The sequence below is a fragment of the Streptomyces sp. CNP082 genome, from assembly GCF_059570535.1.
On the sequence record NZ_JCANSZ010000023.1, the window covers coordinates 1 to 109,489 of the forward strand.

The 109,489-nt window shown below is 73.3% G+C and carries 106 protein-coding genes and 9 pseudogenes; 84 read left to right on the forward strand and 31 right to left on the reverse strand.

Translation table 11 applies throughout. From position 1 onward, the window contains the following. Nucleotides 1-274 (forward strand): annotated as a pseudogene (locus B124_RS19090) (IS630 family transposase); the annotation flags it as partial. A 21-nt stretch (nt 275-295) separates the two neighbouring features. Here B124_RS19090 and B124_RS19095 read toward each other — a convergent pair. Further along, nucleotides 296-1,165 carry a GAP family protein gene (locus tag B124_RS19095; RefSeq protein ID WP_496504096.1) on the reverse strand — a complete coding sequence of 290 codons (870 nt, stop codon included), beginning with the start codon at nt 1,163-1,165 and terminating at the stop codon, nt 296-298. Here B124_RS19095 and B124_RS19100 point away from each other — a divergent pair. Further along, nucleotides 1,146-1,467, forward strand: a pseudogene (locus B124_RS19100) (LLM class flavin-dependent oxidoreductase); the annotation flags it as partial. The gene B124_RS19095 and the pseudogene B124_RS19100 sit on opposite strands and share 20 nt — an antisense overlap. A 633-nt stretch (nt 1,468-2,100) precedes the next feature. Here B124_RS19100 and B124_RS19105 read toward each other — a convergent pair. After that, nucleotides 2,101-2,889 carry an SDR family NAD(P)-dependent oxidoreductase gene (locus B124_RS19105; RefSeq protein ID WP_496504097.1) on the reverse strand — a complete coding sequence of 263 codons (789 nt, stop codon included), beginning with the start codon at nt 2,887-2,889 and terminating at the stop codon, nt 2,101-2,103. 122 nt (nt 2,890-3,011) lie between these two features. Here B124_RS19105 and B124_RS19110 point away from each other — a divergent pair, with 122 nt between their 5' ends. Beyond that, nucleotides 3,012-3,593 (forward strand): TetR/AcrR family transcriptional regulator, encoded by a 582-nt coding sequence (locus B124_RS19110; RefSeq protein ID WP_496504098.1) that lies wholly within the window; start codon nt 3,012-3,014, stop codon nt 3,591-3,593. A gap of 399 nt (nt 3,594-3,992) precedes the next feature. Then, nucleotides 3,993-4,622 (forward strand): DUF4333 domain-containing protein, encoded by a 630-nt coding sequence (locus B124_RS19115; protein ID WP_496504099.1) that lies wholly within the window; start codon nt 3,993-3,995, stop codon nt 4,620-4,622. Nucleotides 4,623-4,690: 68 nt separating this feature from the next. On the opposite strand, the gene B124_RS19120 is transcribed toward B124_RS19115, so the two are convergent. Genes B124_RS19120 through B124_RS19130 form a run of 3 tightly spaced genes read right to left on the reverse strand, consistent with a single transcriptional unit; the run spans nt 4,691 to nt 5,951 of the window. Next, nucleotides 4,691-4,882 carry a hypothetical protein gene (locus B124_RS19120; protein ID WP_496504100.1) on the reverse strand — a complete coding sequence of 64 codons (192 nt, stop codon included), beginning with the start codon at nt 4,880-4,882 and terminating at the stop codon, nt 4,691-4,693. A gap of 11 nt (nt 4,883-4,893) precedes the next feature. Beyond that, nucleotides 4,894-5,088: a hypothetical protein gene (locus tag B124_RS19125; protein WP_496504101.1), complete on the reverse strand. Its 195-nt coding sequence runs from the start codon at nt 5,086-5,088 to the stop codon at nt 4,894-4,896. A gap of 11 nt (nt 5,089-5,099) precedes the next feature. After that, nucleotides 5,100-5,951, reverse strand: coding sequence for a helix-turn-helix domain-containing protein (locus B124_RS19130; RefSeq protein ID WP_496504102.1), 852 nt, complete (start codon nt 5,949-5,951; stop codon nt 5,100-5,102). Between the two features lie 209 nt (nt 5,952-6,160). On the opposite strand from B124_RS19130, the gene B124_RS19135 reads away from it, so the two are divergent. The 34 genes from B124_RS19135 (at nt 6,161) to B124_RS19300 (ending at nt 27,592) form a co-directional block, all read left to right on the forward strand. Then, entirely contained in the window at nt 6,161-6,622 is a 462-nt protein-coding gene (locus B124_RS19135) for an ATP-binding protein (protein WP_496504103.1), read from the forward strand. A 511-nt stretch (nt 6,623-7,133) separates the two neighbouring features. Continuing rightward, the gene (gene rpsJ, locus B124_RS19140) at nt 7,134-7,442 is read left to right on the forward strand and encodes a 30S ribosomal protein S10 (protein ID WP_003948644.1); all 309 of its coding nucleotides are present in this window, start codon (nt 7,134-7,136) and stop codon (nt 7,440-7,442) included. 14 nt (nt 7,443-7,456) lie between these two features. Beyond that, nucleotides 7,457-8,101 (forward strand): 50S ribosomal protein L3, encoded by a 645-nt coding sequence (gene rplC, locus B124_RS19145; protein WP_018834848.1) that lies wholly within the window; start codon nt 7,457-7,459, stop codon nt 8,099-8,101. 4 nt (nt 8,102-8,105) lie between these two features. Beyond that, a complete protein-coding gene (gene rplD / locus B124_RS19150; RefSeq protein ID WP_496504104.1) occupies nt 8,106-8,789 on the forward strand; it encodes a 50S ribosomal protein L4 in 684 nt (227 codons plus the stop codon). 8 nt (nt 8,790-8,797) lie between these two features. Beyond that, entirely contained in the window at nt 8,798-9,169 is a 372-nt protein-coding gene (rplW, locus tag B124_RS19155; RefSeq protein ID WP_496504180.1) for a 50S ribosomal protein L23, read from the forward strand. A gap of 43 nt (nt 9,170-9,212) precedes the next feature. After that, on the forward strand, nt 9,213-10,049 hold the full coding sequence (gene rplB, locus B124_RS19160; protein ID WP_496504105.1) for a 50S ribosomal protein L2: 837 nt from the start codon (nt 9,213-9,215) through the stop codon (nt 10,047-10,049). Nucleotides 10,050-10,066: 17 nt separating this feature from the next. Further along, on the forward strand, nt 10,067-10,348 hold the full coding sequence (gene rpsS, locus B124_RS19165; protein WP_027772222.1) for a 30S ribosomal protein S19: 282 nt from the start codon (nt 10,067-10,069) through the stop codon (nt 10,346-10,348). A 43-nt stretch (nt 10,349-10,391) separates the two neighbouring features. Next, a complete protein-coding gene (gene rplV / locus B124_RS19170; protein ID WP_047017567.1) occupies nt 10,392-10,739 on the forward strand; it encodes a 50S ribosomal protein L22 in 348 nt (115 codons plus the stop codon). Beyond that, nucleotides 10,739-11,587: a 30S ribosomal protein S3 gene (gene rpsC / locus B124_RS19175; protein ID WP_496504106.1), complete on the forward strand. Its 849-nt coding sequence runs from the start codon at nt 10,739-10,741 to the stop codon at nt 11,585-11,587. Before rplV ends, rpsC begins: the two co-directional genes overlap by 1 nt. 3 nt (nt 11,588-11,590) lie before the next feature. Further along, nucleotides 11,591-12,010, forward strand: a complete 420-nt coding sequence (gene rplP / locus B124_RS19180; RefSeq protein WP_496504107.1) for a 50S ribosomal protein L16 — start codon at nt 11,591-11,593, stop codon at nt 12,008-12,010. Beyond that, the gene (gene rpmC / locus B124_RS19185) at nt 12,010-12,234 is read left to right on the forward strand and encodes a 50S ribosomal protein L29 (RefSeq protein WP_496504108.1); all 225 of its coding nucleotides are present in this window, start codon (nt 12,010-12,012) and stop codon (nt 12,232-12,234) included. Before rplP ends, rpmC begins: the two co-directional genes overlap by 1 nt. Beyond that, complete coding sequence (rpsQ, locus tag B124_RS19190) at nt 12,234-12,521, forward strand: 30S ribosomal protein S17 (protein ID WP_496504109.1); 288 nt, start codon at nt 12,234-12,236, stop codon at nt 12,519-12,521. Before rpmC ends, rpsQ begins: the two co-directional genes overlap by 1 nt. Nucleotides 12,522-12,621: 100 nt before the next feature. Then, a complete protein-coding gene (gene rplN / locus B124_RS19195; protein WP_018834838.1) occupies nt 12,622-12,990 on the forward strand; it encodes a 50S ribosomal protein L14 in 369 nt (122 codons plus the stop codon). 3 nt (nt 12,991-12,993) lie between these two features. Further along, on the forward strand, nt 12,994-13,317 hold the full coding sequence (gene rplX / locus B124_RS19200) for a 50S ribosomal protein L24 (RefSeq protein ID WP_496504110.1): 324 nt from the start codon (nt 12,994-12,996) through the stop codon (nt 13,315-13,317). Further along, the gene (gene rplE, locus B124_RS19205) at nt 13,317-13,880 is read left to right on the forward strand and encodes a 50S ribosomal protein L5 (RefSeq protein ID WP_496504111.1); all 564 of its coding nucleotides are present in this window, start codon (nt 13,317-13,319) and stop codon (nt 13,878-13,880) included. The genes rplX and rplE overlap by 1 nt, the downstream gene beginning before the upstream one ends. 3 nt (nt 13,881-13,883) lie before the next feature. Continuing rightward, on the forward strand, nt 13,884-14,069 hold the full coding sequence (locus tag B124_RS19210; RefSeq protein ID WP_018834835.1) for a type Z 30S ribosomal protein S14: 186 nt from the start codon (nt 13,884-13,886) through the stop codon (nt 14,067-14,069). A gap of 152 nt (nt 14,070-14,221) precedes the next feature. Then, nucleotides 14,222-14,620 (forward strand): 30S ribosomal protein S8, encoded by a 399-nt coding sequence (gene rpsH, locus B124_RS19215; protein WP_018834834.1) that lies wholly within the window; start codon nt 14,222-14,224, stop codon nt 14,618-14,620. 19 nt (nt 14,621-14,639) lie between these two features. Beyond that, nucleotides 14,640-15,179, forward strand: a complete 540-nt coding sequence (rplF, locus tag B124_RS19220; protein WP_496504112.1) for a 50S ribosomal protein L6 — start codon at nt 14,640-14,642, stop codon at nt 15,177-15,179. A gap of 4 nt (nt 15,180-15,183) precedes the next feature. Beyond that, the gene (gene rplR, locus B124_RS19225; RefSeq protein ID WP_496504113.1) at nt 15,184-15,567 is read left to right on the forward strand and encodes a 50S ribosomal protein L18; all 384 of its coding nucleotides are present in this window, start codon (nt 15,184-15,186) and stop codon (nt 15,565-15,567) included. 13 nt (nt 15,568-15,580) lie between these two features. After that, nucleotides 15,581-16,183: a 30S ribosomal protein S5 gene (gene rpsE / locus B124_RS19230; protein ID WP_496504114.1), complete on the forward strand. Its 603-nt coding sequence runs from the start codon at nt 15,581-15,583 to the stop codon at nt 16,181-16,183. Beyond that, nucleotides 16,183-16,365 (forward strand): 50S ribosomal protein L30, encoded by a 183-nt coding sequence (gene rpmD / locus B124_RS19235; protein ID WP_018834830.1) that lies wholly within the window; start codon nt 16,183-16,185, stop codon nt 16,363-16,365. The genes rpsE and rpmD overlap by 1 nt, the downstream gene beginning before the upstream one ends. Before the next feature lies 1 nt (nt 16,366). Further along, nucleotides 16,367-16,846, forward strand: a complete 480-nt coding sequence (gene rplO / locus B124_RS19240) for a 50S ribosomal protein L15 (protein WP_496504115.1) — start codon at nt 16,367-16,369, stop codon at nt 16,844-16,846. A gap of 196 nt (nt 16,847-17,042) precedes the next feature. Next, nucleotides 17,043-18,356: a preprotein translocase subunit SecY gene (gene secY, locus B124_RS19245; protein WP_496504116.1), complete on the forward strand. Its 1,314-nt coding sequence runs from the start codon at nt 17,043-17,045 to the stop codon at nt 18,354-18,356. Further along, nucleotides 18,356-19,024: an adenylate kinase gene (locus tag B124_RS19250; RefSeq protein WP_496504117.1), complete on the forward strand. Its 669-nt coding sequence runs from the start codon at nt 18,356-18,358 to the stop codon at nt 19,022-19,024. The genes secY and B124_RS19250 overlap by 1 nt, the downstream gene beginning before the upstream one ends. A gap of 253 nt (nt 19,025-19,277) precedes the next feature. Beyond that, the gene (gene map, locus B124_RS19255) at nt 19,278-20,114 is read left to right on the forward strand and encodes a type I methionyl aminopeptidase (protein ID WP_496504118.1); all 837 of its coding nucleotides are present in this window, start codon (nt 19,278-19,280) and stop codon (nt 20,112-20,114) included. A gap of 176 nt (nt 20,115-20,290) precedes the next feature. After that, nucleotides 20,291-20,512, forward strand: coding sequence for a translation initiation factor IF-1 (gene infA, locus B124_RS19260; RefSeq protein WP_003948620.1), 222 nt, complete (start codon nt 20,291-20,293; stop codon nt 20,510-20,512). A 58-nt stretch (nt 20,513-20,570) separates the two neighbouring features. After that, nucleotides 20,571-20,684 (forward strand): 50S ribosomal protein L36, encoded by a 114-nt coding sequence (gene rpmJ, locus B124_RS19265; protein WP_009740505.1) that lies wholly within the window; start codon nt 20,571-20,573, stop codon nt 20,682-20,684. Between the two features lie 189 nt (nt 20,685-20,873). Next, a complete protein-coding gene (gene rpsM, locus B124_RS19270) occupies nt 20,874-21,254 on the forward strand; it encodes a 30S ribosomal protein S13 (RefSeq protein ID WP_496504119.1) in 381 nt (126 codons plus the stop codon). A 69-nt stretch (nt 21,255-21,323) separates the two neighbouring features. Then, entirely contained in the window at nt 21,324-21,728 is a 405-nt protein-coding gene (gene rpsK / locus B124_RS19275) for a 30S ribosomal protein S11 (RefSeq protein ID WP_018834824.1), read from the forward strand. A 25-nt stretch (nt 21,729-21,753) separates the two neighbouring features. Continuing rightward, the gene (gene rpsD / locus B124_RS19280) at nt 21,754-22,380 is read left to right on the forward strand and encodes a 30S ribosomal protein S4 (protein ID WP_496504120.1); all 627 of its coding nucleotides are present in this window, start codon (nt 21,754-21,756) and stop codon (nt 22,378-22,380) included. A gap of 97 nt (nt 22,381-22,477) precedes the next feature. Then, nucleotides 22,478-23,500, forward strand: a complete 1,023-nt coding sequence (locus tag B124_RS19285; RefSeq protein ID WP_018834822.1) for a DNA-directed RNA polymerase subunit alpha — start codon at nt 22,478-22,480, stop codon at nt 23,498-23,500. A 77-nt stretch (nt 23,501-23,577) separates the two neighbouring features. Then, nucleotides 23,578-24,162, forward strand: a complete 585-nt coding sequence (gene rplQ / locus B124_RS19290; RefSeq protein WP_496504121.1) for a 50S ribosomal protein L17 — start codon at nt 23,578-23,580, stop codon at nt 24,160-24,162. A 93-nt stretch (nt 24,163-24,255) separates the two neighbouring features. After that, a complete protein-coding gene (truA, locus tag B124_RS19295) occupies nt 24,256-25,149 on the forward strand; it encodes a tRNA pseudouridine(38-40) synthase TruA (RefSeq protein ID WP_496504122.1) in 894 nt (297 codons plus the stop codon). 754 nt (nt 25,150-25,903) lie between these two features. Next, entirely contained in the window at nt 25,904-27,592 is a 1,689-nt protein-coding gene (locus tag B124_RS19300) for a glycoside hydrolase family 3 protein (RefSeq protein WP_496504123.1), read from the forward strand. Nucleotides 27,593-27,674: 82 nt separating this feature from the next. Here B124_RS19300 and B124_RS19305 read toward each other — a convergent pair whose 3' ends face one another. Further along, on the reverse strand, nt 27,675-28,637 hold the full coding sequence (locus B124_RS19305) for an NAD-dependent epimerase/dehydratase family protein (RefSeq protein ID WP_496504124.1): 963 nt from the start codon (nt 28,635-28,637) through the stop codon (nt 27,675-27,677). Nucleotides 28,638-28,724: 87 nt separating this feature from the next. Further along, nucleotides 28,725-29,591 carry a hypothetical protein gene (locus B124_RS19310; RefSeq protein ID WP_496504125.1) on the reverse strand — a complete coding sequence of 289 codons (867 nt, stop codon included), beginning with the start codon at nt 29,589-29,591 and terminating at the stop codon, nt 28,725-28,727. Nucleotides 29,592-29,745: 154 nt separating this feature from the next. Between B124_RS19310 and B124_RS19315 the strand changes: the two genes are divergently transcribed. From B124_RS19315 to glmM, 4 genes are all read left to right on the forward strand, one after another. Next, nucleotides 29,746-31,401, forward strand: a complete 1,656-nt coding sequence (locus B124_RS19315; RefSeq protein ID WP_496504126.1) for an ABC-F family ATP-binding cassette domain-containing protein — start codon at nt 29,746-29,748, stop codon at nt 31,399-31,401. A 229-nt stretch (nt 31,402-31,630) separates the two neighbouring features. Next, nucleotides 31,631-32,074 (forward strand): 50S ribosomal protein L13, encoded by a 444-nt coding sequence (gene rplM, locus B124_RS19320; RefSeq protein ID WP_420308338.1) that lies wholly within the window; start codon nt 31,631-31,633, stop codon nt 32,072-32,074. A gap of 41 nt (nt 32,075-32,115) precedes the next feature. Beyond that, entirely contained in the window at nt 32,116-32,613 is a 498-nt protein-coding gene (gene rpsI, locus B124_RS19325; RefSeq protein ID WP_496504127.1) for a 30S ribosomal protein S9, read from the forward strand. Between the two features lie 192 nt (nt 32,614-32,805). Then, nucleotides 32,806-34,170 carry a phosphoglucosamine mutase gene (glmM, locus tag B124_RS19330; protein WP_496504128.1) on the forward strand — a complete coding sequence of 455 codons (1,365 nt, stop codon included), beginning with the start codon at nt 32,806-32,808 and terminating at the stop codon, nt 34,168-34,170. A gap of 140 nt (nt 34,171-34,310) precedes the next feature. On the opposite strand, the gene B124_RS19335 is transcribed toward glmM, so the two are convergent. From B124_RS19335 to coaA, 3 genes are all read right to left on the reverse strand, one after another. Beyond that, the gene (locus tag B124_RS19335; protein WP_496504129.1) at nt 34,311-35,294 is read right to left on the reverse strand and encodes a DUF389 domain-containing protein; all 984 of its coding nucleotides are present in this window, start codon (nt 35,292-35,294) and stop codon (nt 34,311-34,313) included. Between the two features lie 65 nt (nt 35,295-35,359). Further along, on the reverse strand, nt 35,360-36,598 hold the full coding sequence (locus B124_RS19340) for a hypothetical protein (RefSeq protein ID WP_496504130.1): 1,239 nt from the start codon (nt 36,596-36,598) through the stop codon (nt 35,360-35,362). Between the two features lie 369 nt (nt 36,599-36,967). Then, nucleotides 36,968-37,930: a type I pantothenate kinase gene (coaA, locus tag B124_RS19345; RefSeq protein ID WP_496504181.1), complete on the reverse strand. Its 963-nt coding sequence runs from the start codon at nt 37,928-37,930 to the stop codon at nt 36,968-36,970. 170 nt (nt 37,931-38,100) lie between these two features. Here coaA and B124_RS19350 point away from each other — a divergent pair, with 170 nt between their 5' ends. Then, complete coding sequence (locus B124_RS19350; RefSeq protein WP_496504182.1) at nt 38,101-38,367, forward strand: hypothetical protein; 267 nt, start codon at nt 38,101-38,103, stop codon at nt 38,365-38,367. An 18-nt stretch (nt 38,368-38,385) separates the two neighbouring features. Here the strand turns inward: B124_RS19350 and B124_RS19355 are convergent, their stop codons facing one another. Continuing rightward, nucleotides 38,386-38,760 carry a holo-ACP synthase gene (locus B124_RS19355; protein ID WP_496504131.1) on the reverse strand — a complete coding sequence of 125 codons (375 nt, stop codon included), beginning with the start codon at nt 38,758-38,760 and terminating at the stop codon, nt 38,386-38,388. 100 nt (nt 38,761-38,860) lie between these two features. Here B124_RS19355 and B124_RS19360 point away from each other — a divergent pair. The 8 genes and pseudogenes from B124_RS19360 to B124_RS19395 form a co-directional block, all read left to right on the forward strand. Next, nucleotides 38,861-39,322 (forward strand): annotated as a pseudogene (locus B124_RS19360) (SAM-dependent methyltransferase); the annotation flags it as partial. Nucleotides 39,323-39,385: 63 nt separating this feature from the next. Then, nucleotides 39,386-40,972: an NAD(P)H-hydrate epimerase gene (locus B124_RS19365; RefSeq protein WP_496504132.1), complete on the forward strand. Its 1,587-nt coding sequence runs from the start codon at nt 39,386-39,388 to the stop codon at nt 40,970-40,972. Between the two features lie 96 nt (nt 40,973-41,068). Further along, nucleotides 41,069-42,412: an alanine racemase gene (alr, locus tag B124_RS19370; protein WP_496504133.1), complete on the forward strand. Its 1,344-nt coding sequence runs from the start codon at nt 41,069-41,071 to the stop codon at nt 42,410-42,412. After that, nucleotides 42,405-43,793 carry an alpha/beta fold hydrolase gene (locus B124_RS19375; protein ID WP_496504134.1) on the forward strand — a complete coding sequence of 463 codons (1,389 nt, stop codon included), beginning with the start codon at nt 42,405-42,407 and terminating at the stop codon, nt 43,791-43,793. Before alr ends, B124_RS19375 begins: the two co-directional genes overlap by 8 nt. Nucleotides 43,794-43,804: 11 nt before the next feature. Continuing rightward, complete coding sequence (gene tsaE, locus B124_RS19380) at nt 43,805-44,374, forward strand: tRNA (adenosine(37)-N6)-threonylcarbamoyltransferase complex ATPase subunit type 1 TsaE (protein WP_496504135.1); 570 nt, start codon at nt 43,805-43,807, stop codon at nt 44,372-44,374. An 87-nt stretch (nt 44,375-44,461) separates the two neighbouring features. After that, entirely contained in the window at nt 44,462-44,665 is a 204-nt protein-coding gene (locus B124_RS19385) for a hypothetical protein (RefSeq protein ID WP_496504136.1), read from the forward strand. A 57-nt stretch (nt 44,666-44,722) separates the two neighbouring features. Beyond that, a complete protein-coding gene (locus tag B124_RS19390; RefSeq protein WP_496504137.1) occupies nt 44,723-45,589 on the forward strand; it encodes an LLM class flavin-dependent oxidoreductase in 867 nt (288 codons plus the stop codon). Nucleotides 45,590-45,769: 180 nt separating this feature from the next. Then, nucleotides 45,770-46,363, forward strand: a pseudogene (locus tag B124_RS19395) (RNA-guided endonuclease TnpB family protein); the annotation flags it as partial. 56 nt (nt 46,364-46,419) lie between these two features. On the opposite strand, the gene B124_RS19400 reads toward B124_RS19395, so the two are convergent. After that, a complete protein-coding gene (locus B124_RS19400; protein ID WP_496504183.1) occupies nt 46,420-46,938 on the reverse strand; it encodes a hypothetical protein in 519 nt (172 codons plus the stop codon). Nucleotides 46,939-47,180: 242 nt separating this feature from the next. On the opposite strand from B124_RS19400, the gene tsaB reads away from it, so the two are divergent. From tsaB to B124_RS19420, 4 genes are read left to right on the forward strand one after another with little or no spacing between them, the layout of a single operon-like run. Beyond that, entirely contained in the window at nt 47,181-47,867 is a 687-nt protein-coding gene (gene tsaB / locus B124_RS19405) for a tRNA (adenosine(37)-N6)-threonylcarbamoyltransferase complex dimerization subunit type 1 TsaB (protein ID WP_496504184.1), read from the forward strand. Between the two features lie 37 nt (nt 47,868-47,904). Next, nucleotides 47,905-48,387 carry a ribosomal protein S18-alanine N-acetyltransferase gene (rimI, locus tag B124_RS19410; protein ID WP_496504138.1) on the forward strand — a complete coding sequence of 161 codons (483 nt, stop codon included), beginning with the start codon at nt 47,905-47,907 and terminating at the stop codon, nt 48,385-48,387. Nucleotides 48,388-48,395: 8 nt separating this feature from the next. Continuing rightward, a complete protein-coding gene (gene tsaD, locus B124_RS19415; protein WP_496504139.1) occupies nt 48,396-49,493 on the forward strand; it encodes a tRNA (adenosine(37)-N6)-threonylcarbamoyltransferase complex transferase subunit TsaD in 1,098 nt (365 codons plus the stop codon). A 14-nt stretch (nt 49,494-49,507) separates the two neighbouring features. Then, the gene (locus B124_RS19420; RefSeq protein WP_496504185.1) at nt 49,508-49,774 is read left to right on the forward strand and encodes a hypothetical protein; all 267 of its coding nucleotides are present in this window, start codon (nt 49,508-49,510) and stop codon (nt 49,772-49,774) included. On the opposite strand, the gene B124_RS19425 is transcribed toward B124_RS19420, so the two are convergent. Further along, nucleotides 49,737-51,077, reverse strand: a complete 1,341-nt coding sequence (locus B124_RS19425) for a class I SAM-dependent methyltransferase (protein ID WP_496504140.1) — start codon at nt 51,075-51,077, stop codon at nt 49,737-49,739. The two genes, B124_RS19420 and B124_RS19425, sit on opposite strands and share 38 nt — an antisense overlap. Before the next feature lie 363 nt (nt 51,078-51,440). On the opposite strand from B124_RS19425, the gene B124_RS19430 reads away from it, so the two are divergent. The 4 genes from B124_RS19430 to groL all read left to right on the forward strand — a co-directional run bounded on the left by B124_RS19430 (nt 51,441) and on the right by groL (nt 55,608). Beyond that, nucleotides 51,441-52,376, forward strand: coding sequence for a polysaccharide deacetylase family protein (locus B124_RS19430; protein ID WP_496504141.1), 936 nt, complete (start codon nt 51,441-51,443; stop codon nt 52,374-52,376). Further along, on the forward strand, nt 52,373-53,314 hold the full coding sequence (locus B124_RS19435; RefSeq protein WP_496504142.1) for a polysaccharide deacetylase family protein: 942 nt from the start codon (nt 52,373-52,375) through the stop codon (nt 53,312-53,314). Before B124_RS19430 ends, B124_RS19435 begins: the two co-directional genes overlap by 4 nt. 234 nt (nt 53,315-53,548) lie before the next feature. Continuing rightward, nucleotides 53,549-53,857, forward strand: coding sequence for a co-chaperone GroES (gene groES, locus B124_RS19440; RefSeq protein WP_496504143.1), 309 nt, complete (start codon nt 53,549-53,551; stop codon nt 53,855-53,857). Between the two features lie 125 nt (nt 53,858-53,982). Further along, entirely contained in the window at nt 53,983-55,608 is a 1,626-nt protein-coding gene (groL, locus tag B124_RS19445; RefSeq protein ID WP_496504144.1) for a chaperonin GroEL, read from the forward strand. 189 nt (nt 55,609-55,797) lie between these two features. Here the strand turns inward: groL and B124_RS19450 are convergent, their stop codons facing one another. From B124_RS19450 to B124_RS19460, 3 genes are all read right to left on the reverse strand, one after another. After that, nucleotides 55,798-56,793 (reverse strand): aldo/keto reductase, encoded by a 996-nt coding sequence (locus B124_RS19450; protein ID WP_496504145.1) that lies wholly within the window; start codon nt 56,791-56,793, stop codon nt 55,798-55,800. 375 nt (nt 56,794-57,168) lie between these two features. Next, on the reverse strand, nt 57,169-57,942 hold the full coding sequence (locus B124_RS19455; protein WP_496504146.1) for an SDR family NAD(P)-dependent oxidoreductase: 774 nt from the start codon (nt 57,940-57,942) through the stop codon (nt 57,169-57,171). Between the two features lie 109 nt (nt 57,943-58,051). Beyond that, nucleotides 58,052-58,720 carry an MOSC domain-containing protein gene (locus B124_RS19460; RefSeq protein WP_496504147.1) on the reverse strand — a complete coding sequence of 223 codons (669 nt, stop codon included), beginning with the start codon at nt 58,718-58,720 and terminating at the stop codon, nt 58,052-58,054. A gap of 87 nt (nt 58,721-58,807) precedes the next feature. Between B124_RS19460 and B124_RS19465 the strand changes: the two are divergent. Beyond that, nucleotides 58,808-59,803 (forward strand): annotated as a pseudogene (locus B124_RS19465) (LysR family transcriptional regulator); the annotation flags it as partial. Nucleotides 59,804-60,070: 267 nt separating this feature from the next. Here B124_RS19465 and B124_RS19470 read toward each other — a convergent pair. Then, the gene (locus tag B124_RS19470) at nt 60,071-60,418 is read right to left on the reverse strand and encodes a WhiB family transcriptional regulator (RefSeq protein WP_496504148.1); all 348 of its coding nucleotides are present in this window, start codon (nt 60,416-60,418) and stop codon (nt 60,071-60,073) included. 413 nt (nt 60,419-60,831) lie between these two features. On the opposite strand from B124_RS19470, the gene B124_RS19475 reads away from it, so the two are divergent. The 6 genes from B124_RS19475 to B124_RS19500 all read left to right on the forward strand — a co-directional run bounded on the left by B124_RS19475 (nt 60,832) and on the right by B124_RS19500 (nt 66,515). Next, a complete protein-coding gene (locus B124_RS19475; RefSeq protein WP_026276081.1) occupies nt 60,832-61,443 on the forward strand; it encodes a response regulator transcription factor in 612 nt (203 codons plus the stop codon). A 301-nt stretch (nt 61,444-61,744) separates the two neighbouring features. Continuing rightward, entirely contained in the window at nt 61,745-62,347 is a 603-nt protein-coding gene (locus tag B124_RS19480; protein ID WP_496504149.1) for a sigma-70 family RNA polymerase sigma factor, read from the forward strand. A 237-nt stretch (nt 62,348-62,584) separates the two neighbouring features. After that, entirely contained in the window at nt 62,585-64,090 is a 1,506-nt protein-coding gene (guaB, locus tag B124_RS19485) for an IMP dehydrogenase (protein ID WP_496504150.1), read from the forward strand. Between the two features lie 29 nt (nt 64,091-64,119). Next, nucleotides 64,120-64,386, forward strand: a complete 267-nt coding sequence (locus B124_RS19490; RefSeq protein WP_496504151.1) for a hypothetical protein — start codon at nt 64,120-64,122, stop codon at nt 64,384-64,386. An 81-nt stretch (nt 64,387-64,467) separates the two neighbouring features. Then, nucleotides 64,468-65,583, forward strand: coding sequence for a GuaB3 family IMP dehydrogenase-related protein (locus B124_RS19495; protein ID WP_496504152.1), 1,116 nt, complete (start codon nt 64,468-64,470; stop codon nt 65,581-65,583). 521 nt (nt 65,584-66,104) lie between these two features. Then, the gene (locus B124_RS19500) at nt 66,105-66,515 is read left to right on the forward strand and encodes a hypothetical protein (RefSeq protein WP_496504186.1); all 411 of its coding nucleotides are present in this window, start codon (nt 66,105-66,107) and stop codon (nt 66,513-66,515) included. Between the two features lie 137 nt (nt 66,516-66,652). Here B124_RS19500 and B124_RS19505 read toward each other — a convergent pair whose 3' ends face one another. The 3 genes from B124_RS19505 to B124_RS19515 form a co-directional block, all read right to left on the reverse strand. Next, nucleotides 66,653-67,177, reverse strand: a complete 525-nt coding sequence (locus tag B124_RS19505) for a hypothetical protein (protein WP_496504153.1) — start codon at nt 67,175-67,177, stop codon at nt 66,653-66,655. A gap of 117 nt (nt 67,178-67,294) precedes the next feature. Continuing rightward, entirely contained in the window at nt 67,295-67,747 is a 453-nt protein-coding gene (locus B124_RS19510) for a hypothetical protein (RefSeq protein ID WP_496504154.1), read from the reverse strand. 122 nt (nt 67,748-67,869) lie between these two features. Continuing rightward, complete coding sequence (locus tag B124_RS19515) at nt 67,870-69,147, reverse strand: nucleotide sugar dehydrogenase (protein WP_496504155.1); 1,278 nt, start codon at nt 69,145-69,147, stop codon at nt 67,870-67,872. A 231-nt stretch (nt 69,148-69,378) separates the two neighbouring features. Between B124_RS19515 and B124_RS19520 the strand changes: the two genes are divergently transcribed. From B124_RS19520 to B124_RS19555, 8 genes are all read left to right on the forward strand, one after another. Beyond that, complete coding sequence (locus B124_RS19520) at nt 69,379-71,085, forward strand: glycerol-3-phosphate dehydrogenase/oxidase (RefSeq protein WP_496504156.1); 1,707 nt, start codon at nt 69,379-69,381, stop codon at nt 71,083-71,085. A gap of 237 nt (nt 71,086-71,322) precedes the next feature. Further along, entirely contained in the window at nt 71,323-73,524 is a 2,202-nt protein-coding gene (locus tag B124_RS19525) for a serine/threonine-protein kinase (protein WP_496504157.1), read from the forward strand. 137 nt (nt 73,525-73,661) lie between these two features. Next, nucleotides 73,662-77,699, forward strand: coding sequence for a serine/threonine kinase C-terminal domain-containing protein (locus tag B124_RS19530; protein WP_496504158.1), 4,038 nt, complete (start codon nt 73,662-73,664; stop codon nt 77,697-77,699). Between the two features lie 159 nt (nt 77,700-77,858). Continuing rightward, complete coding sequence (locus tag B124_RS19535) at nt 77,859-79,109, forward strand: APC family permease (RefSeq protein ID WP_496504159.1); 1,251 nt, start codon at nt 77,859-77,861, stop codon at nt 79,107-79,109. 131 nt (nt 79,110-79,240) lie between these two features. Then, nucleotides 79,241-80,422: a winged helix DNA-binding domain-containing protein gene (locus B124_RS19540; protein WP_496504160.1), complete on the forward strand. Its 1,182-nt coding sequence runs from the start codon at nt 79,241-79,243 to the stop codon at nt 80,420-80,422. 44 nt (nt 80,423-80,466) lie between these two features. Then, nucleotides 80,467-82,071 carry a serine/threonine-protein kinase gene (locus B124_RS19545; RefSeq protein WP_496504161.1) on the forward strand — a complete coding sequence of 535 codons (1,605 nt, stop codon included), beginning with the start codon at nt 80,467-80,469 and terminating at the stop codon, nt 82,069-82,071. A 147-nt stretch (nt 82,072-82,218) separates the two neighbouring features. Next, nucleotides 82,219-83,841 carry a succinic semialdehyde dehydrogenase gene (locus B124_RS19550; RefSeq protein ID WP_496504162.1) on the forward strand — a complete coding sequence of 541 codons (1,623 nt, stop codon included), beginning with the start codon at nt 82,219-82,221 and terminating at the stop codon, nt 83,839-83,841. Nucleotides 83,842-84,245: 404 nt separating this feature from the next. After that, entirely contained in the window at nt 84,246-86,522 is a 2,277-nt protein-coding gene (locus B124_RS19555) for a hypothetical protein (RefSeq protein WP_496504163.1), read from the forward strand. Nucleotides 86,523-86,553: 31 nt separating this feature from the next. Here B124_RS19555 and B124_RS19560 read toward each other — a convergent pair. Beyond that, a pseudogene (locus B124_RS19560) lies at nt 86,554-86,649 on the reverse strand (DNA-binding response regulator); the annotation flags it as partial. Between the two features lie 2 nt (nt 86,650-86,651). Further along, a pseudogene (locus B124_RS19565) lies at nt 86,652-86,998 on the reverse strand (sensor histidine kinase); the annotation flags it as partial. A 30-nt stretch (nt 86,999-87,028) separates the two neighbouring features. Between B124_RS19565 and B124_RS19570 the strand changes: the two are divergent. Together B124_RS19570 and B124_RS19575 are read left to right on the forward strand one after the other, a co-directional pair. Next, a pseudogene (locus tag B124_RS19570) lies at nt 87,029-87,696 on the forward strand (ankyrin repeat domain-containing protein). 541 nt (nt 87,697-88,237) lie between these two features. Beyond that, nucleotides 88,238-88,585 (forward strand): ATP-binding protein, encoded by a 348-nt coding sequence (locus tag B124_RS19575; protein ID WP_496504164.1) that lies wholly within the window; start codon nt 88,238-88,240, stop codon nt 88,583-88,585. A 92-nt stretch (nt 88,586-88,677) separates the two neighbouring features. Here B124_RS19575 and B124_RS19580 read toward each other — a convergent pair whose 3' ends face one another. Then, a complete protein-coding gene (locus B124_RS19580) occupies nt 88,678-88,992 on the reverse strand; it encodes a chorismate mutase (RefSeq protein ID WP_496504165.1) in 315 nt (104 codons plus the stop codon). Between the two features lie 291 nt (nt 88,993-89,283). On the opposite strand from B124_RS19580, the gene guaA reads away from it, so the two are divergent. From guaA to B124_RS19595, 3 genes are all read left to right on the forward strand, one after another. Then, the gene (guaA, locus tag B124_RS19585; protein WP_496504166.1) at nt 89,284-90,858 is read left to right on the forward strand and encodes a glutamine-hydrolyzing GMP synthase; all 1,575 of its coding nucleotides are present in this window, start codon (nt 89,284-89,286) and stop codon (nt 90,856-90,858) included. Nucleotides 90,859-91,281: 423 nt separating this feature from the next. Further along, on the forward strand, nt 91,282-92,541 hold the full coding sequence (locus tag B124_RS19590) for a hypothetical protein (RefSeq protein ID WP_496504187.1): 1,260 nt from the start codon (nt 91,282-91,284) through the stop codon (nt 92,539-92,541). A gap of 127 nt (nt 92,542-92,668) precedes the next feature. Beyond that, nucleotides 92,669-93,211 (forward strand): DoxX family membrane protein, encoded by a 543-nt coding sequence (locus B124_RS19595; RefSeq protein WP_496504167.1) that lies wholly within the window; start codon nt 92,669-92,671, stop codon nt 93,209-93,211. On the opposite strand, the gene B124_RS19600 is transcribed toward B124_RS19595, so the two are convergent. Beyond that, the gene (locus tag B124_RS19600; protein WP_496504168.1) at nt 93,208-93,675 is read right to left on the reverse strand and encodes a hypothetical protein; all 468 of its coding nucleotides are present in this window, start codon (nt 93,673-93,675) and stop codon (nt 93,208-93,210) included. The genes B124_RS19595 and B124_RS19600 overlap by 4 nt on opposite strands. Next, nucleotides 93,662-95,080, reverse strand: a complete 1,419-nt coding sequence (locus B124_RS19605; protein WP_496504169.1) for a PspC domain-containing protein — start codon at nt 95,078-95,080, stop codon at nt 93,662-93,664. The genes B124_RS19600 and B124_RS19605 overlap by 14 nt, the downstream gene beginning before the upstream one ends. Before the next feature lie 132 nt (nt 95,081-95,212). Here B124_RS19605 and B124_RS19610 point away from each other — a divergent pair, with 132 nt between their 5' ends. Both B124_RS19610 and B124_RS19615 read left to right on the forward strand, forming a co-directional pair. Beyond that, the gene (locus tag B124_RS19610; RefSeq protein WP_496504170.1) at nt 95,213-96,517 is read left to right on the forward strand and encodes a PspC domain-containing protein; all 1,305 of its coding nucleotides are present in this window, start codon (nt 95,213-95,215) and stop codon (nt 96,515-96,517) included. A 94-nt stretch (nt 96,518-96,611) separates the two neighbouring features. Next, nucleotides 96,612-97,352 carry a LuxR C-terminal-related transcriptional regulator gene (locus B124_RS19615; RefSeq protein WP_496504171.1) on the forward strand — a complete coding sequence of 247 codons (741 nt, stop codon included), beginning with the start codon at nt 96,612-96,614 and terminating at the stop codon, nt 97,350-97,352. Between the two features lie 21 nt (nt 97,353-97,373). Here B124_RS19615 and B124_RS19620 read toward each other — a convergent pair whose 3' ends face one another. Further along, complete coding sequence (locus B124_RS19620) at nt 97,374-98,414, reverse strand: C40 family peptidase (protein ID WP_496504172.1); 1,041 nt, start codon at nt 98,412-98,414, stop codon at nt 97,374-97,376. A gap of 310 nt (nt 98,415-98,724) precedes the next feature. Between B124_RS19620 and B124_RS19625 the strand changes: the two genes are divergently transcribed. Continuing rightward, the gene (locus tag B124_RS19625) at nt 98,725-99,078 is read left to right on the forward strand and encodes a hypothetical protein (RefSeq protein WP_496504173.1); all 354 of its coding nucleotides are present in this window, start codon (nt 98,725-98,727) and stop codon (nt 99,076-99,078) included. A 67-nt stretch (nt 99,079-99,145) separates the two neighbouring features. Here the strand turns inward: B124_RS19625 and B124_RS19630 are convergent, their stop codons facing one another. Then, nucleotides 99,146-100,330: a C40 family peptidase gene (locus B124_RS19630; protein ID WP_496504174.1), complete on the reverse strand. Its 1,185-nt coding sequence runs from the start codon at nt 100,328-100,330 to the stop codon at nt 99,146-99,148. 273 nt (nt 100,331-100,603) lie between these two features. Between B124_RS19630 and pcrA the strand changes: the two genes are divergently transcribed. Further along, nucleotides 100,604-103,060: a DNA helicase PcrA gene (pcrA, locus tag B124_RS19635; protein ID WP_496504175.1), complete on the forward strand. Its 2,457-nt coding sequence runs from the start codon at nt 100,604-100,606 to the stop codon at nt 103,058-103,060. A gap of 97 nt (nt 103,061-103,157) precedes the next feature. Here pcrA and B124_RS19640 read toward each other — a convergent pair whose 3' ends face one another. Next, the gene (locus B124_RS19640; RefSeq protein ID WP_496504176.1) at nt 103,158-104,951 is read right to left on the reverse strand and encodes a M23 family metallopeptidase; all 1,794 of its coding nucleotides are present in this window, start codon (nt 104,949-104,951) and stop codon (nt 103,158-103,160) included. 287 nt (nt 104,952-105,238) lie between these two features. On the opposite strand from B124_RS19640, the gene icmB reads away from it, so the two are divergent. Continuing rightward, nucleotides 105,239-105,652 carry a coenzyme B12-dependent isobutyryl CoA mutase small subunit gene (gene icmB, locus B124_RS19645; protein ID WP_496504177.1) on the forward strand — a complete coding sequence of 138 codons (414 nt, stop codon included), beginning with the start codon at nt 105,239-105,241 and terminating at the stop codon, nt 105,650-105,652. A 360-nt stretch (nt 105,653-106,012) separates the two neighbouring features. On the opposite strand, the gene B124_RS19650 is transcribed toward icmB, so the two are convergent. The 3 genes and pseudogenes from B124_RS19650 to B124_RS19660 form a co-directional block, all read right to left on the reverse strand. Next, nucleotides 106,013-107,707, reverse strand: coding sequence for a DUF5691 domain-containing protein (locus B124_RS19650; protein WP_496504178.1), 1,695 nt, complete (start codon nt 107,705-107,707; stop codon nt 106,013-106,015). Further along, nucleotides 107,704-109,164, reverse strand: a complete 1,461-nt coding sequence (locus tag B124_RS19655) for an SWIM zinc finger family protein (RefSeq protein ID WP_496504179.1) — start codon at nt 109,162-109,164, stop codon at nt 107,704-107,706. The genes B124_RS19650 and B124_RS19655 overlap by 4 nt, the downstream gene beginning before the upstream one ends. Nucleotides 109,165-109,291: 127 nt before the next feature. Beyond that, nucleotides 109,292-109,489 (reverse strand): annotated as a pseudogene (locus B124_RS19660) (IS110 family transposase); the annotation flags it as partial.

The following is a 109,489-nucleotide window of genomic DNA, read 5'->3' on the forward strand; positions in this document are numbered from 1 at the left end:
GAAGAACCCACACGTGCACTTCCACTTCACCCCTGTCGGCTCTTCCTGGCTGAACCAGATCGAGATCTGGTTCGGGGTCATCACCCGGCAGTCGATCCGTCGCGGCACGTTTTCCAGCGTCAACGTCCTGGTCAAACAGATCCGCGACTACATCGACTCCTGGAACCAGAACCCGAAACCATTCACCTGGACCGCAACGACCGGCGAGATCCTCGCGAAGGTCCGGCTCGTCGCGACCAGCGTGAAGAAGCTTGTCAACAACAACTCGAACTGACACGAACCGGATCACGAGACACTAGCCCGTGATGAGGCCGTTGATGGCGACGGCGGCGAAGAACACCAGGACGATCTCACTGATCACCCAGGAGTGGGAGTTCATCCAGTCGCGGATCTTCGGCAGGACGACGCCGGCCCGTCGCCCGAGGAACACGACGCACAGCGCCGGCAGCGCCAGGAGCAGCAGGGTCAGCGCCACGAAGGGAAGGACCTGCCACCAGGAGTCGCCGCTGCGTTCGACATGGAGACCCGCCGCGACCGAGCTGGCGATGTCCGTCGGGAAGACACCCATGAGCGCGAGGCCCGTCAGGAGGGCGAACTTCGGCTCAGCCGTCTGCAGCTTGCCCATCCACTTCGGCGGCTGGGACTTTCCGCGGGTGAGGTATACGCGCACGATCAGGAAAAGCATCAGCACGAGCACGATCCCGTCGATGCTGCGGTCGAAGGCCGCTTTGTGTCCGCTCGTCGAGTTATTGACGCTGTTGGCGACGAAGTAGGCGACCGTCACCGTCGTGGTGACAGAGATTGCGGCACCGAGGACGTACGCAAGGGAATTCGCGGCCCAACGCTCGCTCGTCGCCAGGAAGAACGAGGTGACGATCTGTGGTCCCGCGATCATCACGAAAGCCAGTGGCAGGGTCTCGCTGAAGCTCACGGAAATCGTCACCTCCTGGGGAACGCGGAAATCCCGTCGAGAACCTACCACCGGCGACGGCTCCACCCTGGCTGGCTCGATCGAATTCGACATTGATGTCATTTTCTGACGGTCGCCATACGGCCGGTCAGCGATCTGTGTCGGCGGTCCCTCGTGCAGCCGGCTTGCCGCAAATCCGATTGCCCCGTCGTCACCCGCCGCGCATCCTGCGGGGATGCGCTTCTCCGTCAACATCCCCAACTTCGGCGACTTCGCCGACCCCCGCAACGTCGCCGCCGTGGCGGCTGCCGCCGAAGAGGCCGGCTGGGACGGGCTCTTCGTCTGGGACCACGTCCTGCACCGGCGGCACCAGGGGCGGCTCTTCGGCGATCCCTGGATGCTGCTGACCGCCGCCGCGCTGGCGACCTCCCGGATCCGGCTGGGCCCCCTGCTGACTCCCGTTCCCCGCTGTCGTCCGCAGCAGCTCGCCCGGCAGGTGGCCACCCTTGACCACCTCAGCGGCGGCCGTGTGATCTTCGGCGCGGGCCGCGGCGGCGGGTGCGCGGCGGCCGGGCACGTGGCGCGGGGCCGGGTCCGCGGCGGCCGGGTGCGTGTTGGTGTGCAAAAGTCGGGGCGCGTGGGTGATTTGCCCTAGTTCGCAGGGGGTGTTACCGCGAGTTTGTCCCGTTGAAGTGCGCCCCGGCCGCCTCGGGTTGCGGATCCCGCCCCGTGAGGAGCACGTCCACCTGACCTGGCTGGCCATACGCCGTGTGGGCATGCCCGCCGCCATCGCCCTGGTCAGCTGCCCATGTCAGTGGCATCGGCGAGGCCTGGCGGCTCGTGTCACCGAGGCGGGGAGCCAACGGCGACGTCACCGACCCCGCAAGCCCGCTCTCCCACGCCGCGCTCATCCAGTTGTACGCAGAGGGCCGCTGGCCCCTGGGAGGCGGCGCGGAGACCGCCTGACGGAGTGCCCTGTCCGACTGGACGCCGTATCCCCGGCCGACCTGCCCGCACACCCGCCCCAGGGTAGGCCGCCCCTCTGACAGTGAGACCCGCCGTGGCCGCCGCCCTCGCGGGACGGCCCCGGGGTCGCCGGGCGGTGGCCGTTGTGGGGCGGCCAGGGGAGCGCCCTGGATACGTCACCACGGAGAGGGCACCGCGGGTCCGGCGGCGTCTCGGCGGGTACGTCAGGCGGTCTTCACAGCTCCGCCGTCGATCAGCAGGTCCGTGCCGGACATGCTGGCCGCCAGCGGTGAGGCGAGGTAGGCGACTGACGCGGCGACCTCGGACGGTTCCAGCAGCCGGCCGGTGGTCATGCCCGTCGCGGCCGGGAGCTGAGCCAGCAACTGCTCCTGGGTGACCCCCATGGAGCGGGCCAGCTCCGCGCCGTAGCCGTCCGGGCTCTCCCAGAGCGCGGTACGCACCGCACCCGGCGAGACGGTGTTGACGCGTACGCCCTGCGGTCCGAACTCCTCCGCCAGCGCCTTGCCGAAGGCGGTCAGCGCGGCCTTCGAGGTGGTGTACGGGACGGGCCCGGCGTGCGGTGTCCGGGCGCTGTTGGAGGAGATGTTGACCAGCGCGCCGCGGCGGCGCAGCAGGCTGGGCAGCGCCGCCCTGCTGGTCCGTACGGCGGTCAGGAAGTTCAGGTCGAGGGACTGCTGCCACTGCTCGTCTGTGAAGGAGAGGAAGCCGCCGGTCTGGCCCTGTCCGCTGTCGCCGCCGCCGACGTTGTTGACGAGCAGGTCGAGGTCGCCGAACTCGGTGACGGCGCGGTCGATCAGCCGGGCGGGGGCATCGGGCCCCAGCAGATCCACCGGTACGGCCAGGGCGCCGGTCTCCTTCAACTCCGGGGTGATCGTGCGAGCGGCGGCCAGCACGCGAACGCCTTCGGCGGTGAGCGTTTGGACGATGGCCAGTCCGATGCCGCGGCTCGCGCCGGTGACCACGGCGGTGGTGTTCGTGAGCTGCAGATCCATGGAAGCACTCCTGTCGTTGCTTTGAAGTCAGTCGCTACTTGACCGACGCTGTAAACGTAGTAGATGCAACATTAATGATGCAAGTAATCCATGTTCGGCGTCCCCGATGTACTGTCTGGTCCATGGAGGAGAGGAAACGCGCGCTGCGCGCCGATGCGGAGCGGACGGTGCGCACGATCCTGGAGGCGGCCGAACGCGTCCTGGCCGCCGACCCGACGGCGACCATGGAGCAGATCGCAGCGGCGGCAGGGGTGGCCCGCACCACCGTGCACCGGCGCTTCGCCACTCGCGAGGCGTTGATCGAGGCCCTGGCGGCCTGGGCGACCGAGCAGTTCCACCAGGCCGTGGAGGCCGCCCGCCCGTTCACCTCCCCGCCGCTGGTCGCCCTGCACCAGGTGACCGCCAACGTCCTCCAGGTGAAGATCGGCTGGAGCTTCGCGATGAGCCGGACGGCCTCGTACGACCCCGAGACGGCGCGCGTGCACGCCGACATCCTGGCCAAGTGCGATCAGCTCTTCCGCCGCGCGCAGGAGACCGGCCTGCTGTCTGCGGACACCGACCTGGAGTGGGCCCGCCGCGTCTACTACGCCCTGATCCACGAGGCGGCCGAAGAAGGGCGGGAGATCGTCGACATCGGCGCCGTCGACCAACTGGCCGCACGCGTGGTCGACACCCTGCTGCACGGGGTCGGGACGCCGGCGTAGACCTCGCCGCGTCCATGCGTCCTACTGGGCAAAACTCGGTCCGCGTGACCGATTTAACCCGATTCGGAGGACCGGTGGTCGCGACTTTGCACCGGTGGGATGCGTTCCGCGTGGCCCCCGGCGGCGGCGAAGGCGCCCGGCCCGTGACGCTGACCGAAAAGCGGCGATCGTGGTCGACCGTGAATACGTGCCGCGGGGGCTGGGGGCACTGTGGCCACACCCGCCAGGGCGCCGCCCAGCCGGTGCCGCCAGGGCCGTGACGTCGGGAGGGGGCAGACACAGCCGACCCCGGATGTTCCCCGGACCGCCATCGTGATCGTCCGCCTGGCCTGATTAGCGAATGATATGTTCATGACTCGATCGACGGGATCGAGCCATGTGCATTTTCGGGGGGACGCAATGCGCCATGCAGCTTCGAGCCGGATTCTGACAGGAGTCGCCGCGAGTGCACTGGCGGTGCTGCTCTCCGCCGGGTGTTCGGTCAGCTTCGGAAGCTCGTCCGACAGCATGAGTAAAGAGGACGTCGCGGAGAAGGCGTCGGAAGCCCTGGCGAAAGAGGTCGGCCGCGAGCCCGACAACGTCACCTGCGAAGACGACCTCAAGGCCGAGGTGGGTGCGACCGTACGCTGCGAACTGACCGACGGCGGGACCAAGGTCGGCGTGACGGTCACCGCGGAGTCGGTCGACGGCGACACGATCCGCCTGGACGTCAAGGCAGACGACGCCCCCGGGACGGACCCCTCCGCACCCCCCGCCGAGGACAGCTCCGCGTCCCCGGGTACCGGAGGCGCGGAGTCGGTGCCGAGCACCGAGGTCGAGCGCCAGGGCACGCGTGCCCTGGCGGCGCAGGTCGGCCGGGAGCCCGACAGCTTCGACTGCACCCAGGACCTGCCGGCTCAGGTGAACGCCACGATCCGCTGCGTGCTCGGTGCGGAAAGCCAGCAGTGGGGCGTGACGGTCACCGCGACATCGGTCGTCGGAGACACGGTTCAGATGGACTTCAAGGTCGACACCACCCCCATGAGCTGACCCGCGGCCGGCCCCGGCACCCGGGGCCGGCCCGTAGGGCGCTCAAGGGGGCGCCGGGTTGGCGGCCGTCAGAGCAGGTGGTCGGCCTTGCCGGCTTTGATGTCGCGGATGCGGGTCCGGAGGGCTTCGACGGAGTCGGTGATGCGGTTCTCTTCGCTGCCTGCGACGGCGATGTGCGCGTTGCCTTCAGCGTCGGTGCCTATGCGGAAGCACGCGTTGCCCTCCGCGCAGAACGGCTCTTCCCACGTGATGTCTGGCATGGGTTGCCTCCTCACAGCAGGTGGTCTGCCTTGCCGGCCTTGATGTCGCGGATGAGGGTGCGGAGGGCTTCGACGGAGTCGGTGACGCGGTGCGCTTCGCTGCCTGCGATGGCGATGTGGGCGTTGCCGTCCGCGTCCGTACCTATGCGGAAACACGAGCTGCCTTCCGCGCAGAACGGGTCTTCCCAGTCGATGGGGGCGGTCATGCGGTCACTCCTCAAAGCTGTTGGGCGATGGTGTGGATGTAGTCACGGGTCTGCTCCGGAGGTAGGGACACCGCTTCCATCTGATCCAGTAGCAAGCGATACTTCGAGAGCTGTCCGTCCGCATGAAGGAAGTCCGGGCCGTGTGCACTGTCGACCTGCACAGTGTCGAGCCGTGGGACCGGCCCTTCGAAGTAGATGATCGTCTGTCCTGCTCCCGGGAACGCCCCATGGGTGAACGGGATGACTTGGATGGTGATGTTGTCTCGTTCGGCCAGGTCGAGCAGGTGGTGCATCTGGGCCCGTGCGACCCGACGGCCGCCGAACTGCATGCGTAGCGCTGCCTCGTGCACGACCGCAACGTAGTTGGGCCGGTCATCTCCCGTAAGCACTTCCTGGCGCTTCGCCCGATGAGCCAGCCGGAGGCCGACTTCGTGCTCGGGTAGGGGCGGTACGGCGCTACGGAAGATGGCGAGCGCGTGGTCCGAAGTCTGGAGGATCCCCGGCACGTGCACGGTGTTCGCCGCCCGCATCCGGCTGGCGTGGGCCTCCAGCTCCGCGATGTCCAGCAGTCCGTGCGGGAGGATCCCCCGGTACTGCTCCCACCAGCCCTTCCCCTCGCGCCGCGTCATGTCGGCCAGGGCTTCGATGTACTCGTTGTCGGTGCAGTGGCAGTTGCAGGCCAGGGTCCGCAGTCGCTCCGCGCTGATGGTGCGCTGACCCGACTCCATGTAGGAGATTTTTCCGCTGTCCAGCCCCAGTAATCCGGCGGCGTACGTGGTGGACATCCCGGCTGACGTACGGATCTTCCGCACCTCGGCGCCCAGGCGCTGCTGCCGCTGGGTCGGGATCTTTCTGATGGCCATGTCCGCGCTCCTGCGATCAGGGAGAGCCTCCGGAAGGAGGTAGTAATTGTGCCAACCTACGGCTACTCTCGGTTGTGCACAAGGTACTCACAGCAACACCGGAAGTGCACCGCGCGAGCATGCCCGCTCTCCCTGGGGCAGGCGTGCTCGCGCCCCAGGGAGGCAGGCCACCGGCGTGTCAACGACCAACCCCGCCTCAGGAGTACGCCATGCCTCCACATCCCTGCCTGCCCGCCTCATCCACCCCGCCCACCCCACCCGCCCCATCCATCCCGCCCCTCCCCATCCGCTGGGCCTTCCCCGCCCACCCCCGCTCCGTCCCCCGCGCCCGCCACGCTGTCCTCCACGCCCTGCCCCGCACCCACCGCCCCCGCCTCGGCGACGACCTGCAACTCCTCGTCTCCGAGCTCGTCACCAACGCCGTACGTCACGGCACCCGGGCCGCCGAGGACCACCTCGTCGAACTCCTCCTCTGGCCCGCCGACGGCCACTACTGGCTCGCCGTCTCCGACCCCGGCCCCGGCGTGCCCGCGCTCGCCCTGCCCGGCGCAGCCGCCTGCGGCGGGCGCGGGCTCCTCCTCGTCGATGCCCTCGCCGCCGCCTGGGGCGTTGTTCCCCGCCGCGTCTGCGGCAAGGCCGTCGTCGCCGGGCTGCGGCTCGACGGCGGGTGACCGCAGACGGGGTGCCGGTGGATGTCGCCGGTGGGTACTGAACGTGTGCGTCCCGTGGAGGGGGGCGGCCTGACCGGCTCCTGAGCCGGGCCGGCCGCCCCGCCCCGGCCGCCCCGCCCCCCTCGTGGTATTTGGGCCGATTGGCGCGAGCAGAGCGCCGTATGGCACACTATCCGGGTTGCTCGGCTGAGCGTCGATGCTGCGCGCCTCCCGCCGGGAGGACCGGAAGCGAGTCCCACGTATTCGTCGCCCCTCATCAGGGGCGGAAGTACGGGAATCTTCCGGGAAGCGTCAGCGGGGTGCAGGCCAGGGCATTCGGTGGGATCTTCCCCCCTCTTCCTGCGAGGAAAACCCCTGCGGACAACCGTCGGGGAGTTTCTTTCACGGGGAGAAATACGGGGAGGGTCGCGACACGCCCGACCGCGTGGGTCGGGGAACGGGTCCGCAGCTTCCGTCCGCGGGGGACCGACCGGGTGCCGGAGCGCTACGAGAACAGGACTGCTGAGAAGCCATGGCGGGACAGAAGATCCGCATCCGGCTCAAGGCCTACGACCACGAGGTCATCGACTCCTCGGCGAAGAAGATCGTCGAGACGGTGACCCGCACTGGTGCGTCGGTCGCGGGCCCGGTGCCGCTGCCCACTGAGAAGAACGTGTACTGCGTCATCAAGTCGCCGCACAAGTACAAGGACTCGCGCGAGCACTTCGAGATGCGTACCCACAAGCGTCTGATCGACATCCTCGACCCGACCCCCAAGACCGTTGACTCGCTGATGCGCCTGGACCTTCCGGCCGGCGTCGACATCGAGATCAAGCTCTGAGAGGTCGCGAAGAGATGGCTAAGCAGATCAAGGGTGTCCTGGGCGAGAAGCTCGGCATGACCCAGGTCTGGGACGAGAACAACCGTGTCGTCCCGGTGACCGTGGTCAAGGCCGGCCCCTGTGTCGTCACCCAGGTCCACACCGCAGACTCCGACGGCTACGACGCCGTCCAGATCGCCTTCGGCGAGATCGACCCGCGCAAGGTGAACAAGCCCCTCAAGGGCCACTTCGCCAAGGCCGACGTCACTCCCCGCCGCCACCTGGTGGAGATCCGCACCGCGGATGCCTCCGAGTACACCCTCGGCCAGGAGGTGACCGCCGAGACCTTCGAGGCCGGCGTGAAGGTCGACGTGACCGGCAAGAGCAAGGGCAAGGGCTTCGCCGGTGTCATGAAGCGGCACGGCTTCGCCGGCGGCAAGGCCAGCCACGGCGCCCACCGCGTGCACCGCAAGCCGGGCTCCATCGGTGGCTGCGCCACCCCGGGCCGTGTGTTCAAGGGCATGCGGATGGCCGGCCGAATGGGCAACCAGCGGGTCACCACCCAGAACCTGACCGTCCACGCCGTTGACGCGGAGAAGGGACTGCTGCTCATCAAGGGCGCCGTCCCCGGTCCGAACGGCGGCCTCGTCCTGGTCCGTAGCGCGGCCAAGGGGGCCTGAGGTAATGAGCACCGTTGACATCCTTTCGCCGGCGGGCGAGAAGGCCGGGACCGTCGAACTCCCCGCGGAGATCTTCGACGCGCAGGTCAGCATTCCGCTGATCCACCAGGTCGTCACCGCCCAGCTGGCCGCTGCCCGCCAGGGCACGCACAAAGTGAAGACCCGCGGCGAGGTCCGCGGCGGCGGCAAGAAGCCGTACCGCCAGAAGGGCACCGGCCGCGCCCGGCAGGGCTCGATCCGCGCCCCGCAGTTCGCGGGCGGCGGCGTCGTGCACGGCCCCGTGCCGCGCGACTACTCGCAGCGGACCCCGAAGAAGATGAAGCTCGCCGCGCTGCGCGGCGCGCTCTCGGACCGGGCGCGCCTCGGCCGGATCCACGTCGTCACCGGCGTGGTCGACGGCGAGGTCTCGACGAAGGCCGCCAGGACCCTCCTCGGCAAGGTCAGCGAGCGCAAGAACGTGCTGCTGGTCATCGAGCGGGACGACGAGCAGTCGCTGCTGTCCGCCCGGAACCTGCCCGACGTGCACATCCTGGACGCCGGTCAGCTCAACACGTACGACGTGCTCGTCTCCGACGACGTGGTCTTCACGCAGGCCGCCTTCGAGCGGTTCGTGGCCGGCCCCGTCAAGGGCGGTAAGGCCGTGGCAGACGAGGTCGAGCTCCAGAAGGCTGAAGGGAGCGCCGCCTGATGGTCGACATGGACAAGACCGAGGTCGAGGCCGCGGACGAGACGGCGGAGGCGACGGAGAACGCGTTCACCGTCACCAGCAAGACCTACGACGACCCGCGCGACGTGCTGCTCAAGCCCGTCGTCTCGGAGAAGAGCTACGCGCTGCTCGACGAGAACAAGTACACGTTCATCGTCGACCCGCGGGCGAACAAGACCCAGATCCGGCAGGCCGTGGAGAAGGTCTTCCAGGTCAAGGTCATCGGGGTCAACACGATCAACCGCCAGGGCAAGCGCAAGCGCACCCGCACCGGCTACGGCAAGCGCGCCGACACCAAGCGCGCCATCGTGACCGTCGCCGAGGGCGAGCGCATCGACATCTTCGGCGGCCCGGTCTCCTAGCGGGGACCGACAGGGCTGTCCGTCACGGACGAGGACTGAAGAAATGGGTATCCGCAAGTACAAGCCGACGACTCCTGGCCGTCGTGGCGCCAGCGTCGCCGACTTCGTCGAGGTAACGCGGTCCACGCCGGAGAAGTCGCTGGTCCGCCCGCTGCACAGCAAGGGCGGCCGAAACAATTCCGGTCGTGTGACCGCCCGCCACCAGGGCGGTGGCCACAAGCGCGCCTTCCGCGTGATCGACTTCCGTCGGCACGACAAGGACGGCGTCCCGGCCAAGGTCGCGCACATCGAGTACGACCCGAACCGCACCGCGCGCATCGCGCTGCTGCACTACGCCGACGGCGAGAAGCGCTACATCCTCGCGCCGGCCGGCCTGCAGCAGGGCGACCGGATCGAGAACGGCGCCGGCGCGGACATCAAGCCGGGCAACGCGATGCCGCTGCGCAACATCCCGGTCGGTACGGTCATCCACGCCATCGAGCTGAACCCCGGCGGCGGCGCGAAGTTCGCCCGCTCCGCCGGTGCGCACGTGCAGCTCCTGGCGAAGGAGGGCCGCATGGCCCACCTGCGGATGCCGTCCGGTGAGATCCGGCTGGTCGACATCCGCTGCCGCGCCACGGTCGGCGAGGTCGGCAACGCCGAGCAGTCGAACATCAACTGGGGCAAGGCCGGCCGCAAGCGCTGGAAGGGCGTGCGGCCGACCGTCCGCGGTGTCGTGATGAACCCGATCGACCACCCGCACGGCGGTGGCGAGGGCAGGACCTCCGGTGGTCGCCACCCGGTCTCGCCCTGGGGCCAGAAGGAGGGCCGTACGCGCGCGCCGAAGAAGGCGAGCAACAAGTACATCGTCCGCCGCCGCAAGACGAACAAGAAGCGCTAGGAGCGGGTGGAGTAGAGATGCCGCGCAGTCTGAAGAAGGGGCCCTTCGTCGACGACCACCTCATCAAGAAGGTGGACACGCAGAACGAAGCAGGCACCAAGAACGTCATCAAGACCTGGTCCCGCCGCTCGATGATCGTCCCGGCCATGCTGGGCCACACGATCGCGGTGCACGACGGCAAGAAGCACGTACCGGTGTTCGTCACCGAGTCGATGGTCGGGCACAAGCTCGGCGAGTTCGCGCCTACCCGCACCTTCAAGGGCCACGTCAAGGACGACCGCAAGTCGCGTCGTCGCTGACCTGCGGAGTGCGAAGACCATGACTCACACCGAAGGGACAACCATGGAAGCCAGGGCCTCCGCGCGCTATGTGCGCGTCACGCCCATGAAGGCCCGCCGTGTGGTGGACCTCATCCGTGGCATGAACGCCACGGAGGCTCAGGCGGTCCTGCGTTTCGCCCCGCAGGCCGCGAGCGTGCCCGTCGGCAAGGTGCTGGACAGCGCCATCGCCAACGCGGCGCACAACTACGACCACACCGACGTCGACAGCCTCTTCGTCAAGGAGGCATACGTCGACGAGGGCCCGACCTGGAAGCGGTTCCGGCCCCGCGCGCAGGGCCGGGCGTACCGGATCCGCAAGCGCACCAGCCACATCACGCTGGTCGTCGGCAGCAAGGAAGGGACCCGGTAATGGGCCAGAAGGTAAACCCGCACGGGTTCCGGCTTGGCATCACCACCGACTTCAAGTCGCGCTGGTATGCGGACAAGCTGTACAAGGACTACATCAAGGAAGACGTCGCCATCCGCCGGATGATGACCAAGGGCATGGAGCGCGCCGGCATCTCCAAGGTGGAGATCGAGCGCACCCGTGACCGCGTCCGCGTCGACATCCACACCGCCCGGCCGGGCATCGTCATCGGCCGCCGCGGCGCGGAGGCCGACCGGATCCGCGGCGAGCTGGAGAAGCTCACCGGCAAGCAGGTGCAGCTCAACATCCTTGAGGTCAAGAACCCCGAGACCGACGCGCAGCTCGTGGCCCAGGCCGTTGCCGAGCAGCTCTCCTCGCGTGTCTCCTTCCGCCGCGCCATGCGCAAGAGCATGCAGTCGGCGATGAAGGCGGGCGCCAAGGGCATCAAGATCCAGTGCGGCGGGCGGCTCGGCGGCGCCGAGATGTCCCGCTCGGAGTTCTACCGCGAGGGCCGGGTGCCCCTGCACACCCTGCGCGCCAACGTCGACTACGGCTTCTTCGAGGCCCGTACGACCTTCGGGCGCATCGGTGTGAAGGTCTGGATCTACAAGGGCGACGTGAAGAACATCGCCGAGGTCCGCGCCGAGAACGCCGCGGCCCGCGCCGGCAACCGTCCGTCCCGCGGTGGCGGTGGCGGCGGCGACCGTCCGCGTCGCGGCGGCGAGCGCGGTGGCCGCGGCCGTCGTCCGCAGCGTGACCAGCAGCAGCAGGCTCCGGCTGCCGAGGCCCCCCGGGCCGAGGCCGCCGCCGCTCCCGCCGCTGCTCCCGAAAGCACCGGAACGGAGGGCTGACCCATGCTCATCCCTCGCAGGGTCAAGCACCGCAAGCAGCACCACCCGACGCGCCGCGGTCAGGCCAAGGGCGGCACCGAGCTGGCCTTCGGCGACTACGGCATCCAGGCGGCCACGGCCGCGTACGTCACCAACCGGCAGATCGAGGCCGCGCGTATCGCCATGACGCGGCACATCAAGCGTGGCGGCAAGGTGTGGATCAACATCTACCCGGACCGTCCGCTGACCAAGAAGCCCGCCGAGACCCGCATGGGCTCCGGCAAGGGCTCGCCGGAGTGGTGGGTGGCGAACGTCAAGCCCGGGCGCGTGATGTTCGAGCTGTCGTACCCGAACGAGAAGACTGCTCGTGAGGCGCTGACCCGCGCGGCTCACAAGCTTCCGATGAAGTGCCGGATCGTCCGGCGCGAGGGTGGTGAGTCGTGATGGCCGCCGGTACCAAGGCGACCGAGCTGCGTGAGCTCTCCAACGATGACCTCGTGGAGAAGCTCCGCGAGGCCAAGGAGGAGCTGTTCAACCTCCGCTTCCAGGCGGCGACGGGACAGCTTGAGAACCACGGCCGGCTGAAGGCCGTCCGCAAGGACATCGCCCGGATCTACACCCTCATGCGGGAGCGCGAGCTCGGCATTGACACGGTGGAGAGCGCCTGATGAGCGAGACGAATGTGACAGAAGAGACCAAGGTTGACCGCGGCTTCCGCAAGACCCGCGAGGGCCTCGTCGTCAGCGACAAGATGGACAAGACCGTCGTCGTCGCCGTCGAGGACCGCGTGAAGCACGCGCTGTACGGCAAGGTCATCCGCCGTACGAACAAGCTCAAGGCGCACGACGAGCAGAACAGCTGCGGCGTCGGCGACCGGGTCCTCCTCATGGAGACCCGGCCGCTGTCGGCGACCAAGCGCTGGCGCGTCGTCGAGATCCTCGAGAAGGCCAAGTAAGTATTCCTGGGGGGAGCCCCCAGGACGGTTCCGCCAGGCTCGGCGGGTCCCCTCGTACAACGGGTCCCGCCGGGAACCGGCAGACGATCAGGAGATAGACGTGATCCAGCAGGAGTCGCGACTCAAAGTCGCCGACAACACGGGTGCAAAGGAGATTCTTTGCATCCGTGTGCTCGGCGGATCGGGCCGCCGCTACGCGGGTATCGGTGACGTCGTCGTCGCCACCGTCAAGGATGCGATCCCCGGTGGCAACGTGAAGAAGGGCGACGTCGTCAAGGCGGTCGTCGTGCGCACCGTCAAGGAGCGCCGCCGGCCGGACGGTTCGTACATCCGCTTCGACGAGAACGCCGCGGTCATCCTCAAGGCCGACGGCGACCCCCGCGGCACCCGTATCTTCGGCCCGGTCGGCCGTGAGCTGCGCGAGAAGAGGTTCATGAAGATCATCTCGCTCGCGCCGGAGGTGCTGTAGCACATGAAGATCAAGAAGGGTGACCTGGTTCAGGTCATCACCGGCAAGGACCGGGGCAAGCAGGGCAAGGTCATCGCGGCCTACCCGCGCGAGGACCGCGTCCTGGTCGAGGGTGTCAACCGGGTCAAGAAGCACACCAAGGCCGGCCAGACGGCCCGCGGGTCCAAGACCGGCGGGATCATCACGACCGAGGCCCCGATTCACGTCAGCAACGTTCAGTTGGTGGTGGAGAAGGACGGCCAGAAGGTCGTGACCCGGGTCGGCTACCGCTTCGACGACGACGGCAACAAGATCCGCGTTGCCAAGCGGACGGGTGAGGACATCTGATGACTGCCACCACCACCGTCCCGCCGCGCCTGAAGCAGCGCTACCGGGACGAGATCCAGGCCAAGCTGAAGGACGAGTTCTCCTACGAGAACGTCATGCAGATCCCCGGCCTGACCAAGATCGTGGTCAACATGGGTGTGGGCGACGCCGCCCGCGACTCCAAGCTGATCGAGGGCGCCATCAAGGACCTCGCCACGATCACCGGCCAGAAGCCGTCCGTGACCAAGGCCCGGAAGTCCATCGCGCAGTTCAAGCTGCGCGAGGGCATGCCGATCGGCGCCCACGTCACGCTCCGGGGCGACCGGATGTGGGAGTTCCTCGACCGGCTGCTGTCGCTCGCGCTGCCGCGCATCCGCGACTTCCGCGGCCTGTCGCCGAAGCAGTTCGACGGCCGGGGCAACTACACCTTCGGTCTCACGGAGCAGGTCATGTTCCACGAGATCGACCCTGACAAGATCGACCGGGTCCGGGGCATGGACATCACCGTGGTCACCACGGCGAGCAACGACGACGAGGGCCGGGCCCTGCTTCGTCTCCTCGGCTTCCCGTTCAAGGAGGCATGAGCCGTGGCAAAGAAGGCCCTGATCGCAAAGGCCGGCCGTAAGCCGAAGTTCAAGGTGCGCGGTTACACGCGCTGCCAGCGCTGCGGCCGTCCGCACTCCGTGTACCGCAAGTTCGGCCTGTGCCGCGTGTGCCTGCGTGAGATGGCGCACCGGGGCGAGCTGCCGGGCGTGACCAAGAGCTCCTGGTGATCCGCCGGATCACCGGGACGCTTTGACCGACTACTACGCCGTAGGTCCCCGCACCACACCCTCCCCCAGCTTCGCTGGGGGTACCCCCAGACCCGGGGGCGGGGTGGGTCGGATGTTCGGAAACCGCGGCGAGAGAGGCCGAAGGCCATCACATGACCATGACCGATCCGATCGCAGACATGCTGACCCGTCTGCGGAACGCGAACTCGGCGTACCACGACACCGTGACGATGCCGCACAGCAAGATCAAGACGCACATCGCGGAGATCCTCCAGCAGGAGGGCTACATCAGCGGCTGGAAGACCGAGGAGGCCCGCGTGGGCCAGAGCCTCGTTCTGGAGCTGAAGTACGGCCCGAACCGCGAGCGCTCGATCGCGGGCATCAAGCGGATCTCGAAGCCGGGTCTGCGGGTCTACGCAAAGTCCACCAACCTGCCGAAGGTGCTCGGCGGCCTGGGCGTGGCGATCATCTCCACCTCCCACGGGCTGCTCACCGACAAGCAGGCAGGCAAGAAGGGTGTGGGCGGGGAAGTCCTCGCCTACGTCTGGTAAGGGAACGGAGGTAAAGCTCATGTCGCGTATTGGCAAGCTGCCCATCCAGGTTCCCACCGGTGTGGACGTCACCATCGATGGCCGTACGGTCAACGTGAAGGGCCCCAAGGGCGCCCTCTCGCACACCGTGGCCGCGCCCATCGACGTCGCCCGTGGCGACGACGGCACCATTGTCGTCAGCCGCCCGAACGACGAGCGCAAGAGCAGGGCGCTGCACGGCCTGTCCCGCACGCTGGTGGCGAACATGGTCACCGGTGTGACCCAGGGCTACGTGAAGAAGCTGGAGATCAGCGGGGTCGGCTACCGCGTCCAGGCCAAGGGCTCCAACCTGGAGTTCTCGCTGGGCTACAGCCACCCGATCCTCATCGAGGCCCCCGAGGGCATCACCTTCAAGGTCGAGAACCCGACGCACTTCAGCGTCGAGGGCATCGACAAGCAGAAGGTCGGCGAGGTCGCCGCGAAGATCCGCAAGCTGCGCAAGCCCGACCCGTACAAGGCCAAGGGCGTCAAGTACGAGGGCGAGTACATCCAGCGCAAGGTCGGAAAGGCGGGTAAGTAAAGCCATGGCATACGGTGTGAAGATCGCCAAGGGCAGTGCCCGCAAGGCGGCCGCCGTCAAGCGCCGGCACATCCGGGTGCGGAAGAAGGTCTCCGGCACGCCGGAGCGCCCGCGCCTGGTCGTGACCCGCTCGAACCGCCACATGGTCGCGCAGGTCGTCGACGACATCGCCGGCCACACGGTGGCCTCGGCCTCCTCGATGGACACGTCCATCCGCGGCGCTGAGGGCGACAAGACGGCGCAGGCCAAGCAGGTCGGCGCGCTGGTCGCCGAGCGGGCGAAGGCCGCCGGAGTCGAGGCCGTGGTGTTCGACCGCGGTGGCAACAAGTACGCCGGGCGCATTGCCGCCCTGGCCGACGCCGCCCGCGATGCCGGGCTGAAGTTCTGAGAGAGGAAGACCAATGGCTGGACCCCAGCGCCGCGGTGGCGGCGCCGGCGGCGGCGAGCGGCGGGACCGGAAGGGCCGGGACGGCGGCGCTGCTGCCGACAAGACCGCGTATGTTGAGCGCGTTGTCGCGATCAACCGAGTCGCCAAGGTTGTGAAGGGTGGTCGTCGCTTCAGCTTCACCGCGCTGGTCGTGGTGGGCGACGGTGACGGCACCGTGGGTGTCGGATACGGGAAGGCCAAGGAGGTGCCGGCCGCCATCGCCAAGGGTGTGGAGGAGGCCAAGAAGCACTTCTTCAAGGTCCCCCGGATCCAGGGCACCATCCCGCACCCGATCCAGGGTGAGGAGGCAGCGGGTGTCGTGCTGCTGAAGCCGGCGTCGCCCGGTACCGGTGTGATCGCCGGTGGCCCGGTGCGTGCCGTGCTGGAGTGCGCGGGCATCCACGACGTGCTGAGCAAGTCGCTCGGCTCGTCGAACCCGATCAACATCGTGCACGCCACGACGGCCGCACTGAAGGGCCTGCAGCGCCCCGAGGAGATCGCCGCCCGCCGTGGCCTGCCGCTGGAGGACGTGGCGCCCGCCGCTATGCTGCGCGCCCGCGCTGGGGTGACTGCCTGATGGCACAGCTGAAGATCACCCAGAGCAAGTCCTACATCGGGAGCAAGCAGAACCACCGGGATACGCTGCGTACGCTCGGCCTGCGCCGGCTGCACGACAGCGTGGTCCGCGATGACAGTCCCCAGGTGCGCGGCATGGTGCACACGGTCCGCCACCTGGTGACGGTCGAGGAGGTCGACTGACATGGCCGGCAAGGCCGTCAAGGATGAGGCGGAGCAGAAGCCGCTGAAGATCCACAACCTGCGGCCGGCCCCGGGCGCCAAGAAGCCGAAGACCCGGGTGGGCCGCGGCGAGGCGTCCAAGGGCAAGACCGCGGGCCGCGGCACCAAGGGCACCAAGGCCCGCTACCAGGTGCCGGAGCGGTTCGAGGGCGGGCAGATGCCGCTGCACATGCGGCTGCCGAAGCTCAAGGGCTTCAAGAACCCCGCGCGCAAGGTGTACCAGGTGGTGAACCTGGACAAGCTGGCCGAGCTGTACCCCGAGGGCGGCGAGGTCACGGTGGCCGATCTGGTCGCCAAGGGCGCGGTGCGCAAGAACGAGCTCGTGAAGGTGCTGGGCAACGGGGAGGTCTCCGTGGCGCTGCAGGTGGCCGTCGACAAGGTCTCCGGCTCCGCCCGCGAGAAGATCACCGCCGCCGGCGGCTCGGTCACCGAGCGCGTCTGAGTGTGACGATTAACCGGGGATGTCCCGCATGGGCATCCCCGGTTGGTCGTTCCACGGCAGCCGCACCCCCCGGTAAGGTGGCGTGCACTGTCCCTACCCACGCGGGCGTACGCCTGCGTGGGACGTCTACCGACCATCCGCTGAACAAATGACCCGTCAGCCCCTGTGTTGAAGCATGGGGGCCGCAGGAGGCACCGTGCTCACCGCGTTCGCCCGGGCGTTCAAGACACCCGACCTGCGCAAGAAGCTGCTGTTCGTGCTGGGCATCATCGTGATCTACCGGCTCGGTGCGCAGATTCCGGTCCCCGGAACCGACTATCAGGCCGTGCAGCAATGTATGGACGAGGCCAACGCCAACCAGGGCCTGTTCGGCCTGGTCAACATGTTCAGCGGTGGGGCCCTCCTGCAGATCACCATCTTCGCGCTGGGGATCATGCCGTACATCACGGCGAGCATCATCCTGCAGTTGCTGACGGTGGTGATCCCGCGGCTGGAGGCCCTGAAGAAGGAGGGCCAGTCCGGCACCGCGAAGATCACGCAGTACACGCGCTATCTGACCGTCGCCCTCGCGGTGCTGCAGGGCACCGGTCTGGTCGCCACGGCGCGCAGCGGCTCGCTCTTCCCGCAGTGCGGGGTCAACGACCAGATCATCCCCGACGACTCGATCTTCATCATCATCACGATGGTGATCTGCATGACGGCCGGCACCGCGATGGTCATGTGGCTCGGCGAGCTGATCACCGACCGCGGCATCGGCAACGGCATGTCGATGCTGATGTTCATCTCGATCGCCGCCGGCTTCCCCGGCGCCCTGTGGAACATCAAGCAGTCCGGCAAGATCATGGACGGCTGGGGCGAGTTCGTCGTCGTCATCGCGCTCGGCCTGGCGATGGTCGGCCTGGTGGTCTTCGTCGAGCAGGCGCAGCGCCGGATCCCCGTGCAGTACGCGAAGCGGATGATCGGGCGCCGGTCCTACGGCGGCACCTCCACGTACATCCCGCTGAAGGTCAACCAGGCGGGCGTCATCCCGGTCATCTTCGCGTCCTCGCTGCTCTACATCCCCGCCCTGATCGTGCAGTTCACCGGCTCCACGTCCGGCTGGGCGCAGTGGATCGAGAAGAACTTCGTCAACGGCGACCACCCCGTGTACATCATCACGTACTTCCTCATGATCGTGTTCTTCGCGTTCTTCTACGTGGCGATCACGTTCAACCCCGAGGAAGTCGCCGACAATATGAAGAAGTACGGTGGCTTCATTCCGGGCATCCGGGCCGGCCGTCCCACCGCTGAGTACCTGAGCTACGTACTCAACAGGATCACCTGGCCGGGCTCGCTCTATCTGGGTCTGATCGCGCTGGTACCGACAGTGGCGTTGGTGCTGTTCAACGCGAACCAGAACTTCCCCTTCGGCGGTACGAGCATCCTCATCATCGTGGGTGTCGGGCTGGAGACGGTGAAGCAGATCGAGAGCAAGCTGCAGCAGCATCACTACGAAGGGTTCCTCCGCTGATGCGAATCGTCCTCGTCGGGCCACCCGGTGCGGGCAAGGGCACGCAGGCCGCCCTGCTCGCCAAGAACCTGTCGATCCCGCACATCTCCACCGGTGACCTCTTCCGCGCCAACATCAGCAAGGGCACGGAGCTGGGCCAGCGGGCGAAGGCGTACATGGAGGCGGGCGACCTGGTGCCGGACGAGGTAACCGTGGGGATGGCCTGGGACCGCATGAAGCAGCCCGACGCCGAGAGCGGCTTCCTGCTGGACGGCTTCCCGCGGAACGTGGCGCAGGCGGTGGCGCTCGACGGGCTGCTGAAGGACGCCGGCCTCGCGCTGGACGCCGTGCTCGACCTGGAGGTCCCGGAGGACGAGGTCGTCAAGCGCATCGCCGGCCGGCGGACCTGCCGCAACGACAGCAGCCACGTGTTCCACGTCGTCTACTCCCCGCCGGAGCGCGAGGGCGTGTGCGACGTCTGCGGCGGGGAGCTGTACCAGCGCGACGACGACGACGAGGACACCGTCCGCCGCCGGCTGGAGGTCTACCACGAGGAGACCGAGCCGATCATCGACTACTTCAAGGCCCAGGGCCTGGTGACCACGATCTCGGCGCTCGGCTCCGTGGCCGAGGTCACCCGGCGGGCGATGCAGGCGCTGCCCGGCGAGGTCCCCGCAGACCTGCCCTGAGCCGCCGTCCCCGCCGCGGACGCCCAGCCGGTCCCCGCCCGCCCGCGGGGGCCGGCTGCCGCCGTTCCGCGGCCCGTACGGCCCGTGGTTCAGCGGCCGTACGACCCTGAAGGTCTGCGGCCCGTACGACCGCCGTACGACCCTGCTACACCCGCGCCGCCCGCCGCTCCGGTCCGGAGTCCGGCGGGTTGCGGCGGGCACGTATCGTGGACGGGGGAGACGTCCCTCGCCGGCCCAGGAGGCAGCACCCGACATGGTGGAGATCAAGACCCCGGAACAGATCGCGAAGATGCGGGCCGCCGGCCTCGTCGTCGCGGCCATGCACCAGGCGTGTGCCGCCGCAGCCGTGCCCGGGGCCACCACGAAGGAGCTCGACGAGATCGCCGCCAAGGTCCTCGCCGACCACGGCGCCAAGCCGAACTTCCTGGGGTACGGGGGCTTCCCCGGCAACATCTGCACGTCGGTCAACGACGTCGTCGTCCATGGCATCCCGGACCGCGGGACCGTGCTGCGCGAGGGCGACATGATCTCCATCGACGCCGGCGCCATCGTGGACGGCTGGCACGCCGACGCGGCCATCACCGTCTTCGTCGGCTCCGGTCACGCGGCGGAGCTGCACGAGCTGAGCCGGGTGACCGAGGAGTCCATGTGGGCCGGTATCGCGGCCGTGCGCAAGGGCCACCGGCTCGTGGACATCTCCGCGGCCATCGAGGGCTGTATCCGCCGCCAGCCGCGCCCCGCCTCCGGGAAGTACGGCATCGTCGAGGACTACGGGGGCCACGGCATCGGCTCGCAGATGCACATGGACCCGCACCTGCTGAACTACGTCGACAAGCGCCGCGGGCGCGGCCCCAAGCTCGTCCCGGGCTTCTGCATCGCGATCGAGCCGATGGTCAGCCTCGGCACCCCGCGCACGCACGTGCTGGCCGACGAGTGGACGGTCAAGACGGACGACGGAAGCTGGTCGAGCCACTGGGAGCACTCCGTGGCTCTCACGGAGGCCGGTCCGCTGGTGCTGACGGCCCCGGACGGCGGCCGGGAGAAGCTCGCGGCGTACGGGATCACGGCGGCCCCGGACCCGCTGGGCTGAGCCGCCGGCCGGGTGGCCGGCGCCCGTTTCGCCGCAGGCTTAATGATCTTGCGGAGCGGGCACACTCCCGATTTCGCCTTTCTGGTGCGGTCGCGTAGACTGACTCGTCGGTCCCTGTGCACCCGTGTGCCCGGGGCCATCCAGGTAGCCGAATCCGGAAGGTGAAGCGCTCAAGCATGGCCAAAAAACAAGGGGCCATCGAGATCGAGGGCACCGTCGTCGAGTCTCTGCCGAACGCGATGTTCAAGGTGGAGCTCCAGAACGGGCACCAGGTCCTCGCGCACATCAGCGGCAAGATGCGGATGCACTACATCCGTATCCTTCCCGACGACAGGGTCGTGGTGGAGCTGTCTCCGTACGACCTGACGCGCGGACGGATCGTCTACCGCTACAAGTAGATCTTGCTTCGTCCCGCTCCCGTGGGGCGGGGCACCGACCCGGAGAACCTCCAGACACATGAAGGTCAAGCCGAGCGTCAAGAAGATCTGCGACAAGTGCAAGGTGATCCGCCGCCACGGCCGGGTCATGGTCATCTGCGAAAACCTGCGCCACAAGCAGCGCCAGGGCTGACGTACGCCGACCTCGCACCGCTCGCAGCTCATCGCGCGACGCAACAAGCGAACAAGTAAAGAAGCAGCAACCCGACCCCCACGGATGTGTGTGGGACGACACCCCCGGCTCGGAGGCCGGGGACCCGGCTCGTAGCGAATCACGGGAACGGTGCTGCGAAAGACCTCCGACAAGACACAGGAGCCTGGAATGGCACGCGTTGCAGGTGTCGACATTCCGCGCGAGAAGCGCGTGGAGGTCGCCCTCACCTACGTGTTCGGCATCGGCCGGACGCTCTCCCAGCAGACGCTGGCCGCGACCGGGGTGAACCCCGACACCCGCGTCCGCGATCTGTCCGAGGAAGAGCTCGTCAAACTCCGCGAGTACGTGGACAACAACATCCGGGTCGAGGGTGACCTCCGCCGGGAGATCCAGGCGGACATCCGCCGCAAGGTCGAGATCGGTACGTACCAGGGCCTGCGGCACCGCCGCGGCCTGCCGGTCCGCGGCCAGCGCACGTCCACCAACGCCCGCACCCGCAAGGGCCCGCGTCGCGCCATCGCCGGCAAGAAGAAGCCGGGCAAGAAGTAGTCCGCAGCGGTCCGCTCCGTGCGCCCGCATCGCTGCAGGACCGACCACCTCCACGGGAGATAACACCGAATGCCTCCGAAGAGCCGGGCGGCCGGGGCCAAGAAGGTCCGCCGCAAGGAAAAGAAGAACGTGGCCCATGGCCACGCTCACATCAAGAGCACGTTCAACAACACGATCATCTCGATCACCGACCCGTCCGGGAACGTGATCTCGTGGGCCTCCGCCGGCCATGTCGGCTTCAAGGGCTCGCGCAAGTCCACGCCCTTCGCCGCCCAGATGGCCGCCGAGTCCGCCGCCCGCCGCGCCCAGGAGCACGGCATGCGCAAGGTCGACGTCTTCGTGAAGGGTCCCGGCTCCGGCCGTGAGACCGCGATCCGCTCCCTCCAGGCCACCGGCCTTGAGGTCGGGTCCATCCAGGACGTCACGCCCACCCCGCACAACGGCTGCCGCCCGCCGAAGCGCCGCCGGGTCTGAGAAGCGAAGTAGGAGACGACAAGACATGGCGCGTTACACCGGGGCCGACTGCAAGCGTTGCCGTCGGGAGAAGCAGAAGCTCTTCCTCAAGGGAGCCAAGTGCGAGAGCGCTAAGTGCCCGATCGAGATCCGTCCTTACCCCCCGGGTGAGCACGGGCGCGGGCGCACCAAGGACAGCGAGTACCTGCTGCAGAAGCGCGAGAAGCAGAAGTGCGCGCGTATCTACGGGGTGCTGGAGAAGCAGTTCCGCGGTTACTACAACGAGGCCAACAGGCAGTCCGGCAAGACCGGTGAGAACCTGCTGCGCATCCTCGAGACGCGGCTGGACAACGTGGTCTACCGGGCCGGCTTCGCCAAGTCCCGCGACCACGCCCGCCAGCTCGTCCGGCACGGCCACATCACGGTCAACGGGCGCAAGACCGACATCCCGTCGGCCCGCGTCGTGCCGAACGACATCGTCGAGGTCCGCGAGTCCTCCAGGAACCTGACCCCCTTCCAGGTGGCGCAGGCGGAGTCCGGCGACCGGACCGTCCCGGCCTGGCTGGAGGCCATCCCGTCGCGGCTGCGGATCCTCGTGCACAGCCTGCCCGAGCGCCAGGTGATCGACACCCAGGTGCAGGAGCAGCTCATCGTCGAGCTCTACTCGAAGTAGCAGCTCGCGGGTACGGGCGGGGTTTGCCCCCCGCCCGTACCCTTGTCAGTACAGCGGGCGTCATATAGCGGGCGTCCCCGACTGAAGGAACACGTTTATGCTGATCGCTCAGCGTCCCTCTCTCACCGAAGAGGTCGTCGAGGAGTACCGCTCCCGGTTCGTCATCGAGCCCCTGGAGCCCGGCTTCGGCTACACCCTCGGCAACTCTCTGCGCCGTACGCTCCTCTCCTCGATCCCCGGTGCCGCAGTCACCAACATCCGGATCGACGGCGTTCTGCACGAGTTCACCACCGTGCCGGGCGTCAAGGAGGACGTCACCGACCTCATCCTCAACATCAAGCAGCTCGTCATCTCCTCCGAGCACGACGAGCCCGTCGTGATGTACCTGCGCAAGCAGGGCCCGGGTGTGGTGACCGCCGCCGACATCGCCCCGCCGGCCGGCGTCGAGGTGCACAACCCCGACCTGGTCCTGGCCACGCTCAACGGCAAGGGCAAGCTGGAGATGGAGCTGACCGTCGAGCGCGGTCGCGGCTACGTCTCCGCCGTGCAGAACAAGCAGGTCGGCCAGGAGATCGGCCGGATCCCGGTCGACTCGATCTACTCGCCGGTCCTCAAGGTCAGCTACAAGGTCGAGGCGACCCGTGTCGAGCAGCGCACGGACTTCGACAAGCTGATCGTCGACATCGAGTCCAAGCCGTGCATGCGCCCCCGCGACGCGGTGGCCTCTGCCGGCAAGACCCTCGTCGAGCTCTTCGGCCTGGCCCGCGAGCTGAACATCGACGCCGAGGGCATCGACATGGGCCCGTCCCCCACGGATGCCGCCCTGGCCGCGGACCTGGCGCTGCCGATCGAGGAGCTGGAGCTCACGGTCCGCTCGTACAACTGCCTCAAGCGCGAGGGCATCCACTCGGTGGGCGAGCTCGTGGCCCGCTCCGAGGCGGACCTCCTCGACATCCGCAACTTCGGCGCCAAGTCGATCGACGAGGTCAAGGCGAAGCTGGCCGGCATGGGCCTGGCCCTGAAGGACAGCCCGCCCGGATTCGACCCGACCTCGGCCGCCGACACCTTCGGCGCCGACGACGACGCCGACGCGGGCTTCGTCGAGACCGAGCAGTACTGACGTCCCGGGGGGCGCCTCGCCCCCCGGACCCCGATCACCGGTACCTGACACGGCCGGTGCGGTAAAGGAGAAACACCATGCCGAAGCCCACCAAGGGCGCCCGTCTGGGCGGCGGCGCGGCGCACGAGCGCGCCATGCTGCGGAACCTGGCCACCGCTCTCTTCGAGCACGGTCGCATCACGACGACCGAGGCCAAGGCCCGCCGGCTGCGTCCGTACGCCGAGCGGCTCGTGACCAAGGCGAAGAAGGGCGACCTTCACAACCGCCGGCAGGTCATGCAGCTCATCTCGGACAAGAGCGTGGTGCACACGCTGTTCACCGAGATCGGCCCGCGGTACGAGAACCGCCCGGGCGGCTACACCCGGATCACCAAGATCGGCAACCGTCGCGGCGACAACGCCAAGATGGCGGTCATCGAGCTGGTCGAGGCGCTGACCGTGCAGCAGGAGGCGGTCGGCGAGGCCGAGGCGGCGACGAAGCGCACCGCGAAGGACGCGGCGGGCGACAAGGCCGCGGCGGACCTGAAGGCGGACTTGAAGAAGGACACAGCGGAGGCGGAGGCGGCGGACACCGCTGCGGACGCCGAGGCCGCCGAGGTCGAGGACGCCAAGCCGGAGGCTGAGGCTGCCGAGGCTGAGGGCAAGGACGCCAAGGACGCCTGACGCGCGTTTCGCGTATTTCGTGCATTTCGTGCATGACGACGGGCCCGTTCCCTCCCGGGGGAGCGGGCCCGTCGCGCTGGAAGGAACTGGGCAGTGAGTGATGAGGTGGCGGCCGGCTCCGTACGGGTACGGCTGGACCTGTCGTACGACGGGAGCGGCTTCTCCGGCTGGGCGCGGCAGCGCGAGGGGCAGCGCACGGTACAGGAGGAGCTGGAGACGGCGCTCCGGGTGGTGCTGCGGCGCGCCGAGCCGTACGAGCTGACGGTGGCGGGGCGCACGGACGCGGGGGTGCACGCGCGGGGGCAGGTGGCGCACGTCGACCTGCCGGAAGAGGTGTGGGCGGAACAGGGGGCGGGGCAGGGGGCGGGGCGGTCCGGGGGCGCCGGTGCCTTCGAGGGTGAGCCGCTGCTGCGGCGGCTGGCCGGGCGGCTGCCGCACGATGTCCGGGTCTGGCGGGTGACGGCCGCCCCGCCGCACTTCAACGCCCGCTTCTCGGCGATCTGGCGCCGCTACGTCTACCGCGTCGCCGACGACCCTGGCGGCGTGGACCCGCTGCTGCGGGGCCACGTGCTGTGGCACAACCGGCCGCTCGACGCCGAGGCGATGAACGCGGCGGCGGAGCGGCTGCTCGGCGAACACGACTTCGCGGCGTTCTGCAAGCGCCGGGAGGGGGCGACGACGATCCGGCGGCTGCTGGAGCTGCGCTGGGAGCGCCGGGCGGACGGGGTGCTGGAGGCGACGGTGAAGGCGGACGCCTTCTGCCACAACATGGTGCGGGCGCTGGTGGGCGCGATGCTGTTCGTCGGCGACGGGCACCGGGAGCCGGAGTGGGCGGGGCGGGTGCTGGGGGCGGCGGTGCGGGATTCTGCGGTGCAGGTGGTGCGGCCGCACGGGTTGACGCTGGAGGAGGTGGGGTATCCGGGGGCGGCGGAGCTGGCGGAGCGGAACCGGGCGTCGCGACGTCTCCGCACGCTGGGTGGGGGGTAGGGGGGTAGTCCCCGGTCCCGCCCCTTCCCGAAACCGGGGGCTGCGCCCCCGGACCCCCGCCGCGCGCGGGTGCGCGCATCTCGGGGGCTTCGCCCCCGGCCCCCCGGCCCCGGGCCCGAGTGGCTGCGCCACGGGCCCCGTGCGGATCTCGGGGGCTGCGCCCTCGGGCGCCCGTTGCGCGCGGGTGCATGCGGATCTCGGGGGCTTCGCCCCCGGGCGCCCCGGGCCCGAGTGGCTGCGCCGCGGGTCCCGTGCGGACCTTGAGGGCTGCGCCCTCGGGCGCCCGTTGCGCGCGGGTGCATGCGGATCTCGGGGGCTTCGCCCCCGGGCGCCCCGGCCCCGGCCCGAGCGGCTGCGCCGCGGGCCCCGTGCGGACCTCGGGGCTTCGCCCCAGGGCCTCCAGGGCCCAGGGCCTCCAGGGCCCAGGGCCTCCAGGGCTCCCAGGTCTCCGGGCCCCCGGGCCCCCGGGTCTCCGGGCCGCGCGGCTGCGCCGCGGCCCGCGTTTGCGGGCCCGCTCCGGGGCGCTCCTCTGCCCCTGCCGGGTGACGTGCCCCCTCTCCGCGCCGTGTGGCTCGGTCCGCCCGGCCGCCGCCGTGGGTTGGGTGGGGGCATGCGCCTCCCGTCCCTCTGCTGCGCCCTCCTTCTCCTTCTCCTTCTCCTCGCCGGCTGCGCCACCCCCNCCCCCNCCCCCNCCCCCNCCCCCGACTCCCGTCCCGGTGACCGCTGCCGCAGCGCCGGGGAGTGTCTCGCGCAGATGACCCTCGCCGAGAAGGCCGGGCAGATGGTCCAGGTGCAGAACGCCTTCCTCGACGACCCCCGCGACCTCGCCCGCCTCGGCATCGGCGCCATGCTCAGCGCCGGCGACGACGGCGGCCCCCGCGGCGGTGGCGACGACGCCGCCGCGTGGGCCGGGATGGTCGAGCGGTATCAGCGTGCCGCCATGCGCAGCCGGCTCGGCATCCCGTTGCTCTACGGCGCCGACGCCGTGCACGGCATGAGCGGCGTCACCGGGTCCGTGATCTTTCCGCACCACGTCGGCATGGGTGCCACCCGCGACCCCGCGCTCGTCGAGCGCGTCGAGCGGGTCGCGCGGGACGAGACGCTCGGTGCCGGGGTGCGGTGGGCGTTCACGCCGTGCGTGTGCGTGCCGCAGGACGTGCGGTGGGGGCGTACGTACGAGGGGTACGCCGAGGATCCCGCCGTCGTGGGGGAGTTGGGCGCCGCCTCCGTGCGGGGGTTCCAGGGGGCCGCGCTCGGCCCCCGCTCCGTGCTCGCCACCGCCAAGCACTACGTCGGCGACGGCGGCACCGCCTACGGCAGCGCCGTCGGCGAAGGGCGGCTGCTGGACCAGGGCGACGTGCGGATCTCCGAGGCCGAGCTGCGCCGGGTGCATCTCGCCCCGTACCGCGACGTCGTCGCCGCCGGCGTCGGCTCCGTCATGGCCGGCTACAGCAGCGTCCACGGCACGAAGACCCACGGCGACCGGCGACTGCTCACCGGCGTGCTCAAGGGCGAACTCGGCTTCCGCGGCTTCGTCGTCAGCGACTACGACGCCGTCCAGCAGCTTCCGGGCAAGGACCTCGCCGCGCAGGTCGCGCGCGCCGTCAACGCCGGCATCGACTTGGTCATGGTCTCCAGGGACTACCGCGGCGTGCACCACGCCATCGTCGACGGTGTCCGCAGCGGGGACATCCCCCGCGCGCGCGTGGACGACGCCGTGCGGCGTGTTCTGGAGGTCAAGGACCGCCTCGGGCTCTTCGACGACCCCTTCACCGACCCCGCCCTGACCGCCGGCGTCGGCTCGCCCCGGCACCGGGCCGTGGCTCGGCGTGCCGTACGGGCCTCGCAGGTGCTGCTCCGCAACGAGGGCGGCGCGCTGCCGCTGCCGCGGCGCGGCCCGTACCGCATCGTCGTCGGCGGCAACGGCGCCGACGATCTGGGGCGGCAGCTCGGCGGCTGGTCGGTCGGCTGGCAGGGCGGCACGGGGCGGACGACGGCGGGGACGACCTTCCTCCAGGCGCTGCGCCGGGCGACGGCCGGCACAGGCATCGAGGTGGCGACCGAGGGGCGGGGAGACGTCGGGATCTGGGTGGGCGGCGAGGACCCGTACGCGGAGTGGTTCGGCGACTCCGCGAGGCTGGCGCTGGGGAAGCGGAACGAGGCCGATCTCGCGGACGTGTGCGGGCGCGCGAAGACGTGCGTGGGCGTGCTGTACTCCGGGCGGCCGGTGGTGCTGGGCAAGGCGCTGGAGCGGACGGACGCCTTCGTCGCGGCGTGGCTGCCGGGGACGGAGGCGCGGGGGATCACGGACGCGCTGTTCGGGGCCGGGTTCAGCGGGCGGCTGCCGTTCACGTGGCCGCGCCGGGCGGCGGACGCGCCGGTCTCGCGGGAGGCGGGGGCGGAGCCGCTGTTCCGGTACGGGCACGGGCGCCGGCCGTACTGACCCGCCCCGCTCGTGCGGGTCGGCAAGAGTGCCGCCGTCGGCGAGCGTACGGGCGCCGGCCGTACGGACGCGCCTCTTCCCCCTACCTCGCCGCGAACACCTCCCTGAACCCCTCCCGCCACGACGGATGCCCCGGCCGCCACCCCAGTCCGGTCTTCGCCTTGTCGTTCGCCGCCCCCCTGCCCTCCGTCATCACCATCGCCAGCCACTGCCCTCCCGCCAGCCGCGCCAGCCACAGCGGCATCCGCCGCGGCGGCGGCGCGCCCATCGCTGCCGCCAGCCGCGGTACCCACTCCTTCTGCGCCGCCGGGTCGTCGTCGGTGACGTTGTAGATGCCCGGTTCGCCCCGCTCCACCGCCGCGGCCGTCGCCGCCGCGGCGTCGTCGATGTGGACCAGCGACATCACCCCGTTGCCGCTGCCCACCACCGGCAGGCGCCGTTTGCGTACCATCTCCGCCTGCTCGCCACCCGGGCAGAGGGACGTGCCGGGGCCGTAGAAGCCGCCGTAGCGCAGGACGACGCCCTCGATGCCGGGGGCGGAGGTGACCGCGTCCTCCAAGTGCCTGAGGGCGGCGAGGGACTCCTCGGCGCCGGGGGGCGGGGAGGTTTCGAGCGGTTCCTCCTCGGTCTTGATCCAGCCGCCCTCGCGCTTGTACGGCCAGCCGGCGAAGCTCTGCGCGACGAACCGGCGGGTGCCGGCGTCGGCGGCTGCCGCCAGCAGGTTGTCGGTGCCCTCGGCGCGCAGCCGGTTGGTGGTGGCGAAGACGGCGTCGAGGCGGCGGAGGTCGCGGGCGCGCAGGTTCATGTTGTGGGACAGGGCGGTGGCCTCGTGCACGATCACCTCCGGGGCGGCGTTCCCCACGGCCTCGCGTACGGCCGCCGCGTCGAGTACGTCGAGCACGACAGGCTCCGCGCCCGCCGCGCGCAGCCGTTCCGTCTTCGCCTCGCTCGTCGTGGTGCCGGTGACGGTGTGCCCGGCCGCGGTGAGCAGGGGGACCAGTCGGCTGCCGAGGGCGCCCGTGGCGCCGGTGACCAGGATCTTCATGGCCTCAGGCGACCATCGCGCGCGCCTGCCCACCAAGCGGGTTGCCCCGTTCGGGGGCCGCTCGTCACCCGGAAGACTGAATGGGGGCTACTGCTCCGTCGACTTCAGGGCCTGCTCCCGGCCGCGGTCCATGATGCGGCGGTAGACGTACGCGCCCGTGTCCCGTACGGCCTCGCTCGTCGGGCCGTCGTCGGCGGTGACGGCCTTGCCGTCGGCGTAGCCGGCGATGGTGAAGTAGGCGTAGCGGCCGAGGGTGTTGCTCGTCAGCCGGCAGGCGGTGGCGCGGCAGAACTCGGGCACGCCCTTGCCGGGCAGCGACTCCAGGTTGCCCTTCGCCTGCTCGGCGGTGCGCCCGGCGGGGCCCTCGTCGGCGAAGACGGCGACGCCGACGGTGACGGCGGTGCCCTCGCGGGTGAACGTGGCGCGCAGCAGCCGGTCGCAGCCGTTGGCGGTGAGGATCTTGCCGAGCTTGGTGGAGGCGCCGGAGGCGCAGGAGCGGGTGTTGTGGGTGGCCCTGCGCTCGTACGTGTGGCCGCTGACGGTGATCTTCGCGTTGGGGAAGAAGCTGTCGACGGTCAGCGGGGCGGTGTCCTTGTCCGCCGAGGCGATGAACTCCTTGGGGTCCGGCGGCGGGGCCACCGACGAGAACGACGGGTCGCCCTTGCCGCTCTCGCTCCCCGCGCCGGATATCCGGTCCTGTGAGGAGCCGGCGGAGGGGTCGTCGTCGCCGCCGGAGGTGGTGACGACCGCGGCGGCGACCGCGCCGGCTATCACCACCGTGGCCAGCGCCCCGCCGACGATCGTCAGCAGCCGGCGCTTGCGGCGCCGCTCGGCCGCCGCGGCGTCGGCGAGCGCGCCCCAGTCGGGCGCGGGTCCGCCGGATCCCGGCGGGCCGAAGCCCGATCCCTGCCCCTGCCCCCCGGGGCCGCCGTAGCCCCCCTGCCCGAAGCTCATGGCGGGCATCTTAACCGGGCCCGCCGTCACCCGGACGGCGGTGTACGGACGTTCGGCGCCGCGCAGGTGGTGGATGCCGTATGGCCGCGGGGGTGGCCGGACCGGTGCGGAAAACCCGTTTCGCCGGGCCGCCGCGGGCCGCGAGGATGGGGGCATGGGACACCTGGAGGCCGCACACCTGGAGTACTACCTGCCCGACGGGCGGCCCCTGCTCGGCGACGTCTCGTTCCGCGTCGGCGAGGGCGCCGCGGTGGCGCTGGTGGGGGCGAACGGCGCCGGGAAGACGACCCTGCTGCGGCTGCTCGCCGGCGAGCTGGAGCCGCACGGCGGCAGTATCTCGACCGGCGGCGGGCTGGGGGTGATGCCGCAGTTCGTCGGCTCGGTGCGCGACGAGCGTACGGTGCGTGACCTGCTGGTCTCCGTCGCCCAGCCGCGGATCCGCACCGCCGCCGCGGCCGTCGACGAAGCCGAGTTGGCGATGGGGGTCCGGGGGGCCGCTCCCCCGGAAAAGCACAGCATGGAGCGCGATGACGAGCGCGCCCAGCTCGCCTACGCGCAGGCGCTGAGCGACTGGGCCGAGGCCCGCGGGTACGAGGCCGAGACGCTGTGGGACAAGTGCACGACGGCCGCCCTGGGCGTGCCGTACGAGCGGGCCCAGTGGCGCGAGGTGCGCACGCTGTCGGGCGGCGAGCAGAAGCGGCTGGTGCTGGAGGCGCTGCTGCGCGGTACGGACGAGGTGCTGCTGCTCGACGAGCCGGACAACTATCTGGACGTACCGGGCAAGTTGTGGCTGGAGCAGCAGCTCCGCGAGACGCCGAAGACCGTGCTGTTCGTCAGCCACGACCGGGAGCTGCTGGCGCACAGCGCCGAGAAGATCGTCAGCGTGGAGCCCGGCCCGGCGGGCAGCGACGTGTGGGTGCACGGCGGCGGCTTCGGCACGTACCACCAGGCGCGCAAAGAGCGCTTCGAGCGGTTCGAGGAGCTGCGCCGGCGCTGGGACGAGGAGCACGCGAAGCTCAAGCGGCTGGTGATGATGTACAAGCAGAAGGCCGCGTTCAACTCCGACATGGCCTCGCGCTACCGGGCCGCGCAGACGCGGCTGCGGAAGTTCGAGGACGCCGGCCCGCCGCTGGCGCCGCCGCGGGAGCAGGACATCAAGATGCGGCTGCGCGGCGGGCGGACCGGGGTGCGGGCGATCACCGCCGCGGAGCTGGAGCTGTCCGGGCTGATGAGCCCGTTCTCGCTGGAGGTCTTCTACGGCGAGCGGGTCGCGGTGCTCGGCTCGAACGGCTCGGGGAAGTCGCACTTCCTGCGGCTGCTGGCCGGCGGTGACGTGGCCCACACCGGAGCGTGGAAGCTGGGCGCCCGCGTGGTGCCGGGCCACTTCGCGCAGACCCACGCGCACCCGGAGCTGCAGGGGCGCACGCTGCTGGACATCCTGTGGAAGGACCACGCGAAGGACAAGGGCGCGGCGATGCCGGCCCTGCGCCGGTACGAGCTGGACCGGGCCGCGGAGCAGCCCTTCGACCGGCTCTCGGGCGGGCAGCAGGCCCGTTTCCAGATCCTGCTGCTGGAGCTGGCGGGGGCGACGGCGCTGCTGCTGGACGAGCCGACGGACAACCTGGACCTGGAGAGCGCGGAGGCGTTGCAGGAGGGTCTTGAGGCGTACGAGGGGACGGTGCTGGCGGTGACGCACGACCGCTGGTTCGCGCGCAGCTTCGACCGGTTCCTGCTCTTCGGCGCGGACGGCCGGGTCCGCGAGACGCCGGAGCCGGTGTGGGACGAGGGCCGGGTGGCCCGGCGGCGGTGATCCCGGGGCCGGGGGTGTTTTGACCTGGTGGTGCGGGGCCCGGTATTCTGCTGGATTGTTGTGCGTATTGGCTGCTCGTTCTCACGCGTGAGGCCGTTACGCCTGGTCCACCAGGACGATTGATTCAGCGATCAGCCGTCGGTTTGCGTCGCCGGCGCGGTCTCTTGCTGCCGTGATCTCCGGGTGACCTTGTCAGAGAACACCCACTGAAGAAGCGAAGGCTACGACCGTGCGTACGTACAGCCCCAAGCCCGGCGACGTCCAGCGTCAGTGGCACGTCATCGACGCCACCGACGTCGTTCTGGGCCGCCTGGCCTCCCAGGTCGCCCAGTTGCTGCGTGGCAAGCACAAGCCGGTGTACGCGCCTCACGTCGACGCTGGTGACTTCGTCATCATCATCAACGCCGACAAGGTGCACCTCTCCGGCAACAAGCGGACCCAGAAGCTGGCCTACCGCCACTCCGGCTACCCCGGCGGTCTCCGCTCCGTCCGCTACGACGAGCTGCTGGACAAGAACCCGGAGAAAGCCGTCGAGAAGGCCGTCCGCGGCATGCTGCCGAAGAACACCCTGGGCCGTCAGATGCTCAGCAAGCTGAAGGTGTACCGCGGTGCCGAGCACCCGCACGCCGCTCAGCAGCCGGTCCCGTACGAGATCACCCAGGTCGCGCAGTAGTCCCGGCCACACCCCTAGAGACAGAGAAGCTGAGGAGAATCGTGGCTGAGACCACCGCTGAGGCGCCCGTCGAGGACGTCGAGGAGTACACCACCGAGACGCCCGCCGAGGACTACACCACCGAGTCCGTCGCGGCGCGCTTCGGCGACCCGCAGCCGGCTGCGGGCACCGGCCGGCGCAAGAACGCCATCGCCCGGGTGCGCATCGTTCCCGGCACCGGCAAGTGGAAGATCAACGGCCGCACCCTGGAGGGCTACTTCCCCAACAAGGTGCACCAGCAGGAAGTCAACGAGCCCTTCAAGGTGCTGGAGCTCGACGACCGTTACGACGTCGTCGCCCGCATCGCCGGCGGCGGCATCTCCGGCCAGGCCGGCGCGCTGCGCCTGGGCGTGGCCCGTGCGCTCAACGAGGCGGACGCGGACAACAACCGCGGCCCGCTGAAGAAGGCCGGCTTCCTGACCCGTGACGACCGTGCGGTCGAGCGGAAGAAGGCCGGTCTGAAGAAGGCCCGTAAGGGAACGCAGTACAGCAAGCGCTGATCATCGTACTGCTACTGTGCTCAGCCCCGGCGGCCCCCGGAGAGAGATCCGGGAGGGCGCCGGGGCGCGCTTGTATGGTCGGCATACGGTCGACGGGTATGGTCACGTAGGGACTTTTAACGGTCCGTAGTCGAACGTAAGTCGAACGTATTCGTTCAGGTTTGAGCACTCGGGAGCACTCGGAGGAGATCAGTGGGACGACTCTTCGGCACCGATGGCGTGCGCGGCGTCGCCAACGCGGACCTCACCGCGGAGATGGCCCTCGGGCTGTCGGTGGCGGCAGCACACGTGCTCGCCATCACCGACGCCGCCAAGCCGGCCGGCCAGCGCCCGAAGGCGGTGGTCGGACGCGATCCGCGGGCGTCCGGAGAGTTCCTGGAAGCGGCTGTCATCGCCGGGCTGGCCAGCGCGGGCGTGGACGTGCTGCACGTCGGCGTGCTGCCGACCCCCGCGGTCGCGTACCTCACCGGCGCGCTCGACGCCGACCTCGGCGTGATGCTCTCCGCCAGCCACAACCCCATGCCCGACAACGGCGTGAAGTTCATCGCCCGCGGCGGCCACAAGCTCTCCGACGAGCTGGAAGACGAGATCGAGGCGCTCTACCACAAGCACGAGCGCGGCGAGCCGTGGGAGCGCCCGACGGGCGCCGGTGTCGGCCGCGTCCAGGGCTACGAGCAGGGCTTCGACCGCTACGTCGGCCACCTGCTGGACGTACTCCCGCACCGTCTCGACGGGCTCAAGGTCGTCGTGGACGGCGCCCACGGTGCCGCCGCCCGCGTCTCCCCGGAGGCGTTCCAGCGGGCCGGCGCCGACGTCGTCTCCATCGGCACCGACCCCACCGGCCTCAACATCAACGACGGCTACGGCTCCACCCACCTCGACCCGCTCCGCGCCGCCGTCGTCGAACACGGCGCCGACCTCGGCATCGCCCACGACGGCGACGCCGACCGCTGCCTCGCGGTGGACGCCGACGGACGGGAGATCGACGGCGACCAGATCCTCGCCGTCCTCGCCCTCGGCCTGCGCGAGGCCGGCCGGCTGCGCCGGAACACCGTCGTCGCCACCGTCATGTCCAACCTCGGCTTCAAGCTCGCGCTGGAGCGCGAGGGCGTGGAGCTGATCCAGACCGCCGTCGGCGACCGCTACGTGCTGGAGGAGATGAAGCGCGGCGGCTACGCGCTCGGCGGCGAGCAGTCCGGCCACGTCATCGTCCTCGACCACGCCACCACCGGCGACGGCACGCTGACCGGCCTGCTGCTCGCCTCCCGGGTGGCCGCCAGCGGCCGGCCGCTGGCGGAGCTGGCGGCGGTGATGGAGCGGCTGCCGCAGGTGCTGATCAACGTGCGGGACGTCGACAAGTCCCGGGTCGACAGCTCCCCGGAGCTGCGCCAGGCGGTGCAGGAGGCGGAGCGGGAGCTGGGCGCCACGGGGCGGGTGCTGCTGCGCCCGTCCGGTACGGAGCCGGTGGTGCGGGTCATGGTCGAGGCCGCCGACACCGACCAGGCCCGGTCGGTGGCGGGGCGGCTGGCCGACGTGGTGAAGTCGGCGCTGGGCTGAGGCGGTTGCCGTACGCGGTACGGGGCCGGGGCGCCGGCTTCGTACGGCCGTCCAAGCCGCCGGCTTCGCGCGGCGTACGGGCGTGAGCCGCCGGCCGCGTACGGCCGTCCAGGCCCCCGGTTTCGCAGGGCGTACGGCCCTCACAGCCGCCGGTGCGTGCGCTGCGCGACCCGCTTCTGCCGGACGTGCTGGCCGAGCGTCTGCTCCGTGTGCCAGGCCCAGTACACCTTCTGCGCCAGCAGCGTCAGCGTCCCGGCCACGACGATGCCCAGCAGGTTGAGCAGCAACTGCTCCGACGACCCGCGGGCCTGGTCCCCCTGCCCGTAGCTGAGCGCGATCGCCGCGTTGGCCGCCGCCGGCACCGTCGTCACCGAGATGGCGACGCCCACCAGCGCCCCCGACTTCGACGACGTCAGCGACAGCGTCCCCGCGGTGCCCGCCAGCAGGGCCACGATGAACGAGAACCAGTCCGGCGCCCAGATGAACCCCGTCTGCGGCCGTGCCGCGTCCAGATCCGCCTTCGTGAACAGCCCGAAGGCATCCATCACCACGCTGAACCCCACCGCCAGCGCCATCGCCACCGCGAACCCCGCCAGCAGCGCCGCCAGCGACCGCGCCGCCAGCCGCGACCGCCGCTGCACCAGCGCCACGCACAGCCCCGCCACCGGCCCGAACTCCGGCCCCACCGCCATCGCCCCGACGATGAGGATCGCGCTGTCGATCATCACCCCGCACGCGGCGAGCAGCGTGGCGACGCCGAGCATGGCGAGGTACGTGAGCGACAGCGCCGACTCCTCCTGCGTCTCCTCGACCAGCGACTCCCACACCACCGCGTCCGCCGCCTCACCAGGCGCGGCCTCCTCCGCCCGGTCGGCGCGGCTGGAGAGCGTCAGGCCGACCTGGTCGACGCTGACCGCCCCCTCGTCGCACAGCCCGCGCACGCGCAGTTCCTGCAGCAGTTTGTCGGCGGCCTCGCGGGCGACGTCGCACAGCACGATGTCGCCCGCGGGGTCGAGGGAGGCGCCGCGGAGCACGGCGAGGTGGGCGGTGCCGACGGTCTTGTGCATGAGCCCGACGACCTCTTCGGTACGGGCGGCGGGGCACTGGATCCGCAGGTGCAGCATGGGTGGAGGCTAGCGGGAGCCCGTACTCCGGGTGGGCCCTGGGGCACTTCGGCGATGACGAGGTGTCAGGGGCAGGCCGGCCTGTTCACCCCGTAGATGAATCGCTGGTGGGCGCCCGGATATTCGGTGAGGGTCCACAGCTGATTCTCCGAGCGGAGCCAGTAGGGATCCTGGAGCCCCCAGCCGCCGCGCTGCGACGCCAGCGTCCTGTGGCCCGTCGAGTTGGCCCGGACCAGGTCGCGGTTGGGGCTGTTGTCTCCGCCCGTGTGGAAGTAGTAGCAACGACGCGAAAAGGCGCCCTGAACGTAGCGGACGGGCTGATGCCAGGCCCTGAACGGCTGGATCGTGCCCTGGAATCGGGTCATTGCGCTGTTCGCCCAGCGGGCCACCCGGCCGACGCTGGTCGTCCGGTACTCACTGGTCAGGAAGGCAGGGTTCCGTCCGGGGGCCCGCTCCAGAGACATGGAGTCATAGCGGGTGCCGGCCCTCTGGTTGTGCCACCGGCCGATCTCGGGCAGCAGGTAGTGGTAGCCGCGCCCGCAGTATTCGCCATGGTGACGCCCGGTCGGGCAGTCGGGGCTGACGTTCCCTTTCCGGTTCTGCGCCAGCCGCAGGAGGTTGTCGGTGTCAAAGACACGCACGCCGCTTCTGGGACCGGCGACGAAGAGGTAGTGCCGGTACCAGACGATGCCTCCCGCGTGGGTGTTCACGTCGCTGTAATCGGTCCCGGCGCTGTTCGGACGCACGAGCAGGACATGGATGTATGTGTTCGTGGTGCGGTCGAGGAAGCTCAGCCGGGTTCCCGTCCCGTCATGTCCCACCGGGCCCGAGTGCCAGGAGAAGACGAGGGCCTTGTGCCCGTCCACCGTGCCGGCTCCGGGCCGCGCGTCCTCCGTCCCGCTCACCCCCTGTGGGGTCCACCGCTTGCTGACGGTGTCCCGGTGATTCAGGCAGTAGTAGGCGACCGCGTGCGCCCCGATCAGAGCGCCGTTGTCGGTCGTGGCCTTGTCGCGGCAACGGCCTTCGCCCTCCGTTTCAGCCTGGCGGTTGGCCGCGTGCAGCATGGATCCCACCGGGATCCGGGCGCCGCGCGGGTTCATTTCCCTCCTCAACTGCCGGGCCTGCGTGCGCCGGTCACCCTCCCACCGAAGGGAGAAGGCGTCGGGGTCGGCGGCGGTCATGGGCTGGGGCGTCGGATGGGGGCCGGTGGTGACCGGGGCGGCAGGTACGGCCGCGGTGAGCATGCCGAACGCCGTCAGGAGAAGCGCTGCGCCGGGCGCACGCCCACGCGTGGAAAATCTCATGACCTCTCCGGTGGCAGTGGAAGGAAACGCGGGGGCGCCTGCAGGGCACATGACTGACGACTGCAGCCCACCGCCGGAAACAGTGATTCCACGCCGTTCCGGGAGAGTTGCGCAGGAGATCCGGAATTCACCCGGGCGGCAACGACTCGGCTGTGGTGGACCGGCCGGCGTCGGTCAGCGTTCCCGTGCTCGTTGTGCGCGGGGTACGACGAGACCACCGCCGCGTGCGTCGTGCCGTTCGCCGAGCGTGTCGCCGGCGCGCAGCTTCGGGTGCTCCCGGAATCGAGCGTCGTCGGACCTGGCGCCGAGTGCCGTGAGTACCGCGGTTACTCCGCGACACCGGCGGGGTGCGGTGGTGTAGCGCGCGTGCTACAGCTTGCGCAGGGACAGCCGCTGGACCTTGTGGTCCGGGCCCTTGCGCAGGATGAGGGTGGCCCGGCCGCGGGTCGGGGCGATGTTCTGGCGCAGGTTGGGCTCGTTGATCGTGTGCCAGTTGCGTTCGCCGTACGCCATCGCCTCGGCCTCCGGCACCTCCGCGTAGCGGCGGAAGTACGACAGGGGGTTCTGGAAGGCCGTCTCGCGCAGCTTGCGGAACCGTTCGGCGTACCAGCGTGCGATGTCCTCGATGCGCGCGTCCACGTACACGCTGAAGTCGAAGAAGTCGGCGAGCGCGACGCGGGTGCGGCCGTCGTGGCCGGGGAGCGCGGGCTGGAGCACGTTCAGGCCCTCGACGATGAGTATGTCCGGGCGCTGCACCTTCAGCCGCTCGCCGGGGACGATGTCGTATGTGAGGTGGGAGTAGACGGGCGCGGTGACCTCGTCCCGCCCGGACTTCACGTCGGCGACGAAGCGGGTCAGCGCGCGCCGGTCGTACGACTCGGGGAAACCCTTGCGCGCCATCAGCCCGCGGGCCGCCAGCTCGGCGTTGGGCAGCAGGAACCCGTCGGTGGTGACCAGCTCCACGCGCGGGTGCTCGGGCCAGCGCGCGAGCAGCGCCTGCAGCAGCCGCGCGACGGTCGACTTGCCGACGGCCACGCTGCCGGCGAGCCCGATGACGAACGGCGTGCCGGCGTGCGGTCCCGCGGTGCCGCCGGAGCCGCCGAGGAAGGTGTTGACGGCGCGCCGCAGGCCGTGGGTGGCGCCGACGTAGAGGTTGAGCAGGCGGGAGAGGGGCAGATAGACGTCCCGTACCTCGTCCAGGTCGATCACGTCGCCGAGGCCGCGCAGCCGCTCGACCTCCTCCGCGGACAGCGGCAGCGGCGTCCGGTCGCGCAGGGCGCTCCACTCGGCGCGGGAGAGGTCGACGTAGGGGGAGGGGCTGTGCGTGCTCATCGGCGAGGCCACGGGGCCATTGTGCGCGGGGGCGATGGGAGCCGCGCGGGCGGGGGCGCGCGGGCGGGGGCGCGCGGGCGGGGGCGCGCGGGCGGGGTCCGGCCTACCCCTAGGCCCGGAGCGGCCGGAAGGCTATGGTCCGCATGCGTATTCGATTCTTGGGGGACGAGATGTCCGTACTGCATGCCGTGTGGCACGAGAGACGCAAGCAGCTCGCCGCGGCCGGCGCACGGCGCCGGCGGGCCCGGAACACCCGGGAGGAGTTCGCGGGCCGGGTCCGGGGCGACCTCGCGGCGGAGCTGCCGGACGAGGACCTGGGGGAGGACCTGGTCGAGTCGCTGGACCTGTACCGCATGGGCAGCAAGCCGCGCTGCGAGGAGGTGGAGTACCTGGACCTCGTCCAGGAGGCGGTGGAGCGGATGGCGTGGGGCAGGTAGTCCGGGGTCGGCCGCCGCTCACCCCTCGGCGATGACGACGGCGGAGGCGATGCCGGCGTCGTGACTCAGCGACACGTGCCAACTGCGCACCCCCAGCTCGGCGGCGCGCGCGGCAACGGTGCCGCGCACGCGCAGATGGGGCCGCCCGTTGTCGTGGACGCACACCTCGGCGTCGTGCCAGTGCAGCCCGGGCGGCGCCCCCAGCGCCTTGGCCAGCGCCTCCTTCGCCGCAAACCGCACCGCCAGCGAAGCCACCCCCCGCCGCTCCCCGTCGGGCAGCACCTGCTCGGCGGGCAGGAACAGCCGATCGGCCAACTCCGGCGTCCGCTCCAACGCGGCCCCGAACCGCCCCACCTCGGCGACATCGATGCCGACCCCGACGATTCCGCTCATGCGCGGCAGGGTAGCGGGTGGGGGCGTAACGCCGCCGGGCCGGCGTGGGTCGGCGGGGCGCGCCGTCACGGCACCCCCGCGCTTCCGTCATGGTGCCTCGCACCTCTTGGAGCGCGACGACCGCGACCTCGCCCTCGCCGAGGCGCGGCGCGTCACCCGCCCCGGGGGCCTCGTCGCCGCCGCGGCGATCGGCCGGTACGCCTCCGTCTTCGAGCACACCGCGACCACGCTGCTCACCGGGGACCGCGTCCACGACGCCGTCCGCGACATCCTGACCACCGGCCGCCACGACCCCGGTCGCAAGGGCTTCACGGCCGCGTACTTCCACACGGCGGCGGGGCTGGCGGACGAGATGCGCGCGGCAGGGCTGGGCGAGGTGACCGTGTACGGGGTGGAGGGGCCGGGGTGGGCGCAGCTCAAGGCCGTCGAGCAGCACACGGGGCGGCCGTTGCCGGCGGACCACCCCGCGTTCGCCGCCGCGCTGCGCGCGGCGCGGCTGGCCGACGGGTATCCGGAGCTGCTGGCGGCGGCCTCGCACCTGCTGGCGGTCGCCCGGCGCTGAGCGCGCCGCGTGCGTTCCGTACCCCCGGCTGCGGTCCGCGCGGGGGGCAGGGAGGATGGGGGGATGAGGAGCGCGTACGGGGTGGAGACGGTGCGTCGTGCTGAGGCGGCGCTCATGGCGGAGTTGCCCGAGGGCGCGCTGATGCAGCGGGCTGCGGCGGGGCTGGCCGCCGCGGCGGCCGGGTTGCTGGGGCGGGTGTACGGGCGGCGGGTGGTGCTGCTCGTGGGCAGCGGGGACAACGGCGGGGACGCGCTGTACGCCGGGGCCCGGCTGGCGCGGCGCGGGGCACGGGTGACGGCGGTGCTGCTCAGCCCGGAGCGGGCGCACGAGGGCGGGCTCGCCGCCCTGTGGGCTGCCGGGGGGTGGGTCGTGCCCGCGGAGGAGGTCGTGCCCGCGGAGGAGGGGGCCGACGCGGAGGTTCCGCTGCGCCGCGTGTTCGAACGCGTCGACCTCGTCCTCGACGGCATCGTCGGCATCGGCGGCTCCGGCGGCCTCCGGCCCTCCGCCGCCGCGCTCATGCACCTCGTCCGCGACTCCCGCGCCCCCGTGCTCGCCGTCGACCTCCCCAGCGGCGTCGAGGCCGACACCGGCGAGGTACGGGGCGACGCCGTCACCGCCGACGCCACCGTGACCTTCGGTACGTACAAACCCGGTCTCCTCGTCGACCCCGCCGCCGAGCGTGCCGGCGCGCTGCGGCTCGTCGACATCGGGCTCGGCCCGTACCTGCCCGCCGTGCCCGAGCTGGAAGCCCTGCAGCACGCCGACGTCGCCGCGCTGCTGCCGCATCCGACCGCCGAGAGCGACAAGTACCGGCGCGGCGTCGTCGGCGTCGTCGCCGGTTCCGAGCGCTACCCCGGGGCCGCCGTCCTCGCCGTCGGCGGGGCGCTGCGCGGCGGGGCGGGGGCCGTGCGGTACGTGGGGCCCGCGGCGCGGGCGGTCATCGCGCGGTATCCGGAGACCCTGGTGCACGCCGGGCCGCCGGCGAAGGCGGGCCGGGTCCAGGCGTGGGTCGTCGGGCCGGGTCTTGGGGACGGGCCGGGTGCGGAGGAGGTGGTGGCGCAGGTGCTCGCCACCGACGTGCCGGTGCTGGTGGACGCCGACGGCCTGCGGCTGCTGGACCGGGTACGGGTACGGCGCCGCTCCGCGCCGACGCTGCTCACCCCGCACGCGGGGGAGGCCGCCGCGCTGCTGGGCGTGGACCGGGCGGAGGTGGAGGCGGGCCGGCTCGCCGCCGTACGGTCGCTGGCCGCCGCGTACGGGGCGACCACCCTGCTCAAGGGCTCCACCACCCTGATCGCCGACCCGGAGCCGGAGCCGGAGCCGGACCCCGGGGACCCCGGGGGCGCGGAGGGCGCGGAGGGCGGTGGTGCGCCCGGCGCGGGTGCGGATCCGGCGCGCGGGGGCGCACGCACCCCGGTGCGGCTCAACCCCACCGGCACCCCCTGGCTCGCCACCGCCGGCAGCGGCGACGTGCTCTCCGGGCTCACCGGCTCGCTCCTCGCCGCCGGCCTCGCCGCCCGCGACGCCGCCTCCGTCGGCGCGTACCTCCACGGCCTCGCCGCCCGCACCCTCGCCGCCGGCGCCCCGGTCACCGCCCACGAACTCCCCGACGCCCTCCCCGCGGTCTGGCGCGACGTCCGCGACGCGTAACGCCGCCGGGCCGCAGGCGTCAGCAACCCCGTGCCCGACGCCGCAGCCCCCGTCGCCCAGCCGCAGGCGTCAGGGGGGAATGCGACACTGGCACCGATGACCGACACCCCCTTCCGCGCCCGCGCGGAGATCGACCTCACCGCGTACGGCGCCAACATCCGCGCCCTGCGCGGCATCGCCAGCCGCGCGCAGTTCATGGCCGTCGTCAAGGCCGACGCGTACGGACACGGCATGCTGCCCCTCGCCCGTGCCGCGCGGGCCGCCGGTGCCGAGTGGCTCGGGGCCGCCACGCCGGACGAGGCGCTGCACCTGCGGGCTGCCGGTGATCAGGGGCGGATTCTGTGCTGGCTGTGGACGCCCGGCGGGCCGTGGCGTCAGGCCGTCGAGGCGGATCTCGACATCGCCGTCAGCGGCGTGTGGGCGCTGCGCGAACTCCTGCCCGCCGCCCGCGCCGCCGGGCGTCCCGCGCGCGTGCAGCTCAAGGCCGACACCGGCCTCGGGCGCAACGGCTGCCTCGCCGCCGACTGGCCCGGTCTCGCCGCCGCCGCCCGCGCCGCCGAGGCCGAGGGGCTCATCGACGTCACCGGCGTCTGGTCGCACTTCGCCTGCGCCGACGAGCCCGGCCACCCCTCCGTCCGCCGTCAGCTCGACGCCTTCCACGACGCCCTCGCCGTCGCCGACCGCGCGGGGCTGCGCCCCGAGGTGCGGCACCTGGCGAACTCCCCGGCCACGCTCACCCTCCCCGAGGCCCACTTCGACCTCGTACGGCCCGGGATCGCGTCCTACGGGCTGTCGCCGAGCCCCGAGGTCGGCGCGTCCGCGGACTTCGGGCTGCGGCCGGTGATGGCGCTCAAGGCGCCGCTGGCGCAGGTCAAGGAGGCGCCGGCCGGCCTGGGCATCTCGTACGGGCACCACTACGTCACCCCGGGCCGCACCACCCTGGCCCTCGTCCCGCTGGGCTACGCGGACGGCATCCCGCGGCACGCGTCGGGGACGGGGCCCGTGCTGGCCGCCGGGAAGTGGCGGACGGTCGCGGGGCGGGTCGCGATGGACCAGTTCGTCGTGGACCTCGGCGGAGACGCGGCGGCGGTGGGCGAGGAGGCGGTGCTGTTCGGGGCGGGGGACGACGGCGAGCCCACGGCGGAGGACTGGGCGCGGGCGGCGGGCACGATCGGGTACGAGATCGTCGCGCGGATCGGACCCCGCGTTCCGCGCGTGTACGTGGGCGGGGCGGGGGATGCCACCCTCATGGACACCGACACGGATACGGGCACGAGCACGGATACGGCCGCGGGCGCGAGCACGGACGAGGACGCCGGCGCGAGCACGGACGCGAGCCCGAGCGCGGGTACGGGCACACACCCCGGCACGGCTGCGGGCGCCCCGCAGCCGACGCGCCCTCCCGGCGCCGCCCCCCGCCCCGGGTCCCGCCATGGCTGACCCCCTCCCCGCCCCCACCCCCGCCTCCGGCGGCTGGGCCCGGGCCGGCCGGCGCGCCGGGATCGCCGGTGCCGCCATCGGCGTCCTCGCCGCCGGGGCCGCCGCAGGCGTGGCGGTGGAGCGCCTCGCGATGGGCCGCGACGTACGCCGCCGGGCCCGGCAGGCCCTCGACGTGGCCGGCCCGTACGGCACCCTCCGCGGCACCCCCGGCACCGCCGTCGCGGACGACGGCACCGAGCTGTACTACGAGGTCGAGGAGGCCGGCGACTTCCCGGCCGCGCCCCCCGACGGCACCGCCCCCGAGAACGCCACCGCCCCCCGCCGCCGGCGCCGCCGCTTCGCCGCCCGCCGCGACCCCGCACCCCTCACCGTCGTCTTCACCCACGGCTACTGCCTCACCCAGGACTCCTGGCACTTCCAGCGCGCCGCCCTGCGCGGCCGGGTCCGCACCGTCTACTGGGACCAGCGCAGCCACGGCCGCTCCGCCCGCGGCATCTCCCAGCTCGCCGGCGACGAACCGGTCACCATCGAGCAGCTCGGCCGCGACCTCAAGGCCGTCCTCGACGCCGCCGCCCCCGAGGGCCCGCTGCTCCTCGCCGGGCACTCGATGGGCGGCATGACGGTCATGGCCCTCGCCGACCAGTTCCCCGATCTCGTACGGGACCGGGTCGCCGGCGTCGCGTTCCTCGGCACCTCCGCGGGCGACCTCGGCCGCGTGACGTTCGGTCTGCCCGCCGCCGGAGCCTGGGCCGTACGGCACTTCGTGCCCGGCGTCCTGAGGGCCCTCGGCAGCCGCGCCGAGCTGGCCGAGCGCGGCCGGCAGGCGACGGCCGACCTCTTCGCCGGGATCATCAAGCACTACTCGTTCGGCACCGAGGGCGTCGACCCGGGCGTCGCGCGCTTCGCGGAGCGGCTGCTGGAGAGCACGCCGATAGACGTGGTCGCCGAGTTCTACCCGGCGTTCGCCGCGCACGAGAAGGATGAGGCGCTGGCGCTCTTCCGCGACCTCCCCGGGCTCGTCCTCGTCGGCGACCGCGACATGGTCACGCCCCCGGCGCACAGCGAGCGGATCGCCGCGCGGCTTCCCGACGCCGCGTTCGACGTCATCGAGAACGCCGGGCACCTCGCGCTCCTGGAACGCCCCGACCGCGTGAACGACGCGCTGGCCACGCTGCTCGCCCGCGCGGGCGTGCGGATCCGGCCGGGGGACAGGGCGAAGCCGGGAGCCGCGCCGAAGCCGGGGGCCGCGCCGAAACCGGGGGCCGCGCCGAAGCCAGGGACCGCGATGAAGCCGGGGGCCGGGCGGGAGTCCGCGGCCGGGGCGGAGCCGGGGGGCGGGCCCGTACGGCGCCCGCGCGGCACGTCGCGCCGGACCCTCTAACATCCAGTCCCATGAGCGCCGCCGCGACCACCACCGCCGTGCAGTTGACCGTCGAGTCGCCCGAGCAGATGCAGGACCTGGGCCGCCGGCTGGCCGCCCTGCTGCGCGCCGGTGACCTCGTGCTCCTCACCGGGGCGCTGGGCGCGGGCAAGACGACGCTCGCGCGCGGGCTGGGCGCCGGGCTCGGGGTGCGGGGGGCGGTGACGTCGCCGACGTTCGTCATCGCGCGCGTGCACCCGTCCGTCTCCGGCGGGCCGCCGCTCGTCCACGTCGACGCCTACCGGCTGGGCGGCGGTCTGGAGGAGATGGAGGACCTGGATCTCGACGTGTCGCTGCCCGAGTCGGTCGTGGTCGTGGAGTGGGGCGAGGGCAAGGTCGAGGAACTGGCCGAGGACCGGCTGCACGTCGTCATCGAGCGCAGGACGGGCGGTGCCGCCGAACCGGCGGAGGCGGCGGGGGAGATGGCCGAGGAGACGGCCGACGAGATGGGCGCTGCGGAGGCAGACGTACGGCACGTCACCGTCACCGGCGTCGGCGAGCGCTGGGCACACGGCGCGCTGGCCGCGCTCACCCGCGCCTGAACAGCAGTGCTGTACGTTCCGACGAAGATGCCGACGTGCTGTCGGCATAGCATTGCCCCAGGTAGGCGGGCGTGGTCCCATGGGTGTATGGCATCTGAGCAAGACGAGCAGCGCCCCGCCGTCGGGGTCGCCGAGCTGCTCGCCGCCTGCGCGGCGGCCGAGGCGGTCTCGACGCCGCCCGCCCCCGAACGCCGGGCGGAGGAGCCGGGGGAGCCGAGGGAACCGGGAGAGCCGGAGGAGCCGGGAAAGGCGGCGGGCAGCACCGCCGCCGCGGAGCGACACGCCGCGTAGCTAGGCGCTCCCAGACCCGCCCCATCCGCCCCACCCGGGGACATCTAGGCTGCGCGGATGGACATCGGCATCGGACTTCCCTCCACCCTCCCCGGCATCCCCGGCAAGCTGATCCCCGCGTGGGCCACCGCGGCAGAACAGGCAGGGTTCTCGACCCTGGGCACCATCGACCGCGTCGTCTACGGCAACCTCGAAACGATCCCCGTCCTCGCCGCCGCCGCGGCCGTCACCGAGCGGATCGGCCTGGCGACGACCATCCTCATAGGGCCGTACCGCGGCAACGGCGCCCTGCTCGCCAAGCAGCTCGCCTCCGTCGACGTGCTCTCCGGCGGCCGGCTCACCGTCGGCGCCGCGGTCGGCGGGCGGCAGGACGACTACGAGGCGACGGGCGTGCCGTTCACCGAGCGGGGCCGGATCTTCGACGACCAGCTCGCCGAGATGCGCGCGGTGTGGAGCCAGGACGCCCGCGGCCGGGCCCACCCCGTCGGCCCGGCGCCGGTGCAGGCCGGCGGGCCGCCGATCCTCTTCGGCGGCGAGGCGCCCGCCACGTTCCGGCGGCTCGCGGAGTACGGCGCCGGGTGGATCCTCGGCGGCGGGTCGCCCGAGCAACTGGCCGCGGGCGCCGGAAAGGCCAGGGCTGCGTGGCGCGAGGCGGGCCGGGAGGGCGAGCCGCGGGTGGCGGCGCTGGCGTACGCGAGCCTCGGCGAGGACGCCGAGGAGCACGCCCGCAGCTACCTGCTGGACTACTACGGGTTCCTCGGCGACTTCGCCGAGAAGATCGTCGCGGGGGCGCTGACGTCGCCGAAGGCGATCGCCGCCGCGAAGGCCGCGTTCGCGGACGCGGGCTGCGACGAGCTGGTGCTGTTCCCCTGCAACCCGGACCTGGCGCAGGTCTCGCTGATCGCCGAGGCCGCGGGGCTGTAGGAGCGTAAGAACGCGGGAACGGGGGAACGGAAAACGGAGCGGCGGGGATCCGGCGGCGGATCCCCGCTACCGGAATTCATTCGTGGTGCATCGGCCTTCAGGCCGGTGATGAAGCGAATCTGATGGTGGCGACGTGGAGCGTCGCGGGTTCAGGTTCGGCGGAGCCGGACACCGCGCTTCTTCGCCTCCCCGCGCTTCCTTCGGCGCGCGGAGAAGAAGCTGAAGAAGGCCCAGCGGGAGCTGTCCCGCAAGCAGAAGGGGAGCAAGAACCGCGCCCACGCCCGCCTCAAGGTCGCCCGCGGCCNCGCCGAGGTCACCGACGCACGCCGCGAGTTCCACCACCAGCTCTCCACGAAGCTGATCTCCGAGAACCAAGGGATCGCGGTGGAGGACCTGTCGGTGGCGGGACTGGCCCGCACGAAGCTGGCCAAGTCCGTGCACGACGCCGGATGGTCATCGTTCATCAGCATGCTGGAGTACAAAGCAGAGCGGTACGGCCGCACACTGGTCAGGATCGGCCGGTTCGAGCCGACCTCCCAGACCTGCTCCACCTGCGGCGCCGTGGACGGCCCCAAACCCCTGAACGTCCGGGAATGGACCTGTACCGCCTGCGGCACCGTCCACGACCGGGACATCAACGCCGCGATCAACGTGAAGACGGCCGCCGGACTGGCGGCATCGGCCTGCGGAGCGCCGGTAAGACCAGGAGCAATCCCGGCACAGCGCGAAGAAACAGGAAGCCACGGATTCCCGACCGAATCCCGTGCCGCGTAGCGGCACAGCAACGATCGAGAAGGCCGGAACCTCGGGCTTCAACCCCGAGGCGCAAGTCAATTCACTACCACGACCTCGACGCCCACCGTCGCGAAGCGCCACAGCGCCTTGCCGTCCACCCGCGACGAGCGCACACCGCCCGTCTTCTCCGCCGCGTCCGGGTCCGGCCGCGAGCCGTCGACCGCGGCGCTGAACCCTATGACCGTGCCCTCGGCCTCCGTGAAGATCACCACGTGCTCGACCGGCACCCCGTCCGAGCCGGTGATCTGCCGCGACCGCGAGGTCACGGCGTACGTGCCGACCGGCGGGTCGACGGTGCTCGGCGTCACCTTGTACGTCCGCAGCACCGAGTTGTCCTCGCCGACGAGCCACACGCGCCGGTCCTTCAGCGCGTACACCACCCGCAGCCCGGAGCCCGAGCGGGCGGGCAGCTCAAGCTTCTTCTCTTTCGCCTTGGACGGCTCGGGGCTGGCGACGCCCGGCCGGTTGCGGGCGAGGGAGTCGGGGGCGTTGGCGTTGGCCTGGTAGGCGAGGAACGCGACCACGCCCAGGGCGGCGGCCGTCAGCCCGGCCACGAATTTCCCGCTGCCTGCCACGCGGTACGCCCCTTCCGGTACGGCGGCCGTACGGCCGCGCTGCCGAAGCCGGCACCTGGCTTGCCCGTGCCGGCCTGCCCTGCCCGCCCCCCGTCTGCTCCGCCCGACGGTAGCACCCGCCGCCGCGCCGCCCCGGCCCCGCCGCAGCCGCCGTCACCGCCCCGGCGGACGGCTCCGGGCACCCCCGGCGCCCGACTACGCTGGAGAGCGTGCTGCTCGCCATGGATACCGCCACCCCCGCCGTCACCGTCGCACTCCACGACGGCGACCCCGCGGCGCCCGCGCTCGCCGCGTCGCACCAGGTCGACGCCCGGCGCCACGGCGAGCTGCTGCTGCCCGCCGTCCACCGGGTGCTGGGCGCGGCGGGGCGGGAGCTGGGGGAGCTGACCGGCGTCGTCGTCGGCGTCGGGCCCGGCCCGTACACCGGGCTGCGGGTGGGGCTGGTGACCGCGGAGGTCCTCGGCATGACGCTCGGCATCCCCGTGTACGGGGTCTGCACGCTCGACGGCATCGCCTACGCCGCCGGCCGCGACGGCGGCGCGGGCGCGGGCGCAGGCGACGACGGTATCGACGGCCCGTTCGTCGTGGCCACCGACGCCCGGCGCAAAGAGGTGTACTGGGCGCGCTACGCCGACGCCCGCACCCGCCGCACCGACCCCGCCGTCGACCGGCCCGCCGACCTCGCCGAGCAGATCGCCGGGCTGCCCGCCGCCGGGGCCGGGGCCGGGCTGTACCCCGAGGCGTTCCCCGACGCCCGCCCCCCGGCGCACCCGCACGCCGCCGCCCTCGCGGCGCTGGCCGCCGAGCGGCTCGCGGCGGGCGCCGAGCTGCTGCCGCCCCGCCCGCTGTACCTGCGCCGGCCGGACGCGCAGGTCCCGGCCGCGTACAAGGCGGTCACCCCGCGATGACCGCACGCCCGGCCCCGTACGAGAGCGACCCCCGCAGATGACCGCTGTCGCCCTGCGGGAGATGCGGTGGTGGGACATCGACCCCGTGCTCGCCCTCGAACGGGACACCTTCCCCGAAGACGCCTGGTCCCCGGCCATGTTCTGGTCCGAGCTGGCCCACGCCCGCGGCCCCGGCGCCACCCGCGCGTACCTCGTCGCCGAGGACGCCGACGGCCGCGTCGTCGGCTACGGCGGCCTCGCCGCCCTCGACGGCACCGGCGACATCCAGACCATCGCCGCCGCCCGCGACCACTGGGGCACCGGCCTCGGCCCGCGCCTGCTCCAGGCGCTGCTCGCCGCCGCCCGCCGCTTCGGCTGCCGCGAGGTGCTGCTGGAGGTGCGCGTCGACAACGAGCGCGCCCAGCGCCTCTACGAGCGCCACGGCTTCGCCGTGATCGGCGTCAGGCGCGGCTACTACCAGCCCGGAAACGTCGACGCGCTCGTCATGCGCCGTAGCGAGACCCGTACCGAGAAAGAGTGATGCCCCCCATGGCAGACGAACCCCTGGTGCTCGGCATCGAGACGTCCTGCGACGAGACCGGTGTCGGGATCGTCCGCGGGCACACGCTGCTCGCCGACGCCGTCGCCTCCAGCGTGGACGCGCACGCCCGCTTCGGCGGCGTGGTGCCCGAGGTGGCGAGCCGGGCGCACCTGGAGGCGATGGTGCCGACGATCGAGCGGGCGCTGCGCGACGCCGGGGTCACCGCCCCCGACCTGGACGCGGTCGCGGTGACGGCGGGGCCGGGGCTCTCGGGCGCGCTGCTGGTCGGGGTGTCGGCGGCCAAGGCGTACGCGTACGCGCTGGGCAAGCCGCTCTACGGCGTCAACCACCTCGCCTCGCACATCGCCGTCGACCAGCTCGAGAACGGCGCGCTGCCCGAGCCGACGATGGCCCTGCTGGTCTCCGGCGGGCACTCCTCGATACTGCTGTCCGCCGACATCACCTCCGACGTCCGCCCCCTCGGCGCGACCATCGACGACGCGGCGGGCGAGGCGTTCGACAAGGTCGCCCGGGTGCTCGGGCTCGGCTTTCCCGGCGGCCCGTTCATCGACAAGGCCGCGCGCGAGGGCGACCCGGCCGCGATCCGCTTCCCCCGCGGCCTGACGGGGCCGCGCGACCCGCTGTACGACTTCTCCTTCTCCGGCCTGAAGACCTCCGTCGCCCGCTGGGTGGAGGCCAGGCGCGCGGCGGGGGAGGAGGTGCCGGTGGCAGATGTGGCGGCGTCGTTCCAGGAGTCGGTGGCGGACGTGCTGACGCGCAAGGCGGTACGGGCCTGCCGGGACAGCGGCGTCGGCCACCTGATGATCGGCGGCGGTGTGGCGGCGAACTCGCGGCTGCGGGCGATGGCGGAGCGGCGCTGCGAGGACGCGGGGATCGTGCTGCGGGTGCCGCGGCCGAAGCTGTGCACGGACAACGGGGCGATGGTCGCGGCGCTGGGCGCGGAGATGGTGGCGCGGGGGCGGGCGGCGTCGGACTGGGAGCTGTCGGCGGACTCGTCGCTGCCGGTCACGCAGACGCACGTACCGGGCGATGACCACGGCCACGACCACGTGCACGAGCTGGCGAAGGACAACCTCTACTGGTGACCGTCATCGCGCTGATGTGGGAGGCCAAGGCCGCGGCCGGGCGCGGCGACGAACTGCTGGCGTGGGCGCGGGCGCAGCGCCTGCCCAGGCAGCCGCTGCGGCGCGAGACGTTCCGCGCGCCGGGGGACCGGGTGCTGGTCATCACCTGGTGGGATGCGGGCTGCGGCAACAGTGAGCCCGGCATGCCGGAACTCCCGGATCCGGACGCCGGCCTGCTGGCGCGGCCCGTGCACCGCTGGCGGTTCACGTCGCTGGGGCCGGACGACCCAGCAGCACCGTAGGGGCGCCCGCGACCCGGGTCAGGAAGACGGTGCAGGACGCCGCAGGCGGACCGCTGAGCTTCAGCATGCGCCGCAGCTCCTCGGGCTCGACGGCGGAGCCGCGCTTCTTGACGGTGACGCTGCCGACGCCGCGTTCGCGCAGCAGGGCGCGGAGCTTCTTGACGCTGAAGGGGAGCGAGTCGGTGATCTCGTACGCGGTGGCGTACGGGGTCGGCACCAGGCCGTCGGCCGCGACGTACGCGATGGTCGGGTCCAGCAGCCGGCCGCCGACCTGCGCCGCCACCTCGGCGACGAGGTGGGCGCGGACGACGGCGCCGTCCGGCTCGTACAGATAGCGGCCGACGGGTCCTGCCACCGGGTCGGGCAGACCGCGGCCGGTGAGGGTGACGCCGGCGGGCAGGATGGTCGCGCGACGGGCGCCGGGGGAGACGGCGCCGGAGGAGACCGCGTCAAGGGAGACGGCGTCAGGGGAGACCGCGTCGAGGGAGACCGCGTCGGGAACGGTGCCGAACCAGAGCACGGCCTCCTTCACGTCGCCGCCGTCGGAGACCCACTCCGCCTCGGCGTCGTCCGGCACCGCCTCGTGCGGGATGCCGGGGGCGACCTTCAGCGCCGCGTGCGAGACGCGGCGGGCGACCTCGACGGCCCAGGACAGCGGCGGGGAGTACGCCTCGGGGTCGAAGACACGCCCCCGCCCGCCCCCGCCCGGTCCGCCGCCCCGGCCCGCCGGGGCACCCCCTCCGCCCCGGCGGGCCGGGGCACCCCCCACGACCCGGCGCGCCGGGTCGATGAACACCGCGTCGTACTCCGAGATGTCCACCTCCCCCACCTCCGCGCACCGCACGTCGACCAGCTCCGCGAGCCCCAGCGCCGCCGCGTTGGCCCGCGCGGCGGCGGCCGTCGCCGGATCCCGGTCGACGGCGAGCACCGCGATCCCGGCCCGCGCCAGCGCCACCGCGTCGCCGCCGACGCCGCAGCACAGATCGGCGATCCGGGTGACGCCGAGCGCCGCGAACCGGGCCGCGCGGTGCGCTGCCACCGCGGTACGGGTCGCCTGCTCGACGCCGTCGGGGGTGAAGTACATCCGCTCCGCGTCCGCCCCGAACTTCGCCGCCGCCCGCTGCCGCAGCCGGGCCTGGCCGAGCGCGGCGGAGACCAGCGGGGCGGGGTGGGTGCGGCGCAGCCGGGTGGCGAGGGCCAGCTCGTCGGCGGGGTCGTGGTCGCGCAGCTCGTCGAGGAGGGTCTGCCCCTCGGGGGTGAGGAGACCGGCGAGGGAGCCAGCGGAGGCGTCGGGGCCGTGCATGCGCCCATTGTCCGCGACCGGTGACGCCTGCCCGCGCAGGCCGCCGTACTCGCCGTCGAAGCAGGCGCGGCAGAGGCTGGGTGGCGCCGTACCTGCGCGGGCCGCCGGGGCGGAGGCCCGGCCGTGGCCCGCAGCGCAGTTCGCCGCAGCGCCGCCGCGCCCGCCTTCCCGCCGTGCCCGAGGCGTACGCCCGGGCGGCTCCTCCCGCCGGACCGGCGGCCCGCGGTGTCCGGCCTCCCGCGACCCGGCCGGACGGCCTGCCCGCATCCGCCATGCGGGGGCCCGTACGGCGTGGCGGCATGACACCCGGGTCCGTGCCGGTGAGGATGCGGGCGTCACTAACTAATACGACAAAAGGGCAAAATGACCCCACGAGCTCTGCCCCACACGGGCTTCCTCACCCTGGCCGTCACCACCGCCCTCCTCGCCTCCCTCACCTCCGCCTGCTCCTCCGGCCCCGCCGGCCACCCCCGCCCCCTCACCGAGGGCGCCCAGGACGCCAAGCCCGCCCTCGCCGGCGCCCCCGCCGCCGCACCCGCCCGCGCGCTCGCCCGCACCGCGCAGCACCAGCGGCGCCTCCATGCCCGGCGGCTCGCCGCCGCCCGCGCCTGGGGCCTGGACGCGGCCCCGCTGCTGCCGCCCGCCCCGCCGCGCACCAAACCCGCGCTCGCCACCGAACCCGGCTACGAGACGGCCGGCGGCGGCCCCGGCCTGCCGCCGGTCATCACCCGGGTCCCGACCGACGACCGGGTGGTCTTCCTGACCATCGACGACGGCTACCGCAAGGACCCCGAGCTGCTGCGCATGCTGCGCGAACTCGACGTGCCCGTCAGCGCGTTCCTCGCCGACGAGGTCGCGAGCGACGGCTACGCCTACTTCCGCGCCCTCCGCGACCTCGGCACCACCGTCAACAACCACACCCTCCACCACCCCGACCTCCGCGAACTGCCCTACGCCTCCCAGCGCGAGGAGATCTGCGGCCAACAGCGCGTCCTGAAGCGCGAGATGGGCGCCGCACCGCGGATCTTCCGCCCGCCGTACGGCAACTACAACGGCGACACCCTGCGCGCCGCGCGGGACTGCGGCATCGAACTCGTGCCGCTGTGGCAGCAGGAGGCGTTCCCCGGCCGCTGGACGTACTCCCGGGGCGACACCGCGTTCCACCCCGGCGATATCGTGCTCACCCACTTCGAAGGACCTTCCGAATTCGGCGGCACGATGGCCGACGTCCTCCGTACGGTGCTCCGTAAGGCGAACGACGAGGGCTTCGCCGTTGCTCGCTTGGAGGAGTACGTATGAGGCGCACCCGCCGCTCCGGGCGGCGGTCGTCGGCCGCCGCGATAGCCGCCCTCTGTCTGCTGGCGCTCACCGCCTGCGCGGACGCGGCCCGGCCGACGGAGGAGTGGTTTCCGGAGAGCAGAGGCGAGCCCGCGGAGGGGAGTCCGGACGCGCGGCACGCGGGCCGTACGCCGCGCGCGCTGCCGGGCGGGGACGCCAAACGCGGCGAGGCGGGCGGGACCGGCGAGGCCGGCGAGGATTCAGCCCGCGCCGCCGATCCCACGGCGTACCGGCACTGGGGCCTCGACCGCCCCCTCGACCCGCCGCCCGCGCCCCCCGCGAGCCGCCCCGTGCAGCCGGCGGACTCCGGGCTGCCGGCCGTGACGGGCCGGGTGCCGACGCGGGACAAGGTCGTCTTCCTCACGATCGACGACGGCTGGGCGAAGGACCCCGAACTGATCCGGATGGCGGCGGATCTGGGGCTGCCGTTCAGCATGTTCCTCTCCGACTCCGCGGCCGGCGGGGACTACGGCTACTTCGAGGAACTGCGGCGCCTCGGCAACTCCGTCCACGGCCACACCCTCACCCACCCCGACCTCACGTCCCTGCCGTATGCCGAGCAGCGCCGCCAGATCTGCCGCCAGCAGGCCCGCGTCGCGGAGACCTTCGGGGTCCGCCCGACGCTCTTCCGGCCGCCCTACGGCGCGTACGACGCGGCGACGCTCAGGGCCGCCGCGTCGTGCGGCGTGCGCGCGATGCCGCTGTGGCGGGCGGAGATGAAGGCGAGCGGCCTGGAGTACCGCAGCGGCGGCCGGCTGCGCCCCGGCGACATCGTGCTGGCGCACTTCCGGGGGCCGGAGCAGCAGGGCGGCCGGACGATGACGGACGTGCTGGCGGAGCTGGTACGGGAGGTCCAGCGGCAGGGCTTCACGGTGGCCCGGCTGGAGGACTACATGTGACGCGGGCGGTCGTGGCCCGTACGACTGTACGAGCGGCGGGCGGCGCCACGGGTGGCAATCTGGCACTCGGCTTGACCGAGTGCTAAAGCGCGGCATAACCTCGGCTCTGGCACTCCCCCAGCGAGAGTGCCAACACAGCGACGAGGCGGATCCGGCACCCGCGACGACGGATCCACCAGGGTCGCCACCCCAGACATTCAACCCCGCGAGATCTCCGAAGGGGGAGGTCGGATCGTGACGACCGCCAGCACCAAGGTTGCCATCAAGCCGCTTGAGGACCGCATCGTGGTCCAGACGCTCGACGCCGAGGAGACCACGGCCTCGGGCCTGGTCATCCCGGACACCGCCAAGGAGAAGCCCCAGGAGGGCGTCGTCCTGGCCGTCGGCCCGGGCCGCTTCGAGGACGGCAAGCGGCTGCCGCTCGACGTCTCCGTCGGCGACGTCGTTCTCTACAGCAAGTACGGCGGCACCGAGGTGAAGTACAACAACGAGGACTACCTCGTCCTCTCTGCCCGCGACGTGCTCGCGATCATCGAGAAGTAACGGGGCGCTTCCCGCTTCTTCCCGCACCAGGCCGCGCCCCGGATCCGTTCATCGAGCAGGACATATCGAAACGGGCCGGGGCGTCGGCGCTCCCTACGGCGCCCCCTTGAGAGGATCCACGTTCCATGGCGAAGACTCTGAAGTTCGACGAGGACGCCCGCCGCGCTCTTGAGCGCGGCGTGGACAAGCTCGCCGACACCGTGAAGGTGACGATCGGCCCCAGGGGCCGCAACGTCGTCATCGACAAGAAGTTCGGTGCCCCGACCATCACCAACGACGGCGTGACCATCGCCCGTGAGATCGAGGTCGAGGACCCGTACGAGAACCTGGGCGTCCAGCTTGTGAAGGAGGTGGCGACCAAGACCAACGACGTCGCGGGCGACGGCACCACCACCGCCACGGTGCTGGCCCAGGCGCTGGTCCGCGAGGGCCTGCGCAACGTGGCCGCCGGCGCCTCCCCCTCCGCGCTCAAGCGCGGCATCGACGCCGCCGTCGCGGCCATCTCCGATGACCTGCTGAAGGCCGCCAGCCCGATCGACTCCAAGTCCGACATCGCCGCGGTCGCCGCGCTGTCCGCGCAGGACGAGCAGGTGGGCCAGCTCATCGGCGAGGCCATGGACAAGGTCGGCAAGGACGGGGTCATCACCGTCGAGGAGTCCAACACCTTCGGCCTGGAGCTGGACTTCACCGAGGGCATGGCCTTCGACAAGGGCTACCTGTCGCACTACATGGTGACCGACCAGGACCGCATGGAGGCGGTGCTGGAGGACCCGTACATCCTGATCACCCAGGGCAAGATCTCCTCCATCCAGGACCTGCTGCCGCTGCTGGAGAAGGTCATGCAGGCCGGCTCGTCGAAGCCGCTGCTGATCGTCGCCGAGGACGTGGAGGGCGAGGCGCTGTCCACCCTCGTCGTCAACAAGATCCGCGGCACCTTCAACTCCGTCGCCGTCAAGGCCCCCGGCTTCGGCGACCGCCGCAAGGCGATGCTCGGCGACATGGCCACCCTCACCGGCGGCACCGTGGTCTCCGAGGAGGTCGGCCTCAAGCTCGACCAGGTGGGCCTCGAGGTGCTGGGCACGGCCCGCCGCGTGGTCATCACCAAGGACGACACGACGATCGTCGACGGCGCCGGCAAGTCCGACGAGGTCGCCGGCCGGGTCGCGCAGATCAAGGCGGAGATCGACGCCACGGACTCCGACTGGGACCGCGAGAAGCTGCAGGAGCGGCTGGCGAAGCTGGCCGGCGGCGTGTGCGTCATCCGCGTCGGCGCGGCCACCGAGGTCGAGCTGAAGGAGAAGAAGCACCGTCTGGAGGACGCGATCTCCGCCACCCGCGCGGCGGTCGAGGAGGGCATCGTCTCCGGCGGCGGCTCGGCGCTCGTCCACGCCGCGAAGGTGCTGGAGGACGGCCTCGGCCTCACCGGCGACGAGGCCACCGGCGTCGCGGTCGTGCGCCGCGCTGCGGTCGAGCCGCTGCGGTGGATCGCGGAGAACGCGGGCCTTGAGGGGTACGTCATCACCTCCAAGGTCGGCGAGCTGTCGGCCGGCCAGGGCTTCAACGCCGCCACCGGCGAGTACGGCGACCTGGTGAAGGCCGGCGTCATCGACCCGGTGAAGGTGACCCGCTCGGCGCTGGAGAACGCGGCGTCGATCGCCTCCCTGCTGCTCACGACGGAGAGCGCGGTGGTGGAGAAGCCGGAGCCGGAGGAGGACCAGGGCCACGCCCACGGCCACGGCCACGCGCACTGACCTCCGGTCGGGCGACGGGTTCCGGACCCGGGCTGTTACACGACAGGGCCTCGCCTCCGTACGTATCCGTACGGGGGCGAGGCCCTGCGGCGTGTGGTGCGGGGCACCCGGGGCGAGCGCAGCGGGTTTCCGGCGCGCCGCCTGACCGCGGCCGAGGAGACGGCCGGCCGCATACCCGAGTCAGACCCGTCACGGCGCGGTCGGGGTCGCGGTCGGGGCGCGCTCGTCCAGCAGCCCCTCCGCGCGCAGGTCGGACCAGACTCCGTCCGGGATCCGCGTACCGAACGCGGCCAGGTTGTCCCGTACCTCGTCCGTGCTGCGCATGCCCAGCACGATGCCGGCGACGACGGGATGCAGCAGCGGGAAGGCCATCGCCACCTGCGGGACGGTCGCGCCGTGCCGCTCGCAGACGTCCGCGATCCGCTCCACCCGCCGCACCAGCTCCGGGTCTGCGGGGGCGTAGTCGAAGCGGGCCCCGGGCGCGGGCCGGCCGGTCGCCAGCAGCCCGGAGTTGAAGACGGAGGCGGCCAGGACCGTGACCCCGCGCTCGGCGCAGGCCGGCAGCAGCTCGTCCAGCGCGCTGTGGTCCAGCAGGGTGTAGCGGCCGGAGAGCATCACCACGTCCGCGTCGGTCTCCCGCACCAGGCGGGTCAGCTTCCCCGGGTGGTACATCCCGGCGCCGACCGCCCCGACCACGCCCTCGGCACGCAGCTCGGCGAGCGCCGGGTAGCCGTGCCGCAGTGCGTCCTCGAAGTGCTCCTCGGCATCGTGCAGATACAGCACGTCGATCCGGTCCACGCCGATACGGCCGAGGGAGTCCTCGACGCTGCGCCGGATACCGTCGCGGGAGAAGTCCCACACCCGGCGGTGGGTGGCCGGCACGGCGAAGAACTCGTCCATGCGCCCACCCGGATCCTGGGGCACCAGCAGCCGCCCCACCTTCGTCGACAGCGTGAACTCCGCCCGCGGCTTGCCACGCAGCAGTTCGCCGATGCGACGCTCGGACTGGCCGATGCCGTAGTGCGGGGCGGTGTCGAAGTAACGGATCCCGCCGTCCCAGGCGGCACCCAGGGCCCGCGCCGCGGTGTCATCGTCCAGCGGCGCGAACAGCCCGCCGAGCGGCCCGCCCCCGAAACCGAGCTCGGTGACGTCGACGTCGGTCCTGCCGAGCGGATGGGTACGCATACGACGACTCTCTTCCCTGCGTGACCGGAAACCCGTGGGCCAACGATACGGATCGTCTCCTTGGTTTCGGGGGCGGAGCCCCCGGGTTTCGGGGTGGGGCGGCGTCGGGTGTTCGGGGCGATGGCCTGGTGCGGCGGGGCCGCGTGGGTGCGGGGGTTTGGGGCGGAGCGCCGGGGGGTCTCGGGGGCGGAGCCCCCGAGTTTCGGGAAGGGGCGGGGTCGGGGAACATCCTCCCTCCGCCTACCGGCACCGGAGCGTTGCCGGGCAGGGGGCTACCGCGGTGACGCTGCCGGGGGCTCGGGGCTCGGGGCTCGGGGCTCGGGGCTCGGGGGCCGGGGCCGGGGCCGGGGGGCCCGGGGCGGGCCGGGAACCCCGTTACCGCGGGCCGTACTTGCGGCCCGCGCCCGACGAGAACCGCCCCAGCACCTCCCGCGGCACCAGCTTCGCCGCCCCCATCAGCGCCTTGTACCGCACGTCCGGGATCGACACCGTACGGCCCCTCCGCAGGTCCCGCAGCCCCTCCGCCACCACCTTGTCCGCGTCCAGCCACATCCACCCCGGGATGTTGTCCGTCCCCATCCCCGCCCGCTCGTGGAACTCCGTCCGCACGAACCCCGGGCACAGCACCATCAGCCGCACCCCGCTGCCCGCCAGGTCCCGCGCCACGCCCTGCGTGAACTGCGCGACCCACGCCTTGCTCGCCCCGTACGTCCCGCGCGGCACGAACGCCGCCGACGACGCGACGTTGACCACCGCACCCCGCGACCGCTCCCGCATCGCCGCCGCCGCGGCCGTCGTCAGCCGCAGCACCGCCTCGCAGTGCACCTTCAGCATCGTCAGCTCGTCGGCCAGGGCCACCTGGAGGAAGCGCCCCTTCAGCCCGAAGCCCGCGTTGTTGACCAGCAGGTCCACCGGCCGCTCCGCGTCACCGAGGCGCATTTCCACCGCCGCGATGCCCTCGTCCGTCGACAGGTCGGCGGGGAGCACCGACGCCTCGACACCGTGCCGCTCGTGCAGCTCCGCGGCCTGTTCGTGCAGCCGCTCCGCCGTCCTGGCGACGAGCACCAAGTCGTGCCCCGAAGCAGCCAGTTGGCGCGCGAAGGCGGCGCCGAGGCCGGCCGTCGATCCCGTAATCAGCGCAGTCGTCATGGCCGCACGCTAGCGGGCACGCCCGGCGTCCGGCAGGCCGCCGCTCCCGAAGCCCCTCCGGCGCGCCGCGCCGCCGGCCCCCGCCCCCCGGCCCCGCAGAGCCGTGTCCTCAGGACGCGCGGGCCGCCGCCTTGCGGGCCTTCGCCACGGACTCCGGGTGCAGCGCGTCTCCGGCCGCGAGGAGCCGGGGCAGCAGCTCCCGCTCCAGGGTGTTCGCGCGGAACCAGAAGGCGGCCGTCACCTCGTGGTCCGGGCGGTGCTCGATGCGGATCGCGTCCCCGGCCCGTATCTCGCCCGGCTCGATCACCCGCAGGTACGCGCCCGGCCGGGCCGCCTGCGTGAAGCGCTTGACCCAGCCCTGCTCGCCGAGCCAGCCGGCGAACGTGCGGCAGGGGATGCGCGAGCTGGTGACCTGCAGCAGCAGGTCGGGGCCGATCCGCCAGCGCTCGCCGATGCGCGCGCCGCAGACGTCGACGCCGGAGGTGGTCAGGTTCTCCCCGAAGACGCCGTTCGGCAGCTCGCGGCCGAGTTCGGCGCCCCAGACGTCGAGGTCTTCGCGCGCGAACGCGTACACCGCCTGGTACGTGCCTCCGTGGTGGCGCAGGTCGCCGATGACGTCGCCGGCGAGGGCGCTGCCGCCGGCGCCCTTGGGGCCGGGCTCCTCGACGCGCACCGGGCCGTCGGCCGGGCGCTTGTCGATGCCGGTGACGAAGCCGGGGGCGTCGGTGATGTCGGGGGCGGTCTGCGGGCGGGCGAGGTTCACGGAGAGCACCTGCATCCTTCGACGGTAACCGGCCGCTGTGACAACGCCCAACGACTTTCCGATCTTGGCCGGCGGGGCCCGGGACTCCCTTAGGGTGGAGCCATGTTCGACGCCCGCCACCTGCGCGTTCTCCGGGCCGTCGCCGCGACCGGCTCGTTCTCCGCCGCCGCCCGCGAACTCGGCCTGACCCAGCCCGCCGTCAGCCAGCAGATGAAGGCGCTGGAGCAGACGGCCGCGACGCCGCTGCTCGTCCGCGCCGGCCGTGAGCTGCGGCTCACCGAGGCCGGGGAGGCGCTCGTGCGGCGCGCCGGCGGCATCCTCGCGGGGCTGGCCGCGGCGGAGGACGAGGTCGCGGCGCTCGCGGGGCTGCGGGCGGGGCGGGTGCGGCTGGTGTCGTTCCCGAGCGGGAGCTCCACGATCGTGCCGGGCGCGCTGGCGGCGATGCGGGCGGCGCACCCGGGGACGCGGATCTCGCTGGTGGACGCGGAGCCGCCGCGGTCGGTGGAGATGCTGCGGGAGGGCGAGTGCGAGATCGCGCTGGCGTTCCACTACCCGCCGGCGGGTACGGGCGGTACGGACGACGCGGCGTACGAAGCGCCGGCCGGCGGCGGTGACAGTGCCGGGGCCGGGACCGGGCGGGTGGGGCCGGACGCCGGAACCACCGGCGGTCCGGGCGACGGCTGGGAGGGGCTCGTCGTACGGCCGCTCCTCGCGGACCGGTTGGTGTGCCTGGTGCCGGAGGGTCATCCCGCCGCCGCGGCGGGCCGGGTCGAGCTGGCGGAGCTGGCAGAGGAGCCCGTGATCGCGGGCTGCCCGCGGTGCCGCCGGCACCTGGTGGCGCTCTGCGAACGGGCCGGCTTCGCGCCCCGTATCGACTTCGCGACGGACGACTACCCCGCCGTCGTCGGCCTCGTGCGCGCCGGGCTGGGGGTCGCGGTGCTGCCCGGGCTCGCGGTCTGCGCGGTGCCGCCGCGGGGAGTCGTGACCGTGCCGCTGACCCCGGAGGCGCGGCGGGAGGTGGTCGCGCTGACGCTGGCAGACCTGGCCCGGGTGCCGGCGGTGGGGGCGATGCTCGACTGCCTGGTGACGGCGGCCAGGGACACGAAGGACGTGCCGGGCACGCAGAAAGCCCAGAGCGCGCGGGGCACGCAGGAAACCGCGGACGCCCAGGAAGCCCAGGAAGCCGAGGACACCCAGGGCGCGCGGGACATGCAGGACATGCAGGCGGCCCAGGGCGGGCATGGCGCGGCGGCCGGGGAGTCAGCGGGCTCGTAGCGCACGGGCTCTTCTGCGCACCGCAGCCGCCAAACCTCCGCGCCCCACCGGATCCCCGAAGTCCCGGCGCCCTCCGCCCGGCGCCGCGCCTCAGTTGTGCGGCGGTGGCCCGGGCGCCGACGCCGGCGCCGGAGACGTGGTCCCCGCGGCCGGCGTCCGGTGCCGGGCGCGCCCCAGCAACTCCTCGCGCTCGTCCTCCGTCAGCCCGCCCCACACGCCGTACGGCTCACGAACCGCCAGCGCGTGCGCCGCGCACTCCGCGCGCACCGGGCAGCGCATGCAGACCTCTTTGGCGGATGCTTCCCGTGCGCTCCGGGCGGCGCCCCGCTCCCCTTCCGGGTGAAAGAACAGCGAGCTGTCGACACCGCGGCACGCTGCGATGAGCTGCCAGTCCCACAGATCGGCGTTCGGGCCCGGAAGGCGGGAGAAATCAGCCATTTTGTATCACCTTGGAAGCGCCATGGAAGACCCTTAACGGTCGTGACACTACCTCTCCGGGCTTACCGGATGTAAATAGTACTCATAGGGAAAATAGAAAATAGCTGATCAGAGATGAGCGAATTGGTGCATTCAGGTCATGGCGCGGCGCGGCGTATCGACTCCTTCTCGGTAACCGGTTCCTCACGTAGGGTGGCGACGTGTGTGGCCCCGGTCCCGTGGCGACAGCCGTTGCAACAGGTGCCAGGAGCCCCCGTAACTCTTTCGGGTGACCGTCGTTGAGAGTGCGGAAGCGGTTGACTGCGGGCGTGATTCGTCCCGGGTGCGCCCGACGCACGGTCGACCGCCGAAGGTGACGATACGTACCAGCCCTGGAGGCTCAAGGTGACGCGCATCAGCTCCGGAGGGCGGCCATGACTTCCGTCCTCGTCTGCGACGACTCCCCACTCGCCCGAGAGGCGCTGCGCCGTGCGGTTGCGACCGTGCCCGGCGTCGAGCGCGTGACGACGGCGGCTAACGGCGAGGAAGTGCTCCGCCGATGGGGCGCCGATCGTTCGGACCTGATCCTGATGGACGTACGGATGCCCGGCCTCGGCGGCGTCGAGACCGTGCGCCGGCTGCTCTCCGCCGACCCGGGGGCGCGGATCATCATGCTGACCGTGGCCGAGGACCTCGACGGCGTGGCCCTCGCGGTCGCCGCCGGCGCCCGCGGCTATCTGCACAAGGACGCCTCCCGCGCCGAACTGCGGGCCACCGTCACGCAGGCGCTCGCCGACCCGACGTGGCGGCTCGCGCCCCGGCGGCTGCGCTCCACCGAGATGGGCGCCGCGCCGACGCTCACGGCGCGCGAGATCCAGGTGCTCGAAGGCATGAGCCACGGGCGGTCCAACGCCGAGATCGGCCGCGAGCTGTTCCTCTCCGAGGACACCGTGAAGACGCACGCGCGCAGGCTTTTCAAAAAGCTCGGCGCGTCCGACAGGGCGCACGCCGTTGCGCTCGGATTCCGCTGGGGTCTCGTACGCTGACCTGCCGCGCGTCCGCCGCGCCGGGGCCCCGTGCCCCGGGCCGGCACGCCCGCCCCGTACGCTGCGGCGGGCCCGCGGACGGGGGCCGCGGGCCACGGGGCGGCCCGGTTTCGCGCGCGAAGGCGCATGCTTGAGGCATGGGTTCTCCGGAACGACGCGCATCGGGCACAGCGGAATCCCGCACGGGGGCAGCGAAGGGAGGGCGCGTGTGGTGACTGTCCGCGCAGTTGCGCATAACGCTTCGGTCTACAACGACGGCCGCGACACAGCGGAACGTCCGGGGGCGAGGCACCATGGACGGATGCGCGGCAACGAGACCACTGTTTCCCAGACGGCCGAAAGGCCGGTCGAGATAAGGGGACTCGTCCGGCTCGCGGCCGAGGGGGACGAGCGCGCGACGCACGACCTGCTGGCCCACGTGCACCCCCTGGCGCTCCGCTATGTTCGCACGCGGCTGCACCGGTTGCCCGGCGACGCACGGCACTTCGTCGACGACGTCGCGCAGGAGGTCTGCATCGGCGTGCTCTGCGCGCTCCCGCGCTACCGCGACACCGGCCGCCCCTTCGAGGCGTTCGTCTTCGCCATCGCCGCGCACAAGGTCGCGGACCTCCAGCGCGCCGCGATGCGCGGCCCCGGCTCCACCGCCGTGCCGTCCGACGAGATGCCCGAGCGGCCGGACGACTCGCTGGGGCCCGAGGAGCGGGCGCTGCTGAGCAGCGACGCGGAGTGGGCGAAGCAGCTCCTGGCGAACCTGCCGGCGAACCAGCGGGAGCTGCTGCTCCTGCGGGTGGCGGTGGGCTTCAGCGCGGAGGAGACGGGGCGGATGCTCGGGATGACGCCGGGCGCGGTGCGGGTGGCGCAGCACCGGGCGCTGAGCAGACTGCGGGCGCTGGCGCGGCAGTAGGCGCGGGCGCGCGGGGGCGTCGCGTGGCCCGTACGGCATCGGCGTCGGCGTGCACTGCACGCGGTGCGCGGCGTACGACGTACAGCGTACGGAGAGCAGCCGCGACCCCCGGTCCTAAGGCCCTTCCAGCCGCGGACTTCGTACCTTCGTGCACCTGTCACCAGGCCCGTTACGGGACCGCTCGGCGCGCCGTTACCATGGTCAGTCCCATCGGGCAAGACCCACCGGAAGGGTGTCATGACAGAGCGCGCCGCAGACGTCCCGGACAAGTTCGCCACCATCGGGCTCACCTTTGATGACGTCCTGCTGCTGCCCGGCGCCGCCGACATGGCCCCCGGCGACATCGACACCGCCAGCCACGTGTCGCGGAACGTCAAGGTGAACATCCCGCTGCTCTCCGCCGCCATGGACCGGGTCACCGAGTCCCGGATGGCCATCGCGATGGCTCGCCAGGGCGGCGTCGGCGTGCTGCACCGCAACCTCTCCATCGAGGACCAGGCCAAGAAGGTCGACCAGGTCAAGCGCTCCGAGTCCGGCATGGTCGCCGACCCGATCACCATCCACCCCGACGCCACCCTCGCCGAGGCGGACGCGCTCTGCGGCCGGTTCCGGATCAGCGGCGTGCCGGTGACGGACGAGGGCGGCACGCTCGTCGGCATCGTCACCAACCGCGACATGGCCTTCGAGCCCGACCGCAGCGTCGAGGTGCGCTCGATCATGACGCCGATGCCGCTGGTCACCGGCCATGTCGGGATCTCCGGCGCGGAGGCGATGGAGCTGCTGCGCCGGCACAAGATCGAGAAGCTGCCGCTGGTCGACGACCGGAACGTGCTTAAGGGCCTCATCACGGTCAAGGACTTCGTGAAGGCCGAGAAGTACCCGAACGCCGCCAAGGACAGCGAGGGCCGGCTGCTCGTCGGCGCGGCCGTCGGCGTCGCGGGCGACGCGTACGAGCGGGCGCAGGCGCTCGTCGAGGCGGGCGCCGACTTCATCGTCGTGGACACCGCGCACGGCCACTCGCGGCTCGTCGCCGACATGGCCGCGAAGATCAAGTCGAACGCGGCGGTCGACGTTGTCGCCGGCAACGTCGCCACCCGCGACGCCGCCCAGGCGCTGGTCGACGCGGGCGTCGACGGCATCAAGGTCGGCGTGGGACCGGGCTCCATCTGCACCACCCGGGTGGTCGCCGGCGTCGGCGTCCCGCAGGTCACCGCGATCTACGAGGCCGCGCTCGCGGCCCGGGAGGCGGGCGTGCCGGTCATCGGCGACGGCGGCCTGCAGTACAGCGGCGACATCGCCAAGGCGCTGGTCGCCGGCGCGGACACCGTGATGCTCGGCAGCCTGCTGGCGGGCTGCGAGGAGTCGCCGGGGGAGCTGCTGTTCATCAACGGCAAGCAGTTCAAGTCGTACCGCGGGATGGGCTCGCTGGGCGCGATGCAGTCGCGCGGCGGCAGCAAGTCGTACTCCAAGGACCGCTACTTCCAGGAAGAGGTCGAGAGCGACGAGCAGCTCATCGCTGAGGGCATCGAGGGCCAGGTCCCGTACCGCGGCCCCCTCGCCTCCGTCGTGCACCAGCTCATCGGCGGGCTGAAGCAGTCGATGTTCTACGTCGGCGGGCGCACCGTCCCGGAGATGAAGGACCACGGCCGGTTCGTCCGCATCACCTCCGCGGGCCTGAAGGAGAGCCACCCGCACGACATCCAGATGACGACCGAGGCCCCGAACTACTCCGCGCGGCGCTAGGCTGAGCGGGGGGTCACCAGGGAGTGCCAATGCTCTATTCCGTGAAGTACTCCGAGGAGGCGGCCCGCATCCGGGACGGCCTGCCGACAGATCGCCGGGAGCTGCTTGAGCGCGGCCTCGCCGTGCTCGCCACGGATCCCCGGCCCAAGGTGTCGGTCGCCATCTCCGGCGACGAGTCGACGCGCTCGCTGGCCATAACGCCCAACATCGCCATCGAGTACGTCGTCAGCGACGGACTTGTGCTGGTGCTCGTCGTGCACGTGGTGGACTTCACTCAGGTGCTCTTGGAGGAGTGACGCAGCCCGGTCCACGGCGGCTGTCGGGGATACTGGGGCGGCAACCGTCTGGCGCCGTAGTTCGTGGGAGAGGCAGCATCCGTGACTGAGATCGAGATCGGCCGGGGCAAGCGCGGGCGCATGGCGTACGCCTTCGACGACATCGCCATCGTGCCGAGCCGGCGTACCCGGGACCCGAAGGAGGTCTCGATCGCCTGGCAGATCGACGCCTACCGGTTCGAGCTGCCCTTCCTGGCCGCCCCGATGGACTCCGTCGTCTCCCCGGAGGCGGCCATAAGGATCGGGCGTCTCGGCGGCCTCGGGGTGCTCAACCTCGAAGGGCTGTGGACCCGTTACGAGGACCCGGAGCCGCTGCTCGCCGAGATCGCCGGTCTTGACGAGCACGACGCGACGCGGCGCATGCAGCAGATCTACGACGAGCCGATCAAGGAGGAGCTGATCGGCCGGCGGCTGGCGGAGGTCCGCGAGTCGGGCGTGGTCACGGCGGCGGCGCTGTCGCCGCAGCGTACGGCGCAGTTCTCCAAGGCGGTCGTGGACGCGGGGGTGGACATCTTCGTCATCCGCGGCACGACGGTCTCCGCCGAGCACGTCTCGTCGGCGGCCGAGCCGCTGAACCTCAAGCAGTTCATCTACGAGCTGGACGTGCCGGTCATCGTCGGCGGCTGCGCGACGTACACGGCGGCGCTGCACCTGATGCGTACGGGCGCGGCGGGCGTGCTCGTCGGCTTCGGCGGCGGCGCGGCGCACACCACGCGCAACGTGCTGGGCATCCAGGTGCCGATGGCGACGGCGGTGGCCGACGTGGCGGCGGCCCGCCGGGACTACATGGACGAGTCCGGCGGTCGCTACGTGCACGTGATCGCGGACGGCGGCGTCGGCTGGTCCGGCGACCTGCCGAAGGCGGTGGCGTGCGGGGCGGACGCGGTGATGATGGGCTCGCCGCTGGCCCGCGCGACGGACGCGCCGGGGCGGGGGCACCACTGGGGCATGGAGGCGGTCCACGAGGACGTGCCGCGCGGGAAGGTGATGAACCTGGGCGCGGTGGGCACGACGGAGGAGGTCCTGCTGGGCCCGTCGCACACGCCGGACGGCTCGATGAACTTCTTCGGCGCCCTGCGCCGGGCGATGGCGACGACGGGGTACTCGGAGCTGAAGGAGTTCCAGCGCGTCGAGGTGACGGTGGCCCGCTCCCGCTGAGGACCGCCGGGGCCGAGACACCGATTCGCCGGTACGCCGCCAGCACCGCCGCCGAGGTGCACCGCCCCGGCCCCGACAGGAGGGCAGTCCCGCGGGGCCAGGGGGTGCGCTCACGGACCGTCCCAGGGCGGTCCTGGCTCTTCCGGTCCTCGTACGTCCCGGGTCGCGCCGCTTCTCGCATCGGTGAACTCCTCTGCGGGCGCGGGCGGTCCGGGTGCCCGCACTGCTTAACCCCCGCCGCCGCGGGACCGCAAGCCGGCGGACAATCACGCCAAGTCGGATTCATCTCACTGGTGTTGTTCTGTGGCGCCTCGCGTGCCGGCCGGTAAGGAGTTGCCGGAACCGGCAGGTTGGGGGTTTGTCCAGACCTGGGTGGTGACACCTCGTGTGGGAAGTGTCACGCCCCGGAGGTGTGACGTTTCAGCGGGGTCCCGGCGCTGTCCATGTGAAGGCCGCAACCGGCGAGCATGGAGGGGTTTTCCGTGGAGCGTGCGAGCGATGTGTTACCCGAAGCGGCCGGGATGAGCCGGTACGTGGAGGACGTGGTGGCCGAATGGCTGCGGGGCCCGCGGCGGTTGCCGCTGGACTACTCCGTGGAGAGCCTCAGGCTGGCGGACCGGATCGTGGCCGGGATACGCGCCGGGCGGGGGGCCGACGAGCGGGCCGTGGCGCAGGCGCTGCGGGGGGTGGGGGCGTACGTCGGCGAGGTCATGGTCCGGGCCGGCGGCGGGCGGTGGGTCGACCTCGACGGGCTGCAGCGCGACTACTTCGAGCAGCCCGTCGGCGTACGGATGCCGGACGGGCGGGTGTGGAACCCCCTCGGGCGCGCCCAGCGGCGCTACGACCGCGGGAAGAGCGGCCGTGAGTCGCTGTACGTCTTCTACCTGCTGCTGCACGGGCGTATGGGAGGGCTGTCTCCCCGGCGGTCGTGAGGCGTCGGCGCGTACCCCTGGAACTCCTCCTCCGGTCCTGCTGCGGTGGGGCCACGACGGGGGCCGGGCCCCGCGCTTCACGCGCGGGGCCCGGCCCCTGTTGCTGTGCTGTGCTTGCTGCGGTGCTGCGCCGGGCGTCAGCGGTTGGCGAGCTTCGACGCGGTGCCGAAGGCCGCGATGGGGGCCAGGGCCATGAAGAACCAGGTCACGGCGCCCATCTCCTCCCGCCAGCCCTTGAACATGTCACCGAAGTGGTCGGTGAGGATCTCGGTCGCGGAGCCGAGCTGGCCATCCGACAGCTCGCTGAGGATCATGGCGTACCCGTACATCTCGCCCATGAAGACGGCGATGATGGCGAGGACGGCGCCGGCGATCCAGAGGCCGACGTTCCGGCCGCCGAGCTTGCCGATCGCCGCGCCGATGAGCGCGCCGACCAAGAGCGAGGCGTAGCTGATCTTCGTGACCTCGCCGGTCTGCTCGTCGAACAGCGACTTGAGGATGAAGGCGTAGATCGCCGTCGCCACGATCGCCGCGACGATGGCGACGCCGATGGCGAGGGCGGGGTTGCCGGTGCTGGCCGGCGGCTGGGCGTGCGACGGCGGCACGAAGGGCTGCTGGCCCGGGGCGCCGGGGCCTGGCTGCTGCTGATACGGCTGGGACATGAGTACTTCCCCCCGGAAGTATGAGGTTGCCGTGCCCGGGGACAGTTGGTGTGGTGGGCGCGGTCAGTGGGACAACCAGCGGCACGCTAGCAGTTGATCGGGGACCGACAACAAGTCCTAGGGGGACTCGTGACGCGACTGCGACATGTTGTTGCGAACCTCGGACACTCGCTGGCTGACCAGGAACGCCTCTGCCGCGGCCACCAGGAAGAACGTCATGTCGTTCTTCCCCAGTACGTCGCTGCGCCAGAAGTCGTAGGCCGCGCCCGCGTCCGCCGTGCCGAGGTGCACGGCGGTCGCCGTGAGCTGCGTGAGGAGGACGCCGAAGAGCGCCACGGGGATCGCCAGGAGGGCCGAGCCGCGGGTCCGCTCGCCCGCGCGGCCCACGGCGGCGCCGACGAGGAGGCCGAGGGCCAGCGCCCAGTAGCCGAGTTCCAGGCCGCGTTCGCCCACCAGGCCCTGCGTCACGCCCAGGACCAGCGCTCCCGCCACGGTGGCGGCGGCACCGACGGCGAGCGTCTGCAGCAGCCGGGGGCGGCTGTCGGCCGTGGTCATCACCGCATCACCCATACGGCCGAACGGTAGCAGTTCAGCCGGTGAGCCCCCGGTTGCGGCACCCCGGGAGGCGGCTGATCCGGGGCGCGCCGGGGTGCCGCTGCCGTCCGGTTCCGCGGCCCGTCGGGGACCCGCCGTCACAGCCGGTGTGCCGCCCCCGTCGGCGCCGCCCCCCGGGTGTCCAGGAGGAGCTGTGCCTTGACCGCCAGCGCCTGCAGGTCGTACGTCCGGTGCGGCTGCAGCAGCACCGTCAGGTCCGCGTCCGCCGCCGCGTCGTACAGCGCCCCCGCCCGCGGCACCGGCCGGCCCAGTACCTGCCACGCCGTGATGTACGGGTCGTGGAACCCCACCCGCGCCCCCAGCTCCGTCAGCCGGGCCGCGACGTCGCCGGCCGGGGTGCGCTCCAGGTCGGCGACGTCCGGTTCGTACGTGATGCCGAGGAGCAGCACGCGGGCGCCGCGGGCCGACTTGCCGTGCTCGTTGAGGAGCTGGGCGCAGCGCTGGACGACGTACCGCGGCATCCGGCCGTTGACCTCGCGGGCGAGGTCCACCATCCGCAGCGGGTGGTCGAAGCCGGGGGCGGTCCTGCCGCCCGGATGGGGTACGGGGACGGGGACGCGGCCCGGGTCGACGGGGACGCCGTGGCCGCCGACGCCGGGGCCGGGGCGGAAGCCGTGGGCGGTGCCGAAGGGGCGGGTCTCGGCGCAGCGGACGACGTCCCACAGGTCGATGCCCCGGTCGTGGCAGAACCAGGTCAGCTCGTTGACGACCGCGGCGTTCACGTGCCGTACGTTGCCCTCCAGCAGCCGCACCGTCTCCGCCTCGCGCGGCCCCCGGGCCCGTACGACCCGCTCCGCGAACCGCCCGTAGAACGCCACCGCCGCCTCCGTGCAGGCCGGGGTCAGCCCGCCGACGACCTTCGGCGCGGGGGAGGTGTCGGCCGGGTCGAGGGGGCCGGGGGAGTACGCCAGGTGGAAGTCGCGCCCCGCCTGCAGCCCGGAGCCCTGCTGCAGGAGGGGCCGCAGGAGGTCCTCGGTGCTCCCGGGGTACGCGGCGGACTCCAGCAGCACGGTGGTGCGGGGCTTGAGGTGCCGCGCCAGCTCGCGCGCCGCGTCCACGACCGGGCCGAGGTCGAGCGCGCCGTCCGCGGCGAGCGGGGTGGGCACGCAGATGACGGCGGTACGGACGCCGCCGAGGTCGGCGGGGTCCGCGGAGGGGCGGAAACCGGTGGTCAGGAGCCTGCGTACCTCGGCGGCCGTCAGCGAGCCGCCGACCGGCGGGCGGCCCGCGGCGAGGGCGACGACGGCGCGCGGGTCGGGGTCGTATCCGACGACGGAGAAGCCGGCCGCCGCCGTGGCGCGGGCGAGCGGGAGGCCGTGGTGGCCGAGTCCGATGACGGCGACGTCTGCGGGCATGGCTGCGGGGAGTTCCTTCCCGACGGTCCGGGCCGGGAGCCCGGGGCAGATAGGGGGGCTTGTCAGGCTACGGGCATATATGACTGTTATTCAGTATTGGGTGCTTCGGGCGCCTGTGGTGTGGCGCGCCCTGTCGTGTGGCGGGCACGGTGGCTGTACGGCCCGGGTGCGGACAGAATCGGACGTGGGCACGTGGACTGCCGCAGCGGGGCGACAGGACAGGAGGCATCCGTGAAGACAGCGGTACTGGGGCCGGCCGAGCGCGGCGCGGCTCTTGCACAGATGGCCGAGCACGAACTCGACCTGCTGGTCGTCGGCGCCGGCGTGGTCGGCGCGGGCACGGCGCTGGACGCGGCCACCCGAGGGCTGGCCACCGGTCTTGTCGAGGCGCGGGACTGGGCGTCGGGCACGTCGAGCCGGTCGAGCAAGCTCATCCACGGCGGGCTGCGCTATCTGGAGATGCTGGACTTCGCGCTCGTCCGCGAGGCGCTCAAGGAACGCGGGCTGCTCACCGAGCGCCTGGCGCCGCACCTGGTCAAGCCGGTGCCGTTCCTCTACCCCCTCAAGCACCGCGCCTGGGAGCGGGCGTACGCGGGCTCCGGCGTGCTGCTGTACGACGCCATGTCCGTCTCCCGCGAGCACGGCCGCGGCATGCCCTCGCACCGCCACCTCTCCCGCTCACACGCGCTGCGCGTCGCGCCGTGTCTGCGCAAGGACGCGCTCGTGGGCGCGTTGCAGTACTACGACGCGCAGGTCGACGACGCACGCTACGTCGCCACGCTCGTCCGCACCGCCGCGCAGTACGGGGCGCACGTCGCCAACCGCGCGCGGGTCGTGGGCTTCCTGCGCGAGGGCGAGCGCGTCGTCGGCGCGCGGGTGCACGACCTGGAGCAGGGCGGGGAGTTCGAGGTGCGGGCGCGGCAGGTCGTCAACGCCACCGGGGTGTGGACGGACGAGACACAGGCGATGGTCGGTGAGCGCGGGCAGTTCCACGTACGGGCGTCGAAGGGCATCCACCTCGTCGTACCGAAGGACCGCATCCACTCCACCACCGGCCTCATCCTGCGCACCGAGAAGAGCGTGCTGTTCGTCATCCCCTGGGGCCGGCACTGGATCATCGGCACCACCGACACCGACTGGGACCTCGACAAGGCCCACCCGGCGGCGTCCACCGCCGACATCGACTACCTCCTGGAGCACGTCAACTCCGTGCTCGCGGTGCCGCTGACAAGAGACGACGTCGAAGGGGTGTACGCGGGCCTGCGTCCGCTGCTCGCCGGCGAGTCGGACGCGACCAGCAAGCTGTCGCGCGAGCACACCGTGGCGCACCCGGTGCCCGGGCTCGTCGTGGTCGCGGGCGGCAAGTACACGACGTACCGCGTGATGGCCAAGGACGCCGTGGACGAGGCCGTGCACGGGCTCGACCAGCGCGTCGGGCCGTGCGTCACGGAGGAGGTGCGCCTGCTGGGCGCGGAGGGGTACCAGGCGCTGTGGAACGCGCGGGCCCGCACGGCGGTGCGTACGGGGGTGCACGTCGCACGGGTCGAGCACCTGCTGAACCGGTACGGGGCGCTGGCCCAGGAGGTGCTGGAGCTGATCGAGCAGGACCCGTCGCTGGGCCAGCCGCTCACGGGCGCGGACGACTACCTGCGCGCGGAGGTCGTGTACGCGGCCTCCCACGAGGGCGCGCGCCACCTCGACGACGTGCTGACGCGGCGTACCCGGATCTCCATCGAGACCTTCGACCGCGGCACGCAGTGCGCCGCCGAGGCCGCCGAGTTGATGGCCCCGGTGCTGGGCTGGGACAGGGACCAGGTCGAGCGCGAGGTCGCGCACTACGAGAAGCGGGTCGAGGCGGAGCGTGAGTCGCAGCGGCAGCCGGACGACCAGACGGCGGACGCGGCGCGGCTGGGGGCACCGGAGATCGTGCCGCTGTGACCGTGCCCCCGGCGGCGGTGCGCGAGGGGTGCGCGCGGGAGCACGCGCGGGAGCGGCGGCATGCCTGTTGCAGGCGCATGGAAGCATGCGGCTCAACGGACTTGGGCGACGTGAACGCCGCAGACAGGGCCGGGTGCAGCGGAAGATCGATCAGGTCAAACGTCGCCCGGCGGGCAGGGGTGTCCGTGCGATAAGACACAATGGAGGTCCTGCCGGGGTGAATCGCTGAGGGGATCGATGGGGCGCGAAGGGGACGGCGCGACGGGTCGGCTGGTGGCCGGCCGCTATCGGCTCGGGGAGGTGCTCGGCCGTGGTGGCATGGGCACCGTCTGGCGTGCCACGGACGAGGTGCTGGGCCGCGCGGTGGCCGTCAAGGAGCTGCGCCTTCCCGCCAGCGTGGACGAGGACGAGAAGCGCCGCCTCATCACGCGAACGCTCCGCGAGGCCAAGGCGATCGCCCGGATCAGGAACACCGGCGCCGTCACGGTCTACGACGTCGTGGACGAGGACGACCGCCCGTGGATCGTCATGGAGCTCATCGAGGGCCGCTCGCTCTCCGACGTGACCCGCGATGACGGCCCGCTGACCCCGCGGCGCGCCGCCGAGGTCGGCCTCGCCGTGCTCGACGTGCTGCGCTCCGCCCACCGCGAGGGCATCCTGCACCGCGACGTGAAGCCGTCGAACGTGCTCATCTCCGACGACGGCCGCGTCGTGCTCACGGACTTCGGCATCGCGCTGGTCGAGGGCGACCCGTCGATCACCACGACGGGCATGCTCGTCGGCGCCCCGTCGTACATCTCGCCCGAGCGCGCCCGCGGCCAGCGGCCGGGGCCCGCGGCCGACCTGTGGTCCCTCGGCGGGCTGCTGTACGCGGCGGTGGAGGGGCACCCTCCGTACGACCTGGGGTCGGCCATCGCGACCCTGACCGCGGTGATGACCAAGCCCGTCGACCCGCCCAAGAATGCCGGTCCGCTGGAGGACTGCATCTACGGGCTGCTGCGCAAGGACCCCGCCGAGCGGCTGGACGACGCGGGCGCGCGGGCGTTGCTGCGCGCGGTCATCGACGCGCCGGAGGACGTGCCGGGCGAGCCCTCGGCGGCGACGGCGCCGACGAAGATGGTGCCGCTGCCGGTGGTGCCGGACGCGCGGCCCGAGGCCGACGACGGGCTGGGCGCGGCACCGGCCCAGACGCCGGCGCGGCGGAAGAAGACGGCGCGGAAGAAGTCGGAGCGCACGGGCGGGCCGGGGCGGGCCGGGACGGCTGCGGGCGCGGGTGCGCTCGGCGCCGGTGCGGCAGCCGGTGCCGGTACTGCCGCGGAGGCGGCGGCTCCGGCCGGCGTGCCGGCCCTGCCCCAGCTGCCGTCTCTGCCGCCGCAGCAGCGTCCGGAGTCCCAGCCCGGGGCGCCCAGTCGGCCGGCTTCGCCGCCGCGGCAGTCCGGGACCGGGGCCGGGGTTTCCGGAGCGGGCGCGGGGGCGGCCGGTTCGGGGTCCGGTGGGCGCGGGGCGGGGGCCGGTGCGTACGACGGCGAGGGCCCTTCCGCCCGTACGACGGCCGGCGGCACCGCACCGCGGCCGGGCGGCGCTTCTGCGGCCCGGGCCCAGGCGGGCGCCGGTGCGTTCGCGGCCCGGGTGGCGGAACTGCCCCGGCGCACGCTCGCGGTCATCGCCGCGGTGGTGGCGCTGGCGGTCCTCGGTACCGTGCTCGCCGTCGCGCTCGGCGGCGGCGAATCCGACTCGGGCTCGTCCGGCGACAGCGGGCAGAGCGCGGGCGCGGACGGGCAGGACGGCAAGGACGGGAAGCAGGGCAAGGACCAGGCCGGCTCCGGCAAGGACGACGCCCAGGAGGACAAGCGCCAGCAGGACTCCGCCGACGACGATGACGCCGCCGACGACGACTCCTCCGGCTCCGGCCCGGGGTCCGACGAGGACAAGGACGACGACGGCGCAGGCTCCGGCAAGGACCACGCCGCCGTACCCGCCGGCTACGCGACGCTCACCGAGCCGCAGTTCAGTTTCTCCGTGGCCCTCCCCGACGGCTGGCAGCGCACCGCCACCTCGCCCGGCGGCGGTGGCGCCATATTCAGCGGATCGTCCAGATTCCCGCGCGTGCAGATCGACTTCACGTCCTCGCCCAACAACACCCCGGGCGGCGCGCTGGCGAACTGGCAGGACATAGAGGGCGCGGTGAGTTCGACCAGCCCCGGCTACCGCAAGATCTCGATGAAGGAGGTCGAGTGGCGCGGCTATCCCACCGTCGCGGACTGGCAGTTCAGCCGCATACAGGACGGTCAGCGGATAAGGGTTCTGGACCGCGGTTTCGTCGTGGACGGCACCCACGGCTACGCGATAATGATCAGTTGCCCGGAGAGCGAGTGGAACGGCGCGGAGTGCCGCGGGCTGCGTGACACGGCGTTTGAATCCTTCAAGCCGGCCGACTAACCGGCGCGAGCAGGGCGCAGACCAACCGTCGAGCACGTATCGTGATGTCTCGCGGACCGTACGCATCCGGACCAGGCTGACTACCGACCGCATTTGGCCCGGTCTCAGGCTCATTGCGCGGTTGTGGGGAGGCGTTCGTGGACGACTACGCGGGCCGAGTGCTCGCCGACCGTTACCGGCTACCGGCTGCCGTCGACGCCGAACCCATCCACACGCGCGCCTTCGACACGTACAGCGGGCAGGACGTCCTCATCGGACAGGTGCCGCTGCCGGAGATCGTCGAGGCCGAGCTGATCGAGGACGGCGGGCGCGGCGCCGACCCTTCCGGGTACGGCGAGGGGGCGGGCCGGAGCGCGGCCAGCGTGGTGGTGCAGCGTGCGATGGACGCGGCCCGCGCGGCGGCGGCGATCCCCGACCACCCCCGGCTGGCGCAGGTCTTCGACGTCTTCGAGGAGGGCGGCAGCCTCTGGATCGTCAGCGAGCTGGTGCCCGCGCGGACGCTCGAAGGGCTGCTGGAGGAGCGGCCGTTGAGCCCGTACCGCGGGGCGGAGGTCGCGGCGGACATCCTCACGGCGCTGCGCGCCCTGCATGCGCACGGCTGGACCCACCGCAACATCACGACCCGCACGGTGCTCGTCTGCGACGACGGCCGGGTGGTCCTGACGGGCCTGGCGTCGGGCGCGGCGGAAGAGGCGCTGTGCGGGTACGACCCGCTGCCCCCGCCGCCCGGCCGCGGCGAACCCCCGCGCCCCTCGGGCAGCCCGGGGCCGCGCCCCGGCGTGCCGGCGGCGGACTCGGACCAGGGGCCGGGACCGGGGCCGGACGGCAGACTGCCGCAACTCCCGGACCCGGCGACGGGGTTCCTGCCGGCGCAGGGCCCTTCGCAGGACGGTCCGCGTGGGGAGATCGGGCAGCGGGCGGGCGGTGTCTTACCGCCGGCGTGGGACGCCGGCCCCGACGACGGTGCGAACGCGCGGGGCGGTGCGGGCCCGTACGGCACGCCGCCGTACGACGAGGACGACGAGGTGTGGCGCTCGGCTCCGTACGGGGCGGGGAGCGGCCGGCCGGACGCGGCGGACGGGCCGCGCGGTGACGCGGGTGCCGGTGACGGGTCCGATGAGCAGGACGAGGGCGAGGACGGCTGGCCGTTCGGCCCGTGGCAGCAGAGCGGTCCGGCTGCCGGTGCGGCGGGCGGGGGGCCCGGGGGCCGCGCGGCGGGCCCGGGGGGCCCGGGCGGTGGCCCGGCTCAACGGCCGTACGGGGGCGGGCCGCAGAGCGGCGTGCCGGGTGGGACGGCGGGGGACGAGCGCGGTGGCCCGGGTGGCGCTGTGCCGGGCGGTCGGGGACCGGGGCAGCCGACGCAGGCCGGTGCGCCGTCCCAACGCCCGCAGGCCGGCGGGCCGGTGGGCGGTCGCCCGGGCGGCGGGCATGGCGGCCCGCAGGGCGGAACGCACGGAGGCGGGGTGCCCGGGTACGGGAATCCGGCGGTGCCGGCGGCCCGGCACGGAGCCGGGGGACAGCCCTCCGGTGCCGATCCGTCCCGGACCGGCGGGCAGTTGCGCGGTGGATCCGGGTCCGCCCCCGCCGGTGGCGGCGGGCAGCAGACCGGGGACGGTACGCCCGCGGCGCGGGCCGGGGTGATGGCCGCCTACCAGGCCGGTACGCGAGCCGCCGAGGCGCGGCTCGCCGGCGGTGCCGGCGGTGGTGGTGCCGGAGGGCCGCGGGTGCAGGGGCCCGGGCGTCCGGTGGTGCCGGGGCAGTCGGCGCGTACACCCGAGGCCGGCCGGCCCCCGAGGGCGGGCGGCGCGGGTCCGACGTACAGCGACCGCATCGAGCTCAGCGGCAACCGTCCGGCGCAGGGCGGTGCCAACCCGGCCCCGCGGGCGGCCGGTTCGCCCGATGCCGGCGCCCCCTGGGACGACCTGCCGAACGACGCGGGCGAGGACGGCTACGACGAGTACGGCACCGCGGACCCGTACGGCACCCCGCCCCCCGGTGCGCCCAGCCCCTACCGGGGCACCGGCGCGGCCCCCGCCGGCCCGGCACCGCGCCCGGGCGGCCCCGTCTCGCCCGGCGCGCCCGGCGCCGGCCCCGCGCCCGGCGGCCCCGGTACGTACGGGGGCACGGCCCCGGGTGGCGGCGCTGGCGCGTCTGGCGGTATGCCGGTGGGGCCTGGTTCGTACGGCACGGGCGCGCCCGGTGGCCAGCGCGGGCCGGGTGGCGGCGGTGCGCCTGGAGTCGGCCCGTACCAGGGTGCGGGTCCGGTCGGGGCTCACGGTGGTCCCGGCGTTTCCTCCGGGGGTGCGGGCGGGGCCGGTTCCTCGGGCCGCTCCGGTGCGGGCTACGGCAGTCCGGGCGCCGCCGGCGGTTCTCGCGGGCCCGGCGCCCCTCATGGCAGACCCGGTTCGGGCCCCGCGCCCGGTGGCCCCGCGGCGTACGGCGCTCCCGGCGGCTCCGGCCCCGGGGCCCGCGGCTCCGGGGAGTACCCCGGTGCCGGGCAGGCCGGTGGCCGCGGTTCCGGTGCCTACGGCGGTCCCGGTGGACCCGGTTCGGGTCCCGGGCCCGGTGGTTCCGGTGGCGGCCACGGCGGCTCTCACGGCCCCGGCAGCTCCCGTCCACCCGGTGACCCCGCCGCGTACGGCGCGCCCGGCGGCTCCGGGGCCGGTGCCTACGGCAGCTCCCGGGCCCGGCCCGCCGACTTTGCCGAGCCCGATCCCCGTTCCCTGTCCGACTCCCTCCCCGGCGGCGCCTCCTACGGCGGCAGCCTGCCCGGCGTGCGGCCCGGTGCCTCCATCGCCGTGCCCGTCGGGGCGCAGGCCGTGCCCGTGCCGCGCGACGAGGCGCCCGGGCCCGTGGCCGGCGGGGCCGCGCGGTATCCCGGGCCCAGTACCCGGCTCGCCGCCGAGCGGGCCCGGCAGACCCGGATGCAGGTCGTCGGCGCCGTCACCGAGCGCTGGGCGCCCGAGCAGGCCGGGCCCGTCCACGAGCACTGGCAGCTCGCGCCCCCCGTCGGCCCCGCCGCCGACCTGTGGGCGCTCGGCGCGCTGCTCTTCCGCGCTGTCCAGGGGCACTCCGCGTACCCCGAAGAGGACGTCGCCGAGCTGGTGCAGCTCGTCTGCTCGGAGCCCGCCGCGCTCGCCGAGGAGTGCGGTGCCCTGCGCCCCGTCGTGGAGTCGCTGCTGCGTCAGGACCCCACGGAGCGGCCGGACTTCGAGGAGCTGCGCGGCTGGCTGCGGTCGCTGATCCGCACCGCGCCCGAGCCGGGCATCGGCAGCCGTACGGTCACCGTGCCGCAGTACGGCACCGGCCGCGGCGGCGATCCGCGGCGGCTGCCGATACTGCGGCGGCGCGGCGAGCTGATGCGCCGGCGGCGCGCCAGCAAGTCGCCGGTGCCGGTGCACGCGCGGCACAAACGCCGTGCGCGCCGCGGCCCGCGCGGGCCCCGCAGCCTCGGCCGTACGCTCATCGCGCTGATCTTCGTCGCCATGGCCGGCGCCATCGCGTACGCGGCGATGTTCATGCCGCAGGCCGACGAGGCCGGCAGCCGCGACCAGCGCGGCGTCGTCGGCGCCGGCCCCAACGAGGAGCCGGAGGGCCAGGAGGCGCCGCCCGCGGGCTCCGGCGACCCGAACGAGCCCGAGGAACGCCGGCAGCCGAAGGAGCCCGACGACGACCCCGACCGGCCGAACGACGGCGACCAGGGCGGCGGCGCCGGTTCCGAGCTGCCCGACGGCTTCGTGCTCCGCGAGGACCCGGCGGGCTTCGAGGTCGCCGTGCGCGAGGACTGGCAGCGCGTCGGCGGCAGCGACGGTCAGGTCCGCTACGCCAGCGGGGACTACGAACTCGTCGTCGTCCCCGGCCGCGACGGCGTCGGCGAGTTCGGCAGCGACCCGATGGCGTACCAGCAGCAGAGCGAGCCGGAGCTCGACGAGTACCGCGACTCCGCGTGGGCGCAGGCCGACGGGCTGCGGCGGATCGAGGTCGGTCAGCAGGTGATGGCCGAGGGCGAGTTCGAGTGGACGGACGGCAGCGGGCGGCAGGTGCACGCGCGCAACCTGGCGATGATCTGGGGCGACAGCTACCACGTGCTGCTGCTGATCGGGCCGGAGGGCGAGAACGCGGACGTTGAACGGTTCCACCGGATCGCGGCGGAGAGCTACCGGCCCACGGGATGAGCCGGCCGGGCCGGCAGCGGGGTCCCGCGTGAGGCGGGGCCCCGCGGTTCGCCCGCTGCGCGGGCCCGGTGGCCCGTTCACTCCCGTACGCGCCACTTGCCTCCTTGTCCGGGACCAGCGCACCCCTTGCCTGTCACCTTCCTCCGCTACCCTCCACCCATGTCCGACCAGGCCACCCCGCTCGCCCGCCGCCTCGGCGTCGGCGACGCCGTGCTCGTCGGTCTCGGCGCCATGCTCGGCGCCGGGATCTTCGCCGCTCTCGCCCCCGCCGCCCGCGCCGCCGGCTCCGGGCTGCTGATCGGCCTCGCCGCCGCCGCCGTCGTCGCGTACTGCAACGCCACCTCCTCCGCCCGCCTCGCGGCCCGCTACCCGGCCTCCGGCGGCACCTACGTCTACGGCCGCGAGCGCCTCGGCCCGTTCTGGGGCTACCTCGCCGGGTGGGCGTTCGTCGTCGGCAAGACCGCGTCCTGCGCGGCGATGGCGCTGACGGTCGGCGCGTACGCCTGGCCGGAGCACAAGCACGTCGTCGCGGTCGCCGCCGTCGTCGCGCTGACGGCCGTCAACTACCGCGGGGTGCAGAAGTCCGCGCTCCTCACCCGGGTGATCGTCGCCATTGTGCTCGCGGTGCTGGCCGCGGTCGTCGTGGCGGCGCTGACCAGCGGCGGCGCCGAGGCGGACCGGCTGCGGCCGGGCGACGACGCCTCGGTGCGGGGGGTGCTGGAGGCGGCGGGGCTGCTGTTCTTCGCGTTCGCCGGGTACGCGCGCATCACCACGCTCGGCGAGGAGGTACGCGACCCGGAGCGCACGATTCCGCGCGCCGTGCCCGTGGCGCTGGGCGTCACGCTCGTCGCGTACGCGGCGGTGGCGGTGGCCGTCCTCGCCGTCCTCGGCCCCGGCGGTCTCGCGCACGCGACAGCGCCGGTCTCGGACGCGGCGTCGGCGGCGGGCGCGGACTGGCTGGAGCCGGTGGCGCGGGTCGGGGCGGCCGTGGCGGCGCTGGGGGCGCTGCTGGGGCTGATCCTCGGGATCTCCCGCACCACGCTGGCGATGGCCAGGGACCGCCACCTGCCGCACGGCCTCGCGGCGGTGCACGAGCGGTTCCAGGTGCCGCACCGGGCGGAGCTGGCGGTCGGCGTGGTGGTGTCAGTGGTGGCTGCGACAGTGGACGTGCGCGGGGCGATCGGGTTCTCGTCCTTCGGGGTGCTGCTGTACTACGCCGTCGCCAACGCCTCGGCGTGGACGCTGAGTCCGCAGGAGGGCCGCCCGCCGCGCGTGGTGCCGGCGGTGGGGCTCGCGGGGTGCGTGGTGCTGGCGTTCTCGCTGCCGCCGGTGTCGGTGGCGGCGGGCGCGGGGGTGCTGGCGGCGGGCGCGGTGGCGTATGCGGTACGGGGCCGGTGGGCGCAGCGGTGACGGGGCACTGACGGGGCACCGACGGGGAGAGGACGGATGACGGGTAACCCGCCGGGGGCGCGGGGCCGTTCCGGCGCCGGTGCGCGTGCCGGTGGCGCGGGCCTGTGCCGCGCCGCGGAGAGGCCCGGCCCGTGACCGGCCCCGGCGTCCTTCTCGCGCGGGCGCGGGCGCAGTGTGTCGCCGGGGGCGTGCGGTGCGCCGGCGCCGAGGAGGTGGTGGAGCGCGTCTTCGCCGTGCAGGCGCAGGACGTGGAGGCCGCGGCGCTCGGGCTGCGGGCGCGCTCGTACGGGCTCACCCGCACCGCCGTGCGCGAGGCGCTGGAGGAGCGGCGGACCCTGTTCCGCGGGTGGTTCATGCGCGGCACGCTGCACCTCGTGCCCGCGGCCGACGTGCCCTGGCTGCTCGCGCTCTATGGCCCCCGCCTCATCTCCCGTGCCGCGCGGCGCTACCGCGACCTCGGACTGGACGAGGACCTGTGCGAGCGTGCGGAGCGCGTCGTCGCCGACGCGGTCGCCGCCCACGGACCGCTGACCCGCGCCGAGTTGACCGAGCGGCTCGCGCGCGTCGGCGTCGAGCCGGCCGGGCAGGCGCCGATCCACGTCATCCGCAGGGCGGTGCTCGCCGGGCTGGTCTGCCACGGGCCGCTGCGCGCGGGCGAGCCCACGTACGTCGCGCTGCGCGACTGGCTGCCGCCGCCGTCCGGCCCGCAGCCGGCCGGCGACGCCGCGGTGCGCGAACTGGTCCGCCGCTACCTGCGCGGCCACGGACCCGCCGGGCCGGAGGACTTCGCCGCCTGGTCCGGCCTCCCGGCGGGCGCGGCACGCCGGGTATGGCCGGAGGCGACGACCGGCACCCCGTCGACCGGCACCCCGTCGACCGGCGCCCCGTCGACCGGCGCCCCGGAGCCCGGTGCCCCGGAGCCCGGCCCCCCGGCCCCGGGCGCTCCGCCCGCGCCGGACGCGGACGTGCCGGGCTCCGCGCCCGAGTCCCGCCCCGAAGGCCCGTACGCCGCCCGCCTGCCGGATCTCCCCGCTCCGCCCGCCCCCGACGTCCGGCTTCTCCCCGCCTACGACGACTACTGGCTCGGCTGGCGCGACCGCGACGCCGCCATCCCCCCGGAGTCCGTCCGCGCCGTCCGACCCGGCGGCGGCCAGATCCGCGCCGCTGTTACCGTGAATGGCCGCGCGGTCGGCACCTGGACCCGCCCGCGGAAGGGAAACGTGCAGGTCCGCATGGACGCCGAAGTCCCCGAGCGGGTCGCGGCGGATGTCACGGCGGAGGCCGCCGATGTCGCACGTTTTCTACAGAGCTGATATCCGCAGGAGCGACCACGCGCACGTGCGCTATTGATGGTGGGATGACGGACGAGGGGGAACAGGTGGGGGACGAGCCCACGAGCTACGGCCTGCGGCCACCGCAGCAGAACGCCAACGGCGTCGCGCAGGAGCCCGCGGCCACGCAGGTCGTCGCCGATCCCGCGGCGGGCCGGCTGATCGGCGGGCGCTACCGCCTCGCCGCCCGTCTCGGCGTCGGCGGCATGGGCACGGTGTGGCGGGCCCACGACGAGGTCGTCGACCGCGACGTCGCCGTGAAGGAGCCCCGGCTGCCCGCCGATCTCGACGAGCGGACGCGGCAGACGGCGTACGAGCGGATGCAGCGCGAGGCCCGCGCCGCCGCCCGGATCGACCACCCCTCCGTCGTCACCGTGCACGACGTGGTGGTGGAGGAGGGCAGCCCCTGGATCGTGATGGAGCTGGTCCGGGGGCGCTCCCTCGGCGACCAGCTCACCGAGGGCACGCTCGACCCGCGCGAGGTGGCGCGCATCGGCGGCGCCGTGCTCGGCGCGCTGACCGCCGCGCACGAGGCGGGGATCCTGCACCGCGACGTCAAGCCCGACAACGTGCTGCTCGGCCGGCACGACCGCGTCGTGCTCACCGACTTCGGCATCGCGCAGATCGAGGGGGAGCAGGGGCTGACGGAGACCGGGGCGTTCGTCGGGTCGCCGGAGTACATCGCGCCGGAGCGGGTGCTCGGCCAGCGGCCGGGTCCTGAGTCGGACCTGTGGTCGCTGGGCGTGGTGATGTACGCGGCCGTCGAGGGCATGTCCCCGTACCGCAGGCAGACCGCGCCGGCGACGCTGCAGGCCGTGCTCTCCGCCGAGCCGGCGGCGCCGGCGCGCGGCTCCGGGGCGCTCGGCACGGTCGTGATGCAGTTGCTGCGCAAGGACCCGGCGTCGCGGCCGGCGCCGGACGAGGTACGCCGGCAGCTTGAGGCGGTGGCCCGGCCGGCGCCGGCGCCGACGATGATCGCCCCGGTCCCGGGCGGCGCGGCCGGGTCCGCCGGCGGGCGCGGCGGGAAGCTGGCCGCGGCGCTGCCGAAGGGGCGCGGCGGGCGGCTGGGCGTGCTGGGCGGGGCGATAGCCGTGGTGGCGGCGCTGGTGCTGGTGGTCGCGAACCCGTTCGGCGGCGGCGACGGCGCACCGGAGGGCTGGCGGACGTACGACGAGACGGAGCAGCTCAAGGCGGAGCTGGCGGTGCCGGAGGACTTCAAGCGCAGCGTCGACGAGGACACGGTCACGTACACCGACCCGGGCGGCTCGCCCAAGCTGTGGCTCACCCGCTACTCCGGCACCGCGGACAGCGCGCTGAGCGAGGCCAACGACTCCCTCGCCTGCGACAAGGGCGAGGACCTCGAATGCTCCGCACTGAGCGAGGACGTCGACGGCTCGGTCACGGAGTACGACTACCGGGGCAAGAAGGCCGCCGAGATGACCGAGACCTGGACCCGCGACGCGGGCTTCGAGGACGAGGCCGAGATGCGCAGCCGGGAGTTCTTCTACGTCAACGACGACAACATCGGCTGGCACCTGACCGTGGAGATGCCGGCCGCGGGCGAGGGCAAGCGGGACGGCGAGCGGGTCTTCGACGGGGTCATGGACTCGCTGGAGATCCAGGACCTGTGACGGGGCGGGGCGCGGCGCCTGGGCGGGGCCGGGGCGCCGCCGGGCGGCGCGCCCGCGCCGCCCCGCACGTATGAGCCAGCAATTGCTGGCGGAATCCGGTTACCGGCAGGTATCCAAAGGCCCCGCGGGGGTCCTACCCTCGGCCGTATGACGGAGACCGCCGCAGGCAACCCCACCGCTTCCGCTTCCGACGGCGCCCGCACCGCCGGCGCCGTCGCCGCCGAGTTCGTCACGCCCGCGCTCGTCGAGCGCCTGACCCGCGGCGTCGCCGGCTCCGGCACCGTCGCCGTCCGCTGCCCGCTGACCGGCGAGGTGCTGGCCGACGTGCCGGAGGCGGCGCCCGCGGACGTCGAGGCCGCGTTCGAGCGCGCCCGCGCCGCGCAGCGCGCCTGGGCGGCCAGGCCCGTACGCGAACGGGCGGCCGTGCTGCTCCGCTTCCACGACCTGCTCCTGCGGCACCAGGACGAGGTCCTGGACCTCGTGCAATTGGAGACCGGCAAGGCGCGGCTGCACGCGCACGAGGAGGTGCAGGCCGTCGCCGTCGCCGCCCGCCACTACGGCCGCCGGGCCCCCGCCTACCTCGGCCCCCGGCGCCACACCGGCGCCCTGCCGACGCTGACGAAGGTCACCGAGCTGCGCCACCCGCGGGGCGTCGTCGGCCAGATCGCGCCCTGGAACTACCCGCTCGAACTCTCCGTCGGCGACGCCCTGCCCGCCTTCGCCGCGGGCAACGCGCTCGTCATGAAGCCCGACTCCAAGACCCCGCTGACCGCCCTGTGGGCGCGCCGGAAGCTGGTGGAGGCCGGGCTGCCGGAGGACGTGTGGCAGGTCGTGGTCGGCCCCGGCCCCGTCGTCGGCCCCGAGATCGTCCGGCACGCCGACTACGTCTCCTTCACCGGCTCCACCCGCACCGGCCGCGAGGTCGCCCAGGGCGCCGCGGCCCGGCTCGTCGGCGCCTCGCTGGAACTCGGCGGCAAGAACGCCATGCTGGTGCTCGCCGACGCCGATGTGGAGAAGGCGGCGGAGGGCGCGGTGCGCGCCGCGTTCGCGTCGGCGGGGCAGTTGTGCATCTCCGTCGAGCGGCTGTACGTGCACGAGTCGGTCGCCGACGCCTTCCTCGCCCGCTTCGTCGCCAGGACGAAGGCCATGCGCCTGGGCAACACCCTCGGCTTCGGCGCCGACATGGGCTCGCTCGTCAGCGGCCAGCAGTTGGAGACCGTCACCCGGCACGTGGAACAGGCGGTCGGCAAGGGCGCCGAGGTGCTGGTCGGCGGGCGGGCGCGGCCCGACGTCGGCCCGTACTTCTACGAGCCGACGATCCTGGACGGCGTCGAGCCCGGCATGACCGTCTGCGACGAGGAGACCTTCGGGCCCGTCGTCTCCGTCTACCGCTTCCGCGACGAGGACGACGCCGTCGCCCGCGCCAACGCGACGCCGTACGGGCTGAACGCCAGCGTGTGGACGAAGGACGCGCGCCGGGGCAGCCGGATCGCGGCGCGGCTGCAGACCGGGACGGTGAACGTCAACGAGGGCTACGGGGCCGCGTACGGCAGCGTGCAGTCGCCCATGGGCGGGATGAAGGACTCCGGGCTCGGCCGAAGGCACGGGTCGGAGGGGATCCTGAAGTACACCGAGTCGCAGACGGTGGCGCAGCAGCGGGTGGTGCCGCTGGCGCCGTTCGCACTGGGGCCGCTGCGGTACGACGACAAGGGATACGTGGCGTTCATGACCCGGGGGCTGCGGGCGCTGAAGGCGCTGCGGTTCCGCTGAGGGCGGAGCTGTGAAGGGCGGGGCTGTGAAGGGCCGGGCTGTGAAGGGCCGGGCTGTGAAGGGCCGCGCTGAGGCGGTGCGCCTCCCGCCGTACGCCATGAGCCGTCCGCCGGGAGGGGAACGGCCGGCCCGGGCGTCCCCGGGGCCGGCCGTATCCCTGTCGGGACCGGATTGCTGTCCCCTGCATCCGGTCCGCACCGCGTTCAACGAACCGGGCGCCGCGGCGGTCACGGGACCCGGACGCGACCGGGTGACCGGTGCGAACGGATTGACCCGGACCGCCCCTCCCACCGATCCTGCTGAAACCATTCTGTGTGCGGGCGGGCGGGCTCCGCTTTCGGATATCGGATCGTCACCGTAGGAGTATGGAAGGCAGAGGTCCGAATGGCCTTGAATGCAGTGTCATGCACTTCCTCCGGCCGCTGGTGACGTTCCCGCGCGTGGTGCGCCACTACTCCTGGGTCGGCGCCGACTTGCCCCTGGACGACGACGTCCTGCTCGACGCCGTCGACTACCGCGTCCGCGCGGTCCTCCCGGCCGCCGGCGACGGCGACTTCCGCCCCGCCGGCGAACTCCTCGCCGCCGTGGGGCATGCGGCGGAGTGGGAGCGGCGGGACACCTACATCGCCGAGCTGGCGACCGCCGCCCTCACCGACGACACGTGGCTGCGGCGGTGGCGGGAGTGGGACCCGGGGTGCGGCGACGCGGCGGCGATCGAGGCGGAGCGGCTGCTGCGGGCGCGGCGCGCGGAGGAGCAGGCGGCGCGGCGGCGGCGGTTCGAGGGCTGGTGCGTACGGCGGCGGGGCGGGGCGGGCGCGCAGGGCCCCGGGGCAGGCCCCGGGACCGCGTCTGCCGACGGCCCGGGGACCGGCGCCGGCCGGGGCGGTGGGCCGGACGGGCCGGACGGGGCGGGAGCCGGCGTGGCCGACGCGGAGTCGTGGCCGGGATACCCGGGACACCCGGGATACGGGGTGCCGGGCGCGGGACCCGGGTACGGCCGGCCGGGCGCCGGCGCGAGGACCGCCCCCGGCGCCGGGCCGGGGGGCCCGACGGCGGGGGCCGGCACCGATCCCCGTACCGGAGCGGCCGGTGCCGGCGGCGAACGGCCGCCCCGGGACGCGGACCGGCCGGGCGGGCTCGCCGCCACCGACGCCCGGGCGGTGCTGCGCGATGTGCTGCCCCTCGTCCGGCTGGCCGCGGCGAAGGCGCCCCGCGACCCCGTGCCGTGGCGCATCGCCCTCGACCACGCCACCGCCGTACGGGCGCCGCGGGAGGCGTTCGTCTCCCGGTTCGCCGAGGCCGTCGTCCGGGCGCCCGGCCACCACGGCGCGCACCTCGCGGCGCTGCGCTACCTCGCGCTCGTCGGGGACGCGGACGTCGAGGAACTGATGGTCTTCGCGGAGGAGTCGGCGGAGGAGGCGCTGCCGGGCTCGCTGCTGCACGCGCTGCCGCTGGAGGCCGTGGTGCTGGCGTGCCGGGAACGCGGCGGGCTGCCCGGCGGGCCGAACGCCGGCGAGCTGCCCAGTTCGCCCACCACCTGGGCGGTCGAACGCGCGCTTGAGCTGTCCGCGCACTACGAGCCCGGCGACCCCGAGGCTGCGGGCTTCCGCAACTGCCTTGCCGCCGCCCTCGTCCGCACCCGGCGCTGGGACGAGGCGCTTGAGGTGTTCCGCGCCATCGGCTCGGACGCCCGCCGCGTGCCCTGGGCGCAGCCCGGCGACGACCCGGAGGCCATCCGCCGCCGCTTCCTCCTGGCCCGTCAGGAGGTACGGGCCCAACTCGCCCGGTCCGTCCCGCTGTTCGGCCCCCGGCCCGACAACGCCCCGGGTCCCGGGGCGGCCTTCGGGCCGCCCGGGACCGGCGCCGCGCCGGCACCGGTCCCGTACGCCGGGATCATCGTCTGCACGGCCCCGCCGCCGGCGGTCGACAAGGCGGCGCACGCGGCGGGCCTGCGACTGCGCCTGACCGCCACGGGCGGCGCCCGCACCTGCGCCCAACTGCCTGCCCGGCGGCGCGCGGAGCCGGGCGGCCGGACGCCGGGGCGGGTGCCGGTGCGAGTGCCCGTGCGGTGGCCCCGGGGCCGTACGGAGACGGGGGAACCGCCGTCGCCGGACGCGCTGCTCGCCGCCGCGGCGGCGATGACACGGGGCGAGGGGTGGCCGGCGGTCGCGATGTACGCGGCGGACGGCGCGGCGGCGATCGCGGTGTACCGGTGCGGGGAGCGGACGGCGGAGTTCACGTGGCAGGCGGCGGGTGCGGCGCCGGCGTCGGTGACGGCGACGGTGCGGGACCTGACGCAGAGCACGTCGCCGGGGGGCGCGAACGGGGCGGTGGCGGGCGGTAGTTCGACGGCGGGCGGTGGCGCGGCGGCAGGCGGTGCGGCGGCGGACGGCGGGCCGCTGCTGCCGGGCGGCGGTACGAGGCGGGTGGCGCAGTTCGCGGAGGTACGGGACGCGGCGGAGGCCATCGCCGCGGCGCTGGTCGTCGCGGACGCCCGGCCGCTGACCGGTGTGCTGCGGACGGCGGGCACGCGGCGTCCCCGGAGCACGCTGGCCGAGGCGCTGCGCAGCCTGGGCCTGCCGGAGCTGGCCCCGGTCTTCGAAGCCGCGCCCACCGACCCGGACACCCCGCCGCCCTCCCGCCCCACGAGCCCGCAGCCGGGCCCGGACCCGCTGCCCTGAGCACGCCCTGCGGCTGCCCGCCCCCGCGGCCTCACCCCAGCAGCCGCTGCTCGTTCGGCACCGCCACCGCGGCCGCCCGCGAGTCCACGCCCAACTTGTCGTAGATCCGGCCCAGGTGCGTCTTCACCCCGTCAGCCCGCCGCCGAGCTGCCGCAGCCGCGCCCGCATCGCGGGCAGCCCGTGCCCCCGGGCCGCCCCCGGCCCCGGCAGCGTCTCCGGGTCGAAGCCGCGGCCGTCGTCGGCGACGTCCAGCACCACCTGGTCGCCGAGGTCGCTGAGGGTGAGCGCCACGTGTGCGGCGCCGGCGTGCTCGCGGGCGTTGGCGACCGCCCCCTGCGCGACGCGCAGCAGCGCCGCTTGCGTACGCTCCGGCAGCTCCGGCGGCGTACGTCCTGCCGGAACACGACCTCAGGCCCCCCACCAGCCCCGCTCTCCCGCTCCGCCAGCCGCGCCAGCGCCCGCGCAAGACCGCCGCCCCCGCCGACCCCGCCGCTCCCGGAGGACCCGTGACCCAGACCCCCGCACCCCGTGACGCCCCCCGCGACCCCGCCCGGGACCGCGACCTGCTCGACGCCGCCGAGCGCGGCGACGCCGACGCCGTACGCGCCGCCCTCGCCGCCGGCGCCCGCCTCGAAGCCCGCGACGACCACCGCCGCACCCCGCTCCTCCTCGCCGCCCTCGGCGACCTCGCCGCCGCCCGCCCCCTCGTCGCCGCCGGCGCCGACCCGAACGCCCAGGACGACCGCCGCGACAGCGCCTGGCTCGTCACCGGCGTCACCGGCAGCGCGGAGATGGGCCGGCTCCTCATGTCCGGCGACCGCAAGCCGGACCTGACCCCCACCAACCTCCCCCACAGCGCGCTGCGCGCGCGTGGGCGGTACCCCCAGGCGGCACCTCGGTGATCCCCGCCTTCGGTCACGTCGGCTACGTCCGCTGGGTGACCCAGCACACCGGCATCGACGTCAACCACGTCAACGACCTCGGCTGGACCGCACTCCTCGAAGCGGTGATCCTCGGCGACGGCGGCGGGGACCACCGGGAGATCGTCGCCCTCCTCCTGGCCGCCGACGCCGACGCCAACCTCGCCATCGCCGACAAGGACGGCGTCACCCCGCTCCAACACGCCCGCAACCGCGGCATCACGGAGATCGCCGCCCTGCTGGAACGCACCTGACTGCCGCGCCCGCCCCGGCAGCGGGCCCGGCGGGGGGTGTGGCGCCGTCCGGGGCGCCCGGCGTCGGGCAGGTCGGGTGATGGCGGGCTGCGGATACCGATTTCTTCCCCCTGGGGCGATCTGCGTGCGCTTCGCGGTGACAAACCCGGAATGACCCACTCGCAATACCGGGTCAAATCGCCCACGAAGGCCGACTTTTACCGTCCTCCTCGTCGTCTGCTACGCCCCGCTGGTCGCCTGGGGGCCGCTCCTCGCGGTGACGGCGGTCGCGTACCACCGCCGGCGCACGGCCCCCGCGCGGCCACCGGCGATTTTGAGCCGGTTCGCCGGGCCGGTCGGAGGAGCGTCGCCCGGTACCGGAAAGAGTGAAGGTGGGACCCGGCCGGTGTCGAAGTGCGGTCAGTGGTAATGCCATGTGCGGCACGTCCACAGCAGCGACCGAGCACCAGCTTTGAGGCGATACCAGATGCCGAGTACGGCGACAGAACAGACGCGCATTCATGACACGCACATGATGAGATGGCGCCGGCATCCCCGGTGCGTGGGGCTGGCGCGGGCCCAGTTGCGCAAGGCGTTGGCCGGGTGGGGGATGGCCGGGATCGAGGAGCCTGCGGTGCTGGTGGTGTCGGAGCTGGTGACGAACGCCGTCATCCACGCCCGGGTGCCGCCGGGGCGGGAGATCCTGACGCGCTTCGTCCGGCAGGACGGCGGGGTGCGTATCGAGGTGCACGACGCCTCGCGCGTGTGGCCGGTCCAGCGTACGCCGGACGAGACCGGCGGCTACGGCCTGCTCATGGTCGAGACGCTGGCAAACCAGTGGGGGGTGGCTGAGCGCAACGGCGTCGGCAAGCAGGTGTGGGCCGTGGTCGTCGACCCGGCAGGGGGATAGCGGGGTCCCGGGCCGGGCCGTCCCGGTGCTCCGGCCCGCCCGTGCGGTCGGAGCACCCGGGAATGACCGCACCCGCCGGGGGAGGGCGGCGGTCAGACCCGGCCGCGGCACAGCTCCAGGAGGGTCATCGCCAGGGTGGTGCCCGGGCGGCCCAGGTGGTCGCTGTAGCGGGTGAGGATCTCCATTTCGCGGGAGAGGTTCACGCGCCGGCCGCCGGAGGTGATGCGGGCCTGCTGAATGCGGGTCGAGACCGCCATCCGTTCCTTGACCAGCGCGATGATCCGGTCGTCGAGGTCGTCGATCTGTTCGCGGGCGTCGGTGATCTCCGTTGCCGCCTCGGTGGTGTGGGCGCCGGTGCGGGCGGTGGTGCCGTCGGTGGTGCGGTCGCTCGCCTGCGTTGCCGTCATCTCGTCGCTCCTGGGGTAACGGTCCCCGGCCCGGCGGCCCGGCGGCGACAACGCAGCGCGCCCCGGGCCTGTCGGCCCGGGGCGCCTGGGAAGTCGCTTGTCAGTCAGCTCAAGCGCACGACCATGGCAGCCGGCCGGGCCGGTTGCCATAGGTAAAGAGGAAGCTCTGCGTGCGCATGGCCGCCAGTATTCACCCCGACCCGTCCGTGGACAAAGCCGGCCCGCATGGTGAGACGCCGCAGCCGATAGACTTGGAGGCATCTCCACTCCCACCGCCGGAAGGCCGCAGCAGTGACTTCAGCGACCCCCGACACCGTTCTCGTCGTGGACTTCGGTGCCCAGTACGCCCAGCTCATCGCGCGCCGCGTGCGCGAGGCCCGGATCTACAGCGAGATCGTGCCCTGCACGATGCCGGTGCCGGAGATCCTCGCGAAGAACCCCAAGGCGATCATCCTCTCCGGCGGCCCCTCCTCGGTGTACGCGGAGAACGCCCCCGGCATCGACCCGGCGATCTTCACCGCCGGCGTGCCCGTCTTCGGCATGTGCTACGGCTTCCAGCTCATGGCCCAGGAGCTCGGCGGCACGGTCGACAACACCGGCAGCCGCGAGTACGGGCGTACGCGGCTGAGCGTCTCCCGCACCGACTCGACCCTCTTCGAGGGCACCCCCGAGCAGCAGGACGTCTGGATGTCCCACGGCGACGCCTGCTCCGCCGCCCCCGCGGGCTTCACGGTGACCGCGTCGACCGAGGGCGTGCCCGTCGCTGCCTTCGAGGACGACGAGCGGAAGCTGTACGGGGTGCAGCACCACCCGGAGGTCATGCACTCCACCCACGGCCAGCTCGTCCTGGAGCACTTCCTCTACCGCGGCGCCGGCATCACCCCCGCGTGGACGACGGCGAACGTGGTGGAGGAGTCCGTCGCCGCCGTCCGCGCGCAGGTCGGCGACGCGCAGGCGATCTGCGCGCTGTCCGGCGGCGTGGACTCGGCGGTCGCGGCGGCGCTCGTCCAGCGGGCCATCGGGGACCGGCTGACCTGCGTGTACGTCGACCACGGGCTGATGCGCAAGGGCGAGTCCGAGCAGGTCGAGAAGGACTTCGTGGCCGCGACCGGCGTGCAGCTCAAGGTCGTGGACGCGGCGGAGCGGTTCCTCACGGCGCTCGCCGGGGTGTCCGACCCCGAGCAGAAGCGGAAGATCATCGGCCGGGAGTTCATCCGGGTCTTCGAGCAGGCGCAGGCGGAGATCGTGGAGGCGGCGGGCAGGTCCGGGGCGGCGGTGCGGTTCCTCGTCCAGGGCACGCTCTACCCGGACGTCGTGGAGTCCGGCGGCGGCACGGGCACCGCGAACATCAAGTCCCACCACAACGTCGGCGGGCTGCCCGAGGACCTGGACTTCGAGCTGGTCGAGCCGCTGCGGCGGCTGTTCAAGGACGAGGTCCGGATGGTCGGCAGGGAGCTGGGGCTGCCCGAGGCGATGGTGCAGCGCCAGCCGTTCCCCGGCCCCGGGCTCGGCATCCGCATCGTCGGCGAGGTCACCAAGGACCGGCTCGACCTGCTGCGCGAGGCCGACGCCATCGCCCGCGAGGAGCTGACGGCGGCCGGGCTCGACCGCGACATCTGGCAGTGCCCGGTGGTGCTCCTCGCCGACGTGCGGTCGGTGGGCGTGCAGGGCGACGGGCGCACGTACGGGCACCCGGTGGTGCTGCGGCCGGTGTCGTCGGAGGACGCGATGACGGCGGACTGGTCGCGGCTCCCGTACGAGGTGCTGGCGCGGATCTCGACGCGGATCACGAACGAGGTGCCGGACGTCAACCGCGTGGTTCTCGACGTCACGTCGAAGCCGCCGGGGACGATCGAGTGGGAGTGAGCGGCCCGGCGGCCCGGGCGGGCCGCCGGTAGGGCAGAATTCGCTCTCATTCACATGCACGGCTTGCGGTCAAGGGGGCACGAGGTGGCGGTGGAAGCCGGGGGCGACGACACGGTGACGCCTGCGGCGGGCCGGGCGGTGGGCGACGGCGGTACGGGGTCCGGTGGCGCGGCTGTCCGGCCCGGCGCCGAGAGCGGACCGGCCGGTGGCCCGGCGGTCGGCGGCGCTGCCGGTGGTGGGCCGGCAGGCTCCGGCGGTACGCCGCCGGAGGACGGCGACGCGGCCACCACGGCGGCGCAGGTCCCTCGGCAGGCCGCCTCCGCGGACGCGGGCACGCGCGGTACGCCTGCGGCGGGCCAGGCGGAGGCCGAAGGCGGTACGGGGTCCGGTGCTACGGCCGACGGGTTCGGTGGTGAGCCGGCCGTGTCCGCCGAATCCGACTCCGGCTCCCCGCGGCCCGACCCCGCTGTCGAGTTCGCCCGGCGGCGTGACGGGTTCGCCGCCGGTGAGGGTGTGCCCGCCGGTGTCGCCTACTCGCCCGGCGCCTCCCGCCAGTGGGTCTCCGACGAACTCGCCCGCTCCGCCGACACCCTCGCCGAGCGCGGCGCCGCCGCGGGCGAGACGTGGCTGGCGTCGCTCTGGCGGCGCAGCCTGTACGTCATCGGTGCCGGCCTGCTCGCCCTCCTCCTCGTCGTCGGGCTCACCGCCATCGGACCCGGCTGGACCCGGGCCCGTACCGCCGCGGTGCTCGCCGCCGTGCTGACCGCCGGACTGCTGGCCGGGGCCGCATGGCTGAGCCGCACCCGCGGCGGGCTCCTCGCCCCCGTCGTCGGCGAGGACGGCCGGCTGTCGACCGGCCGGGCGGTGGCCGGCGCCTGGACGCTGCTCGCCGGGTACGCCCTGCTGCACCTCGCCCTCGCCCTGGCCCTCGCCGACGGCTCCGCCGGCCGCGACCGGCTCCTCGACGGCCTCGGCTGGTCCGGCCCCGACACCGGCCCCGACACCGGCGCAGGCGCAGGCCCCGGCGGTGCCGCCGGGCTCGTCGTCACCGTCGCCGCCGCGTGGGCCGCCGCCCTCGGCGCCCGCGCCGTCGTGGCGTACCGGCTGCGCAGCGGTGGCCTGACCAAGACCCGAGCCGCCCGCCCCCGCGCCGCCGACCTGCTCGCCGACGACGCCGGCCGCGCCGCCGCCGTCGACGTCCAGTACGTCGTCGTCTCCGCCGCCGCCCTGCTCTTCGCCCTGGTGCAACTCGGCCGCCGGCCCGAGCAGTTGCCGGGGCTGCCCTGGGGCGTCGCCGCGCTGGTCGCGGTGAGCGCGGCGGTGCATCTGGCCGCCCGGTTCGTGGACGGCGGGCGCCCCGCCGTGCTGTCCGTCGTCCGGGTCCGCGAGCCCGGCGACCTGCACACCGCGATCCGTACCGGCGACGACATCGAGGTGCGCGGCACCGGTTTCGTGCCGCCGGGCGCCGAGTCGCCGGAGCTGCTGGCGCGCGTGGTCGTGCGGATCGGCGCCGTCCACGTGCACGTACCCCTGGTCCCCGTGCCCGGCGGCTTCGCCAACCCCGCCCCCACCCGGCTCACGGTCCCGGTGCCGGTGGACGTGGAGCCGGGCCGCACTGAGTTGCGGGTCGTCACCGCCGGAGGCGCGGAGTCCGCCCCCTACCTGCTCGACATCGTCGACTGACGCGGGCGCGAACGACCCGATCCGGTTGAGCGTTCACGAATCGCTTTACGTATCCCCTCCCGCACATGAAGTATCGGCGCCGGGGCGACCACCGGCACGGTTTTACGGCAGGAGAGGCGGACAACACATGGCACAGGACCAAGCGTCCGGTACCGGCGTACTCGGGAGGGTGCCCCAGGGGGAGCCGCCCGGCGGCCTGCGGGCCGCCGCCGCCCGGTTCGCGCTGCTGCCGCTGCGGATCTTTCTCGGCATCACGTTCGTCTACGCGGGGTTCGACAAGCTGACCGACGACGTGTTCCTCGACGCCAGCGGCCCCGGCTCGCTGCACGACACCCTGGACACCCTGCCCGACGCCGCCATCCCCGCCCTGGTGGACCTGGCGCAGCAGGCGCCGACGGAGTTCGGGATCGCCATCTCCCTCGGCGAGATCGCGGTGGGGCTCGGCACGCTCGCCGGGCTGTGGGCGCGGCTGGCCGCGGCCGGCGGGGCGCTGCTCTCGATGACGCTGTGGTTCACGATGAGCTGGTCGGCGGACCCGTACTACTACGGTCAGGACCTGCCGTACCTGATGGCGTGGACGCCGCTGATCCTGGCCGGCGCGCCGTACTGGTCGCTGGACGCGGTGCTCTCCGTCCGCAGGCGCCGCAGAGGACAGCAGCTCTTCGCCTAGCGCGCCGCGCGCCCGGCCCCCGCGCCCCCGTCCGGGTCGCCACCGTCGTCTGCGTCCCCGGGCTCGTCCGCGCCGCCGCCCCGGCGATGCGAGTACTCCGCCCCGCCGAAGCGTGCGTCGTACGTCCCCCGCAGCTCGTCCATCGGCAGCCCGCCCAGGTCCGCACCCACGTCCACGCCCACGTGCGCGTCCCCGCTCCCGCCCCCGGCGCCGTCCGCATGCCGCGCCGGCGCCGCCGCGCGCGCCTCCCGCGCCCGGCGGCGGGCGCGGCGGGCGGCGTAGCCGACGGCGGCGACCAGGGCGGCCAGCGCGAGGCCCGGCGGCACCACGGCCAGCGGGACCCAGTCCGGCTGCCGCAGCGCGTCCGCCGCGTCGAGCAGGGCGAAGGCCGCGCCGCAGAGCACCGCCAGCCCGGCGACGAGCTTCGCGGGCTCGAACCTGTGACGGAACCTATGACGCTGCACGCTGGACCTCCAACTGGCCGACCGAGACCGTCAGGTCCAGCACCATCGTCCCCTTCGGCCCCCCGGACCCGCCTGCCGCGGGCTCCAGCACCGTGGTCCGCTCCTGCCCCGGGGAGACCTCGATGTCGCCGCCGCCGTCGCCCGGGGCCTCGGTGCCCGTCGTGGGCGGCAGTTGCAGGTCGCCGACGTCGACCTGGGAGCGCAGCTCCACGCGTACGTCGTCGGGGACCCGTACCGTCAACTGCCCCAGGCCCACCTCGGCCGCGGTCTCGACCCGCTGGTCCTCGCGGAGATCGAGCCCGGTGAGGTCGAGCCGGGCCTCGCCGCTGCCCAGCTCGTACCGGTCGCGTACGTCCGCGACCGCCGCCGGGCGCCAGTCCCGCTCGTGCCAGTCGGCCGTGATGTTGTCCGGCAGCCACAGCGCGCCGGCCAGCAGGACGGTCGTCAGCAGCGCCCAGAAGGCGGTGCCGCCGCCGGCGCGGCCGATCCAGGCGCTGAGCGTGAAGCCCGCGCCGAAGACGGCGAGCGCGCCGCCGAGACCGTACGCCAGCGTGGTGCCCAGCGGCTCCGCACCCCAGGTGGCGCTGATGACGGCGGCGCAGGTCCCGGCGGCGGCGAGGAACGTCCAGCCGCCGATGCCGGTCGCCTCCTCCTCGCCCCGGCCGCCGCCGGACGGCGCCTTCCTCGTCCGGGAGCCGGGGCGCGCCGGGCCGCTCGCGGCCGTGTCCTCGGGGCCGGCGTCGTCGGGGCCCCAGAGGTAGGGCGGGAAGTCGCCTTCCTTGGTGAGCGGGTCGCGCCACCAGGACGGGGAGTACGGCACGGGCGGCGGCGCGGTCTCCGGCGGGGCGTCGGCCACGGCGTGGGCGGTGGCGTCGTCCACGGGGACGCCGTCGGCGGCCAGCTCCTCGGCCGCGCGGCGGTGGTGCGACCAGTACGCGGCGCCGCCGAGGCAGAGGACCAGCAGGGCGGCGAAGAAGTGGGTGTCCGCCGAGTTCAGCACGGACAGGAACAGGCCGCAGCCGACGATGGCGAACAGCAGCGCCGTCAGCGCCGGGCCCTCGACGCGGCCGGACAGCAGCCGGCGGCCCTCGCTGTCGTCCTCGCCGTCCAGGGGCATCAGCAGCCAGGCGAAGCCGTACGCGACGAGGCCGAGGCCGCCGGTGGCGGTGAGCACGCCGAGGACGATGCGGAAGATGACGGGGTCCATGCCGAAGTACTGGCCGAGGCCGCCGCAGACGCCGCCGACGACCTTGTAGCGGCGGCTGCGCCGCAGCCGCGGCCGGGCGGGGGCGCCCTCGGGGGCCCCGGGCGCCGGGCCGGCCGCGGAGCCGGCACCGCCGTCCCGTACCCCGGCGGACGCCGTACGCGCGCGTGCCTCGTCCGCGCCGGGGCTGCTGTCCGTCATGGGTCCATGGTGGCGGACGCCGCCGCGGTGCGGGAGGCGGGAGTACCCCGAGCCCACCCTGAAATCCTCCGGGGACCGATGGGGGGCCAACCCTGATGCCAGAGCCGCCCCGCCCGTGTGACGATGCAGGACATGACCGCAGCCACCGCCGCGCCCGCCCCCGAGGGCGCCGCCCCGCCCGGCGGCCCGTACGACCCGTACGAGCGGCCCGTCCGGCGGCTGTACCGCAGCGCCGACGGGCGCTGGCTCGGCGGCGTCGCGCGCGGGCTCGCCGGGCACCTGGGGCTGCCGGTGTCGTGGGTGCGGATCGTCTTCGTCGGCCTGCTCATGGCCAACGGCCTGGGCATCCTGCTGTACGCGGTCTTCTGGTTCGTCGTCCCGCTCGGCCAGGGGGGCCGGGCGGAGAAGCCGCTCGTGGACGTGGACGCCGACGGGCGCAAGCGGCTCCGCAAAGCGGACAAGGGGCAACTGCTCGCCCTCCTCGCGCTGCTCATCGGCGCCGGCATCTTCGCCGGCAGCCTCGACCTGGGCCGCTCCAACGCCTTCGTGTGGCCCCTGCTGCTCATCGGCGCCGGCGTGGCGCTGGTGTGGCGGCAAGCGGACAACGCCCGGCGGGCGAAGTGGGCGGAGGTCACGCGGCGGACGAAGTTCCTGCCGCTCGCGCGCGGCGCCGCCGGGGTGCTGCTGGTCGGGGCGGGGGTCAGCGCGATCTTCATCATGCAGGGCTCCACGCGGCACATCGGCGCCGTCGTGCAGGCGTCGCTGGCGGTGCTGGTGGGCGTGGCGCTGCTGGCGGGGCCCTGGCTCGTACGGATGGTGCAGGACCTGTCCGAGGAGCGGCTGATGCGCATCCGGGCGCAGGAGCGCGCCGAGGTCGCCGCCCACGTCCACGACTCCGTGCTGCACACCCTCACGCTCATCCAGCGCAACGCCGACAACGCCGGCGAGGTGCGCAAGCTGGCCCGTGCGCAGGAGCGGGAGCTGCGCACGTGGCTGTACAAGCCGCAGGGGACCGGCAGGGAGGAAGAGGAGGACTGCGCGGGGCCCGGCACGCTCGCCGAGGGGGTGCGCAGGACGGCGGCGGAGGTGGAGGACCACCACGGGGTGCCGGTGGAGGTGGTGTGCGTCGGCGACTGCCCGCTGGACGAGAAGCTGAGCGCGCAGCTCCAGGCGGCGCGTGAGGCGATGGTCAACGCCGCCAAGTACGGTGGCGAGGCGGGGCCGGTGCAGGTCTTCGCGGAGGTCGAGGGGCGGCAGGTCTTCATCTCGGTGAAGGACCGCGGTCCCGGCTTCGACCCGGACGCGGTCCCGGCCGACAGAATGGGCGTACGGGAGTCCATCATCGGCAGGATGGAGCGCAACGGGGGCACGGCTCGGCTGCGCACGCCGGCGGGCGGGGGCACTGAGGTGGAGCTGGAGATGGAGCGCGCCGAGTGAGGGCGTACGGGGACGTGACAGGCGCAGTGGGCGCAGCAGGCGCAGCAGGCGCAGCAGGCGCAGTGGGCGTAGTGGCCGGAGTGAGGAGCGGACGATGACGGACGACGCAGCGGGCGGGACACCGGCGGCCGGGACTCCGGCGGGCGGCGCGGGCCCGGAGGGGGGCCGTCGGGTACGGGTCGTGCTCGTCGACGACCACCGCATGTTCCGGGCCGGGGTGCAGGCGGAGATCGGGGTGACGGACGAGACCGGTGTCGAGGTCGTCGGCGAGGCCGCGGATGTCGAGCAGGCCGTGACGGTCATCACCGCTACCCGCCCCGAGGTCGTGCTGCTCGACGTGCACCTGCCGGGCGGCGGCGGCGTCGAGGTGCTGCGCCGCTGCTCGGGGCTGATGGGCGAGTCGCCGAGCGGCCAGCCGCCGGTGCGCTTCCTCGCGCTGTCGGTGTCGGACGCGGCCGAGGACGTCATCGGCGTCATCCGCGGCGGCGCCCGCGGGTACGTGACGAAGACCATCACCGGCGCCGACCTGGTCGACGCGGTCTTCCGGGTGTCGGAGGGCGACGCGGTCTTCTCGCCGCGGCTCGCCGGCTTCGTCCTCGACGCCTTCGCGTCCACGGACGCGCCGCCGGTGGACGAGGACCTTGACCGGCTGACGCAGCGGGAGCGGGAGGTGCTGCGGCTGATCGCGCGGGGGTACGCGTACAAGGAAGTGGCGAAGCAGCTCTACATCTCCGTGAAGACCGTCGAATCGCATGTCTCGGCGGTGCTGCGCAAGCTTCAGTTGTCGAACCGGCACGAGCTGACGCGCTGGGCGACGGCCCGCCGGCTGGTCTGACGGGGGCCGTACCTGCCTGGCTCAGGCGGGACGTACCGCCGTCACGAACGGCATCGAGTCCACCGGGGCGTAGCTCACGCTCGCGCCCGCGCGCGGCGCGTGGATGATCTGGCCGCCGCCCGCGTAGATGCCGACGTGGCTGAGGCCGGAGTAGTAGAAGACCAGGTCCCCGGGGGCCAGCGCGGAGCGGGGGACGGTGGTGCCCGCCGCGGCCTGGGTGTAGGTCGTACGGGGCAGGGAGACGCCCGCGGCGCCCCAGGCGGCCTGCGTGAGGCCCGAGCAGTCGAAGGCGGCGGGTCCTGTGGCGCCCCAGGCGTACGGGCTGCCGACCGCGCTCTGCGCGTACGAAACGGCGCGCGCGGCACGGGCGTTGGGCGCTTGCACCGGTGCGCGCGCGGCGTCGCGCGCCGCCCGGTCGCCCGCCGCGCCGCCGTGGCCGTCGGTGCCGAGGACGGCCGCGCGCTGCTTCGCGGTGAGGGTGCCGAGCAGCCTGCGGGCCTCGGCGAGCTTGTCCTCGATCGTGCTCTTGTGCCGCCTCAGCTCCGCCCGCGCGGCCTTCAGCTCCGCCGCCCGGTCGGCCGCCTTCGCGCGTACCTGCTCCACCTCCCGTAACTGCCGTCCGACGCCTTCGAGCGCGGCGGCCTGCCGGTGGCCGACCCGTTCGAGCAGGGCGGCCTGGCGCAGGTAGTCCTCCGGCTCGGCGGAGAGCGCGAGCTGCACGGTGGGGTCCGCGGTGCCGTTGCGGTACTGGGCGGTGGCGAAGGAGCCGAGGGCGTTGCGGGCGTCGTTGAGCCGCGCGGTCTTGCGGGCGGCCTCGTCGCGGAGGTCGTCCAGGGCCCGTTCGGCACGGTCCGCCTTCTCCGCGACGCCGTTGTACTCCTCGGTGGCCTCCTCCGCCTCGTGGTGCAGCCGGTCGACCTTCGCCCTGACCTCCGCCGGGGCCGGCTGCGGGTCGGCGTGCGCGAAGCCGCCGAATGCGGTGGCGGTGGCGGCGCTGAAGAACGCGATCACCCGGGCGGTACGGGACCTGGCCCTGCTGTGGGACGCCACGCGGGCGTTCACCCCTTCCATGCGGTCCGGCGGCGGCCCGCACGGGGGAGCGGTCCGCCGCCGGCTCTTGGCGGGGGTGGCCGGTTGCCGCGCCGGTGGCCCGGGGCGGCGGTGAGGATCCGACCACCTGAGCGGAGACGGTAAGCCGAGGACACGGCGCGGGAGGAGGCGATGAAAGAGACTTACCGGCACCTACCGATGGTGACGGATTGTGATCGCATGAATACAGGGAAGTGAGCTGTGTGTGGGTACCCGTGACCGATGTTCCGGAAGGGTCACCCCCATGGGCGAGGCCTGTTACGGACCGCTACGCTCGCGTCTCATGGATGTACTCATCAACATCGTCGTCGCCCTGCACGTGATCGGCATCGCCTCACTGCTGGGCGGCTGGCTGACCCAGCTCAAGGCGATGGGCACCGGCGAGGTGCGCGTGGTGCCCGCGATGGTGCACGGCGCGCTGACCATGCTGGTCACCGGCGTCGCGCTCGCCGGCCTCAACCAGGCCGACGACGTGGAGCTGAACAACACGAAGCTCGGGGTCAAGGGCGCGGTCCTGATCGTGATCCTCGTGCTGGTCTACGTCAAGCGGTCGGAAGAGCGCATCCCCAAGGGCTACTTCGCCGCGATCGGGCTCCTGACCATGGCCAACATCTTCATCGCCACCACCTGGACCTGAGGCCGGACCTGAGACGGCCGGATTCGGGGCGGGCCCGGCGCGCCGGCCGGTCCCGCCGCCCGCGTCCTCAGGCCGGGCGCACCCCGCTGTGGAACGGCATGTAGTCGATCGACTCGTACTTGATGACGTCGCCCGGCTTGGGGGCGTGGATCATCTGCCCGCCGCCCACGTAGATCCCGACGTGGCTGATGTCGTCGTAGAAGAAGACCAGGTCGCCCGGCTGCAGATCCGCCTTGGCCACCGTGGTGCCGGCGTTGACCTGGTCCCAGGTCGTACGCGGCAGTGAGACGTCGGCCTCGCGCCAGGCCGCCTGGGTCAGGCCGGAGCAGTCGTAGGAGTCAGGGCCGGTGGCGCCCCACACGTACGGCTTGCCCAACTGGGCCTCGGCGAACGCCAGCACCTTGTCGGCGTTCGAGACGGGGTCCGCGGGCGGCGGCTCCTCCTGCTGCTGCTCTTCCTGCTCTTCCTCCTGCTGTTGCTGCTCCTGCTCGCGCTGCTCCTGCTCGCGCTGCTCCTGCTCGCGGCGCTCCTGCTCCTCCTGCTGCCGCTCCAGCTCCGCCTGGCGCGCGGCCTCCTCGGCCTTGCGCCGCGCCTCCTCCTCGCGCTTGCGCTCCAGCTCGGCGAGGCGCTCCTTCTCCTCCTCGGTGAGCCGGTCCAGCACCTCGCGCGCGTCGGAGAGCTTCGTCTGGACTTCCTTCTTGGAGTCCTGGAGCTGCTCCTGCGACTCGGTGAGGTTGCGCAGGCTCTCCTGCGCCTCCGTGCGCTTCTCGGCGGCCTTGGCCTGGCGCTCCTGGAACTGGTCGACCGCGGCCTTCTCGCGGTTCGTCAGCCGCTCCATGAGGTGCGCCTGGTCGAAGTAGGTCTGCGGGTCGGGCGCGAGCATGAACGTCGCGGTGGGCGTGACGCCGCCGTTGCGGTACTGGGCGGCGGCGAGCTGGCCCAGCTCGCGCCGGGACTCGTTGACCCGCGCGGTCTCCTTGGCCACCTCGTCGAGCTGCTGCTCGACCCGGGTGCGCTGCTCGGCGGTGCGCTCCTTGGCGCCGTTGTAGCGCTCGGTGGCGCGCTCCGCCTCGTGGTAGAGGTGGTCGACTTCCTTCTGTACTTCCTCGATCGACCGCTCGGCGGGGGCGGCGCCGGCCTCCTGGCTGAGCAGCGTCGCTGAAGCCAGCGCCGCGGAGCCGACGCTGACGGCGGTACGGCGCCCCGCCGGCGACTCCAGGATCCGGGTCCGCGGCTTTCGGTGGGAAGCCAAGGCAGGCCACTCCTTCCGTCCAGGCAGTGCCGTGCACGGTAGCCACTCGGTGGGACTGCTGTGAAGTCTGATGTTCGATATGCCCGAAACCGTTTTGTGATCCGCGGCGCGGTGCCGCCCGCGTTCCGGCCAATTCGGGCATCACGGCGGGCGGGGCAGGGCGGGACGAGGGCCGGCCGGTGGCCGGCGGGGCGCCGGGGTGGGCGCCGGGCGGGGGCGGAAACAGGGCTGCGGGGGCGGGCTGTCGGTGGGGCGCCCTAGACTTTACAAACGATGAGCAGCCTCTTCGACGACAGTCATCTCGCCTTCGCCGCGAGCACCCCCGAGCCGTACTACCGCGACGGCGCGCCCCGCCCCGTCACGGACCCGGACGCGCTGCTCACCGGGCTGAACGAGCAGCAGCGCGCCGCCGTGGAGCACACCGGCTCCCCCCTGCTGATCGTCGCCGGCGCCGGCTCCGGCAAGACCCGCGTGCTGACCCACCGGATCGCCTACCTGCTGGCCAAGCGGCGGGCCCACCCCGGCCAGATCCTCGCCATCACGTTCACGAACAAGGCGGCCGGGGAGATGAAGGAGCGCGTCGAGGAGCTGGTCGGCGCGCGCGCGAACGCCATGTGGGTCTCCACGTTCCACAGCGCCTGCGTGCGCATCCTGCGCCGCGAGTCGAAGAAGCTGGGCTTCACCTCCTCGTTCTCGATCTACGACGCCGCCGACTCGCGCCGGCTGATGGCCCTGGTCTGCCGGGACCTGGACCTCGACCCGAAGCGCTATCCGCCCAAGGCGCTCAGCGCCAAGGTCTCCAGCCTGAAGAACGAGCTGATCGACGAGGAGAGCTGGGCCGCCCAGGCCACCGACGGGTACGAGAAGACGCTCGCCGAGGCGTACGGGCTGTACCAGTCGCGGCTGCGCGAGGCCAACGCGCTGGACTTCGACGACCTGATCATGACGACCGTGAACCTGCTGCAGGCGTTCCCGGACGTGGCCGAGCACTACCGGCGCCGGTTCCGGCACGTGCTGGTCGACGAGTACCAGGACACGAACCGCGCGCAGTACATGCTGGTGCGCGAGCTGGTCGGCCCGCCCCTCCCGGCCGGGACGGCGGAGGGCGCGGAGCCGGCTGAGCCCGGTGAGCCGGTGGAGGGTGCCGCCGCGGGCGGTGCGGCGGGCCCGGACGGCCCCGCGGAGCTGTGCGTCGTCGGCGACGCCGACCAGTCGATCTACGCCTTCCGCGGCGCCACCATCCGCAACATCCTGCAGTTCGAAGAGGACTACCCCCAGGCGCGCACGATCCTGCTCGAGCAGAACTACCGCTCCACGCAGACGATCCTCAACGCCGCCAACGCCGTCATCGAGCGCAACGCCTCCCGCCGCCCCAAGAACCTGTGGACCGACGCCGGCGCCGGCGCCCGCATCGTGGGCTATGTCGCCGACACCGAGCACGACGAGGCGCAGTTCGTCGCCGACGAGATAGACCGGCTCTCGGACGCCGGCGAGGCGCGCGCCGGCGACGTCGCCGTCTTCTACCGGACGAACGCCCAGTCCCGTGTCTTCGAGGAAGTCTTCATCCGCGTCGGCCTGCCGTACAAGGTCGTCGGCGGCGTCCGCTTCTACGAGCGCCGGGAGGTCCGCGACGTCCTCGCGTACCTGCGCGTGCTCGCCAACCCCGAGGACGCCGTACCGCTGCGCCGCATCCTGAACGTGCCCAAGCGCGGCATCGGCGACCGCGCCGAGGCGATGATCGAGGCGCTGGCGCAGCGCGAGCGGATCTCGTTCCCGCAGGCGCTGGTGCGCGTGGACGAGGCGTACGGGATGGCGTCCCGCTCCCTCAACGCCGTCAAGCGGTTCAACACGCTGATGGAGGAGCTGCGTACGGTCGTGGAGTCCGGCGCCGGGCCGGCCACGGTGCTGGAGGCGGTGCTGGAACAGACCGGCTATCTCGCCGAGTTGCAGGCGTCGACCGACCCGCAGGACGAGACCCGTATCGAGAACCTTCAGGAACTGGCCGCCGTTGCCCTGGAGTTCGAGCAGGACCGCGGCGAGGAGGGCCCCGGGACGCTCGCCGACTTCCTGGAGCGCGTCGCGCTGGTCGCCGACAGCGACGAGATCCCGGAGGAGGAGACGGACGGCTCCGGCGTCATCACGCTGATGACCCTGCACACCGCCAAGGGCCTGGAGTTCCCGGTGGTGTTCCTCACCGGCATGGAGGACGGCGTCTTCCCGCACATGCGGGCCCTCGGCGACGTCAAGGAGCTGGAGGAGGAGCGCCGGCTGGCGTACGTCGGCATCACGCGCGCGCAGGAGCGGCTGTATCTGACGCGCTCGGTGATGCGCAGCTCCTGGGGCCAGCCGTCGTACAACCCGCCGTCGCGCTTCCTGGACGAGATCCCGCCGGCCTATCTGGAGTGGCGGCGCACGGGCGCCTCGGCCACGCGGGGCGGCCGTGGGGGGCGGTCGCCGATGGAGTCCGCGGCGGCGGCGCTGGCGTCGTCGTCCACCTCGCCCTCGGGCGGTACGCGGCAGGGCCCTTCGGGCTTCGCCACCGGGCGGGCGACGGAGCGGCCGGTGGTCGCGCTGTCGGTGGGGGACCGGGTGACGCACGACCAGTTCGGGATGGGGACGGTGGTGGAGGTGTCAGGATCGGGGGCGAACGCGCAGGCGACGATCGACTTCGGCGACGGCGGGCGGGCGAAGAAGCTGCTGCTGCGGTACGCGCCGGTGGAGAAGCTGTAGGACGGGCCGGCCCGCGTCTGCCGCGGGCCGCGGCCTGCCGCGTTCTGCCTCTGCCTAGCCCGGATCTGCTGAGGCGCTGGCCCGCCGCGAGCCGGGCCTACTGCGGGTCGAGGCCCTTCTCCTGCAGCCACGCGAGCGGGTCGATGGCATCGCCGCCGTACGGGTGCACCTCGAAGTGCAGGTGCGGGCCGGTGGAGTTGCCGGAGTTGCCCGAGTAGGCGACGACGTCGCCCGCCTGGACCGGGCCGGTGGTGACGGCGTAGCTGTCGAGGTGGGCGTACCACGTCTCGGTGCCGTCCGCGGCGGTGAGGACGAGCATGTTCCCGTACGAGTAGTCGTAGCGGGTGGTGACCGTGCCGTCGGTGGCGGCCTTGACCTCGCTGCCGTACGACACGGGGAAGTCGATGCCGGTGTGCACGGACATCCAGTTGACGCCGGCCTGGCCGTAGTACGCGCTGAGGCCGGGGCTGTCGACCGGGACCGCGAACTTCGGGCGCAGCGCCTCCTTGCGCGCGGCCTCCTCCGCCTCCCGCTTCCGCTCGGCCTCCTGCTTCTCCTTGAGGTCGATGCGCTCCTGGGTGCGGCTGGCGCGGTCGGCGAAGTCGTCGGCGTCCTCGGTGACGCCGCGAAGCTGCGTGTCGAGCGCGGCGTTGGCCTTCGAGGTCTTGGCGGAGACCGCGTCGGGGGCCGCCTGCGTCGTCTTGCCGTCGTCCTCGGCGCCGCCCTTGCCGGTGCCGGTGACGCTCGCGGCGGCGACGCCGGCCACGCCGACGACGGCGATGGACGGCACGGCCACGGTGAGGAGCGCGGAGCGCTTGGGACAGCGGCGGCGGGCGCGTACGGGGCGGCCGACGGGGACGCCGACCGGCTTGCGTGCGGCGCCGGTGGCGAGGGCCGGGTCGGCGTCGAGCGCCGCGGGGGTCTCGGGCGCGTCAGGGTGACTGAACCCGTCGAGCCCGTCCGGCCCGTCGGCTGCTCTTTCGACTGCCCTGTCGACTGCGTCGTGCTCGGCGAGGGCGGCGAAGTCCCATGCGGAGGTCGAATCGGGGCCGGCGTGCCCGGCGTTCGCGGGGGCCGGGGCGTAGACCGCGTGTTCGTCGTACGGGGAGGCGGCGGTGTCGCTGAACGGCTCGGTGTACGCGGGGGCTTCGGCGTACACCGCGGTGTCCATGTACCCCGTCGTGTCCGTGGCCGCCTCCGCGAACGCCGCGGTGTCGTAGTGGCCGGTGTCCCAGCCGGTGGCGGAGCCGTACGGCGCGCCGGGGTGCTGCGCGGCCTCGTGCTGCACGGAGTCGTACTGCCTGCTGCCGTACGTGTCGTCGTAGGTGCCGTCGTGGTACGGGACTTCGTGGTGCGGGGCCTCGTGCTGCGTGCCGGTGTCCCAGCCGGACCACTCGCCGGTGGTGCTCCACTGCGCGGCCGGGGTGCTCACCGAGGGGTAGCCGTAGTCGTAGTCGTCGGCCGGGCCTGCCTGCCGCGGGATGCCGCCGGCCGGGGTGTCGCCCGCGCTGCCGGACCAGAGGGCGGAGACGTCGTAGCCGCCGGAGGCGTGCGCGTCGGCGTAGGGGTCGGCGGTGCCGTACATGCCGTCCGCGCTGTACGCGCCGAAGTCGACGGACTGCGTGCCGGTGTCCCACGACGGTGCGAGGTCGGGCGTCAGGTAGCCGCCGGCCTCGTAGCCGGTGGTGCTGTACGCGCCCGAGTGGCCCGCGGCGTAACCCGCGTAGCTCTGGTCGTAGCCCTGACTGCCGTGATGGAGAGGCTCTTCGGAACCGCCGTCGTGGCCGGAGGCGTCGTAGCCGTACCCGTAGCCGTCGATGCTGCCAAAGGCCGAGGCGTCGGCGGCGGGAGAGGCCGGGGTGGGGAAGCCCGACGGGGGACGGTCGTTCACCACTTCTCTTTCGCCTCGGGAGCAGGAGACTGCCGCGACTGTACCCGGCGTCTCACGGCTCGACAATCTTTCGTTGGTTTCACCGGGGCGCGTTCGGGGCACTTGCCCGATTTTTCAACTACCCGAGGGTAAGGACGAGGCCACGGCTGTCCGATTTGCCGGTGCGGCCGTGTGATTTCTCCCTCCCCGGATGTTGCGGTCGGCCGGGTTACGCGATCCTGGGGATAACGTTCGTTCACACCCTCGAAGGACTCACGAACGCGCGGGACGGCGCGATGGAGGCAGCGATGAGTGGCACCGGTCCGATCCGCGTGGTGGTGGCCAAGCCGGGACTCGACGGCCACGACCGCGGGGCCAAGGTCATCGCGCGGGCGCTGCGCGACGCCGGCATGGAGGTCATCTACACGGGCCTGCACCAGACGCCGGAGCAGATCGTCGACACCGCGATCCAGGAGGACGCCGAGGCGATCGGCCTCTCCATCCTCTCCGGGGCGCACATGACGCTCTTCGGGAAGGTCGTGGAGCTGCTGCGGGAGCGCGACGCGCTGGACATCAAGCTGTTCGGCGGCGGGATCATCCCGGAGGACGACATCCCGCAGTTGAAGGGGCTGGGCGTCGCGGAGATCTTCACGCCGGGCGCGGCGACGACCGAGGTGGTCCAGTGGGTGCGGACGAACGTCCGCGAGCCTGCGGGCGCGTGAGCCCTGCGGGCGGCGGCGGGCGCGTACGTCCGCTGACGGCCTGAACCCGCGGCGGCCGGCCCGCGAGGGCACGGCTCGGCCGGTGTCACCGCATGCGGCGCGCGCGACCCCGACGCGCACGACTCGGGTCGCGTCCGCGACGTGGTGTCACCTGTCCCGGGCCCCGACTGCGCAGGCGGCACGGGCCTCTGGGCCCGCACGCCCGGCCACGGAGCGTGCCCCGCCGGGAGCGGCAGCCGCCGACCCGCCGTGCCGGGCACGGCAGCGGCGTCCGGGGCGCCGGACAGCCCCACCGGGTACGGGCGCTGCCCGACACCGCGCTGGGTGCACGATGCCCCTCGTCCCCGCCCGCCCGCCCGGTCAGGGCCGCGGCGCGGCGGGCGCGGTCAGCTCGTCGCGCATCGCGGCGCGTATCCGCAGGGTGGCCACCAGCCGCTGGAACGCCTCCGACCAGTACCCGGCGGCGCCCGGAGAACTCTCCTCCGCCTCCTCGTGCATCGCGGCGAACGGTTCGAGACGGACGGCGTACGAGGGATCGAGGCAGCGCTCCGCGAGGCCCATCACGCCGCTGAAGCTCCACGGATAACTGCCGCCGTCCCGCGCGATCTCCAGGGCGTCGACCACGGCACCGCCCAGCTCTTCCGGCCACGGCACGGCGCAGGCGCCGAGGAGGCGGAACGCCTCCGACAGCCCGTGCGCCGAGATGAACTCCGCGACCCACGCGGCCCGCTCGGCTTCGGGCAGCGCGGTGAGCAGCCGCGCGGGGTCACGTCCGGGTACGTGCTCGCCACCGCCGCCCGAACCGGGGGAGGGCGCGGGGGCGGGCGGGCCGGCGGTGAAGGCGGGCGGCGCGTCCGGCGGTGAGGTCGGCGCGGTGCCGAGGAGGGCGCGGGCCCAGGCCGAGTCGTGCTGCCGGGCGGCGGCGCGGCTCCAGGCGGCGAGCAGGTCGGGCCGCCAGCCGTCGGCGACGGGCAGCGCGACGATCTCCTGCGGCGTCCGGTCGTCGAAGACCTCCGTCCACACGGCCAGCGGCGCTGCCGCGACCAACTGCCCGAACCACCACGACCGCTCGCCCATCCCCGTCGGCGGCGTGGCCACCACCCCGTCCCGCTGCATGGCGGCGTCGCACTCGTACGGCGCCTCAACGGCGATCACCGGCGGCTCCTCGCTGCGGTCGAGCATCACCAGCGACCGCACCCGCGCGGCCATCCGCCCGGCCAGCGCGGAGCCGGTGAGCCCGGCGAGGAGTTCGGCCGCCGCGGTCCGCACGCCCCGGCTGCGGTCGCCCAGGGCGGCGTCCAGGAACGGCTCGTCGGCGAGGGACAGGCCCGTACGCATCAACTCCACGAACGCGAGCCGGTCCTCGGCCTTCTCCGCGGACCACGTCGAGGCCAGCAGCTCGACGGCGCCCGCGGGGTCGGCCCGGCGCACCTCGGCGAAGAGCGCACCGCGCACCTGGCTGGTCCCGGGCCCGCCGGCCCGCGGCCCCTCCTCCCACAGCGCACGGACCGCGTCCGCGTCACGCGGGTCGGGCAGCGCGGGCCCGGCCGCGCCGTCGCGCAGCAGCGGCGCCCACTGCGGCGCGCGCTCGGCCAGCCACAGCCCGCGCGGCCCGGCGAGGGCCAGCGCGGGGGGCCGCAGGTCGACCCGGGCCCGGGCGGCGTCGAGCAGCGGGGGCAGCAACTCGGGCGGCGCCTGGTAGCCGCAGGCGACGGCGTGCCGCAGCCACTCCGGTATCAGCTCGGCGAGGTCGGGAGCGGGCCCGCGACGGCCGCCGCCGGTGCCGGAGCGGTCCGCGAGCAGCGCGGCGAGCCGCCGCCGCGCGGCGGCGGGCAGCCGGGGCCGCGGGTCGTGCGCGGCGGGCTCGGGCAGCCGCCGCGCCGGGCCGGGCACGGCCCCGGCCCGCCGCCGCACGGCAGCCGCGGCGGCGGCATCGAGCAGCGCCCCCTCGTCGACGCCGCGCCGCCCGGCCCCGACGACGGCCGCCGCCACCAACTCCCCCCAGCTCCAGGCCGGGTCCGCACTCCCGGAGCCGTGCTGCAGCGCCACCGTCATACCGCTCCCTCCCCGGCCGGCGTCGCCGCCACCGCCGCGGCGGCGCCCGTCAGCGGGATTGCCGTGCTCGCCGACCACGTCGTGAGCGGGCGGAAGCCCGCGTGGCCGAACTCGCCGAAGACCGTGACCGGGCCGCCCCCCGACACCGCGAGGAGCTGCCACACACCCGGACCCCGCCCCGCGGCCGGGTGGAGCGGGAGCGCGCGGTCGCCCGTGCGCTCGGCCAACTGCCAGCCCTCGTCGCCCTCTTCGGGCACCGGGACGACGTCCGTGAGGACCACCGGTATCCCCTCCAGCCACGGGTCCGCCGCCAGCGCCGCCCCGTACGCCGCAACCGCCTCCGCCACCCCGGCCCCCGGCGGCACGACCCGCTCCCGGCCGCCGGCCGCCGGGGACCGCGGGCCCGCGTGGACCGTGCCCAGCGCCGCGCGCAGCGGATACGCGCCCGGGTAATACGCCAGCTCCGCATCGAGCACCAGCCCCGTCGGCAGCGACTGCTCCGGCGCCCGGCCCGCCGCCCCGTACGCCAGCAGCAGCGCCATCCGCTCCGTGCCCGTGCCGTGGAGCCAGATGCGGCGCGTGACCAACTTGCCGTCGTCGGCGTCCTCCTGAGCCAGCACCAGCCAGTCGTCCCGCAGCGTGCCCTCGCGCAGCAGCCCCGCGGCGTCGACCGTGAGACCCACCCGGGCGCGGACCGTCGCCGCAAGCGGCCCGGGCAGCTCGTCCAGCCGCAGGAAACCCTGGTCCAGCAGGTGTATCAGGCTGCACTCGGCGAGCAGCCGCGCCGGCCACCCCGGTCCCGAAGCCGGCAGCGTGCCCAACTCGCGCACCCGCGCGGCCAGCCCCGGCGCCTGCGCGTCGACCATGCGCGCCGCCGTCTCCTCCCACACCGCACCGCGCGGTGCCGTCGCCAGCCCGTCGCGCAGCAGGTCCGTCAGCCGCTGCTCCAACTCGGCGGCGCCCGCGGCGATCCGCTGCCGCCGCTGCTCCGCCCGCCGCCGGGCCTCGGCCGCCGCCGCCGGATCCGGGGCCCGCTTGACCGCGGGCCCGGCGGCGGCCTTCTGCTCCGCCTTCTCCCGGCGGCTCGCCAGCCACTCGGCCGCCCACTCCGGGACCCCGTCGGCGCCCGCCCCGTCCGGCGAGCCCTCCCGGGGCGTCTCCGGCACGTCGCCCCCGGCCCAGCGCAGCAGCAGCCCCAGCGCATGCTTGCAGGGGAACTTCCGGCTCGGGCAACTGCACTGGTACGCCGGGCCCTGCAGATCCACCACCGTTTGATACGGCCTGCTCCCGCTGCCGCGGCACAGCCCCCACACCGCCTCGTCCGCGGCACCGGACTCCACCCACGGCCCGGCCGCGGCGAGCTTGCTTCCCGCCGTGCGTGACGAGGCGTCAGGCGCCAGGCCCCACACCTGATCCACGCTCCACCGTTCGCTTGACCCCTCGCGTGACCCCTCCATGCCCACGACGCTACGGCCCGCCACTGACAACGGCTCTGACGCGTAAATAGGAGCAGGTCAGGATGGGTGTGGGCAGGGCCGGATGCCCGGTGGCTGTGATAGGCCAGCGGGTGTCTGGTGCTGCTGATCAGGCTGTGCTCTCCCTCGGGTTGAGGGTGACGGTGTAGCCGAGCTGGTTGAGCTGGGTGATCGCTCGGCGGGTGGCGCGTTCGGGGTCGCGGCGGGTGAAGTAGGTGCCGCCGAGTTCGTGGTAGGCGGTGTTGTCGGTGAGCATGTGCCAGATCGCGGTGGTGATCGAGTGCTCGACTGCGACCAGGGCCCTGAG

Excerpts from the sequence above, each read along its gene's own strand:
- B124_RS19095 (WP_496504096.1), bottom strand. The coding sequence starts at position 1,165 with ATGTTGACGGAGAAGCGCATCCCCGCAGGATGCGCGGCGGGTGACGAC.
- B124_RS19105 (WP_496504097.1), bottom strand. The coding sequence starts at position 2,889 with ATGGATCTGCAGCTCACGAACACCACCGCCGTGGTCACCGGCGCGAGC.
- B124_RS19110 (WP_496504098.1), top strand. The coding sequence starts at position 3,012 with ATGGAGGAGAGGAAACGCGCGCTGCGCGCCGATGCGGAGCGGACGGTG.
- B124_RS19115 (WP_496504099.1), top strand. The coding sequence starts at position 3,993 with ATGCGCCATGCAGCTTCGAGCCGGATTCTGACAGGAGTCGCCGCGAGT.
- B124_RS19120 (WP_496504100.1), bottom strand. The coding sequence starts at position 4,882 with ATGCCAGACATCACGTGGGAAGAGCCGTTCTGCGCGGAGGGCAACGCG.
- B124_RS19125 (WP_496504101.1), bottom strand. The coding sequence starts at position 5,088 with ATGACCGCCCCCATCGACTGGGAAGACCCGTTCTGCGCGGAAGGCAGC.
- B124_RS19130 (WP_496504102.1), bottom strand. The coding sequence starts at position 5,951 with ATGGCCATCAGAAAGATCCCGACCCAGCGGCAGCAGCGCCTGGGCGCC.
- B124_RS19135 (WP_496504103.1), top strand. The coding sequence starts at position 6,161 with ATGCCTCCACATCCCTGCCTGCCCGCCTCATCCACCCCGCCCACCCCA.
- rpsJ (WP_003948644.1), top strand. The coding sequence starts at position 7,134 with ATGGCGGGACAGAAGATCCGCATCCGGCTCAAGGCCTACGACCACGAG.
- rplC (WP_018834848.1), top strand. The coding sequence starts at position 7,457 with ATGGCTAAGCAGATCAAGGGTGTCCTGGGCGAGAAGCTCGGCATGACC.
- rplD (WP_496504104.1), top strand. The coding sequence starts at position 8,106 with ATGAGCACCGTTGACATCCTTTCGCCGGCGGGCGAGAAGGCCGGGACC.
- rplW (WP_496504180.1), top strand. The coding sequence starts at position 8,798 with ATGGACAAGACCGAGGTCGAGGCCGCGGACGAGACGGCGGAGGCGACG.
- rplB (WP_496504105.1), top strand. The coding sequence starts at position 9,213 with ATGGGTATCCGCAAGTACAAGCCGACGACTCCTGGCCGTCGTGGCGCC.
- rpsS (WP_027772222.1), top strand. The coding sequence starts at position 10,067 with ATGCCGCGCAGTCTGAAGAAGGGGCCCTTCGTCGACGACCACCTCATC.
- rplV (WP_047017567.1), top strand. The coding sequence starts at position 10,392 with ATGGAAGCCAGGGCCTCCGCGCGCTATGTGCGCGTCACGCCCATGAAG.
- rpsC (WP_496504106.1), top strand. The coding sequence starts at position 10,739 with ATGGGCCAGAAGGTAAACCCGCACGGGTTCCGGCTTGGCATCACCACC.
- rplP (WP_496504107.1), top strand. The coding sequence starts at position 11,591 with ATGCTCATCCCTCGCAGGGTCAAGCACCGCAAGCAGCACCACCCGACG.
- rpmC (WP_496504108.1), top strand. The coding sequence starts at position 12,010 with ATGGCCGCCGGTACCAAGGCGACCGAGCTGCGTGAGCTCTCCAACGAT.
- rpsQ (WP_496504109.1), top strand. The coding sequence starts at position 12,234 with ATGAGCGAGACGAATGTGACAGAAGAGACCAAGGTTGACCGCGGCTTC.
- rplX (WP_496504110.1), top strand. The coding sequence starts at position 12,994 with ATGAAGATCAAGAAGGGTGACCTGGTTCAGGTCATCACCGGCAAGGAC.
- rplE (WP_496504111.1), top strand. The coding sequence starts at position 13,317 with ATGACTGCCACCACCACCGTCCCGCCGCGCCTGAAGCAGCGCTACCGG.
- rpsH (WP_018834834.1), top strand. The coding sequence starts at position 14,222 with ATGACCATGACCGATCCGATCGCAGACATGCTGACCCGTCTGCGGAAC.
- rplF (WP_496504112.1), top strand. The coding sequence starts at position 14,640 with ATGTCGCGTATTGGCAAGCTGCCCATCCAGGTTCCCACCGGTGTGGAC.
- rplR (WP_496504113.1), top strand. The coding sequence starts at position 15,184 with ATGGCATACGGTGTGAAGATCGCCAAGGGCAGTGCCCGCAAGGCGGCC.
- rpsE (WP_496504114.1), top strand. The coding sequence starts at position 15,581 with ATGGCTGGACCCCAGCGCCGCGGTGGCGGCGCCGGCGGCGGCGAGCGG.
- rpmD (WP_018834830.1), top strand. The coding sequence starts at position 16,183 with ATGGCACAGCTGAAGATCACCCAGAGCAAGTCCTACATCGGGAGCAAG.
- rplO (WP_496504115.1), top strand. The coding sequence starts at position 16,367 with ATGGCCGGCAAGGCCGTCAAGGATGAGGCGGAGCAGAAGCCGCTGAAG.
- B124_RS19250 (WP_496504117.1), top strand. The coding sequence starts at position 18,356 with ATGCGAATCGTCCTCGTCGGGCCACCCGGTGCGGGCAAGGGCACGCAG.
- map (WP_496504118.1), top strand. The coding sequence starts at position 19,278 with ATGGTGGAGATCAAGACCCCGGAACAGATCGCGAAGATGCGGGCCGCC.
- infA (WP_003948620.1), top strand. The coding sequence starts at position 20,291 with ATGGCCAAAAAACAAGGGGCCATCGAGATCGAGGGCACCGTCGTCGAG.
- rpmJ (WP_009740505.1), top strand. The coding sequence starts at position 20,571 with ATGAAGGTCAAGCCGAGCGTCAAGAAGATCTGCGACAAGTGCAAGGTG.
- rpsM (WP_496504119.1), top strand. The coding sequence starts at position 20,874 with ATGGCACGCGTTGCAGGTGTCGACATTCCGCGCGAGAAGCGCGTGGAG.
- rpsK (WP_018834824.1), top strand. The coding sequence starts at position 21,324 with ATGCCTCCGAAGAGCCGGGCGGCCGGGGCCAAGAAGGTCCGCCGCAAG.
- rpsD (WP_496504120.1), top strand. The coding sequence starts at position 21,754 with ATGGCGCGTTACACCGGGGCCGACTGCAAGCGTTGCCGTCGGGAGAAG.
- B124_RS19285 (WP_018834822.1), top strand. The coding sequence starts at position 22,478 with ATGCTGATCGCTCAGCGTCCCTCTCTCACCGAAGAGGTCGTCGAGGAG.
- rplQ (WP_496504121.1), top strand. The coding sequence starts at position 23,578 with ATGCCGAAGCCCACCAAGGGCGCCCGTCTGGGCGGCGGCGCGGCGCAC.
- B124_RS19300 (WP_496504123.1), top strand. The coding sequence starts at position 25,904 with ATGACCCTCGCCGAGAAGGCCGGGCAGATGGTCCAGGTGCAGAACGCC.
- B124_RS19305 (WP_496504124.1), bottom strand. The coding sequence starts at position 28,637 with ATGAAGATCCTGGTCACCGGCGCCACGGGCGCCCTCGGCAGCCGACTG.
- B124_RS19310 (WP_496504125.1), bottom strand. The coding sequence starts at position 29,591 with ATGAGCTTCGGGCAGGGGGGCTACGGCGGCCCCGGGGGGCAGGGGCAG.
- B124_RS19315 (WP_496504126.1), top strand. The coding sequence starts at position 29,746 with ATGGGACACCTGGAGGCCGCACACCTGGAGTACTACCTGCCCGACGGG.
- B124_RS19335 (WP_496504129.1), bottom strand. The coding sequence starts at position 35,294 with ATGCTGCACCTGCGGATCCAGTGCCCCGCCGCCCGTACCGAAGAGGTC.
- B124_RS19340 (WP_496504130.1), bottom strand. The coding sequence starts at position 36,598 with ATGAGATTTTCCACGCGTGGGCGTGCGCCCGGCGCAGCGCTTCTCCTG.
- coaA (WP_496504181.1), bottom strand. The coding sequence starts at position 37,930 with ATGAGCACGCACAGCCCCTCCCCCTACGTCGACCTCTCCCGCGCCGAG.
- B124_RS19350 (WP_496504182.1), top strand. The coding sequence starts at position 38,101 with ATGTCCGTACTGCATGCCGTGTGGCACGAGAGACGCAAGCAGCTCGCC.
- B124_RS19355 (WP_496504131.1), bottom strand. The coding sequence starts at position 38,760 with ATGAGCGGAATCGTCGGGGTCGGCATCGATGTCGCCGAGGTGGGGCGG.
- B124_RS19365 (WP_496504132.1), top strand. The coding sequence starts at position 39,386 with ATGAGGAGCGCGTACGGGGTGGAGACGGTGCGTCGTGCTGAGGCGGCG.
- alr (WP_496504133.1), top strand. The coding sequence starts at position 41,069 with ATGACCGACACCCCCTTCCGCGCCCGCGCGGAGATCGACCTCACCGCG.
- B124_RS19375 (WP_496504134.1), top strand. The coding sequence starts at position 42,405 with ATGGCTGACCCCCTCCCCGCCCCCACCCCCGCCTCCGGCGGCTGGGCC.
- tsaE (WP_496504135.1), top strand. The coding sequence starts at position 43,805 with ATGAGCGCCGCCGCGACCACCACCGCCGTGCAGTTGACCGTCGAGTCG.
- B124_RS19385 (WP_496504136.1), top strand. The coding sequence starts at position 44,462 with ATGGCATCTGAGCAAGACGAGCAGCGCCCCGCCGTCGGGGTCGCCGAG.
- B124_RS19390 (WP_496504137.1), top strand. The coding sequence starts at position 44,723 with ATGGACATCGGCATCGGACTTCCCTCCACCCTCCCCGGCATCCCCGGC.
- tsaB (WP_496504184.1), top strand. The coding sequence starts at position 47,181 with ATGGATACCGCCACCCCCGCCGTCACCGTCGCACTCCACGACGGCGAC.
- rimI (WP_496504138.1), top strand. The coding sequence starts at position 47,905 with ATGACCGCTGTCGCCCTGCGGGAGATGCGGTGGTGGGACATCGACCCC.
- tsaD (WP_496504139.1), top strand. The coding sequence starts at position 48,396 with ATGGCAGACGAACCCCTGGTGCTCGGCATCGAGACGTCCTGCGACGAG.
- B124_RS19420 (WP_496504185.1), top strand. The coding sequence starts at position 49,508 with ATGTGGGAGGCCAAGGCCGCGGCCGGGCGCGGCGACGAACTGCTGGCG.
- B124_RS19425 (WP_496504140.1), bottom strand. The coding sequence starts at position 51,077 with ATGCACGGCCCCGACGCCTCCGCTGGCTCCCTCGCCGGTCTCCTCACC.
- B124_RS19430 (WP_496504141.1), top strand. The coding sequence starts at position 51,441 with ATGACCCCACGAGCTCTGCCCCACACGGGCTTCCTCACCCTGGCCGTC.
- B124_RS19435 (WP_496504142.1), top strand. The coding sequence starts at position 52,373 with ATGAGGCGCACCCGCCGCTCCGGGCGGCGGTCGTCGGCCGCCGCGATA.
- groL (WP_496504144.1), top strand. The coding sequence starts at position 53,983 with ATGGCGAAGACTCTGAAGTTCGACGAGGACGCCCGCCGCGCTCTTGAG.
- B124_RS19450 (WP_496504145.1), bottom strand. The coding sequence starts at position 56,793 with ATGCGTACCCATCCGCTCGGCAGGACCGACGTCGACGTCACCGAGCTC.
- B124_RS19455 (WP_496504146.1), bottom strand. The coding sequence starts at position 57,942 with ATGACGACTGCGCTGATTACGGGATCGACGGCCGGCCTCGGCGCCGCC.
- B124_RS19460 (WP_496504147.1), bottom strand. The coding sequence starts at position 58,720 with ATGCAGGTGCTCTCCGTGAACCTCGCCCGCCCGCAGACCGCCCCCGAC.
- B124_RS19470 (WP_496504148.1), bottom strand. The coding sequence starts at position 60,418 with ATGGCTGATTTCTCCCGCCTTCCGGGCCCGAACGCCGATCTGTGGGAC.
- B124_RS19475 (WP_026276081.1), top strand. The coding sequence starts at position 60,832 with ATGACTTCCGTCCTCGTCTGCGACGACTCCCCACTCGCCCGAGAGGCG.
- B124_RS19480 (WP_496504149.1), top strand. The coding sequence starts at position 61,745 with ATGCGCGGCAACGAGACCACTGTTTCCCAGACGGCCGAAAGGCCGGTC.
- guaB (WP_496504150.1), top strand. The coding sequence starts at position 62,585 with ATGACAGAGCGCGCCGCAGACGTCCCGGACAAGTTCGCCACCATCGGG.
- B124_RS19490 (WP_496504151.1), top strand. The coding sequence starts at position 64,120 with ATGCTCTATTCCGTGAAGTACTCCGAGGAGGCGGCCCGCATCCGGGAC.
- B124_RS19500 (WP_496504186.1), top strand. The coding sequence starts at position 66,105 with ATGAGCCGGTACGTGGAGGACGTGGTGGCCGAATGGCTGCGGGGCCCG.
- B124_RS19505 (WP_496504153.1), bottom strand. The coding sequence starts at position 67,177 with ATGTCCCAGCCGTATCAGCAGCAGCCAGGCCCCGGCGCCCCGGGCCAG.
- B124_RS19510 (WP_496504154.1), bottom strand. The coding sequence starts at position 67,747 with ATGGGTGATGCGGTGATGACCACGGCCGACAGCCGCCCCCGGCTGCTG.
- B124_RS19515 (WP_496504155.1), bottom strand. The coding sequence starts at position 69,147 with ATGCCCGCAGACGTCGCCGTCATCGGACTCGGCCACCACGGCCTCCCG.
- B124_RS19525 (WP_496504157.1), top strand. The coding sequence starts at position 71,323 with ATGGGGCGCGAAGGGGACGGCGCGACGGGTCGGCTGGTGGCCGGCCGC.
- B124_RS19535 (WP_496504159.1), top strand. The coding sequence starts at position 77,859 with ATGTCCGACCAGGCCACCCCGCTCGCCCGCCGCCTCGGCGTCGGCGAC.
- B124_RS19545 (WP_496504161.1), top strand. The coding sequence starts at position 80,467 with ATGACGGACGAGGGGGAACAGGTGGGGGACGAGCCCACGAGCTACGGC.
- B124_RS19550 (WP_496504162.1), top strand. The coding sequence starts at position 82,219 with ATGACGGAGACCGCCGCAGGCAACCCCACCGCTTCCGCTTCCGACGGC.
- B124_RS19555 (WP_496504163.1), top strand. The coding sequence starts at position 84,246 with ATGCACTTCCTCCGGCCGCTGGTGACGTTCCCGCGCGTGGTGCGCCAC.
- B124_RS19580 (WP_496504165.1), bottom strand. The coding sequence starts at position 88,992 with ATGACGGCAACGCAGGCGAGCGACCGCACCACCGACGGCACCACCGCC.
- B124_RS19595 (WP_496504167.1), top strand. The coding sequence starts at position 92,669 with ATGGCACAGGACCAAGCGTCCGGTACCGGCGTACTCGGGAGGGTGCCC.
- B124_RS19605 (WP_496504169.1), bottom strand. The coding sequence starts at position 95,080 with ATGACGGACAGCAGCCCCGGCGCGGACGAGGCACGCGCGCGTACGGCG.
- B124_RS19610 (WP_496504170.1), top strand. The coding sequence starts at position 95,213 with ATGACCGCAGCCACCGCCGCGCCCGCCCCCGAGGGCGCCGCCCCGCCC.
- B124_RS19615 (WP_496504171.1), top strand. The coding sequence starts at position 96,612 with ATGACGGACGACGCAGCGGGCGGGACACCGGCGGCCGGGACTCCGGCG.
- B124_RS19625 (WP_496504173.1), top strand. The coding sequence starts at position 98,725 with ATGGATGTACTCATCAACATCGTCGTCGCCCTGCACGTGATCGGCATC.
- pcrA (WP_496504175.1), top strand. The coding sequence starts at position 100,604 with ATGAGCAGCCTCTTCGACGACAGTCATCTCGCCTTCGCCGCGAGCACC.
- icmB (WP_496504177.1), top strand. The coding sequence starts at position 105,239 with ATGAGTGGCACCGGTCCGATCCGCGTGGTGGTGGCCAAGCCGGGACTC.
- B124_RS19650 (WP_496504178.1), bottom strand. The coding sequence starts at position 107,707 with ATGACGGTGGCGCTGCAGCACGGCTCCGGGAGTGCGGACCCGGCCTGG.
- B124_RS19655 (WP_496504179.1), bottom strand. The coding sequence starts at position 109,164 with ATGGAGGGGTCACGCGAGGGGTCAAGCGAACGGTGGAGCGTGGATCAG.